The organism is Williamsoniiplasma luminosum (assembly GCF_002803985.1).
GTDB classification, from domain to species: domain Bacteria; phylum Bacillota_I; class Bacilli_A; order Mycoplasmatales; family Mycoplasmataceae; genus Williamsoniiplasma; species Williamsoniiplasma luminosum.
Genome location: NZ_CP024963.1, coordinates 346,028 through 461,370, shown reverse-complemented (window position 1 = coordinate 461,370; position 115,343 = coordinate 346,028). Strand labels below are relative to the sequence as shown.

Genomic DNA, 115,343 nt, shown 5'->3' with positions numbered 1-115,343 from the left:
GAATAAACAATTTCTTCGAACTCAACAAAGATTAGAACAAAATACTGGCATTACAGTTTTGGATTCAACTTGATTAATGATCGTCTTTAGTTTTTGAATCAGTTCAATAATTTCAATTTTAACGGGTGCATTACTAGACAAAACATGAATGACTATTTGAGGATCTATTTTGTTAATATTTACAACCCTTTATTTAGGCTTATATTTGATGTACAAAAAAATGAAAATAAACAATAAATTTTTAACTTTAATTTTTCCGAGAGAAAAATTAAAAATAAAACAAGATCTTTTATTTTTGGTTTGAGCAAATTGCATATTGGCCATTATTGGAATCGCTTCAAGTGTTGTTTTAATTGTTGTTGGTAAACTAGGTGGTGTGCATTTGATTTCGATTATCTTTTACATGGTTTTAAATGTAATTGCCATTTTTTGCGGTTTGGGCATTTTTTATATTTCACATTTTTTACCAGTCGAATTTAATGTTTATATTAAATATTTAGCATTGTTTTGTTTCTTTATTGGAACCATTTATGCAATCTATATGTTTTTGAATATAGACGAAATCATTCAAAAAATATCTTATTCAGAAGACCATTTAAGTGAAGATTCTTTATAACAAAGAGCTATTGATTAATCCAAAAAAAAATGAAAATTTTTGTTAAAAAATGCAATGAATTTAGTCATTGCATTTTTTATAACATAAATTCTTTTCTTTTAAAGTTTCAGCAAGATAGATATGCCAATACACTAATTACGGCAACATTAATCCCCATTGAACCAATCACCCAACCCAAATTTGTGTAAGCCCCATCAGGTTTAATAACTGCTACAAGTAAGGAATTAAGATTGAAGTATTGAATATATCCCCCTAATTCAAGACCAACTAATGTTTTTAAAATTTGGAATATACTTAGATACAAAAATATCCCAGAGTTGATAAGTCCGGTCACACGATCAAGACTCGAAAAAATAACGGTCACAAGGATGTAAATTGTTGTAAACATTAATGTAAACAAAATTATGCCAAGCAATTGTAAAACTAAACGTCCAAAATGTTGGTTGGCATCAACTGCAACTGCAGAAGTAATTAAAAAAGGTAATAATGATGGAATCAAAATTATTAAAGTAACTGACCAAAGAAAACATATTTTTGAAAACATAATTCTATTTCTTGATATGGGAGCAGTCATTCATAAATTGATTTGTCCACTTCTTATTTCTTGACCGATCATATTTCTAGTTAAGGAAAAACTTAATAAAGAAAAGAATAAAATTCTATATAAATTAAATCAATTTAAAGTTCCTAAAATGCTTGTCTGATGTTCCTTACCAGTAGCTACAATAACTATATTGCGATCAGTGATTGATGAAAGAATCGGAGAAAGAAACATGATTGTACTTAAACCTACAAAAATAATTCCAAAAATAAGAATTATTTTTCAATTATTTTTGTAATGAGCAATCATTAAATGCATGTTTGGGAAAAAGCTATTTATTTTTTTCATAATTTTTTGTTCTTTCCATTTTTTCTATGCTTATTTCAATTTTTAAATGTTCCTTACATTCAAAATTGAAAACCAAGCATTAATATTCGTATTACTCTATCATTTTTATCCCATTAAATCTTTTCTTTTGAAAATGAAAGACGGTAAATAAGTCAGTCCACTAATTAAAGCAATATTGATGAACATTGAACCAATAATTCATCCAAGATTTTCACGATATAGTTGAACATGATTATATGGGTCGCTATTATAAACCCAAACAAGCAATGATTTAAGATTAATGTATTGAAAATATCTAGATCATTCTTGACCCAAAAATCCAAAAGCAGTAAAAACAATCATGTAAAGAATAATCTCAGCATGAATCATACCAGTGACGCGTCCCATATTCGAACACGCAAGAGCAATTGATGCAAAAAGTGTTGAAATCATTAGTATGAACAAAACCATTGTTAATAATTGTGCAATCAAATCCCCAAAATTTTGCCCAGCATCAACTGCTATTCCTCCATAAATCAAAATAGGAATCAAAGATGGGGCAATGATAATTAAATTCACACATCAAATAAAAACTATTTTAGAAATCATAATTTTATTTCTTGATATTGGAGAAGCCATCCAAATAGTAATTTCCCCTTTTCTTATTTCTCGCCCGATTACATGATGAACCATAACACTACTAATAATGGAAAAGACCACAACACTATACATTGTAATCTGATTTAAAACACCAAGAACACTATAAGAGAATTCGTTTCCAGGAAAGACAATTGAAATTACATGTTTTGGGCTCAGTTGTGTTGCAAAGAGAAACAGTCAAACATTCACAAATAAAAGCCAAACAATCCCTCCAATAAGAAGAGATTTTCAATTACTTTTTAAATGGCAATTAATGATTTTCGAATTTGGTAAAAATGAATTTAATTGTTTCATATAAAAGCCCTCCTGGACCAAAAAATTTGGATCTGTTCTTTTGTGATTAAAAATTTCAATAAATAGTATATTTTCTTTTGTTAAACTTACATTTTTAACATAAAAATTATCTTTATTACATAAGGTTATAATAGCATTTTCATTAATTTTAAAGTTTTAAACTCAAGGAAAAAATAAAGTTTTATAACTTATGTGTAGTTTTTTTGAAAAATTTGCATTATTTTATGAACTTAAGCAAGAAAAAACTCAATTATTTCTTGGAGAAAATCACAAGAAATAATTGAGCTATCTAATTACAAAATATGCTTTTATAATTACGATTTTTAAACTGCAATAAAAATTTTTAATTACTTAAAATATCTTGCATTTGGTTAATTTTTTCAATTGAAATTGGTGCAAGTCAAGATTTTGTTTCACGAACTGCTGTTCCAACATGAACAGCATCAACGACTTGTTTAATGGCTTGGATATTGTCAAAACCAACGCCACCTCCAGCTTGAATTGTCACTAAGTTCGCTTCTTTTAAAGTTTTTAATAAATCTAAAGACTCATTAATATTGTCTCTTCCAGAAGTTAAAACCATCTCAACACCTAACGCTTTTAAATCTTTCAACCCTTGTATTTGGTCTTCGACTTCTTGAAAAGCACGATGGCAAACAATTTGTTTGCCTGGTAATAAATCGATAATTTGTTTAAAACGAATTTGATCAATTTTTTTATCCGGGGTTAAAATTCCACAAACAACTCCATTAACTTTAGTTGAGGCAATATATTTAGCATCAATTAGCATTTGATTAAAATCTTCATCTGAATAATTATATCCACGGTCATGTGGTCTTAACATGACATTCACAGGGGTTGAAGAAATTTCACCAGCTTGTTTGATTGTTTCATAACTTGGGGTTAAACCTCCACGTTCTAATTCAAAACAAAATTCAATTCTGTCAGCTTGGCTTTTGTTGATTTGTTTAATATCTTCGATATTTGTTGCGATTACTTCTAATGTCATTTTTACTCCTTTAAATATTTAGCTAATGTTTTAGCTTTATCTGTTTCTTCTCATTTAAAATGGTCCTTACCAAAATGACCATAAGTTGCGGTTTTTAAAAAGACCGGACTTCTTAAATCTAATTCGTTGATCATCCCAGAAACTGAAAAATTAAATTCAGTTTCTAAAACTTTCATAATCACTTCATTGTTCACATGATTGGAATTAAAAGTATCAAAGAAAATTGAGATTGGTTTTGGTTTTCCAATGGCATAACTTAATTGAATTTCAATTGTGTCAGCCAATCCGGCTGCCACGATATTTTTTGCTGCATAGCGAGCATAATATGCAGCACTACGATCAACTTTTGTTGCATCTTTTCCAGAAAAAGCACCACCTCCATGGTGTCCATAACCTCCATAAGTATCAGCAATAATTTTTCTTCCTGTTAAACCAGTATCACCTTTTGGTCCACCAATGACAAATTTTCCTGTTGGATTAATTAGGACTTTAAAGTCTGTATTTAATTTATGACGTTTGGCAATGACATCCATAATGTGTTCTTTGATAAAGGTTTTAAATTCAACTTCATCATAATTTGGGTCATGTTGGACTGACATTAAAACTGTATCAATTTTAGGATGATGACAATCAGTATAATCTAGTGTAACTTGTGATTTCATGTCTGGTTTTGCCCATTTGAATGTGCCATTTTTTCTTAATTTTGAAGCTAAATGCATTAAGTCATTGGCGATTTTAATCGCAAATGGCATGTATTCTTTGGTTTCTTTATTGGCAAAACCAAACATGATTCCTTGATCACCCGCCCCAATTTCTTGACCATCAACCCCCATTGCAATATCAACAGATTGGGTGTTGATTTTGACAGCTATTTCCATTGATTTATGACTGACGCTAAATATATCATCATCATAGCCAACTTTTTTCAGAATTTTTCTGGCAATTTTTTCATAATCAACCACGGCTTTAGTTGTGATTTCTCCACCAATCACCATGTAGTTATCTGTGACAAACACTTCACATGCAACTCGAGAATATGGGTCTTGTTCTAAACAAGCATCTAAAATTGCATCACTTATTTGGTCACAAAGTTTATCAGGATGACCTTCACTCACTGATTCACTTGTAAAATATTTTTTCATTTTTTCTCCTTTTATTTTTTATATTAACTAAATAAAAACCGCCACAATGTTAAATAGGCGGTTAAATAATACTTTTGAGATTTCTGCTCATTGACGGTATTACCCCCTAATTTAAGCACCCATCTTAATGGGTTGCTACCACTTCTGTAAGTTTTTTCTTTCAGTGGTTCTTAATGATTTTTATAACTTTAGTTACTAAAAAATGATAACATAAATTTTTAATTAATTAAAATTCTTTTAATATCTATGGCTTTGTTGGTTTTGTCATCAATTTCGATCACAACAGCACCAAAGCCAGCTTTATTTTTCGAAGGTTGAAATCTTGATGGACGTCCTGTTTTTTGTTTAAAAACAACTTCATCAGGATTAACCCCAATAATTGAATCACGAGGTCCAGTCATCCCAATGTCAGTGATGTAAGCAGTTCCTTTGGGTAAAATTCTTTCATCAGCTGTTTGAACGTGGGTGTGTGTTCCAACAAATCCTGTAATAATTCCATCATAATTTCAAGCAAATGCTAATTTTTCAGCAGTTGCTTCAGCATGAAAATCAACTAATAAAATATCATATTGGTTTTCATTTTCTTTTAAAAATTGATCAAAAACTTCATACGGATTATTGACCGGATCCATAAATGCAGTTCCTAATAAATTGACAACAGCAATTTTTTTCTTTTGGAAGTTTTTGATCACAAAACCGTTGCCAGGATTGAAGATGTTCATATTCAAAGGTCTTAAAAGGTCAGGAGTATTTTTAATATAATGCACAACATCATCTTTGTCAAAAATATGGTTACCACTTGTAATCACATCAACCCCAATATTTTTAATTTCTTGATAATGTTTTTGGGTGATTGAAGCTCCGTGCGTGACATTTTCTCCATTTACAACAACAAAATCAATATTTTCTTTTGAAACGATGTTGGGTAAATATTCTTTTAGCGCTGCACGACCAGGGGCTGCGTACACATCTCCGACCATTAAGATTTTCATATTATTCTCCTTTTAATTCTTGAATTAAATTTTTAACTTCTGAATTTTGACTATTTTCATATTTTAGCATGATTTGATTGATGTGCTTTTCTTTTTGGTTCAGCCCTAATTTGGTTTCTAAGTCATTTAAACTTAAAATTGTTTTTTTAATTGAATCATGAATTGCTGCTTTAGAGACATTAAATTCATCAGCAATTTCTTGCAAAGATCAGTCTTCATCAATATATAATTCCAAATATTTAGTTTGTTTTTCAGTAAGAAGATTTTTATAAATAATGAAAAGTTCAGAAATTTCTAAAGTTTTTTCTAAATTATTCATCAAGATCATCGTTTTCTAAATTTTCATCCATAAAACCAGCAACTAAGCCATAAACATATTCTTCAACATCAAATTCGACAAGGTCATCAACTTGTTCACCAATTCCAATCATTTTGACCGGAATTGATAATTCATCTTTAATGGCCAGGGCAATTCCACCCTTACTTGTTCCATCCATTTTAGTTAAAATAATTCCACTAACTTTTGTGACTTGGCTAAATTCTTCAGCTTGAATGACTCCATTTTGTCCAGTTGTTGCATCAATGACTAATAAAACTTCATGCGGAGCACTTTTGTCAAATTTTTTGATGGTATTGTGCATTTTTTCCAATTCTTTCATCAAATTAACTTTGTTTTGGATTCTTCCAGCAGTGTCAATTAAAACAATATCAAATTTTTCTGCTTCTGCTTTTTTGATTGCATCAAAAATAACAGAAGAAGGATCTTGATTATTTTTTCCTTTAAATAAAACAATATTTTCTTCTAAACGCGTAGTGGTTCATTCTTCTAATTGTTCAATGGCTCCAGCTCTAAAAGTATCTCCAGCTACAATCATCACTTTTTTATCTAATTCAGCATAGTAATTTGATAATTTAGCCAAAGATGTTGTTTTACCAGTGCCATTAACTCCCACAACCATAAAAATATTCATGCGCCCATCAACATAATTTAGTTTTGTGTCACCTTTATGTTTAATATCGTAAGCTTTGTATAATTCTTCAACTAATAATTCTTTGATGTCATGAAAAGAATTCGTTTTTTTGCTACGTTTTTGAATGCTGTTAGAAATGTTCATGACCATTTTCATTCCCATATCAGTTTTAATTAAAACTTCTTCTAATTCAATAAAAAATTCATCATCTGCTTCTTTATATTTTTTGGAAAGTTTTTTAATATCTTTTGAGAAAGTAAGTGATGATTTTAAAATCGCTTTTTCAGTTTTTTCACGTTTTTTCTGTTCTTTTTGTTTTAATTTCAGCTCTTTTTGTTGCTTTCTTAATTCGCTTTTAGAAAGTTTTGGTTTTTCTTTTTGATGCGACATTTTGTTAAACAAAACATTTAAATCAGTTGTTGAAACTGGACCATGGTCAAAATACCCAGCTTCATGATCAACAGAATCAACAGATTCTGTTGGCGCTTCTGTTAAATGTGCAATGTGTTTTTCGTTATATTCTTCAATTGCTGATGCTGAATCAGCTGACAAATTATTTGGTTGAATTTGGTTCGCAACTTTTGCTTGGCATTCTTCAATTGCTGCCATTTCCGTTACTTTCTGATTAATTTGCTGATTATCAGTTGTTGCTTTTGCTTCTTTTTTTGCTTTTCAATTAGCTCAAAATCCCATAATAATAATTCCTTTAACTTTCTATTATTTATTTTACTCTAAAAATAAAAAATAAAAAAAGACTTGAAAGTCTTATTCGTCATCTTCATTCGGTAAATCTGGGTCATTGTGAGTTAATTCAACGAAACTTCCAGTCCTAATAAAGACTAAAATTTCTTGAATACTAACTAAATGATCACCAGCTCTTTGTAAGTTTTTTAACTTACCAATTTGCTCAAAATATACTAAAGCATGAGCATCAGTTTTGGCTGATCTAATTTTATAAAATAAATCAAGGTTAAACTCATGAAATTTATTGTTCAATTCTTGTTCAATTTCAATGACTTTATTTTTTTGGTCACTATCGTAATCGTTGAACAATGCTGAAACAAGGTCCAACATTTTAATCACCATATTAAACATGACAATAATTGCTTGAATATCTTCTTTGGCTGGTGTGTATAAAACGAAATATTTACAGATTTTTTTAGCATAATCAGCGATAATTTCGATTTCACGAGCAATTAAGATTGAACCAATAGCCATTCTTAAATCTCCAGCAGTTAAGCGTTGTTTAATGATTTTTCATAAAGCAATATTGGTAAAAGCATTTAACATATCATTAATTTTTTGATCATTTTGAATGGTTTTGTTCGCTAACTCTAAATTGTCAGTTTGAACAACTTCAAAAGCTGACGCATATTGGATTTTGGTTTCGTAAATCATTTCATAAATTAATCTTTTAATTTGTTCAATGTCACGATCTAAGATTTTGTTGATTGACATTATTATTACCCCCTATGAGAATCTTCCTGAAATGTATTGTTCTGTTAATGGATTTTTAGGATTTGTAAATATTTTCTTGGTTTTGTTGTATTCAATTAATTCACCTTTGTTGAAAAAAGCAGTCATTTCACTAATTCTTGCTGCTTGATCAAGTGAGTGCGTCACCATCACAATTGAATATTCTTTTTTCAACTCTAAAATCAATTCTTCCACTTTGATTGTGGCAATTGGATCTAAAGCTGAAGTTGGTTCATCAAGTAAAATGATTTTGGGTTTCATCGCAATTGCTCTGGCAATTGAGAGACGTTGTTGTTGTCCCCCACTTAATCCTAAAGCTGGAGAGTTTAATTTATCGGCAACTTCTTCTCATAAAGCCGCTTTTTTCAAAGAATCTTCGACGATTTGATTCAAAACATTTTTATCTTTTACACCTTGAGTTTTTGGACCATATGCTACATTTTCATAAATCGAAATTGGGAACGGATTGGGTTTTTGAAACACCATTCCAACCTCTGTTCTTAATTGAGTGACATCAGTTCCAGGGGCAAAAATGTTTTGATCAAAAACCGTAATTTCGCCTTCGTAAAGTGAACCTTCAATCAAATCATTCATGCGGTTGATTGAGCGAATTAAAGTCGATTTTCCGCAACCAGATGGCCCAATAAATGTTGTAATTGAGTTTTCCTTAATTTTCATATTAATGTTTTTTAAAGCATGAACCTTACCTTTATTATAATAGAAATTAAAGTCCTTAATTTCGATTATGTCTTTTCTTTGACTAAAGGGGGGTAATTTCTTAATTGTTTTTTCATTTAAAGTTGTCTCCATGAGACTGTCTTCTCATTTATTGATCATTGATGTTGACATTATTCATCCTCCATTTTAATTCTTTTGATGTTAGCTCTTCGTTGTTTTGATCCATTATATTTATTCACAATATTTTCTTTTGAAAGTTTAAATTTAACTTTATTTCAACGACGTTTACCCGTTCTAATAAAATTATTTCATGAGTGTTTTAAAGAGAAATTTTTTCATCATTTAATAAAATTCTTAATGCCTTCAAAATGAATTGCATGTGTCGTTCTTAAGATTGATGATGATAATTTAGATGAAGCAAGATTTAATGTTAAAACTAAAATGATTGTAGTTAGTGACATTAAATAAGCAATATATTCTGATTCTCCAACTCCACCACCAGCTGCAATCATGTAGATTCCAGTTGTTAGGGTCGCTCCCGTTGATAAAAATCCTTCTGATGGCATTCTGATCGCGGTTCCAAGGGTTAAATAAATTGGGGCTGATTCTCCAATGATTTTAGCCATCGAAAGCAGAATCGCAGTAATAATTCCCTCCATTGCATTTGGCAAAGTAATTTTAAACAAAATTTTCATTTTGTTTAAACCAAGCGCTGCTGCTGATTCTTTATGTCCAAGTGGCACTGAAGTTAAAGCATCTTCAAAATTGGAAATTAACATTGGTAAAACCACAATCGTCATCGTCAGGGCCGCGGCCAGAACAGAGAAAGGTAATTTCATAATGACAATAAAGAATGATAACCCAAAGATCCCAAAAATAATTGATGGGGTTGAAGCAAATAGATTAATAATAAATCTAAATGATTTAGTGATTAAACTTGATTGTCGAGCATATTCTGAAAGATAAATAGCAGTTGCTAGTCCAAGCGGAATTGCGAAAAGTAAGGTTGCCGCAATTAATAGTAGGGTTGTGAATAAAGCAGCAATAATTCCACCTTGATCATTGATCGAAACAAACGCTTCACTATATTGTAAACCAGCTAACCCTTTAACAGCGACAGTCCCAATAATTCAAAACGTAAACATGACAATAATTGCTGTTGATGTTCACATCAACAAGAGCATAATCGATGAGTGAATATTTTTAAAAATTTTGTTTTGCGAATGAAATTTAACAAAACTAGTTAATTGATAATCATCATAACGTTTAGTAATTTTTAAAGGTTTAATTCTATCTGCTTTTGCTAATTTTTCTTCATGTTTAATTTTACGATTGATTTTGAAAGTTTCAAAGTTTGAAAGACTCAAAATAATTAAATTAATCACAAAAACTAAGAAGAAAAGAATTAATCCGATTGCATACAATGCAGACTGATGATCTTTACCACTTGCTTCTAAAATTTCAATCCCAATGGTTCCAGCTAAAGTTCTCACTGACGAGAATAAAAATCCACCTAAACCTGAAGTTGTATCAAATCCACCAACTGAATTTCCAGCAATCATCATGATCGCCATAGTTTCACCAATCACTCGACTCATCCCCATGATGATGGCTGAAATAATTTTAGTATTAACAGATTTACGAATAATCCCAAATGTGGTTTGTTCTTTGGTTACTCCAAGACTTAAAGCTGCAAAACGATAAGTACTTGGGACAGATTGAACAGCGTTATAACTTAAAGACACCATTGTTGGAACTGCCATAAATGTCATTGTGATGACAGCGACCATTAAATTATCATTACTTGGTGCTCCCATCATACGACATAATCACCCAATTTGTTCACGAGCGAATAAACCAAAAACAATTGACGGAATTCCAGCAAGCAGTTTAACAATTGTCATCACCATTTTTTGAGTTCTTTTACTTAAATATTCTGAAATAAATAAGGTTGAAAAAATGGTGATTGGAACAGCAAATAACATTGTTAGTGCTAAAAGCACTAACGTCATAAAAATGATCGTTCCAATTCCATATGATGGGTTGGCTTTATTTGTTGGATCTCAATTACCATTAAAAATGAAATCTAAAAATCCAACATTTTTGAAAATAGTTGTTGATTTAGCGACAACAAAAACAACTAAAACCATAAGGATTAAAAGCACAGCTACAGTTAATAAATAAACAGTGCCTTTGACACTACGTTCAGCATTCGAAGTTTTGATTTTTGGTACTCGAGCTGGAAAAACTTTAAAATCATCGTTTTTCTTTTTAAACTTAAACATTATTTACCCCCTTTTTTTCAAGAGGGCGATCTAGACCTTCTTTTATAAATGCTTCATCTAAATCCGGATTAGTCCCCAATCAATATAAAAAGTCAGTAATTTTTCTTAATTTCTCTTTATCATCTTGGTTTTTGAACACAGCATTAAATGGACGTTTTAAAGGATAATCTTTTAAATCTACATCAATGTCTCCTGCTCTTGTTGGATTCACATTTGGATTATATTTTCTATTTCTTAGAGCAATAGTTATACTTTTTAAATAAGCATAATCATTTGCTTTTAAATTTTGAGCATAACTTTGTGAAACGTATCCAATCGAACCTTTTGATTGTGCAATTTGATAAAAAATTGAACCATTATTTGAATACGTATTATTTGCTATCCCGATTGGAATGTTTCCCATGCTTTTTTCAAATGAACTACGAGTTCCAGAACCTGGATCTAATGTGTAACTCTCGATTGGTAATGATTTCACTTTTTTAGCAGCATCTTGTAAATTTGCTTCTGGATATTTATCAGCAATTAGCTGTGCTAATTCATTTCATTTTAATCTATGGCTAGTGTCCTTGGCTGAAAAAATTGGTCTAATAATTTCTTCTGGAGTAAAATATTGACTTGATTTTGCATTCTTGATTTCAATAATTAATTTTTCTTGAAATCTTTCATCAAAACCTTCCACAGGATTATAAATTAAGACAAGCGCATCTTTTGCAAAAGTTAGTTTATGATATTTTGATGCTTCGTTTTCAACATTTTGAAAGTATGTTTCTTGATCAAAATTACCTGCCTTAAAATAATCTTCATCATCTTTGAATTTATAATCTTTAATTTCTGTTGTTTTTAAATCACGTGATAAAAAACCAATGTCATAAACATCTTGTAACATATTATTCATTCCAGCTTGACTTCCTGTTGAAGAAAAAATCAGTGAACCATGTTTTTGGTTTTGATAAATACCTGTTGAACGTTGCAAAATAAGGTCAACACTCGCTGATCCTCCGATGCTTAAATAATCTCTTTGAATTGAAAAAGTTCATACTCAAAGTCCAAGCATAATTGCAACTACGGCAAGAAATATCAATCGAATTTTCTTTGTCATTTGTTTAAATAGCTCTCCTTGTTGATTTATTGTTCTTATTTAAATCATAGTGATTATAACAAAAAAGCCATTATTTTACACAAAAATATGGCGTAAATTTAGGTTGTTGGTGATTCTTCTGCCACCATTTTTTTCGCATCAATTAATTTAATTTTGACAATTTTAGTAATTCCCTTGGTTTCCATGGTCACACCGAATAAAATATCAACATTTTCCATTGTTCCTTCACGGTGAGTCACAACGATAAATTGAGTGTGGTTGGTAAAGTGTTTAATATATCTGGCAAAACGTTCAACGTTGGCGGGATCAAGTGGAGCTTCTGCTTCATCTAAAATCACTAATGGTAGTGGTCTTGCTTTCAAAATTGAAAACAAGACAGAAAGTGCCACAAGTGATTTTTCACCACCAGACAATAAGTTTAAGTTAGAAATTTTCTTCCCTGGTGGTGAAACTTGAATATCAATTCCAGTTTCTAGAATATTTTCAGGATCTGTATAAATTAATTTAGCAGTTCCCCCACCAAATAATCTTCTAAAAGCTTCAGGCAATGCTTCATTAACATCATCAATAACTTTTTTGAATTGGGTTTCCATGGCAATATCAATATCATGAATAATTGATTCTAGTTTTTCCACAGCTTCACGAATTTCTTTAGTTTGAACTAAGTAATAATCATGACGTTCTTTTTCTTGTTGATATTCAACAATGGCATCTAAATTCACATTTCCTAAATCACGTAAATCGTTTGTTAGTTGAATAATGCGATCACGAACTTCTTCTTCGTTTTCAAATTGAACTTCTTCCATTTCCAACGCAGTATCACTTGTAATTCCGTACCCTTCAGTAAGACGTTTTAATGATTCGATGTTACGAACATGCAACACTTCTAATTCTGCACTAACTTTAGATAACTGATCTTTTAAGTCTGAAAGTTCTTGACGTTTAACACTATTTTGTTCATTCAATTCTTTTTGACGATCAGCATATTTATTTTTATTTGCCGATAAAGCATTAATTTCAAGTTGAGCATTATCTCTTTCTAACTCTAATTTTGCAATTTCTTTGGCAAATTTAATTGATTCAAGTTCATTACTTTTTGTATTGTCATTTGGGTCTAATGATTTACCTGTAATGATTTTATAATCTTCAGAAATACTTCTCAATTGATTAATCATTTGATTATATGCATCAATCGAAACTCTAATTGTTGATGATAAAGTGTTGATTTCATCGCGAGTTTTATCACGATCATTTTTTACATCATTTAATTGTTGGTTTTTGTCTAATTCTAATTGTTCAAATTGTTGGAGTTTTTCTGAAATTTCTTCTAAATTATTTTCTGATTGTTGGGTTTGAGCAAAAATATTTTGGTTTTTAGTTTTTCCCCCAACAATGGCTCCATGCGGTAAAATTCTTTCACCTTCTAATGTTACGATGTTAAATCTGTAGTTGATATTTTTCGCAAGCATGATTGCAGAATCATAATTATCAACAACAATAATTGTTCCCAAAGCATAATCTAAAGCAGCACGATATTGTTCGTCAATTGTGACGATATCATTGGCAAAACCAATAAAACCTGGTTGTTGTTGAATGGCTGTTCTTTGTGGGCCTTGAATTGTTGATGGATTTAATGTGTTTAAAGGTAAAAATGTCACTCTTCCTGCTTGATTTCTTTTCAAAAATTCAACAGCACGTTTCACATCATCTGATGTTTTCATCACAACTGAATGCATTGATGCAGCTGCAGCCACACTAATTGCAACTTGATGTTTTTCTTGAACTTGAACCAAACTCATTAATGTCCCAATCACCCCACCGATGGTTTTAGCATGATTAATAATCGCTTGACTTCCATAATTAGCATTTGAAAAATTACTAGAATGTTGTTGTTTTTCTAGATTTTCTTTTTGCATTTTTAATCTTCAAGCATTCTCACGAATTGAATTAACTTCAGCATATAAATTTTCAAATTTATCTGATAAATAATCATATTTTTCTTTAACTTCAGTTAGACGATTATTTCATTGTTGTTGTTTTTCTTTTTCAATTTGAACATTAATATTTTTTTCATCAAATTCTTTTTTGTATTGTTTTGCTTTGATTTCATCAGCATGATCATTTTTATTTTGATTGTTTTCACGACTTTCAGCATCATTTTTTTTAACTTTTAATTCTGAAATTCTTTGCACTAATTCATTAAATTTATCATTTAATTCAAACATGCTTATTTCAGATGTACTTGTTTCGTTGATCATTTCTGAAAATTCTTTTTCAGAAAAATTAATATCATTTGATAAGATTTTAACTTTTTCAGTTAAAGCACTTTTTTGAATAGAAAGTTGATCAATTTTATTTTTGAAAATTTTCACATCGCGTGTCAAAATTGCAACTTCATATTTTTGCAATTCTTCAATTTTTGATTTATATGCCAACGCTTTATTTGATTGTCTTTCAAGATTAGGAAGTCTGCGAGCAATTTCGTTCATCAGGTCTTCGACACGGTTCAAATTTTCAACAGTTTTAATTAATTTTGCTGTGGCTTCGCGCTTGCGTTTTTTGTACTTAGCAACACCAGCTGCCTCATCAAAAATTTCTCTTCGCGCCTCTGCTTTTGCTTCAGCAAAAGTAGAAATTGTTCCTTGAGAAATAATTGCAATACTTGACTTTGTTAAACCAGTTTCAAGCGCTGCATCTTGAATATCTCGCATTTTAACACGTTCGTTATTAATGAAAAAATCACTATCACGTGTTTTCTTATTAAATTTTCTGGTAATTTCAACAACATCTTCATCAATGGTTGAAAAAACTCGGTTTGAATTATCAAAAACCAAAGTTACTTCAGCAAAATCTAGAGCTGGACGATCACTACTTCCTGAAAAAACAACATCATCTAAATTACTTCCACGCAATGATTTTGCTGATTGTTCACCCAATGCTCAACGAATGGCATCAGTAATATTAGATTTACCCGAACCATTAGGTCCAACCACTCCAATCATGTCGTGACTAAAATCTAAGATGGTTGGGTCTGCGAAAGATTTAAAACCATGAGCACGAATTTGCTTCAAAAATGCCATATTCTCTCCTTTAAAAAAATTATTATACTCATTCATTATACCAAAGCAAAACCAAATAAATATAAAAAAGGGATATGACATCCCAATAAAAATTATCTGATTTTCAATTTTGAAAGTGAATCTTTGGCAGCTCTTTGTTCAGCTTGCTGTTTTGAAAATCCAATTCCTGTTCCGAGTTTTTGGTCTTCTAAATAAACCGAAATTGTATATTCAATTTTTGATTCAGCATCCATATGGTTTTCTAAATCAACAATATATTTTAAATCTGTTCTTTTGTTTGCTTGTAATAACTCTTGTAATTCTGATTTATAATCTTTAGTTTTTTCTAAAAGTTGGTCATTATTCATGATTTTGAAAAGCGTTTTATTTAATCAATTTAAAGTTTTTTCTTCACCTTGATCTAAATAAATTGCTGCAGTAATTGATTCAAAAACATCTGATAAAATCGAATCTTTATCATACCCTTTTGAATTAAGTTCTCCTTGACCCAATCTTATGTAATTACCAAGATTGATTTGCCTAGCAATCATTGCCAACGATTCTTCGCGAACAATGTTTGATCGAGATTTAGTCAAAACACCTTCTTTTAATTTTGGGTGATTGCGAAAAAAATAAAGACTAACATACATTTGCAGCAATGAATCACCAAGAAATTCTAACCTTTGATAAGTGTATTTCAAGTGTTTTTCATTGGAAAAAGAATTATGAGTTAGTGCTTCATCATATAAATGTCGATTCTTAATTTTGATGTCATATTGTTGTAAAAATTCTTCTAACGTCATCATTATTTAATTGCCATTTCTTTTTTCATTTTGTTCAAAACATCGTTTTGAACAGCGTCATATGTCATTCTTAGAGTTGAAACAAAACCTTGAATATCATTTGAACCATGAGCTTTAAAAACAATCCCGTTCGCCCCAATTAAAATTGCTCCTGCATGTTCTTTATAATCAAAAGTGGTTTTAACTTCTTTGAAAACATTTTTCATAAATAATGCCCCAATTTTGGCCATAAAACTTTTCATCACATTTGCTTTAATCGCACTTAATAAAATTTTAGAAGTTCCTTCCATTGCTTTTAAAGCAACGTTACCTGTAAATCCATCAGTGACCATGATATCAACAGTTCCAGTTAACATTTCTCTGGCTTCAATATTGCCTTTGAAATTTAAATGTTTATCTTCATCTAATAATTTTTCAGTTAGTTTTTGCAATTCTCTACCTTTGCCTTTTTCAGTTCCGACATTTAACAAGCCAATTTCTGGGTTTTTAACACCTAAAACTGTTTTTGAATAAGTTGATGCTAATTTAGCATAATTATGTAGATCTTCGGGTGTATTATCATTATTTGCCCCAGCATCTAAAAATAAAGTGACTCTATCTTTGACCATAGTTGGAAATGTTGGCATGAATCCAGGACGAATAATGCCATCTAATTCTCCAAGAATGAAGTGTGAACCTGCCAAAAATGCACCTGAATGACCACCAGTTAACATACCATCAACTTTTTTAGTTTGAACTAGTTCTAATGCTCGCACTAATGATGCATCTTTTTTTCTTTTTACATCCAAAATAGACCCATGCATATCAATAAATTCTGTTGTTGGAAAGATTTCATATTGTGTGGTTGAAACATTTCCAGTTTCATTAATTGCTGCTTCAATTTGGTTTTTGTCTCCGACAAAAACGATGATTAAATCCTTTTTGTTTTCTAAAAATTTGATCGCTGCTTGAACCGCAATTTTAGGCCCCAGATCAGAACCCATAACATCAAAAGCTATTTTATACATTTGTCAATCTCCATTCATTTGAAAGTATTATATCTCTATTTGAAAATAAAAATATGAAAATCCCTAGTTTATCTTTATTCAATACTAATTAAGAAACTATAAACCTTTTGTCCACCATCGATGATTTCGTATTCCACATCAAAGTTTTCATCTAAAAATTTTCTCAAATCACTAATGTTTTTAGCATCAGTGTCTTGACCGACAAAAACAGTAATTATTTCTGTTTTGTGCGTAATATATTTACTTAAAGATTTTTCAAAAATCAATTTTAAAGTTGATTCTGTGGCCACAATTTTCCCATCAGCAATTGCCATTTGTTGATTTTTTTTGATTTTAATTCCATCAACTGTTGCATCTTTAACTGCTTGGGTGATGGTAAATGAAACCACATTTTTAATTGCTCGCGATAGTCCTGTGTGGTTTTTAAACACAGAAGCTGATGGATCAAAATTTAAAGCAGAAACCATTCCTTGTTGAATTGTTTTTGTCGGAATCACATAAATTTTTGATTTTTCTTCCACTTTTTCAGCTTGTTTAGCAGTCAATAAAACGTTGGAATTATTTGGCATAATGAAAACGTTTTTAGCATCAACTTCTTCAATCGCTTTCAAAAACTCATTAGTTGATGGGTTCATTTTTGCCCCACTATTGATGGCTAAATCCACACCTAGTTCAGTTTCAAAATATTGTTTTAATTCTTGACTGGCAACCACAGCAATAATCGCCATATTATTTTTTAATTTACGTTCATTGGTGATTGTTGATGTTTCTTTTCATTCAGAAGGTTTGGCATCTGCAACTTGTCTTTCAGCTTGTAAATTCATATTTTCAATTTTCAATGATCTAAAGTTACCATATTGTTGTAAAAATGTTATGACTTGACCAGGGGTTAGAGCATGTGTATGCACTTTTAAAATGTCTTCATCAATTACAATTACAATTGAAGTATTTCCATAAATTGTTAATTGATCACGAATAATTGAAACTTCAATTTTATTAATAAATTCATGATTCAACATCACGATTGCTTCAGTACAGTATCCAAATTCTTCTTCTAAAATGTCCATGTTTAAATTAGAACCATCATTTGATTCTAATTTTTCTAAGCGGTCAATGATTTTATCATTGACCACAACGCTGTGCATTCCTTCTAAAAATTTTACAAGTCCATATCCACCAGAGTCAACAACCCCAACATCTTTTAATGCTTGTAAAAGATTGGGAGTATTATCCAATGAAATATTTGCAGCTTTCACAATTTGATTTCACAATTCTTTTTCATCAATTGCATCATCCAAAAGGTTGACAGCTTCACCAGTTTCTCTAATCACTGTTAAAATTGTTCCTTCAACTGGTTTCATCACGGCTTTATAGGCGATTTCTGTTGCAAATGTGAAAGCTTTTTTTCAATCTTGAACTGTTAAATCTGTTGAATCAACAAGTCCTTTGGCAAATCCTTTCATAATTTGTGAAAAAATTACTCCAGAATTTCCCCGAGCACCCATGATTAATCCTCTTGCAAAAGCATTCATCAATTCGCCAATTGAATTAAATTCTAAATCTTTAACATCATTGTATCCATTGGTTGCAGTTAAATTCATGTTTGTTCCAGTGTCACCATCCGGAACAGGGAAAACATTTAATTTGTCTATGTGTGGATAATTATTATAAAGGTTGTTAACACCACTGATTAACATATTTATAATTCTATTCATATTATTGTTCATTTTTATAGTCACCTAAGTCTCTTTTTGTCATATATATTCTCATCTTTATTTTAATCTTTAAATCACAATTAAATCATCCACAGCAACATCGACCATGTATTTAATTGTAAATTTAGCTGTTTTTTCTAATTCATATTTAACTCTGATTTGAATTTCGTTAATTACATCTTTTATGTTAACCCCACTAATTAAGATCACGTGGATTCTAAATCTAGTTAGGTTGTCAGTGTTTATAAATTCTACGGCATTATCAATCTCTAAAGTGGAGAGATCATCATTTGTTGTTGCATTAAAATTTGCAAAAGAAATAACACCAGGCACTGTCACAACAGCATCTTTGATAACCTTCATGACATTTTTGTCAATAGTATTCACAAAATTCACCGACTTTCATTTTTATATTTTAGCACAAAATATATGAATAGATATCTTTTAAAACCTACAAAATCTAGAGTTTCCTATAATATTCCACTATTTTTTTCTTGATGTTTGCAAAATGTGCTTGAAATAATATTGCTTTTTTAGTAATATTGATAAGTACGAAAAGTAAGAGGTGAAATAATGGCAAGAAAAGATTGACTAACAGGCAAAGGCCCTCTTTCAGGGAACTCTAGATCTCATGCCTTAAATGCAACTAGAAAAAAATGAAATTTGAATTTACAAAAAGTTAAAGTAACCGACGACAGTGGGAAAACATATACTATTAAAGTTTCAGCTAGAACATTGAGAACTTTGAAAAAAGAAGAAAGAGCAAACGCTTAAAAAAAATCAGCTTAGCTGATTTTTTTTATATCAATTTTAATTTTTGTTTAACATTAATCGTGTTTTCAATTCGATTTTCTTTGTACAGAACCATCACTTCAGCTGGAGTTGTATCGTTTAAAGTTTTCATAATTTCCATTTTTAATTCTTCATTTGTTTTATGGAAATTGTCTGGTAAAAACATATCAAAGACTTTTAAAAAGTTTCGAAATTGTTCTTCTTGATTATCTGTATATGCTTTGTTGTTGACTCTTGATGTCATTTCGAAAGTATCTGTTAGTGTTTGCTCTTCTGATAAAACCAAAAACAATAAATATTGACAATAAGCATTAATGATTTTTCTTTGTAAGACAAAATCAGGATTTTCTAAATAAGCACTAATCTTTTTTGGTTGCTTTTCTTTTTTAGGAGTTTTTTGAGCAATAATTGCTTTTTCTCATTCAGGAATAAAATCATACTCATTATCTAATTCTGGATCAATGATTTTTTTCTTAGCAATTTCTTCATTTTCTTGTTCAACTTTTTGTTGGCGATATCATTTTGCAAAAATTAACGCTGGAAAATTTAATGTGAAAAGAAAACAAAATTTTGTAAACATTCCTAGTTCTTTTTTGTCATCAGCGATTAAGACTCATCAAACTAAATTAAAAACAGCAACAACCGCAAATAACATCAAGACTCATAATGGTTGGACATCTGTTGCTCACACCAAAATGGCTGGGAATAAACCTCACAACATTATTCATATAAACAAAAATATTATTGATATTATTTTAAATTTTTTCATTTTAGCACCTTTTATAATTTTACATTAATTACTTTTAAAGTATAATATATTTAATGCCCTCTTGGCGGAATTGGCAGACGCATCAGACTCAAAATCTGACGAGGAGACTCGTGCCGGTTCGACCCCGGCAGGGGGCACCATTAGAAATTCAAGGTACATACATATGTACCTTTTTTTGTTAAACTATTTCTAAGGACAAATATGGATAAATGAAAAATAGAAACTGACAAAATGGGTGAGATTCATCTGATTAAAAATGACGAAGGTAGCTTCATCAATAAAGAAGAAGCTGAACGTTTAGGTCGTAAAATCGCCAAAGATAATAAAGCAATTTTGTTTCTTCATGAAGATGAAGAAACAATTTCGCAAGCAGATTATACGAGTTTTTTATCTCCCGAAGAAATGTACGGCAAACAAATTAGTGAAGTACGAATTACAAGAGCTGAATTAGCTGTTGCAAAAATTGAAATGAAAAAAAGAAAAAAGGCACTAAAAAATTCTGAAAAAGAAGATCTGTTTGAAAATAAAATGCGCTTCAATTATGCCAAAGAGCGTTTAGAAAAAGCAAAATATACAAGCAAAATCGCCAAAAGAAAATTTAAGGAAATGAGCAAAAGTCAAAAAAATAGCGATTATTAATCGCTATTTTTTGAAAGAATACAAACCAATTCTTTATTGGTCATAATTGTTGAATTTTTATATGAAATAAACTCATTTGAAATTGCTTTATTTTCATAAGCATCCAAAGTAAGATTTTCAATATCGTATTTAAAATTATTTAGAGCAATTGTTGCTTTATTTTTAGCATAAAACGAAATGTAAGTGATGTCTTGATAAAGATTGAAATCTAAGGTTGTGAATCCTTTTTTGATTTTTAAAATCACTGTTTCATCATTTAAAACTTCAACATTATATTTAAAAACCAAATCCATAATGGAAATATTTTTGTCATAACGTTTTGTTGGTTTTACCACAAAGAAAATTTTGGTATGTTCTAATTTTAAGGCTTCTAGAATCGCTATTTCACCATCTAAAAATTCTTTTTCTCTATTATGCAATTCGAATTTGTCACAACTGTTTTTGATCAGTTTTAATTCTTCTTTGGTGACTTTATCAAAGTCACCAATACAAAGATTGGGTTTAATTCCTTTATGAATCAAGTCCAAAGCTCCTCTTTCGACTCCAATAAAAATAGTATTTGGAAAAGTGCTTAGAATTTTTTTGTAATTTAATTTGGTTTTTGCCGCAACTATAAATATATTTGGTTTCATTATTTTAGTTTTTCCAATCTTTGAGTGAAGTCACTTTGACCAAATAAATAACTACCAGCCACAACAAGATCAACATTATATTTTTTGACTATTTCAAACGTTTGATCATTAATTCCACCATCAACTTCAATAGTGTAATGATAACCATTTTCTTGAGCTAAAATTTTTAGATCATGAATTTTAAGCGCTGCTTTTGACATAAATTTTTGACCACCAAAACCTGGTTCAACAGTCATCACCAAAACATTATCAATGATTGGTAAAAATTCTAAAATTTCATCAATTTCTGTGTTTGGTTTGATTGCCAAAGATGCTAAAATATTATTTTTTTGACATAAATTTATAAATGTAGATGCTTGATTTTTAGACATCGCTTCAATGTGCATTGTCATCATTGCAGGTTTTGTTTGAATATATTCTTCAAAGAAAGATTCAAAATCAACACTCTTAACTTTGACCATAAAATGGATATCAATTTTAAAATTTGTGCGGTCGGTTATATCTTTTAAAATTTTGGCGCCAAAAGTTAAATTTGGAACAAAATCAAAATCCATTACATCATAATGCAATCATTCAATCTTATGTTTTTTACATAGATCTAGGTCTGCTTTTAAATCATAAAAATCAGCAGATAGTAAACTTGGTGCTATTTCTATTTTTTTCATGTTGTGGTCTCCTTTTTTGGTTTGATTTCTGAAATAATTTTTTTATAGTCATCGTAAATAAATTGTGCCAATTCATTATTTTCTAATGCTTGTTTTACATAGCACCCTTTCTCTTTAACGTGTAAACAATTTCTAAATTTGCATTGATAATACATATCTTGAAATGGGGTAAATGTCGAGGAAATTAACTCCGCGGAAATATTTTTAATTTCAAATGATGAAAATCCAGGAGTATCAGCAAGCAAAATGTTTTGTGGTAATTTATATAATTGAATGGAAGTAGTTGTGTGTTTTCCTCTGTTCAAAGCTTTAGATATGGTTTGAGTTTTTATTTGATCTTCAAATTCTAAAAAGTGATTGATTGTGGTTGATTTCCCAGCTCCAGTTTGACCAGTTAAAACAGTTATTTTGTCTTTTAAAATTTGCTCTAATTTTTTAAAATCTTTTGTTGGTATTTCTTTATTATTTAAAATAACCATTTCTATACCTAATTTTTCAAATCAAGTAATTTGATTTTTAATGATTTCATCTTCTTCTAATAGTAAATCTTTTTTAGTAAAAATGATGAATGTTTCAATATTTTGAGAATTTAAATAAGCCATCATTTTTAATAAAACATAATGATCTAATTTAGGTTCTTTCAAAGAAGCGACAATTCCTACTTGATTAACATTGGCAATTTTAGGGCGATATAATTCAGTTTTTCTTTCCTCAATTTTGACAATCATAATCTTATATTCATCAATCATTTCAAATTCAACAATATCACCAACAAGGGGTGTCTTGTCTTTTAACACACCACCTTTTAAACTCGCGACAAGTATTTGTTCACCTGCTAACACATGACTTGTATTACTTCCAATTTTAACTATTACACCTTTATTCATAAACTACCACCTAACTAACAATCAAAAAAACTACTAAACTTAACAATATTAAAGCTATTGAAACACAAAACCAAATGATAATTTGTTTTTCAAATATTTTAAAAAAACGTTCAAATTGTAATTTATTCGTTTTTTTAAAATTTTTATTCTTAATTTCATTAAACAATGGGGTTTCCTTAGCATTAATATTTATCAAAATGTTTTGTAAATCATCAACAAATTCCTTGAAAGTTTGAAATCGATCACTAACATCTTTTGCCAAAGCTTTCACAATAATATTTTCTAACGATTGAGGAATATTCGGATTAAAAATTCTTGGTCGTATCAGTTTTTCTTTAGTTTGCTGAGATAACATATAGCGATACTTTTGATTATCGCCTTTTGGATTTTTGTTAAAAAGCCAAAATTGTTCAAATGGTGGAACACCTGTTGAAAATTCATAAAGCATAATTCCAACTGAATAAATATCACTTTGGGTATAACTTTCCTTAAAGTTTCAAGATTGTTCCGGCGCTGAAAATTTTGGTGTTCCTTGAAACGATTCAGAACTAGGATTGTCGTATTTTAAAATATCTAAAAATCTTGCAATTCCAAAATCAGAAATTTTAACAACTTCATCTTTTGTGATCATGATGTTAGCAGGTTTTACATCTCTATGAGCAATTCCGGCATTGTGAATTTCTGATAATCCTTGTCCGATTTGAGAAAAATAATAAATGATTTCTTGAGTTGATAATTGATTAACATAGTTTTTAAACATTTGACCAAAATGTTGTTTACCATCAACCAATTCTAAAACCATGTAAAAATAGGAATCTATTTGAGCAAAATTTTTCAAACTTACAACATTTTCAGAAAACGTAAATTTAGCAAAAGCATCTTTTTCTAAATTTAAAGATTGCTGAGTTTTAGCACGTTCTTCATCTGTCATATTCATATCAATTTGCATAATTTTTAAAGCAACCAGTGGTTTAACATCAGAAGCTGAACCCAAATCTTGTGCTTTAAAAACCACAGCAAAACCACCTGCTCCAATTTGTTCTAAAATTAAATATCTCCCAGCAAACAAATCCCCAATTTTGAAAGCATCATTAACAGGCTTCGAAATCATTACTTAACCTCCACTAAAACAACAGTTAAATTATCTGTTGAAAGATTAGATTTAGCTAAATCAATTAATTCTTTACCTTTTTTCTTTAACGAACTTTTGTTGGCTAAAATATCAATTGTTGTGTAATCTTCAAGATGATCATGCACACCATCACTTGTTAAAAAATATAAACCTTTAGGTTCATTGACCATGTAAGTGTCGATTTTTAAAGTTTTAGTAGGACCTAATGCTGATGTTAAAACTTTTCAATAAGTAATTTCATTTAATTGTGGTCCAAATACATTTGGTTGTTTGAGGTTTTTGCGGTCTTCTTTTGATGTTGAATTTAAAAGGTTTTGATCCTTAGTAATTTGATATATTTTATTTTTGGTAAATTTATGTGTTCGAGAATCACCGATATTCACGACAAAACCTTTTTCATTTGCAAAAAGAATCGCTGTTAGTGTTGTACCCATATCTTTGATTTCGGGTGATTTTTGAGCTTTATTACTCATAATTTTTAAAATTTGATAAACACTTTCTCTTAATCAAAGATTAATTTCAGTGTTGGTTAAAATAGAAAAATCGGTTTGTTTAAACAAACCGATAAATTCAGCAACAGCCATATGTGAAGCGATTTCGCCCCCAACATGCCCTCCTAAACCGTCACAAACAATCGCAAAAAAGTTATTTTGTTTATTTGAACAAAAAGCAAAATCATCTTGATTATTTTTACGATAATTACCAACGTCCGTTAGACCAGCTGCTTTGTATTTCATCCACTACCTCATTTAATATATTTTACCAAAATATAGGTTATTTCTTTTTAAATTTTTTCACTAAGTATAAAAAGACAGATAAAGCAATGACTCCTAAAAATCCAACTATTAGTCAAATAAAAATACTTTTTGAACTTTTTGGAGGGATTATCTTGTCCCCCATTTCTTGGAAAGTGTTCGCTTCTTTGAAATCTAATTGCACAGCACCAAGGTAATTGTTTTTAGTGTTTTTAACCCAGTATTTACCATCATTTTTTTCAATATTTCATTGCTTAAAATCTAAATCTAATTTGTTTGTTGTTAAGAAATTTTCAAGCAATTCTTGCTCCATTTTGTCCTTTGAAGAAAAGGTTACATCTCCTAAATCGAACGTAAAATTGGTACTTGATAGTTTGGGGTTTTTAGCTCCTTCAATCAATTTATATATAACTTTTTTCGAACCAATATACTTTGAATTTTTAGAATAAAAAGTATCATTTATGAATAAAAAATCATCAAATTTAGCTAATGGAATTTTAGCAATATTTTTTGTTTTAAATTTTTCAAACAAAAATCTATCTGTGATTTTTGTTTCGATGAAATTCCCTAAATCACCATCTAATTCTTCTAACTTAATCTTATCTTCACTTTTTATTTTGAATGGTATTTCAAGTTTGCCTTTAATATTTTTATCATTTGATTCCAAAACTAATTTGGTTCCTAAAATTTTGTATTGAACTTTGTCATTAAGCAGTTTTGCATAATGACTATTGTCTTGCTTAAACTTTTCTATCACTTCGTCTGGATCATGAACAATAATTTCGTTTTTGTTTAAATTAATTTTATTTAAATCTAAAAATTTATTAACTTTAATTTTAATAATGAAATCATCTGGATCAAGTAATTTAAACAATTTTAAATTATAACGATCTTTAAATCGTACTTTTAAATTTATTGTGATTTCACCTGGATTTGAATACAACAACAAGCGGTTAACATCATTGCTTGATATTTTCTCGACATCAAATCATTTTAACAACTCATTTTTTTGAAATCATGCATTATCTTTAATTTTATTTAAAAACAATAAATTAAAATCATCGAGTTTTTGAAAATCTAATGTGTAATCAAAATTTAATATGTTATTTTTTAACTCTTTGATTGGAAAGGCTAATTCATAACTTAATCTAATGTTTGTCATTTGTCATCGATAATATGCAGTCCCTCAATATTTTTTAACATCTTCTTCTAGTTTGGTGCGATCACCAGAAGTATCGTTTTCTATAAATGAACTTATATTAATATCATAATTTTTATCAAAAAATAATTTCATTTTGGATTGATATGCAACATTAATATCTCCAAGATTATAATTGGTAAAAACATTAAATCGGATTCCAAGTTTTGTTATGTCTGAAAAGCCGTGATTGTTTAATAATATTTCATGTTTGGAGTCTCCTGGGTGTTTATAACCTAAATTTGTTCCAGCAGTTGGAGAGGGATTTTCTATTTCCCCATGCCAATCAAATTTTAATTTTGGTTTTAAAAACCCTAATCTAATAAGTTTTTTATCATACTCATCTAGTTTAATAATTGTCTCAGATTTTTTATCGATCAATAAGGATAAATGATCATCACCTTGTGCTATTGGATATTGAAATTCCTTAATAAAAAAACCATCTTTATAATCATAACTATCTATTTCTTCTTGTTTTGGTGGTGGTGTAGCTGCTGCTCGACAAACCATTGGATTAATGGTTGGGGCTGCTACACTTAACACATTTGGTAAAATTGTTCATATTGTTTTCATCATAACCTCCATTAAAGATTAGGAATAAAAAAAGAAAAGTAACCTTTTTTATCGTCTAAAATAAAATTTTTAACAAAAAAACCCCTTTTTTGGGTTATAAAATTTTATTTTAGACGATTTTGTCGCTTTTCTTTAATTTACAAATATAAAATCCATCAGTGTTATTTTCGAATCCAAAAATTTGTTTTTCAGAAATAATCTTCATATCTTGATGTTGATTAATAAAGTTTTGGATTTGATCAGAACATTCTGCCTTATTGATTGTGCATGTTGAATAAACTAATTCTCCACCATTTTTTAAATTAAAATATGCTGTCTCTAACAACTCTTTTTGAAGTTGAACCAAACTGACTGTATCAATTGAATTGTAGTTTAATTTAATTTCTGGTTTGCGTTTAAAAACGCCAAAACCAGAACAAGGAGCATCTAATAAAATTAAATCAAAAAAGTTTTGATCATCAAATTTTCTTGCATCTTGATTTTTTAAAATGATATTTTTAATGCCTAATCTTTGAATATTTTCCTCAATTAAATGCATTTTATGAACGCTAATTTCATTGCCAACAAGATATTTTGTGTCTTGCATCAAAGCTGCAAGATGAGTTAATTTTCCACCCGGAGCACTACACATATCTAAAACATTCATATTTGGTTTTGGATCTGCAATTTCTCCGACTAAAATTGATGCTTGATCTTGAATATTAATTAAACCATTCTGATAAATTGGACTATTAACAATTGCTTTGCTCGCAATTAAACCATCTTTGGCAATGCCATGAGACAATCCATATTCATCTTGATATTGTTCATAAAATTTATTTGTTTCGATTTTTAAGGTGTTAACTCTAAAACTAATGGTTGGTATTTGCAATGAATCTTGGACAATTTTTGTCGCAATTTCAAGACCATAATCATTTTTGATTTGTTTGAATAGTTCAAAAGGAAATGAATGTAATAAACACAATTCTTTTTCTTGATCATTAAAACTAATTGTAAAAAAATCAGGTGTTGCCAAAACTTTTTTTAAGCTCGCATTCACGACTCCAGCGATTTTAGGTTCAACAAAAGTTTTAGCAATTTCAACAGCTTCATTGGTAATTGCATATCCTTGAACTCGATCCATGAAATGAATTTGGTACAAACTCATTCATAATAATATTTGAAGATTGATTGGTGTTTTTCTAAAATCAATTAGTTTTTTAGTTAAGTAATCTAAAAACATTTTATTTTTGATTGTTCCATGAACAAGGGCAAAAATAAAATTTTTACTTTTTACATCAAGATTTGATTTAGCCAGATTATTTAATAAAATATTGGAATATTGTTTTTGTTGAAAGACTTTGACAAGAATTTCTCAAGCTTGATAACGAGCAGTCTTTTTAATCATCATATTTTTGCGCAATACTAAAGAAGTTGATTTTAAACATCAAACGTTCAACGCGATTAATTAAATATTTTTCACTCAAAAGGTCTTTGAAATCACCATGCGCTAAATTGCGATGATAAACATTTTCAGTTAAGGTGTTGATCAATTTATCTTCTGCATCAAAACCTTTATATTCTTTGGTTGTGATCAAACCTTTGTCTTTTAATGTCTTAATATTCACTTCTCAATTTTCAACAAAGAACATATATTTTTCTTTAACAATTTTAGTGATCAATTTTTTTAATTGATCATAAATTGTTTGGTTTTGACAAATCGCTGCTTTTTCTTTTTCTAAAATATCAGTAATTTTTTCAACAGCATTCCCAACAGTATCATTTTCCACAACATATTGATAATTATGTTTTAAAGGCACTTCTAACATCGCCTTATCTAATCGTGATTTAATCACATCTAATGGCTCAGATTGTCTTCCTTGCAGTCTTGATGCAAGTTCTTCTAAAGTTGGGGGCATTAAGAAAATTGATAAAACATTTTTTTCATTTTTAATCGCTTGAGTTGCACCATCAACTTCAATTTCTAAAATTACATTTTTACCATTTTTGATTTGGTCTTCAACATATTTTCGGGGTGTGCCATAGTAATTACCAACAAATTCTGCATATTCAATCAATTCTTTGTTAGCAATTGCTTGTTCAAATTGTTCACGAGTGACAAAAAAATAATGCACACCATCAATTTCTCCATTTCTCGGTTTTCTTGTGGTCATGGAAACCGAGAAAGCCAAATTTAAGTGCTCATCTTCTCTTAATTTGGTGTTGATGCTACCTTTACCAACTCCACTTGGTCCTGAAACCACAATCATCCTTGGTTTATGTTGATATTTATTCATTTTCTTCTCTTTCTAATCTAAAAATATATAGATGTTTATTTTTTAAAAATTTGTATTTTAAAAGGGTTAATTTTGGTAATTGTAATAAATTTAACGGAACTGGAGATTCGGTTAAGATGATCCCTCAATTATTTAAAATTTGATAATCTAGAACTTTAGCAAAAAAGCTATCGTAATATTCTAAGTGCGTAAATGGTGGATCTAAATAAATTAAATCAACTTTTTTGCCATTATTCTTAAAATTATCCAATATTGTTGAAAAATCTCAAGTTGATAGCTGATAAGTTGATGGGTCAATTGTTTTTAAATTTTGTTTAATCACATCCATTGCAGCAGGAAAATGGTCATTGATATAGGCTAATTTAATTCCGCGACTAAGCCCTTCAATACTTAAAGCCCCGCTGCCACCAAACAAATCTAATGAGGTTTTACCTTCAAAAATGAAGTAGTTATTCAACATGTTAAACATATCTTCTTTCACTCGAGCACTTGTTGGTCGAGTGTTCATGCCTGGTAATGTTTTTAGTTTTTTGCCTTTATATTTTCCGCTTATTACAATCATGGTGCTCTTTCTTATTTTTATATTATAAAACACTTATCTAAAAATGTTGTATAATTTCTAATGAGGTTTTTATGAAATTTAATATTGATAATTTATTACAGAAGGAAATACCATCAAATAAATGATTAATCAAAGATGCAAATGAAAAAATAATTCGTGCTTTTAGTTCTAATGTAGAAGATGTAAATAATTTAAGTGTTGAAGACGAAATTTGCATGCAAAAATTAATTGATTTTGTGCGTTATTCTCAAGATTCAATTTTAAATGATGCCAATAATCCAGATCATTTAAGACCAGCTGTTGGGCTTGCAGCCCCACAAATTGGTGTGAACAAAAACATGTTTTACATGCGTATTGAATGACCTGTTTTTAATGATGAAGATGATATAAATGAGGATGAAACTTCAACTGATAATGTTGAAGTTTCAATCGAAGAATATGCAATGATCAACCCGAAATATCTAGCTAAAAGTGCGCAAATTTGCGCCATTGAATCTGGTGAAGGTTGTTTAAGTGTTGATGGTGATCGCGAAGGAATTGTCCCTCGTGCATACAAAATTGATGTTGAAGGTTATGATTATTTAACGAAAAAAAATGTAAAATTAACACTAAGAGGCTACTCGTCAATTGTTTTTCAGCATGAACTAGACCATAATGAAGGAAATTTGTATTATGATTTAATTAATAAAGATGATGCAAATTATGTTGATGAATCTTGAATTTTAATTTAAAAACTTAAAATTAGAATAAAAACTTAAAAAAACATTTATTTTTACATCCAGTAAAAATAAGATGTTGGAAAGAGAAATATGAAAGAAAACGATATTAAAATTAATATCCCTGTAAACAAGGAAGTTCTAGAAAAAGAAGTTCTAGAAGCAAGTGATATAAAGCCTTTTGTGTTCAAACAAAAGGAAATAAAAAGACACTATCAAAATACCAAAATCCCAACCAAAGTCTTTGCCCTTGGTGGTTTAGAAGAAATCGGGAAAAACACTTATGCAATTGAATATGATCAAGAAATTATTTTAATTGATGCGGGGGTTAAATTCCCTGATGCAACAATGTTGGGTGTGAGTGCTGTGATTCCTGATTATTCTTATTTAAAAGAAAATGAATCTAAAATTAAAGCACTTTTTATTACTCATGGACATGAAGATCACATTGGTGGAATTCATTATTTAGTCCAACAAGTAAAGATTCCAGTTATTTTTGCCCCATCATTAGCGGCTGCTTTAATTCGTGACCGCTTAAAGGAATATAAAATTACAGACAAAACAGTTGTCAAAGAATATTTATCTGATGATGTATGAAAATCAGCAAATTTTAGAGTAACCTTTGCTGCTTTAAACCACTCAATTCCTGATGCTTTTGGAATTTTAGTTGAAACTCCAAATGGAAATATTTTTTCAACTGGGGATTATAAATTCGACTGATCACCATTAGGACATTATGCTGAATTGAACAAATTAGCAGCCATGGGTGATAAAGGAATTGAGTTATTATTATCTGATTCAACCAATGCTGAAGTTGAAGGGTATACACCTGGAGAACGCAGTATTATTGATAATATTGACAAACTATTTTTAAAAGCCAAAGGTCGAATTTTTATCACAACCTTTGCTTCAAATGTTCACCGTATTCAATACATTATTGAAACAGCTAAAAAATACAACCGAAAAATCTTAATTTTAGGACGTTCTGTTGAACGAATTATTAAAATAATTCGTGAAATGGGTCACTTGAAAATTAATGATAAGCAATTTATTAAAGTTAATGACATTGGAAAGTATCAACCAAATGAAATTATGATCATTTCAACTGGTTCACAAGGTGAACCAATGGCTGCGCTTTCTCGAATTGCCAATGGAAAACACTTACAAATAAGCGTCATTCCTGGAGATACAATTATTTTTTCATCATCACCAATTCCTGGAAATAAGGCTGACGTTGAAAGATTAATTAATAAATTAACCAGAGTTGGGGCCAAAGTGATTGAATCGAACTCTTCAAATAAAATTCATACTTCAGGACATGCGAGTCAAGAAGAACAAAAATTGTTATTCTCACTTTTAAGACCACATTACTTCATGCCAATGCATGGTGAATTTAGGATGTTGAAAAAACATGTTGAAACTGCTGAAAGTGTTAACTTATTACCAGGACATGGATTTGTTCTAGCCAATGGTGATCAATTAGAACTTTTAAGAGGGAAAGCACAAATTGGTAAAAGAATTGATGCTGATGCAATTTATGTTGATGGAAAAGACATGACTGGACAAGCAAGTAACGTGATTCGTGAACGTGATATTTTAAGTAGTGATGGATTGATCGCAGTTGTTGTTTCAATCGATTCACAAACAAACAAACTATTAAGTCAACCAAAAATTATTAGTCGTGGAAGCTTTTATGTTCGTGAATCAGGAAATATTATTGGTGAATCAATTAATATTGTGACCAATGCAATGTTAGAAGTTTTAAATTCATCTAAACCAACGTTTGGGGCGATGAAACAAGCGATTAAAGCTAGTTTATCACCTTACATTTTCAAAACAAAAAAAAGAAATCCTTTGATTATTCCAGTAATTTTAAATCAAAAAAGTAAAATTCCGCAAAATCCAAAGAAATAATTATCTAGTTTAAAAAGCAAAAAATACATTTTTCCAACTGGAGAAATGTATTTTTTTTACTTTGGTCGTTTTTTTCAGGAATAATCTTTTTTTTGTTATAATAAGCAAATATAAATATGAGAAAAGCGAGGAAATGGATATGGTAAAACTAAAACGGTTGTCCAAATCAACAGAAATTCAAGAAAAAATTGAATTTGAAAAACCAAGAGAAAAGGAACGAAAACGAGCTGTTTATATGCTTATTTTAGCAATCGCACTTGCTGGTGTTGCTGGAGCAATTTGTATTAACATCTTTCTTTTATATCCTTATAAAAATAAAGGTGTGGCATTTTCACTAACTCAAAGCCCAGATAATCTAATTGCCTTTATTTTGATGATGACACTAGTGGTTACAGGTGTAATTTATGCAATTTGATATTTTTGATCAGTTTCAAAAATCAAATTTAATGATGCTGAACAAAATACAGTCAAAGTCGGAACAATTGGTTTTGTTGCTGCTTTTTTAGACACAATTGGTGTTGGAAGTTTTGCAGTAACAACAGGATTGTTAAAAGGAACCAAAACAATTAAAGATGATTCCCTTTTACCGGGAACATTAAATGTAACCTTTGGATTGAGTGCTTTATTTGAATCTGGATTTTTAATCGGAGCGATTAAAGTTGATCCTTATACATTAATGATTTTAGTGGTTTCAGTTATTGCTGGAACAGTTCTTGGCTCATTCTTTGTATCAAGATTGAAAAACCCTCGAATAGTTAAATTAATTATGGGTTCAGTCTTGTTCATCGTTGGAATTGTGATGATTTTAACTCATCCTGATGTTAAAGTTATCGAAACAATTTCAGCAGACCAAGAAGGTTTCATTGGTTTTCTTGATAAAGGAAACGAATGAAGAATGGCAACTTCTGCAATTATCTTCTTCTTTTTAGGAACTGTGATGTCCTTTGGAGTTGGATTATACGCACCAAGTATGGCCGTGTTGACATTATTAGGAATGAAAGCAACTGCAATTTTCCCAATCATGTCAGCGGGAGCTAGTTTATGTATGATTTTTGGTTCATTTAAATTTATCAAAAGCAAAAAATACATGGAAAAAACCGCATCAACAATGATGATGGCCGGAATTTTTGGAGCCATTTGTTCATTCTTAATCTTCTTTGTTGGAGTCCAAATGGGACTTGGAGTTGATGAAGAAACATTTGGAAGAATCTTAAAATACGTCGCAATTTGCGTTGTCTTCTATGCTTCAATTCTAATGTTGACTGAGTATATTCTTGGATTTAGAAAAGATCATCCGCATCAACATCTCGAATCCGGTGAATCCAAACAAAAAATACGAAAAAGACCTTGATCAAAACCCTAGGTAAAAAGCAAAACACCTGAAAAGAAATTATCTTTTCAGGTGTTTTTAGTTTTTGTTAATTGTAATCTAGTTAATTAAAAATTTCTTCGAATCTACATTATGATTGTTTAAACTTTGGTTGTTTATTTACATCTCAATTTGGATTATTGGCAAAGTCCTTGTAATCTTTAACTAAATCAACATCTCATTTTGATAAATCTTGATTGAATGCTTTGGCATCTCAAAACATTCTTGACATATTAGTGACTTTTGAGGTGTCTCATTTTGAAATGTCTTGGTTGAAAATGGTTGCAGCATAAAACATATAATCCATATTAGTAACCTTAGAAGTGTCTCATTTTGAAATATTTTGGTTGAAGTGGCTTGCTAAATAAAACATTCCGCCCATATCCATTACATTTGAAGTGTCTCAACCTGAAATATTTTGATTAAATGAATTTGCATTAACAAACATTCCTGACATATCAGTGACTTTTGAGGTGTCTCATTTGGAAATATCTTGGTTGAAGGTTGCTGCATAATCAAACATTTGTTTCATGTTTGTAACTTTTGAGGTGTCTCATTTGGAAATATCTCGGTTAAAATAATAGGCACCGATAAACATTTTACTCATGTCAGTTACATTTGAAGTATTTCAACCAGAAATGTCTTGGTTGAAATTAACCACCGCTGTAAACAAACTACTCATGTCTGTTATGTTTGAAGTGTCTCAATAAGTGATTTCTTGACAATTGAAATTTTCTAGTTTGTTGAATAGCATGTTGATATTGGTTATTTTTGGGCTAATGTAATTGGGAACTATTTCAACTTTTGGTGTCATTCTTCTAGCTTTGCCAGTTGCATCTCATCCCAAATTTAAAACTTGAATTGTTCCATATGGTGCATAATCATCAACCATTGCAATTTTATTGGTTTTTACGTTGATATAAATTGTTTTGCTTTGAGTTTCTCGATTTAATATTTGAGTTAATTTAATATTTCCAAAAAAACCACGTGTGTTAGTTGCATCAAAATTAAATATTGCCGCACCAATTGTTTGATCGCTTTGCACTTCTGTCACAACAATTCCTGCCGCTTGCGGCATTTGAATATTAATAATCATACTTAAACCTTCAGCTGTTCAAAGTGAATCCTTTTTAGAATCGATAATGGATTGTAATTTCATTTCGATTGTAGAAATATTTTGTCGTTCTGGGATTTCTTGTTTAATATTGCTAATCTTTTTCATTTCTTTATTTTGATTATCTTTCGTGGTCGATTGTCAAGAAATAGTTGTTGCAACCGTTCCTAAAGTAACCACCATTCCACTTAATAGTAGTAATAATTTTTTCATTGTTTTCTCCTTTTAAAATATATTATTTGATTGCATTTTATTAAACTACAAAATTTATTTTTGTAGTTTTTGCAATGTCTGGGTTAATATTTTTATCTAATGCAGTTATTCTAGAATTGTTGAATTTAAATGATTTTTGAGTTTTTATTAAAAAAATATATCTACTAATTTCATAAGGTTTGAATTGCATATATGAAGAGAAAATCGAACATTTAATATCAAAAAGTTGATAAATCCCATATTTTATTGGTAATTATGCTTTTTTTATAGTCAAAAATAGATGACTAAATTATTATGAGTCAGTTTATATGCTAATGTTTTTAATTATAAAATGGTTAAAAATTCAAGATTTTTAATTTTGTTTAGTAGGTTCATTATTTTATTATTCGTCTAAAATAACCTTACATATATTATGTGCTCATTTAATTTTAAAGAAATAAAATTTATCAATAAAATAATTTTTTATTGATAAAAAAATCTCAACCAATGAGATTTTAAATATGCATATCTAAAAACAAAACAGATTAATAAATGAATTTTAAAGGTAGATGATAATTTATCTGATCGTTCAATTTTAATGGTTTACCAATAATCAATTGCTTGTTGAAACAGTCTAAACGAAAGAAGAAAACACCTTTTCAAATGATATTTTTCTTATTTAAATCATCCAAATTTAAATAAAACAATTCTGTTGTTGCTTCTTCTGAAATTAAAAAAGCTTTGGTATCAAAGTTAGCAATCATTAAGTTTTGAGATGATGAATAAACAATCATATCTTGGTAAATAATTTGATTATCTTCAGTTAATAGAATCGTTTCATCTCCAACATTGATCATTTTTCTGATGTTGTATTTATATTCAATAAAAGCTTTTTCATTTCAAAAAAAAGTTTTCTTTAATTTTAAATTTTTATAAAATTTAAAATTATCTTTTTGACCAAGATATAAATATTCAGCATCATTTAAAATAGGATTATTATTTTCATCCAAATTAAAAATGTACTCACTGACAATTTGTTCAATTTTCAACTCTGTTTGAGAAATTTCAATCGGATTTGAAAGAAGTGGTGATGGATGAGTAATGAATTTACGATCTCAAGTGTTTTTATTTTTTAAATTTTCTAAAAGCACTTTAAATTCCATGCTCAATAAAAAATTTTGCTTTTTATTAAGTGCCGAATCAGTAAAAAAGACATTTTGATCACGAATTCAAAAATTAGATATTCATCCAGTTTCTGGAAATTCAATAACTGTTAGTTTCGGTAATTTAGTTTTCTTATTCATGTCAACCTCTTATCTATTGTAATAAAAAAAATAGATTAATGAACTGTTCAATTGTAATTGAACAGTTCACCAAACTATTTTCACTTATTTTAAATTATTGTTTTGCTTGAATTGCATCAATTCCTGGAAGAACTTTACCTTCCATGTATTCCAATGAAGCTCCTCCACCAGTTGAAATTCAAGAAAAGTCATCTTTGAAACCTAAAGCGATTGCAGCAGCTGCTGAATCTCCGCCACCAATTAAAGTGAAAGCATTTTTTAAACCAACAATGGCTTCAGCCACAGCTGTTGTACCTTGGGCAAAGTGACTAAATTCACTCACACCCATTGGCCCGTTTCAAACAACAGTTTTAGCCCCGATTAATTCTTTTTGGAATAATTCAATAGTTTTAGGACCAATATCTAATCCCATCACACCATCGGGTAAATCCAATCCATAGAACTCAGCTTTTTCGTTGCTGAATGTTTTTGAAGTTGCAGAATCGATTGGTAAAATAATTTTTCCATTAGCAATTTCTAAATATCTTTTAGCTTCAGCAATTTTATCCGCTTCTAAAAGTGAGGTTCCAATTTTGTGTCCTTGAGCAGCAAAGAATGTATACGCCATTCCTCCACCAATTAAAATTTTATCAACTTTGTTTAATAAATTATCAATCACGCCAATTTTATCAGAAACTTTAGCACCACCTAAAATTGCTACAAATGGGCGATCTGGATTATCAATTCCTTTTGCTAACATTTGTAATTCTTTTTCGACTAAAAGTCCAACAGCTGAAGCTGGAATATATGTTGAAATTCCAACATTTGAGGCATGTGCACGGTGTGAAGTTCCAAAAGCATCATTGACAAATACGTCACCTAAACTTGCTCAGTATTTACCTAATTCTGGATTATTTTTAGATTCATATTTAATCACTTGATTATCTTTAACATCTTCAAAACGAGTGTTTTCTAATAAGATAATTTCTCCGTTTTTCATGTTTTCGATCGCATTTTCTAAAGCTTCACCTCTTGTTGAAGGAATGAAAGTCACTTTTTGTCCAAGCACTTTTTCTAAGCGTTGTCCAACAACGGCCAAGGATTTAGTTTTTTTATCTTCTTCACTTTTAATACGTCCTAAGTGGGATAATAAAATCACTTTTGCCCCTTGTTTGACTAAATATTTAATTGTTGGCAATGATGCCTGAATACGATTATCATCAGTTATTTGTCCGTCTTTTAATGGAACATTAAAATCCACACGAACTAAAACCTTTTTATCTAAAACTTGAATATCTTTCAATGTTTTCTTTTTGTTGTAATCCATTTTTAATTCTCCTAATCTTTTTAATTTTACTATTTTCTTACATTAAATAAAGAAAAAGCATCACAGATGTGTCGCTTTTTCTTTTTCATTAAATTATCAATTAAATTCTTATAAAGCCATTCAGTGGATAATTGTTCTTACTAATTGTGAAGTATATGAACTTTCGTTATCGTATCATGAGAATACTTTAACCATTTGTTTTCCATCAACTTCAACAACTTTTGTTAAAGTTCCATCAAAGATTGAACCAAAGTGTGATCCAATAATATCTGAAGAAACAATTCCACGTTCGTTGTATTCCATTGCTGTTGCTAAATCTTTATCTTTTGCTAAAGCATTTTTGATTGCTTGGTTTACTTCTTGATCAGAAACATTTTTCTTTAGTTCAACTGATAAATCAGTAATTGATCCAGTAATCATTGGAACACGTAATGAGTATCCATCTAATTTACCTTTCATGTTTGGTAAAACTAAAGAAACTGCGACTGCTGCTCCTGTTGTTGTTGGCACGATGTTTCATGCAGCAGCACGTCCACGACGTAAGTCTGAGTGTGGTAAATCTAATAATTTTTGGTCATTAGTTACTGCATGAATAGTTGTCATTAACCCTTTTTCAATTCCAAAAGCGTCATCTAAAACTTTTACCATTGGTACTAAACAGTTTGTTGTACATGAAGCTCCAGAAATTATTGTGTCTTCTTTTGTTAAACTTTTGTGGTTTACTCCATAAACGATAGTTTTTAAATCACCTTTGGCTGGTGCTGAAATAGCAACCTTTTTAGCTCCTGCTTTGATATGCGCTTCAGCTTTGTCTTTGTCTGTGTAAAATCCTGTTGATTCAACTACTAGATCAACTCCTAATTTACCTCATGGTAAATTAGCAGCATCTTTTTCAGCAAAGACTTCAACTTTTTTACCATCAACAGTGATGAATCCTTCTCCGAAAGTAATTTTTCCTTCGTTGAATTTTCCATGTGCTGAATCGAATTCTAGTAAATAAGCTAAAGTTTTAGTATCTGTTAAATCGTTAATAGCAACGATATCAGCACCTTTGTCTCATAATTGTCTGAATGTTAGACGACCTATTCTCCCAAATCCGTTAATTGCAATTTTTTTTGTCATATTTTTCTCCTATACAATGGATATTATAACTTTTTGTAAAGAAAAAGTCACCATTTTTGACCACGTTAAAGTGGTATTTTGCTCAAATGGTGCTTATTTTTCCTAGTCTTTTATCGATTAAACAATTTGGATTTCTTCAACTTGTTTTAATTTTTCTACTGAACTGATTTTAATTTTGACTTTTTTACCATTTTCTAAAGTAAAGACATGGTAATTATCAACAAATTCAGTTTTTGAAATTTTGATTTTATTTAGCTCAGCTTGCATTTTTTTACCAATTGCTGCTTGTTGATCAGCATAAATTTTTTTGTTAGGTTCTAGTTGTTTTTGAATTGAAACTATTCCACTTAGATCAGCTATAACTTTTTGCAATCCATCAAGCGGACTTCCTGGTAGAATTTTGCCATCTTTCAATCCTAAAACTACAAGATCCTTACTTTGACCTTTAATTAATTTTAAAATGTCGGGCAATCCTTTTAATACATTTCTTAAATTGTTAAAATCTAATTTTAAATTACCTTCAGCTTTGGCAATCTTGTCAATAATACTTTGAATTGATTCATTATCAGGAATTCCATATTTCAGAATTTGTTCCACTCCAAATAATTTTTTGATTGGTTTCAATAGCAAGTCTTCAATTGTTGATAAATCATTTAGTTTTGAACTAATTGGTTTAGCTCCTTTGTAGATACCATTACCAGTTGGGGCAAAAGTAACTTGGAATGAACTATCACTGACAGCACTTGGTTTTACGTGATTTACTTTAATGTCAACGCCTTCAATATTTATTTTTTTACTTGCAACATCTTTTTGATATTGTTCAGCCATAGCGTGAGTTTTTATCGCATCTGCACTAACAATGTATTTTTCCACAACTTTAGCAAAAGTAGATTTGACAATTGTTTTCACAGAAATTAATGGTTGAATCCCTTTATATTTTCCACCAGGTTTTGGAGTGATTGTTACTTGGAAAGAACCGTCATTTGCAGCAGTTGATTTTATGTAGTCTGTTTTAAAATCAACATCCTCATCATTTTTAAATTGTTCAGCTTCTTTTAGATATGTTTGTATTTCAGCATCACTTATCACTTGTTGTGCACTAGTGATCGCATCAGCAAATGCTTTATGAAATTCTTCTTGAAGCACAAATGATTCATCATATTTAATAACATTTATATTAGATTGAATTGGTTTTGCATTTTCATATTTGCTTTTCATAAAGCTTGGTTCAAAAATCACTTGAAATGATCCATCAAAAAGTTTAAATGAACCATCTTTATCTTTTTTCTTTTTCGGTGCAGAATAGTTTACTTTAATATCTACACTTTCGATTTTAATTTTCTTATTTGATACATCTTTTTTATATTGTTCAGCCATTGCATGAGTTTTTATTGTGTTTACTTTAGCAAGTTCACCTGCAACGGCTTTTTCCATTGTTTCTGGTAATGGAACTTCAGGAGTTTTTGGTTTTGCTTTTAGCAATGCCATAAAATCTGGACTCATTAAAAAGTCTCATGGTTCAGTGTAAAATTTTGGGTTAGATAGTGCATCTTTTAAAATATTTTTCACACTATCTGGTAAAGTTTTGGGTAATTTTCCCAAAAGGATACCTGGTGCCATACCGGAAACCATTTTTGCAAGATCAGCAGGTACAATAGGGGAATTTGTAACAATTATACCCAACATTCCATTAATCATAGATCCCATGTCTGGTAAAAGGGCTTCGAAAAGAACTTTAAGAATTGGGTTAAATCCAACTTCGTTGTAGTGATCTTTATCAAAATTTTGTTTTGCAAAATCTGAATTTTCAAAACCACCAAGAAGACCAAGAAGACCAAGGAAACTATCTGCTAATTTTACGTATTTTTCTTTACCTCAGAATAAACCTTTCATTAAGTTTTGTAATTTTTCCGCAGGAAGAATATTGTTAAATATTTTTTTAATATCTACTCCATTTAAAGAGTTTTTATCAATTTTGGCACTTAAGATGCCTTGTAATTGTGCTCAATTCATGCCCGCAGGTTGATCCATAATTTTATCAATGTAAATTAAGAATAATCTAGCAAAATCAACTATTGCAAGGATTTCATTAAAGTTTTTATCAATTGAAAGAGTAAATTTCTTACCAGCTTTAATAAATTCACCTAAATTTTTAGCAAAACTTTTTAAGACTAATTCTTTTGCGTTTGGAGCTTTGACATCAATAACATCTTTAGATCCTAAAATCTTGTTCATTGCATTAAGAAATGGAACCATTGACATATCGATGGCTTCTTGGAAACTTTTTCCTATATATTTGTCATTACCTAAACTGCTATCAAGCACTTTTAAAGTTGCTGGAGATAATATTTTTTCAATTTGTTTAACTATGTCCATATCTCCAAGTTTTAAATTTTGTAGCATCGGCAACAATCCTGGAATCAATTGAGCTAAACCTTGAAATGCTTCTGGATTTGAACCCATGCCAATTACCATTGAAATAGTGTCTAAAATATATGATGGTTTTTGATCAGGTTGAGTCCCATTTTTTAACACACCTTTTTTAAAAACATTCTTAGTAAAATATTTGTCTTGTAATTGTTTAAAATTTTTAATTCCATCAGGTTTATCTGCATTTGCTTCGATGAAGTGTGGATCTTTAATTGCTGATTTGGCAACAAAATTTTCAAATAAATATTTGGCGTCATAACCTTTTTCTTTGTTTAAATAAGCAATTTTTGCAATCTCACTTAGATAGACATCTAAAATTTGATCTTCAGTTAATTCAACTGGTTTCTTGTCTGCTTTTTGTTTGTCGGCTTTTTTAGGAGGAGTACAACTCATCACTGTAATAGCTGATGAAGAACCAATCATGATCGCTCCTAATATTGTTAATAATTTTTTCATTTTTTAAATTCCTTTCGCATTACAAATAACATATTTGTAATTAATCAATAAATACTTCGAACTTAATTAGTAGTTCTTTTTTTATTAAGTGTTTATTTTTTAATGATTAATGTTTATTCATAAAATGTTTTTTAAGTGCATTTTTAGATTTAAAAATACACTTAAAAAACAAATTAATTTGAATAAATTGATTTGTTTTTTTCAGAAAAACTTTGAGAGAAAACATGATTTGTTATAGATTGTTCAAACACAAATATTATTAGGCTGTGCTTGTTTTTGATCTAGTGAGAGTTGACCTTAATCTATAACATTGATGTTATATAGCTGTGCGCCGTTTATTTTGTCTCACATGATAACAAGTGTAAAATTTGGATCTGATTTGAGAAAAAAATAAAACTAAATTACTAATAAAAAATAAGAATAATCATTTAATTAATGAAATCTGTTTATTTGAATTTTTCTTCATAAAACCACTCCTTTACTAAATATTTTCATAATTTTATACTTATTTTTTTGGTTTTTTGTGAAAAACCCCTTTTTTTTATCACAAAGTTTGAAAAACAAAAAAATCCTCAAACAAATTTTATTTATATTCACTTAAATTAAAATGGGCAAATTCAAAAATGATAAAATTGAATTATGCAAATAAAGCGTTCAAACTGGCGTTTTTATCATTAAGTATTGAAAGACTAATGATACTCAAAAAATAATAATGAAATCGAATTAAAATCAAAAAACAAGGTTGACCCTTGTTTTTTGATGTAAATTATATTTTTCAGAATAATTAAATTCTTTTTGATTTACCTGGAAGAATAAATTCTTCTGATAAAGCATGAATGCGTTCAATAAAACGTTTTTGTTTAATTTGTTCAACAGCATGATTTTGGTTTTTCAAAAAATAATGTTTGTGGATTTCATTCATTGAAAAATTAGAGCTAAAAAAAGTTATTTTTTGATGTTCCATGCGATAGTTTAATAAATTTAATAAGATATCGTCTCGAGATCAACTTGATGGAACTTCTGAACCAATATCATCCAAAAATAAGACATCTGCATTTTTTAATTTATCAAATAGGCGCTTTTGGGTTTCAAGATGTTTTTCATTAAAATTAGAACCTTTAACAAGACTCATTAAGTGTGCAACATTGATGAAAGAAACTGTTTTAAACTCACTTTTTAAAGAAGCAATCCCATTGGCTAAAACTTTTAAAAGGGTGGTTTTACCAACTCCAGGTTCACCAGCTAGAAAAAAGCCTTTATGTTTATTGGTTTTAATTTTCGTAATTGATGATTCTAAAAATTGTTTGCGAATATCTTGTTCAGTTTGGGAAAAAATATCACTATCTTGACCTAGTTGATCAATATATTCTTTGGCCGAAGTTGAAAAAATATCAATATCAAAATCTGTATATAGATAATGCTTTTTTAATTCGTCATTTTTATTTTCGAAAAATCAATGTTGACAATGTCTTGTACTAATATAGAAAAGACCATTGTCATAGTTGACAAAAGATTCATAACCAGGATTTGACTGTTCGCATTCTGCAAGTGGACCTTTGACACAAATAATATAGTGAGTCAAAAAATCTTCTAAGAGAATTTGATTGTCATTAATAATGTTTTGAACAATCATTTTTGCTTCTTCATCAGTTTTGCCTTCTTGAATAAAATTTGTTCTTAAATGAGTTAGAAGAGTTTTTAGATCGTTGTTTGAGGCAATTTTATCCATCAATTTTTTCATGTCCATAAAAATCTCTCCTCCTTTTTGTTAGTCAAACAAAGCCATTAATTCTTCATCTGAATTTGTTAATCTAGTTGACACCAATTCTTCTTGAATCATGCCATTGTTTGATGATTCCTTTTGAAAGAAATTTAAATAAGCTAAAACATCAGTGGTTTTTTTAATTGAATATGAGTTCAGACTTTCAGCAATTTTATAAATATAATTTGGAATTATTTTATTATTACGATTAATTGAATGTTGGATCATGCAATTAATTGCTCCATTTAATAATGAAAATTTTTCTTTTAAAGTATTAATCATTCTTCTTGTTGAAAAATCAGCGATAAAATTTGTAACTTTTAAAACATATTCATCAGGGTTTAATTCATCCATCAAATTCACAATTTCTAATTGTGTATCAGATAAATTACTTTCCATGGCTTTGGTTTCCTTACGAATTTTTTTAGCAATTGTTTTATTTAATTTGGTTTCAAATAATTCAGGTTCAATTTTAGCTGTTTCAAAATTGAAGGATCCAATAATTAATGTCGCCAAAGTTTTTTCAGTAAAATTTTGTTTAGTTAACGCGTCACAAAACATTTTTTGATAACGTTTAGATCTTAAATCAATCGCAACACCATTATCAATTAAAATTTTGTTCAAAATTTCAATGTTAATAAATTTATCAAATAAGGTTGTTTTTTTCTGTTTCAAAACAACAAAATTCATGTCTCGAATCGTTGGGTTTTTTTCCATTTCATCAATTTCATCGGCAAAAACATCTTCAAAAACAGCTGTGACTTCTTCATATTCTGCATCACTAACTTTTTTAGATTCCACTTCTTGATTAATAAATTTAATAATTTCTAAGTTTTCTAATCCAACTTTTTTAGTTAATGTTTGTTCAAACATTTCATTTTCAAAAAATTCATTGATATCTAACGGGGCAAAAATTTGATAAATCACTGACTCACCATTTTTAGAGATTAAAGTTTTAATAAGTCTTAAACTTTCTAGTTTTTTAATATCTTCATTGAATTGTTTTTCGGTTAAACCCGAAATTTTGGTAAGTCTTGAATGTTCTAGTTTTAATTTTAATTTTTTTAAAATATGGTACTCATTAAACAAGGAAAAATATAGACCAACAGCAGATGAACCGATTATTGGTTGATATAGCGTAATTAAGTCTTGTTGTTGAACCAAAACATCAGAATCTTTTAAGTCGATCGAATATTTTATTGGTGTTTTTTCCATACTTTTACCTCTTTGCTATATAGATAATAAGGCATAAAAAATGGAAAAAATACAATATCTATGAGAATAATTTTTTTTATTTTTTTGACACATAGCAAAGCCTTATATGGCTTAATTATTTTTGATTTTTACACATTTCCACATTGCAAAAAATTCTATTTTTGGCACTTTGGACAATAATAAGTTCCTCTTCCATTAACCTTAATTTTGGCAATTGGAGTCTGACAAAGATAGCACTCTTTTTTCTCACGTCCATGGACTTTTAAAAAGTCTTGGTATCCACCACTTACCCCTTGTTTAGGGGTGAATGAGTGGATTGTAGTACCTCCTACGCTAATTGAGGTTTTTAAAATCTCAATTGCATTAGTTAATAACTTTGAAACGGTTTTCAAAGTTATTTCATTGGCTGGGGTTAACGGATTTATTTTAGTGGCAAATAAAATTTCGTTGTCATAAATATTACCAATTCCGGAAATAATATTTTGCTCTAGTAAGACCGATTTAATCGGTCTTTTAATTTTTTGAAATTTTTCAAATAATTGCTTAGCAGTTAAATTTGGATCTAAAATTGAAGGCCCTAAATGAGCCAAAGCACTGCCATTAAAAAAACTTTCTTTAGAAACAATTTCTAAAGTTCCGAATTTTCTTGAATCGTAGTAACGCAAAACAAAGCCATCATCTAAAATAAATTGACATTCTAATCAACTCTCTTTATATGAAAGCGTGTTTTGCGGTTCGAAATTTCAACGACCCTCCATGCGTAAATGCGAAATTAGAACATCATTTTCGAGTTCGAAAATGATGTATTTTCCTTGATTAAAAATTTTAAGAATCTTTTGGTTCTCAACTCTTTTTTTAAAATCTTCGATCTCATTTCGTCATAATAATTTAGCGTAATAAATTTCAAATTTTTTAATTGTTTTATTGATCAGATCAGGTTCTAATAGTTTTACAACCGTGACAACTTCTGGTAATTCTGGCATTTTTCTCCTTATTTTAAATCAAATCAGTTCTTCCCAGCAGATTCACTGATTTCTAATAGAATTTTAATTTCTTCTGTTTTATTCGTAATTTTTAGTAAATCACTATAAGCATTTAACATATTTTTTCGAATAATTGGTAAAACTTTTTCTTGTTCAAGATTGACAATTTCAAAAATAATTTCATCATGAATTTGGGCAATCATTTTAGATTGAATATTTTGATCAACAAAATCTTTATAAATATTAATCATCGCCACTTTTAAAATATCAGCCGCAGTTCCTTGAATGGGCATATTGACAGCAATTCTTTTTCCAAATTCTCGAACTTGATAATTGTTAGATTTTAATTCGCTAATATATCTTTTGCGATTTGAATCTGTCAAAACAAAATTATTTGTTTTGGCAAATTCCACAATTTTATTTTTCCAATTTTCTAAATCGGGATATGATTCATAGTATGCTTTGATGTATTCTTTGGCTTGTGGAATAGAGATTCCTAAATCGTTTGCCAAACCATAATCACTTAAACCATAAAGAATTCCAAAGTTAAAAACTTTAGCAACTCTTCGCATGTCTGGGGTGATTTCATCAGTTGAGGAAAGTTTAAAAATATCCTTAGCAGCCTCAGCATGAATGTCACCTTTATTTCGAAAAATTTCTAACATCTTATTTTCAGGGGCTATTTGTGCTAAAACACGTAATTCAATTTGTGAGTAATCAAAACTATAAAATGTTTTGGTTTCATCAGTGATGAAAATTTTTCGCACTTGTTTTTGATCATCATCCCTAATCGAAATATTTTGTAGATTCGGTTCAATCGAACTTAGACGACCAGTATTGGTTAGCGTTTGATTAAAAATAGTATGCACTTTTTGATCATCAAAAATATATTTTTCAAAACCTTTTAAATATGTCGAATACAATTTTGAATATTTTCGATGCTCTAAAATTAAGTCAATAATTGGGTGCAAATGTTTAAGCTTTTCAAGTGTTTCTTTACCTGTACTCCCTTTATCAAAATCAGGTAATTTTAAATCTTCAAATAACATTTTTTTTAATTGTTTTGGTGAGGCTAAATTGATTTGATCATCTGGTTCTTGATTTAACATCGCGAAGACAGTTTTTTCAATTTCTTGAAGTTTGATCAGGGTCTCTTTTGTTTGTGTTTCTAATTCTTTTAAATCAATTTTCACCCCAGTTTGTTCCATGTCTTTTAAAACAAAACCAAATGGTAAATCAATATTTTGATACAAGTTAAATTGATCATTGTCTTTTAAACGTTGAATGATCACGGGTTTTAGTTGATTGATCAATCATGCTTTTTTAACGATAAAATGTGCCTTTAATTTTAGATCAATATTTGAAGTTTTTTTGATTCCCTTACCAAAAAAGATGTCGTCATTTTCCACAATTATTGTTTTATCAATAAAGTTTGTTTGAATTGCAAATTCTGATGGAATTGTTGAATCTAAATCATAAATTGCAATCATCATATCGTAAACAAAACTTTGATCAGCTATTTCATAACCTTCATTTTTTAAAAGTGTAATTGTTTTTTTGATATCAAATGTGTTTTTTTGAAGATTGGGGTTATTTAAAAATGCATTTAGTTCTTGATCGAAAATATTGGTTTCACTAAATTCTTCAAAGAAATTTAGTTGGATTAGTTCTTGAGTTTTGTTAATGTAAAAGTTACCTTTTTCATTAACAATCCCAATGCCAATAATTTTATCCTTATGATAATTTGTGTTTAGTGATTGGACAAAAATAAAGTTTTCTTTTGCTTCAAATGTTTTAGATCAACGATCAATAATTTTAATTTCTAATGCTTTTTCTGGTTTTGCTCCGGCAAAACCAATTTTTTTAGCAAGCGAATACATTTCGTATTTCACAAGAAAATCGTGAAAGGTTTGTAAATTAAGATTTAAGGTCTCAATTTTAAAATCTGGAATCTCAAAATCAGAGACAATTGTCGCAACCATACGAGTTAAAAACGCTGTGTCCTTGTCAGCAATTAAATTTTGTTTAACACTTCCTTTGATTGATTCAATATTTGCATAAATTTCTTCAATTGAACCAAATTCACTAATTAATTTAATCGCAGTTTTCTCACCAATCCCTTTAACTCCTTTTAAATTATCAGAATTATCTCCCATCAAACCTTTTAAATCTGGAACTTGATTTGGCGCAATATTTCAGTCATTTTTTAATTCATCAATCCCATAAATTAACAATTCACTTGTTCCTGATTTTGGTTTTAAAAGTTTAGTTTTTTCAGAAATGATTTGATACATATCTTTATCACTAGTTAAAACTCTCACTTCATAATCTTCATGATCCAATTCAATTTTTTTAGTTAATGCGCCCAAAATATCATCAGCTTCAAAATTATCAAGCTCAAATCATTGAATATTCATTGCAGTTAACAAGTCTCTCACTAATTGAAATTGGGGGATTAATTCTTCTGGAGTTTCGCTTCTTCCAGCTTTGTAATTATCTAAGTGGTCATGACGAAAAGTCTTTTTCCCTTTATCAAAGGCAACTTTAACATCATAAAAATCGTTGTTTTTTAAAATGTTTCAAAGCATATTTGCAAAAGAATAAACAGCGGCTGTTGGCACACCATTTGAAGTCGATAAATATGTCGCTCCCGACTTATAACTATTTGCGTGATGTGCTCGATAGATCAGTGAATTACCATCGATTAAAAGAATTTGTTTTGCCATTTTTGCTCCTTATTTATATGCTTTAACTATAATTGTATGTCGACTTCTTTTGAAAAAAGTGATTTTAGAAAAACCTATTTGCTTTAAAATTTCCAAAATCTGTTCTTGTTCAATTCAAGTCAGTTCAAAGTTTTGAATTTCAGTTATCTTTTCAGACTTATATTCAATTATATTGGTTGTTGTTTGGTTTTGATAATTAATTTCTGCAAAAGTGTTCGTTACAGTAATGTCTTGGCCATGAATTTGGAAAACGTTTTGAATTTGCTGACCTTGTTTAAAGTCAATATTGGGATAAATTAAATCAATCATCACAAATCCATCTTTAATCAAAGCTCTAAAACTATTTTTTAAAACCTGATAAATATTTTCTTGAGTGATCAGCAAATTCAAAAAACCATTAGTAAATAAAATAGCTTCAAATTCTTGGTGGAAATTCATTTTTAAAACATCAAAATTATGAATGGTAGTTTGCAAATTATAATCAATTAAATTTTGGTTTAATAAACCCAACATTTCTGGTGAATTATCCAACGCTTCCATTTTTAAGCCATATCTTAAAAATGGAATTAAAAACCGACCATTCCCAGCTCCTAATTCTAAAATTTTATTTTCCAAAGGCAAAAGATGGGGTTTGTAAAATGTAATATCTCCATCAATTTCTTGATTAATCGGGTAGTTAAAATCATACACCAAAGCACTCAGTGTTTTATATTTAGATTCCATTATTTCAGTACCTTAACTATTTTAATTAAACTCGCAGAAATGGTATTTTTATATTTTTGCATTTTTACATCCATTGCTAAAATTGAATTTAACTTAATTAATTCGTTCATTTGTTCAAAAAGTGAAGCAAAAATTGTGACAGAAATGGTATCAGTTTCATCACCAACCTCAATGAAAGCCATATCATTTTGATTTTTGTCTTTGAAAATTTTGATATTTTGTATTTCACCAATAATTCTTGTAAAACCTTGATTTTCTTTGATGAAATCAATCCCAACTGCTTTCAAATCTTTGTTTTCTGCTTTAATGGTTGTAATCGGGTGGGTTGAAACATAGAAGCCTAAATATTCTTTTTCTTTTGCAGAAACAACTGTTGGTACATCTTTTTGAACCTCTAAAATCGGAACTAACTTTTCATCAATAATTTTGGTGTTTTTATTAAATTCTGCAAAAGAAAAAATTTGATCAATATTTTCATCAAGGGTTTGTCTGCTATATTTAAATTCATCAAAAGCACCAGATCAAATCAACGCTTTAAAAAGATTTTTGTTTAGTCCATTATTAAGCATTTTGGTTGTAAAATAGAAAATTGAACTAAATAAATTTTTATCATTTTGATAAGCTTCTCTTAATTTTCTAATAAATTCATTACCAATTCCTTTGATTGTGGTCAAGGGCAAAAACAAGAGTTTTTGACTTGAATTATAATTAAAACTCATGTTGGCAACATTAGGACTTTTAACGATAATGTCTTTTCTTTTTGCTTCATTCAAATATTGAGTCATTTTGGTTTCGTTTCCGATCACTCCACTTAATAAAGCTGCATAAAATTCTGATGGATATTTAGTTTTAAAATAAGCTAATCAATAACTAATGTATGAGTAGGCAATCGAGTGTGATTTGTTAAATCCATATGAGGCAAATTTTTCAATTCAATCTCAAATTGTATTAGCATTTTCTGGGGAGTAATTATTTTTAATTGCTTGAGAGATAAATTCAGTTTTCATTGATTCCATATATTTGTAATCTTTTTTCCCCATCGCTCTTCGCACAATATCTGATTTGGCAAAAGAAAAATTTGCCACCAATCCTAAAATTTGAATCACTTGTTCTTGATAAACAATGATTCCAAAAGTTGGGTTTAAAATATCTTTCAAAGTTTGATCAATTAAATAGTTTTGTTTTTTGCCTTTTTTTCTTTCAATAAATTCTTCAATCATTTCTTGTGGACCTGGTCGAAATAAAGCTGAAGCAATTGAAATATCTTCAATTGAATTGACTTCCATTTTTTTAATTAAATTAGTCATCCCAGGTGATTCTAATTGAAAAATTCCGGAAGTATCACCAGCATTTAAAGTTTTGAAAACTTCAGGTAAATTTAAATCAATGTTTTCTAATTTGATTTTGATTTGGCGACTTCTTAAAATGTTATTTTGAATTAATTGGAGGGTTGTTAGATTTCTTAAGCCTAAAATATCCATTTTGATTAACCCTAAAGTTTCTAAAAAATTCATATCAAACTGCGTTTGATAAATACCATTGAATCCAATTTTAATTGGTAAAATTGTTCTTAAATCAACATCTGATAAAACCACTCCAGCTGCATGTGTGCTGGTTTGACGAGGCAATCCAATCAAGGTGTTAGCAGCCTCAAAAAGTTCTGGATACTCTGTTTGATATTGTTTTAATTGAGCGTTATTTGCAACTGCTGATTTTAAATCATTTTGATAATTTAGATCAATATTTTTAGTAATTGCATTGACTATTTCTAAATTAATATCGTAAGCTCTTGCCACATCTCTGATTGCAGATTTGGCCCCAATTGTTTGAAAAGTTGAAATCATTGCAACATTATGAGCACCATATTTATTAAATAAATATTCGACCACTTCTTCTCTTCTATCATCTTGAAAATCAATATCAATATCTGGCATCGTTGCTCGTTCAGGATTTAAAAAACGTTCAAATAATAAGTTGTATTTGATTGGATCAATTTGAGTGATTTCCAATAAAAAAGCAACCAATGATCCAGCACTAGAACCACGACCAGGACCAACAATAATGTCTTGACTTTTAGCAAATTTTACATAATCTCAAACAATTAAAAAATAGTTATTAAAGCCCATTTTATCAATCACCGATAACTCGTATGTTAGACGTTTTAGATAGTCAGTTTGTTCAATGAAAGTTTTACTTTCATTGAAATATTTTAATAAGGCTTCTTCACACAATTGTTTCAAATAAATATTAATTGGTAAGTTATCTGGAGTTTTAAAGTTAGCGATATGATATTGTCCAGAATTATCAAATAAATTAAAATTGCATGCTTCAGCAATTTGACTAATTTGTTGTTTTTGATCAATTGGATTTTTATTTTGCATTTCTTCATCAGAAAAATAATGTTCATCCTGAACATTGGAAATTTCTTTAAGTGTTAGGTTATTTTTAATCGCTGAAAGAACAATGAAATTCTCATATTCATCGCTTGTTAAATAGCTAATTTTAGGAATAAATAATTGGTGAACAATTGCACCATATTTTTCAACAATTTGGTCATCTTCAGAAATCAAAAAGGTATCACTTATTGCTTGATTAAAAACATCAAAAAATTCTTGATCAAAATTTGTCAAATTATTTTCCATTAATCACGAAGATAAGAAAGACAAATTTTGAAAACCCGTTTTGTTTTTGGCGTATAAAAGTGTCGTTTTATTTGTTTCAGGATTGTCAATTGCTAAACCAATAATTGGTTTTAAATTGTTTTTTTTAGCTTGGTTATAAAAATCAGCAACACCAAACATTGATTTATTTTCAGCATAAAAAACAAATGAAAAATCATGTTTTTTAGCAAAAGAAATATAATCTTTGATTCTAATTAAAGACTCTTGAAAATTATATTCAGTTCGAACATTCAATTGTGGTGAAAACTTCATTTTTACTCCTCTTCTTTTTTAACAAACTCCCCGTTTATTCATACAAATTCTTCAATTAAATTTTGAACAGTATGATTTAATAACTCTTCTCAAAGCAGATCTTTTTCATTAAATTCAGCCTCTCTTAATTTAGGTTTGGTTGTTGGATTTTTGGGAACAAACATTGAACAAGCATCATCAAATGGTAGAATTGAAGTTTCATAAGTACCAATTTGTTTAGAAATTTTAATAATTTCTTCCTTGTCATAAGTTAGAACTGGTCTTAAAATTGGCAAAGTCGAAACTGAATTAATGGTGTTGATTGATTCGATAGTTTGCGAAGCAACTTGCCCTAAAGATTCACCAGTAATAATCGCTTTTGAATTAGTTTTGAAAGCTAATTGATTTGCAATTCGCACAAACATTCTTCGCATAATATTAATTTTATAAGTTTGATTAGGAATATGATTTAATTCTTCTAATAGCGGAGTAAAATTGCAAATAAACAAACTGAAACGGTTGTAATTATATTTGGCAACTATTTTTGCTAAATCAAAAACTTTTGTCAATGCTTCAGCTGAAGTATGAGGCGGGGTCATGAAATGTAAAAAATCGACAGTCATTCCTCGTTTCATTGTTAAAAAAGAAGCAACTGGAGAATCAATTCCTCCACTTAATAAAGATAATCCTTTTCCCGAAACTCCAACTGGTAATCCTTTTAGAGCATTGATTCTTGAATCAAAAATATCAGCATGATCTTTTTTGATCACAACTTCAATTTTTAATTCTGGATGGTGCACATCAACTTTTAAATGTTGATTATTTTTTAAAACTAACGGAGCTAATTTTTGCTTCATTTCTGTTGATGTGATCGGATAAGATTTGTCTTTTCTAAAAACTTCTAGTTTAAATGTTTTTGCTGAAGATTTTTCTGCAATTTTTAAAACTGCATTAGCAATTTCGTCAAAATCCAATGAACTTTTTTCAATAATTGACAATGAATAAATTCCAAAAACATTTTGGATTCTTGCTAAAACTTGATCAAAAACTTCTTCTTTGACACCAAGTGTCAAAGAATTATTATCTTTGGTATAAACCACTTCTTCTTTAAATTCTTTTAATTGGAATTTTATGTTTTGAATTAACTTTGTAATAAAATGATTGCGATTATTACCTTTTAACGTTAGTTCCCCATATCTCACTAAAATATTTTTCATTTTTACCTCTTTTCTCTCTGATATTGTTTAATGTTTTTAATCATTTGATCGATAACTATTACCATATTATTGTTATCGTAATTTCTTAATGCTTCTTCAAAATTATTTTCAAAATTCAAACGATTTGCAAAGCGATCAAAATATATAATTAACGATTCAGCAATTAGTGCTTGCTGAATAACATTGGAAATTTGATTTTTAACTGAAATCGTTTCAGATCTTAAATTATCAATTTGGCTTTTAATAATATGTATTCTTTCTTCTGTAAAATTAAAATCTACCTGATGAATTTGATTTTCAACTCTTAAAAGTTTTTCCAGAACGATTTCATTTTGTTTTCTTTCATTGCCAAAATAAGAAATTCTTCTAAATTTATGACATAAATTTTCATTTTGAACCAAAATTGATTTAAGTGAATTTAAATTATTTTCAACTTGAACTAGAGCTGAATTACTGTTCTTTAACCCACGCGTTATCATAATCATTTTTTTATAAACTTCTGAAAGCGGAGTTAAAATTGCGATTAATTCATTTTTTAAAATTGTGTAATTAACTTTCTTTTTATAAGTTGCATAGTTTGTAAAATTTTCATAAAAATGTGTTCATTTAATTTGTAATTTGGTCAATGTTTCACCAATATTTTCAAATTCGATTTGTTTATCATGCGTTGTGTTGTGTTTAACATTGGATTTTATTGCTTTCAATCCATTCTCATAATCACTTTTAGCTGTTTGAAATGTCTCATGGATATTAGACAATTCCGATTCAACAAACATTTTCATCACTTCTTCAAACTGAATGTTTGTTTCAAAATCACTGATTGTCTCTAAAATTTCTGAAAGTTGGATAAAAGCATTTGAATAATCTAAATCAGCCAAACTTCTTTGAATAACGGTTTTCGAATAATTAAATTGGTCTTCGTATTTTTGAATCTTATTTTCATTAAGTGTTTTTTCTTTTAGATCAAACATTGTTTCACTAATTTGTTTTTTGATTGTGTGAATTTTATTTGGTAATGTTTTTTCTAAAACTTTATCAGCTGTTTCGAACAGATCAAGCATGCGAATTAATCGAATTATTTGTTCATTGGTTTTATCTTGGTAAATTAAAGAATCACCATACATCCCCAATTGAATTTTATTATCAATTCTTGTCATTGCAAAATTGATGTTTGCAATTCATTCATAAAGAATGGCGTGATTAAATTTAATTGATTTATCACGCATTTTCAACAAAGCTTCTTTTTGAATTTCGTTCAAAATTTCCCGAACTTGAATTCGAGTATCTCTTTGGATAAATTCTGTTTCAAGAATCTTATCCATTTCCTTGAACATGATGTAAAGTTCTCTGCTTATTTCTTTTAGATTTTTTTTGATCATTGCAGAGCGTTTTAAATTTTTAAAATTTGGTTTTTGAAATTTTACATCTTTAAAAAATAAATCCAGATTGTTGATTTCTTTGTAAAAATCTTTTTGAATAATGTTTTTGTAACGGACTTTTCAAATCTCAACTGCTCTTTTTTCCATGCTTGATGCTTGATTGTTTTTAACCACAGTTAAAAACAATCTTTTCAAGCGGACTTGAACTGAATTTCTGACAATTAATGTTGCTTCTTGATAAGAATCGATATAATTTTTAAGCATTGTTTTGTAGGTTCAAATCACTAAAAAAGAGCATATTAAAACGACTAGTAAAACAAAAAAGATCACTAAGGAAGTGAGTTGAATTGTCGATAGTCCATTAGAAATATTTCAGCCCTTACTTAAAATCACTCTTGACCTACTTTCATTATTTAAATTATATCAATAATAAGCCCAGAAAAAGTAATTCTACACAATCATCAAGTGCTAATTACTTTTTCTGAGTTTAAGTTTTAGCTTATTTTGGTTTCTATTCACTATCCAAGAATTGAAATATCGAAATAACACCAATTTGCGACATTTTTCAGGTCTAAGGTCAATCTTTTTTGAAAACTTTTTAAAAAATAAGTTATAATAAAGATTGTTATTTCGATGTCTGCAAATAGATATATCTTAAAAACTGTTTATTAATCTCTAAAGTAACCCATAGCAGTTAAAGGGCGAACAATAAACTGATTAAAATAGGATCTATTCAAATGTCTTTTAATAACGCAAATATAGGAGATAAATTATGTCAAGATATACTGAATCAATATTCAAAAAATCTCGTCGTTATGGTTTCTCAATTCTTGAAAACGGAAAAGAATTTAGCAAAGGTAAAAAACGTACAACAGCTCCAGGACAACATGGTGCTAAAAAAACCAAACTTTCTGGGTATGGTTCACAGTTACAAGAAAAACAAAAAGTTAGATTCATGTATGGAATTAATGAAAGACAATTCCGTAACACATTTGCAAAAGCAAAAAAAATGCATGGTGTTACTGGAACAAACTTCTTGATCTTATTAGAATCACGTTTAGACAATATTGTTTACCGCTTAGGTTTTGCTATGACAAGACAAGGTGCAAGACAATTAGTTAACCACGGTCACATTCTAGTAAATGGGAAGAAAATTGATATTCCTTCATACCAACTACAACCAAATGATGTTTTAGAAATTAAAGAATCAATGAAGAAAAACGATAAAATTGCTGAAGCATTGCAAAACAATGAATCAACAGTTGAGTTTGTTAAAATTGATAAAAAAACATTAAAAGGTACTTTCGTAAGATTACCTGAACGTCAAGAATTGAATCAAGAAATTAACGATGCATTAATCGTTGAATGATACAATCGTTTAATTAAATAGTAAATAACACCACATGGTGTTTTTTCTTTGCTTTTTCCACTTACCAAACACATAAGAGACAAAAAATTAAGGGCTGTTTGGCAAAATTGACTGAATGTTAAAAACAAAAAAACACCACGGATGATGTTTTTTTGTTTTTCATTTCTTTATTTTAATAACCTTACCAGATACGTGAGAGAAAACGAAAAGCTTATAGCTTAAATAGTATTTGCGTAAGATTAGTGAGTTAGTGTTGGAACATTAAAAACCAACAAAAACCTAAAATAAAAAATGATCTATAAATTAGGTAAATTCGGAGATGCAATTGCATCTCACATATGTATAATATCATTTCAGTATTAGAAATCAATAATTTAACTAAATTTTCAAAATTTGTTATTTTGCAATTGCGACTGCAAAATACTTCTTTTTACCCCTTTTAATTAAAATAAACTCATTATTAATCAATTTATTAAAGTTTTTCAACAATTGATTTTCATCATCAATAACAATTTCATTAAAAGAAATCGCTTGATTATGAATAAATTCTCTTGCTTCGCGTTTAGAAGTTGCGGCCCCACTTTGAATAATTGCCTCAATCACTGTTTGGTTTTGGTCGATTGTTGGGGCTTGGAGTGACTGAATTGCAGAAGCTATCAACATTTCGTCTAAATCTTGGACAGTTCCATTAAAAAACGCCTCTGTTAATAACAATGCTTTGTGCAAACCGTCTTGTCCATGAACAAATTTGGTAATTTGTTCTGCTAAAACTTTTTGAATAGTTCTTGCTTTTGGTTGTGCTTGATGGTTTTTTACTAATTCTGCAATTTCTTTTTGGTCTAAAAATGTTAAAAATTTCAATAACATTTCGCAATCATCATCAGATTGATTAAATCAGAATTGGTAAAATGCATATTCACTAGTTTTTTGTGGGTCTAATCAAATGGCCCCCGATTCAGATTTACCAAATTTTTGGCCATCTTTTTTGACTAATAATTGGTTTGTAATTCCGGCCGCTTCACTTTTGTCGCGTCCGATTTTAGAACCGATTAAATCAATTCCACTTGTAATGTTACCTCATTGGTCAGAACCCCCAATTTGGACCTTACAGTTGTTGTTTGTATACAATTGATAAAAATCATATGCTTGAAGCATGGTGTATGAAAATTCAGTAATTGATAGCCCTGTACTAATTCTTGTCGCGATTGATTCCTTGGCCAATAAATAAGAAAGTGTAAAATCTTTTCCAATATCTCTCAAGAAATCTAAAAGTGACAATTTATTCAATCAATCAAAATTATTGACAAATTCAACACCAATTAACATTTTTTTTAATTGGTGTTGAATTCCTTCGACATTTTTCACAACTTGATCGTTGGTTTGCAAGACACGTTCTTGCGACTTGAATGAAGGATCTCCAATCATTCCAGTTCCTCCACCAATCAAAGCGATCGGTTTAAAACCTGCTTTTTGAAAACGAGACAACAAAATAATCGGTAATAAATGTCCGACATGTAAAGAATCAGCGGTTGGATCAAAACCACAATAAACTCCAGCATGATTTTTTTGTGCTAGATTGATTTTTTCTTCATTGGTGGCTTGTTTTAACAAGCCACGTCATTCTAATTCTTTGATTATACTCATCTGTTTATTTCCTTTAAAATTTATATACTTTTAGTTTTTGAGAATCTGTGTAGGTTCTTCCAACTTTAGCTTCTTTGACACCATCAATTAAGACAGCGTCTCCTGTAAAACTCGTTCTTTTTTTAGTGATTGCTTCTCCAACCCCATAAATATCAACTGGGATTTGTGCTTTTTCAAATTCTGCGATTTTATGAGCATCAAATCCTGATGAAACAATAATTTTGACATTTTGATGTCCAGCTTGATCCAATGCGTTTCTCACTTCCTTGACTAAAAATTGATTAACACCGTATAGATTGGCATCAATTGGGAATTGGTCTTTTTTCTTAGCTAATGTTTCATCAATTAAATTCCCAGCAGTGTCTAAACGAATGGCATAAAGTTTTTCTCCAAAATGATTAGCAACTTCTAATGCTTGTGTAACACAATCATTATTATAGTCAACCAATGAAACTAAATTAGTTTGGGGAAAAACTTTAGCAAAAGCAATGGTTGCTTCTAGTGTATTTCCATCAAAAGATTGAATTAATGCATGGGGCATTGTTCCACTTGGTCGAGCAATTGATTTGTCATCTTTGAAGTATTCAATTGAAGCATCTGAAACAAAAAATTTGCATCCAGCAATGTAAGCTGCATAGCCATCACTTTGTTGATTTTTGTAAAGATCAGCACGATCATTCATATTCAAAACAGTTTTGTTATTGGCAGCTTGATTAATTTCGTAAAAATTTGTGGCAATAGAAGAATCTCTACTTAAGATTCCATCAATCATTCCTTCTAATCACCCAAAATCTTTATATTTTCCTTCGATTCTTAAAACAGGTTCTAATGGAGAAATAAAATCACCATCGTTCAATGTTCAAATTTTTAAATTTTTATAATTTGGAGATGCAAATTTAATTAAAGCTAATGTTTCTTGAATCCCACACAACATAATGTTTTCTTTTCTTTGAAATCATTGCATTGTCACTACTTGGTCCGGTTTAAAAGTATCTAAAATCGAAACTGTTTTTTTAAAATAATCAGCTAAATAATATCCATCTTTGATTCTTGGATCAAATTCAAAATTATTAATTAGTTTCATACACACCTCAAAAACTTTTCCCGACTTGATCTTGAAATGTTGAACCTAAATCCAAAACACCATCAACATTAAATTTGTGACCATCTAAATTTAATTCCTTGGCTGAACAAAGCATTCCGACAGTCGGAAATCCTCTCATCATTCCAGCAGTAATCACATTTCCATTCGGCAATCAAGTTCCATTAGTTGCCATGACTGTAATCATTCCAGGATAAGCATTTTTAGCGCCAGTTACCACATCGACTACACCTTCGTTATTTTTAATTTTGCATGCATTTAAGTGCGTTCCTTCAATTGGATGCATTTCCAGAATTTCGGCAATCACAAATTGTGAATTTTGTTTTAATGGATAAATATCTTTTAATTTATTTTCAACAAAATTCACAGCTTGGATGTTTTCACTAATCATTCCAGGTTTCAAAGCAATTTCTTTGCTGACATTTAAGATGTTAAAACCAACAATTAAATCGTTTGATTTTAAAATGATCACATCATTAATTTGCTCGGTTTTCAAGTTTTTGTCATCACTATTTAAGGTTACTAAAAGGGTGTCGAATTGAACATTATAAAAAATTCCATATTTTAAATTCATATGTAAATAACTCCTTCTAATTGGTTGTTTATATTATAATATAGTATATTATAGTTATGTATTAATTCAAAGGAAAACGAGAAATGAAAATTGCAATATTAACAGATTCATCATATGGTGGGAACTTAAAAGACATCAAAGATCTTTATCAAGTACCATTAATGATTACTGAGGAAAACGGGGGTCAAATACCCGATGATGAGAACTTAACTGAAGAACGTTTTTACGAACTTTTAGAATCACAAGCTTTAAAAACTTCACTAACTGTACCAAAAACAATGCTTGATATGTGAGATCACTTATTAAAGGAATATGATCAAGTAATTTTTGCTGGACTATCAAAAGGATTAAGTGGTCAATTTTCAACTTACAGAATGTTAAGTGAAACTGAAGAAAAATATAAAGGTAAAGTTTTTGTGATTGACACAAATGGTGTCTCAGTCATTTTGCAACATTTAGTCAAAAATGTTGCAATTTGAATCGCTGAAAATAAAACTGGTTTTGAAATCATGGAATTGATTTTGAAAAAACATGATAAATTTACAGCTTTTATTATTCCAAAAAATTTGGACACATTAAAACGTGGGGGAAGAATTACTCCAGCAGCAGCTGCTTTAGCTAAAATGCTAAAAATTATCCCGATTTTAAGATACAACGGTCAAATTGATAAACAAACAACTGCCCGCACTTTTAAAAAAGCTGTGCTTGAATCACTAGAATTGATCAAGAAGGAGCGTAAAGGTGTTAAAGAAATTGATATCGCTTACTCTAAAATGAATCCAGAAACAATGGAACTCATTGAATTGCTTTTGGATAAAGAAGGATTTAAAATTAATATGATGATGAAAATGCCCAAAGTCGTTGCTTCACATACAGGAACTGAAACAGTAGCTTTAATTGTTTGAGAAAGAGGAGAATAATTATGAAAATAGGAATTTTAATTGATAGTTCAGCTATCATTGATGCCAACAATTTTGAGGGCACAAATATTGAAGTAATTCCTCTTCATATAACTTCAGCTGATGGTATCGATATTTTAGATACACCAGCCAATGTTAAAAAAATCAATTTTTGAGAATTAATCAAAAATGGTAAACAATTCAAAACTAGTCAAGCTTCACCTGGTGAACTAGAAGTTAAATATAATGAGATGTTAAAAAAATACGATCACGTTATTCATATTCCAATTACAGGCAACCTTTCTTCAATGCTTTCAACTGCCATGGTTGTTGCTAGAAGTGATGAATTCAAAAACACTGTCACAGTGATTGAAAACAAAACTATTGCTGGACAAGCAATTAGAGAAATGGCTTTATATTTAAATGGCCAAATTCAAAACGAAAAGCTTAAAACTCCTGAAGAAGTTGTTAAAGAATATGATTATCATTTAGATAATGTTTATATTTCAATTCTTCCAAGTGATCTTCGATCACTTGCGAGCGGTGGAAGAGCAAAAACTGTTATTTCGTCTGTGCTAAACATTCTTAAAACCAAAGTTTTAATTCGTTGACAAGAAAAACCAGAAAAACAAGCGATCGGACGCAGTATTCACTCAATTATGAATAAGGTGATTGAAACTGTTCAAAATGAATTTAAAGGCAGAAACCCAAGAGTTATCTTCTTGTGTTCACAATTAGCAAGTCAAAAATATATTGATGCAGTTAATGAAGCTTTTAATCAAGCTAAAATCAAGTTTACAACTGAACCAATTTCTGCTCTTTATCCAATTCATGCAGGAATCGAAACTTTGGGATTTGTCATAACTGATTTAAAATACTAAAATTAAAAAAACAACTTTTAACAAGTTGTTTTTTATTTTGTCTTTTGGCAGGGGTGAAAAGAATCGAACTCTCAACACGTGGTTTTGGAGACCACTGTTCTACCATTGAACTACACCCCTAAATAAATAAATCGCACAAGTGTGCGACAGTTTTTATGTTGGCAGGGGCAACAAGACTTGAACTCGTGACACTCGGTTTTGAAGACCGATGTTCTACCAACTGAACTATGCCCCTATAATTAATTTATCCAAAGACTTTCTAATTATAGCAACGAGTTATTAATAAGGCAATATTGCTTTAAAAATAATTTAAATATGCTCAAGTTCAAATAGACTTGTCACATAAATTTAAATGCTAAATTTGATTCGGAATCAAAGCAACCTTCAATAAACTTTATGAATAAAGGTTTATTGAAGGTTGCATTTTTTACATAGGCCGTGAATTTCAATTTTAAAATGATCCAAAAGTAAACCATGTTTAATTGCTAATTCTTTTAATTGTGATGTATTCATCGATTCCAACTCTTTTGCATCAATATGCGTAATCGTCAAACAATTATCACATTTTAGATGCACAGATTTCAAATCCTGAATTTCATAACAAATTTCCTTGCCATTAAATGTATTGGCAAATAGTAAGTGTTTTTCTAATAACAAATCTAGTGTGTTATAAATACTCATAACATTTATATTTGATATTCTTTCTTCTAATTTATTGCGAATATCATTGATGGTTGGGTGTTCATTCATGATGATAACTTTAATAATTTGAGATCTGACTTTAGTAACTCTAATGCCTTCTTTTTTTAATTTTGCAATTATCTCTTCATATTTTTTCTCTTGAACTGATGTTTGCATTTATTTCTTTAATTGTTCAATAATTTTAAGCAATTGATCAAGAGTTTCAATATTTAAAAGTTGATCATCAGGAATACGAATTGATAATTCATCTTCTAATTGAATCACCATATCCATTAAATCTAAAGAATCCACCCCAATATCTGTAAATCTAGTTTGTTTGTTAATTGCCCCTTTAGCCCCTTTATTTTTAAGCGACTTTACAATTTGTTCGTATATTTTATCCATGTTTCCACCTTTAATGTTATTATACTATTTTTATAAAAATTATAAAAAAATATCCATCATTTTAGTAACACATTTACACGGGAGTGGTGCAAAAAGGGCCAATCGATTTTAGAAAAATTAGTCATAATGCAACTTATAAATTCAACTATGTTTGCCCCCATCCTTTTCATAATTTATTTTTACTTCTGATGTTTTACGCTTGTTAAATTCAATATTGTATTTAAGATTGGGGTTTCTCTTTCTTAAAACTTCATAAAGTTTTTTGACATCAATTGAATTTTTATTCGCAACTGAATTGATTTCTGGTTGCGTTAAAACAATTGGTTCTAAAACTGGTTGGGGTTTGGCGTTAAACGCTGTGAAATGCAAAATTATTGTGATGCTCATCCCCATAATGCTCAATCAAAACAGCAAAACGCAAACCACATTTATTCACTTATTTTTATTAGTTAGTCAATTTTTCATAATCAATTTTAGGAATTTCTAATTTAAAATTGACAAAATATTTTTTACCAAATAGTTCGTAATTTAAATTAATGTATTGACCCCCATTATTATAGGGATTAAAAAGCATTCCTTTTTGGGTTCCTCCTTCTTGAATTATTTGTTTGCTTTCATCGATGAACAAATTATTATCTAAATTAATAGCTAATAAATCATTTTTGGTCTCCATTTTAACACTGGGTTTAAAATCATATTTTTTGGGGTTATCAGCCACTATTTCTAACTTATTAAAATTAAAATTTTTAGCATAAACTTCGTTTAAAACATTATCAACCATTTCTTCTGTTTCTTTATTTGGAATTTTAAAATATTTCTGGACAATTGTTTTGTATTTAATATTAAATAAATTCGAATATCTTTGATTGTAAAAGAATGGATGATAGACATTCTCAACATGTCTGACAATTGATCATTTTTCTTGATCATCAAAAATTAAAACTTCATTATCAATAATTTTTTCATCTTGTAAATTTAAATTAATTTTAATATGTCCTTTACCTTCGTAATAACCATTATACGTGTAGACATAATTGATTTGCATTTGGTCAGAATACATTTCGGCTGGAATTTTTACAGCCAAAACGTTGTGATCCATTTCAAAATTTTTGTCATATTTACTCGTTTCGAGCTCTGCTCTTTTATCATTCACATTCATAAAGAAATTTATATTAAAATTCTTTAAAAGCGAAATGTCTTTTGATTTAAATCAAACCAACATTTTATAATAGCCTTCTTTGTCCTTATGAATAACTTTATTCATAAAGGATGCTGCCGTTTTAATGTTCAAACTATTAGCAAGCATTTCTGTTTTTATATTTATATGTTCTCCAATCATTTTTCCACCTCTATATAGATTAGGAAAAAAAATTAAAAACTAACCAAAAAGGTTAGTTATTTTTTAAAATAATGGGGCGTATAAAGGGAATTGAACCCTCGTATGCCGGAACCACAACCCGGTGCGTTAACCACTTCGCCATACACGCCATATATAGCAACATATAAATAATAAATTATGTCCTTCTTAAAGTCAAATCAAAAACACAAAGAAAAATGAATTTAGTTAAATATAGCTATTTTTTGCGAATTTTATCAATTTGTTGAATAAATCTTGATGAAATTTTAGCATCCTCGGCATCGGAAATTAAAATAATTGTTTCAATATTTGGGTTCAAAATTTTATTCGCTTGAGCCATTTCGACTTCAAAACTAAAATCTTCAATGTTTCTTACTCCACGAAGTAAAAATTTTAAATTATGCATTTGGGCAAAATCAATTGTTAATTGATTTTGGTTAATCATGATTTCGATGTTGGGATTATTTTGAATTAACGTTTGGATTTGTTGAACCCTAATATCAACATCTGTTTGGTCAGTTTTTTCGGGATTGTTGGTCACAACAATCACGACTTGATCAAAAAATTTTAACGCGCGATGAATTAAAGCAAGGTGTCCTTGATGCATTGGATCAAAACTTCCAGCAAACATAATTTTTTGTTTTTCTAACATAAATACCTCATTAATAAATTATAAAATAAAAAAACATCAATGATTGATGTTTTTTAAGGTTTTAGTTTTTAGCTTCAGATTTATCTTGAGCAGCTTTTCCTTCAGCGGCTAAAGCTTGTTGAGTTTCAACTCTCTTTTTACGTGAAGGAATTACAATATTATTTAATAATACTCCAGATACTGAAAGATAAACTCAAAAGGCGATTAGAACACCGATTGAAACTGCTGAAAAGACTGCATCTAAGTTTGTTTCAACATGGGCTAATCCCAAAATCATTCCAACTAAGTTTAACCCAGTTGATAATAATCAAGCGATAAGTGGAAGAATAACTCCATCAAGGATAACTTTTTTAGTCATTCCTGTGGCAGCTTTATTAGCATCCATTAAAGTCGAAATCACATACATGATTAAGCAAGTTGATAACACAGCAACTCCCAATCTTGAGAAGAAGATAGTCATCATCGCTGATGAAGATCCAGGTGCTGTAATTGGTCCCATGGCAATAATTCCATTAATTCCAATTGCTAAAGTAATTGCCATCACAATCATTAATCCATAATATGTAATTGCTGGTTTCAATAACTCTTTTTTCATATTTTTATATGAAGATTTTGTTAATGTAAATATTGCATGCAAAATAATTGCACTTGCAAATCAAATTACAATAATTAATGCTGGTGCAGCATTTCCAGCTTCTCCAGCTAAACCAATTAATGGAAGTAAAATTACATTAATGATCACTGTTGGAACAATTGCAAAAATGAAGAAGATGTAAAATCTAAACATTTCTAATGAATATAATTTTCATGCTAATTTTGATTTTGATTCAACTTTAGTATCAATTGCTTTGTAATACGCGATTGAATATTTTGAACCAATTGATGTGTATTCATATCCTCTTTTGAAGTCAAAGAACATTTCATCTTGTTTTGCTGTTAGCATGTTTCTACGTTCTTTTTCATACATTTCTTTTAGTGAATTGACAACCACTTCACATGGTTGAATGAATTTTTTCAAACTTCCTTCAACTATTAAAACATCACCAATTTCATCCATCATGTTAACTAAAAATGCTGGTTTTAATGCTAAACCATTATATGAACCATATGCTGCTTTAACTTGTTCAAAGTCACCAGCAACTAATTTTTCATGTAATTCACTTGTGAATTTAATAGCGTTTTGATAATTAAATAAAATGTTTGATCTTCTTGATTTCAAGTATGATTTGATTCCAATCACTGTTCCAAAGAAGATTGTTTTTGTTAGTGGGACCAACATTGCGAAAACCCCCCCAACCAATACTAATTTAAACGGAGCTAGGATAGTAGCTGTTAATGAGTTTGCTGCTCAGAATCCACCGATAAAATCAGGGACTGAAATAATGCTTCCGGCATTAATTGTTGTTTTAACCTGATTCAATATGATGATAAAAGATTCTTTAGCTTGTCAACCATCATTGGTTCAAGTAAGGTACTTATCAAAAGTTGATGTACCTTGTGCAGTACCTTTACCAACCACAGCAATCAGAGATTCCACAGATTTAGGATCATAAAGATCAAAATTTGTGTGGAATAATGATAGCCCATCAACAAAGGTTGTATAACCGAAGTAAATTACAAAAACAACAAACAAAATAACTAACTGTCTTGTTAATTTTCTCATTTTTATTTTTCCTTTCTATATAGCATAGATTATAGCAAAATGTAGCAAAAAGTAAAAATACAAAAAATGCCCAAAGTTTTGGGCATTTTTTGAGCCATTTGATTATAAATTTAACTATTTAACTACAATATTAACAATTTTATTCGGAATCACAACTTCTTTAACAATTATTTTATTTTCAATGAATTTTGCAACATTCTCATCAGCTTTGGCAAATTCGATTAAAGTTTGATTGTCTAAATCAATTTCGACTTCTTTAGTTCCTCTTAATTTACCATTAACTTGAAAGGCAATTGTGATTGTTTTTTCAATCAATTTACTTTGATCAAAACTTGGTCATGATTCTTGAACAAGGACAGTTTGTTTGTCCAACATTGCTCACATTTCTTCAGCTACATGTGGGGCAAACAAACTCAACATTTTAATAAATCCTTCAATGTATGGTTGATAAATTGTTGATGGTTCATATTTATAAAAAGCGTTTACTAACACCATTAATTGTGAAATCGCAGTATTTAGTTTTAATTCTTCAACCATTGTTGTCACTTTTTTAACAACATCGTTGTAAATGAAATCTAACTCATGATTATTGGTTGTGGAAAAAGTGGTTTTATTCACTAATCTAAATGCGCGGTTTAATCATTTTAAAGCAGCATCTAATCCATCATAACTTCAAGGTAATGAAGCATCTAATGGTCCCATAAACATTTCATACAATCTTAAAGCATCAGCCCCATGTGATTGAAGTACATCATCTGGGGAAATGACATTTCCTCATGATTTTGACATTTTACGTCCATCAGGTCCTAAAATCATTCCTTGATTGTAAAGTTTTTGAAATGGTTCTGGCGTGTTTAAAAGGTTTAAATCATATAAAACATGGTTTCAAAATCTAGCATACAATAAGTGTCCAACAGCATGTTCTTGCCCACCAATATATAAATCAACAGGCATTCATTTAGCAAAACGTTCTTTGGCTTCGTTTGATTCCAAATCAATTAATTGATTTGGTTGATCAGTCAAAATATAAGCTAAATAATACCATGAAGAACCAGCTGATTGTGGCATCGTGTTTGTTTCTCTTTTGACATTTTTTCCATCAACAGTTAAGTTCACTCATTCTTGAACATTTGCCAACGGTGATTCTCCAGTTCCACTTGGTTTAATGTAACTAGTTTGTGGTAAAGTGACTGGTAAATCTTCTAGATCAATCAAACCAATGTTTCCATCTTCAGTATAATAAATTGGAAATGGTTCACCATAAAATCTTTGACGAGAAAATAATCAGTCTCTTAATTTATAGTTAATTTTTTTAGTTCCTAATTTTTCAACTTCAATTTTTTCAATGATTTTTTCAATTGCTTGTTTACGATCTAAACCATTTAAAATATCTGAATTAATATGTTTGGTTTCACCAACAAAAGCTTTGCTTTGATCTTTTGCTTCTAACACAAATTTAATCTCAAGATTAAATTTGGTTGCAAAATCTCAATCACGAGGATCATGGGCAGGAACTGCCATAATTGCCCCACTACCATAATCATTTAAAACATAATCAGCAATTCAAACCGGAATTTTGGTTTTACTAATTGGGTTAACAGCATATGCTCCAGTAAAAATTCCAGTTTTAGTTTTTGATTCGTCCTTACGATCAATTTCAGTTTTTTGTTTTGCTTGTTCAATGTAAGCTTCAACTTCAGCCAAATGTTCTTTGGTGGTAATTGATTGAACAGTCGGATGTTCAGGGGCTAAAACTAAATAAGTTGCTCCATAAATTGTGTCTGGTCTAGTTGTAAAAACTTTTAATTCAATTCCATTTTCAGTATGAAAAAATATTTCCACGCCTTCAGATTTACCAATTCAATTTTTTTGTAATTCCTTAACAGATTGTGGTCAGTCCAAGGCGTCTAATCCAGACAATAATTTTTCAGCATAAGTGGTAATTTTTAAAACTCATTGTTTCATTGTTTTTTTAACAACTGGATACCCACCACGTTCACTGACCATTTTGCCATCTTTAATTTCAACTTCATCATTGGCAAGAACTGTTCCTAAATCTTGAGATCAATTAACTTCGACATTTCGTAATTCTGCTAAACCTTGTTTATAAAGTTGTTGAAAAATTCATTGCGTGGTTTTGTAAAAACCAGGATGCGCGGTATTCACTTCTTTGTTGAAATCATAACCAAATCCCATTTTTTGTAATTGGGTTCTAAAAGTATCAATATTTTTTAAAGTAAATTCTCGTGGATCGTTTCCTGTGCTTAAAGCATATTGTTCAGCTGGTAAACCAAAGGCATCTCATCCAATTGGATGTAAAACATCATAACCTTGCATACGACGAAAACGGGCAAAGATATCTGTGGCCGTATAACCCTTTACATGACCAACATGTAAACCAGACCCACTTGGATATGGAAACATATCCAAAACATAAGCTTTTTTGTCATGATTATAAGTGGTTTTATAAACCTCTTTTTCTTTTCAAATTTTTTGTCATTTTTTTTCAATTGCTTTATGCGAAAAGTCCATATTACTCCTTTATATTATTTGTTAATTGTACTATTTTTATGACCAATAAAAAAGTTAAAAAGTGAACTACTTTTTAACTTTTTGAATTTTGGTTTTCACTTTGGTTTTTACTTTGCTTGTCACAAGTTTCAATCAATTATTTTTATCAATTCCTTGTTCAAGGGTTAGGTTTTGAGCTCAGTTCCCTTTTTTGTAAAACATGAATCCAATTCCAACTTTAATCACTTCTAAACTACAAATAATTAAATGAATATAAATAATATCCAAATCAATTACATTGTTCATTCTTAAAGTAATTAAAATCGCCAACATTGGAATACTAATTGACCAAGTAAAGATTGAATCAATCGCCAGTGATCATCACACTTTTCCCCCAGCTCTTAAGATTGAATAGAAGATATTTGATGTCATCACAAAGACATAAAATAAACTATAAATAAATAGCATTCAAATTCCAATTCTTTGTGCTTCAGGATTTGAATTTGAGAAAAGAATTTTTGGAATCACAAATGAAAGACTGGCAAGAATTGTGGCAGCAATTATTGCGATCGCAATTCCAATGAAAATCAAATGTTTGGAATTCCGTTTTGCTTCTTGAATTTTGTTCGCCCCCAAATCATTGCCCACAAAGGCCGTGATTCCGGCATTAATTCCATGATAAAGTGGGGAGAAGATCACCCCAGAAATCGTGGCGAACATCGCGTTGGCAGTCATCGCTTCGTTTGAATATTCTCCTCTTAATTTGACTTGTAAAACTAATCCAAATGAGAATAACACTTCATTGAAAAGTAATGGCGCTGCTTTGTGCATTGTTTTCTTTAATAATGCTCGTTCAATTTTGAACGAGATTCAAAGCGGAATAAATTCAAAACGTTTTCAACCTAATAATCCAATAATAAAGAGCATTTGTAAAACACGAGAAGAAACAGTGGCAACAGCAGTTCCAGTTACTCCAAGTCCTTTAAAGTCTCCTAAGAAGGTTGGGGCTGTTAAAAAGACGTTCATTACACTATTGGCAATTAAAGCAATGATTGACATTCAAAATGAATAGTACAAACGCTTAGTTTCTCTTAAAGCAGTAATGGCTGTTTCATTAATTGCTAGTAAAACATAAGTTGGGGCAATAATACGGTAATATTGCACACCTTGTTGAGTGGAAAGCACAGCTGCACGTCATTGAATATGTTCAAATAATTGGCGAACCTGATTTGTGTCTGTGACAACCCCAGTTTCAAGTGGGTTAGCAACATATTTGGGTTGAGTTGTAAACTCAATTAATTTATCAGTTACCCCTGGTAGGGTGAAAAGAGCAAACATAAAAGTAATTCCAAAAACCACATAAATTTTCAGCGCTGTTACTTGTTTTAATTTTTGATATTCTCCAGCTCCATAATATTGTGAGGCATAAACTCCACAACCATAACAAAACCCTGAAATCGAAGTAAACATGATGATATACAATTGATTCGAAGCAGTCACACCATTGACAGCAATTTGTCCTGCTTGATATGAAAGTCTGTCTCCTAGATATTCAAGTGAAATACCGGCCGCGTTTAATTGCTCAGCATTTAGATTGGATCAATGATCCTTAATGAATTGCTGTAATGCACCAAGGCCTTCAATTTGATCGTTGTGTAAATAGTTAACAAAAATGTTATCAATAATGTCAGTTGAGGCCATAATCATTTCTTGCAAAATTGCTCAAAAAATGATGATAATGGCGACTTTATATCATTGTCATGAAGTAAAGTGCCTTCATGTCTTATTTTTTTTAACTTTTAATTTATTCATAAACAAATTATAGTATAAAAAAACCATTGTCTACAATGGTTTTTTAAATTTTAAATGGTCGGAATAATTGGACTTGAACCAACGACCTCTCCGTTATCAGCGGAGTGCTCTAACCAGCTGAGCTATATTCCGAAAGACCTTAATTATTCTATTGAAAAAATGAAAAAATATCAAGTCTTTAAGGGTGGAAAAAAATAAAAAATCGTCATTTAACTAAGTAATGGTGCTATTTTACTCCATAATTGAAAAATATACATTGATTCTATGGATTATTTTTGACAAATTGGCATAAAAAAAACCAAAAATGGTTTTTTTCAATATTAACGTTTTGAGTATTGAGGGGCTCTACGTGCTCCACGCAATCCATATTTTTTACGTTCTTTAATACGAGCGTCACGGGTTAATAAACCAGCAGCTCTTAATTGTTTACGGTAGTCTTCACTAGCTTCTAATAGAGCTCTTGCAATTCCTAAGCGAGCAGCTCCAGCTTGACCTGTGAATCCTCCACCTTTAACTTTAACTGTAATGTCAAAATCTGTTTGTGTTCCAGTTGCAACTAAGGCTTGTTCCATATCTTGAACTAAAGTTGGGTATGGGAAGAAATCTAGTGCAGGTTGATCATTGACAATGATGTTTCCTTTACCAGGGGTTAGGATAACTTGTGCAACAGAAGTTTTTCTTCTTCCTGTTCCACGATAAATAACTTTGTTTTCTGTCATTATTTAGTTTCTCCTTTTTTTGTGTTGATTACATAAACTTCAGGTTTTTGTGCAGCGTATTGATGTTCTGTTCCTTTAACAACATGTAAAGCTCTAAATTGATTAGCTCCTTGCACGTTTTTTGGTAACATCAAACGAATTGCTCGTTCTAAAATTTTTGTTGAATCTAATTCACGTTGTGTTGCCACATTTCTTCTTCTCAATCCACCTGGGTGCATTGAGTGATGGTAGTAGTTTTTATCAGTTTCTTTTTTACCTGTAAAAATTACTTTCTCAGCGTTAATTACAATAACGTGATCTCCGTTATTGATGTGGGGTGTAAAAGTTACTTTGTGTTTACCTCTTAATAGTAAAGCCACTTGGGTTGCTAGACGCCCCACTGTTTGTCCTTCTGCATCAACGATATATCAATTTTTCTTGATATCTTTGGCAGAAATAAGTGTTGTTTGTTTCATGTGCTTGAATCTCCTTGACTTGTCCGGGGTCAAAAGTGTAGTAAGCAATTAATATTATAAAGCATTTTTTCAAAGTTTTACATATAAATAGTTAATTTAAAAACGGATTTTGAAAAAATCTCCCATAAACACAAGTGCTCTAGATTAATTTACACTAAACTTTTGACAAAAGGCTTATTTTTGCGTTTTTTGATTTGATAAAACCAAAAAACGAAAATTAATTTGGCATTAAAAAAGCGAAAAGAATGATCTTTTCGCTCTTGTTTTTGAAAACGTATTTTATTAATTCTAAAAAAATATTATCCGAATAAAACGGTTGGTTTTTCTGATAATGGTTTTCTTAAAGAAATAATGATACTGATTGTAAAGGTAATAAGAATGATTCCAATAATTAAAGGGATTATTCATAAATCTAAAACATATGGAATTAAAATTCCAAGGTTACTTGCCAGATGTAAAAGACTTTTGGCAAACATAATTCCAGTCAGTATTCCTAAACCAATAGCCATAAGATTAACGATGAAAGTAATTCCGATCGAACTCTTGATAATATATCATTTTGAATATCCCATGGCTTTCATCACCGTCATAAATCTTTGGTATCTCATAACAAAAATGTCGGTGATAACGGTAATAATCAATGTCGCAATAATAATAATTCCCGAAATAATGAACACCGAAAAGGCTAAAATCGTTTCAGTCACAGTCACAACAATTCCAAGTTTACTACTTGCAAGTTGAATGTCAGAATATGCTAATTTAAGCGCATCACTAGGGTCTTTTCATTTATCAAAAATCTTGGAAATGATGTTAATTCCAGGTTTTTCATTATTTCCAAATTTAACCCCAGTTGTAACACCGATTAACTCAGTAAAGTTTGAATATTTATTATTAAATCATGAATTTTGAGTTAATGTTTTTAAAGGATCTAAGCCTTGTTCTTTTAATTCATCATTTGCAAATAAAAGCTCATTTGTTGGTTTTGAAAAATAATCTTGAACTGAAATGTTTTCATACATTGAAATCTCTGTTTCTTCAGTGTTGGTGATTTTTTGGCCAAAACCATTATAAGTTAATGGAATGTATTTATTGTTTGAATATCCATAAATTAAATTGATTAAGTCTTGATCAGCAACAACCAAATCACTATTATAAGAATCAATTGTTGATGTTTTCTTGACATTAATTTGATTAATGTTTTTTGGTAATGTTTTAACATTTTTTAAATGTAAAGGTTTTGAATCTCTACCAAATCCATAATGAATTCATGGAGCAACACCGTCACCAATCGTTTTAATGTCTGTTTTACCATGCAATCCTTGACTATAGTTTGCATAGTATTGTAATGAATAAGGAGCTATATAAAAATAATCCCCATCTTCATTTCAAGCTTTTTTAACAATTTCTGGAACATCTTTTTGTTTAACATCTCCATACCAAGTTGAGATGTTGTTAATTCATTTTGATGAATCTTCATTTTTTCTTGCAAGCGCTGCTTTTTCTAATCCTAAAGTATATGTTTCCATATCTACTTTATTTTTAGGAAAAAATAATTTTAAGTTGTTATATGAGTAAAATGGTCTAATTTCAGAAACTAATTCGCCATTTTCATTAACGCTGGCTTGCGCGAACATTGGCGCTTCTTGGACTAAACCTTTCTCATCAATACTTAAAGAATAATTAATTTTATTCACATCTAAATCAGCTGCTTTTAATCATTCGTTTTTTTCGTTTTTTTCGTTTTTGTTGATTGAACTTCAATCACGATCATCATAAATTCAAGCATTGGCAGGAACTATGTTTTCTTCATTTGTATTACTTATTTGTTTTTTAGGTGTATAAATCAATTTAGAAGTTTCAAATTTCACGTCAGCAAGATCTTGTCTGTCTAAATTAAAGGTTCTATCTGATTGTAAATTTGAAGCAACTGGAATTGATAATGTTTTAGTTTTTGCATTATATAATTCAAATCCAGTTGAAGTTTTTATATCTCGTGGCTCAATGTTACCATCAATAACATCTTGCAGTTGTTTTAAAACTTTGGCATCTAATAATGTGTTATTTAAATTATATTTTTTAATATTAAATGCTGATTGATTTTCTTTTAATCCAATAATATCGATGTTTTCATCCCCATTATCATAGGCAAATTTAATGTTTGTTGATAACGTTTCTTGATTTGGAGTATAAGTTTCATACCCACTTCCAAAAGTGAATTGACTTTTTCGATTTTCACTATCCTTAAGGTATTTTTGTCCTGAGTTAGGAATAAAAGTAAAAATTAGTTGAATAACTGCTTCTTTTCAATCATCAGTTGGAATTTCTCCAAGGTTCAAGTCTCCACTAAGCATTCCTAAAAGCGTTGGAATTAAACCTTTAAAAATTGCATTAGTTTTATCAATCATTTCTTTTCGTTTTTCAAATGACTCAAATTTTTGGTTTGTTTGGGGATTAATTTGTGAATGCATTAAATATCCCATGAATTTTTCAAAAGACCCTAATGAAATATTAACCCCATTTAAATTAAACAATCCATTTGCAACTGAATTTGTTAAAAATCCTAAGAACCCAGAAGTGTCTGTCAAGCCATCGTTTTTAATTTCGTTTTGACTTTCTAATGCTTTTTTATAAACATGTTCTTCTGATCAATTTAATTTAGAACTATCAAATTCTTTTCCGCTACCATTGTAAATTAAAGGAGCAAATAATGAAGTATTATTATTTCCGTCATTGTAATAACGATAATCATCATAATAAGTTAATTGCGAATCTTTGATCTCTTTTGGCAATTGGCTATAAACTTGTTCAGTTCTAGTTATTCCATGGTTAGCTGAAATTGCTTTTTTAGTTAAAGGCATATTGCTAATCGGTGATTCTAATCGATATGAATTTTTATATTTTAAATATTGGTTAGCATCTTTAATATAATTATTCATAATTGAAGGAATTGCTGTTGCAAGCGTTACAACAAATGTTGAAACAAAAATTCCAATTAAAATCATCGAAACTTGTTTTCAACCTCTGGTTGAAATTTTTGAAGCAAATCGAACGTTAAAACTCAATTTGTTAAACACGACATGTAAAGAGTTTGACTCATTATATTTCATTACTTTATGATTATCTGTTGAATGAAATAATTTCAAAATATCTTTTCTTGTATAAAAATAAGCAATTAAATAAGAAATTAAAGTTGAAACAATTCCAAAAGCGACAAATGCCACACCAAGCATTTTTGGATTAAATCTAAATTCATATAAAGTTGTTGCAAAATATGAAGAAAACATAATCGAAATAACTTCTTGAAAAAATCCAGATGCGACAAAAGCCAAAGGAACCACGATTAAAGCAATCACAATTCCATAACCAGTATATGAAAGAGCGATTTCTCTTGATTTATAACCCATTGATTTCAAATATCCAATTTGTTTAGAATTATTATCAATTGATTTTTTGATTGTCACAATTAATGAAATTACAACCATCATCAGAATTATGACTGAAACTACATAAACAAAAATGTTTAATGTTTTAACAATTGAAGGTTGCAATGACCAGTTAAGGATAAAATTTGTTTTGTTAAAATCAACGATCCTATTAATTTGGTTTGCATCTTCTAAACTTAATTGAAGTGGGTTTTTATTAATAATTGAAGTATTAATGTTTAATTTTGTTGGATCAGTAAACAATCATCCATTATATGAAGTAATTTTTTGTTTTAAAGTTTCTGTTTCAGATTTTAAAGTTTTAGGGGTTTTTTTATCTTTGATAAAAAAATAATTTGATCAAGTTAAATCATCAGCATTACCATTATTAGCAATTAAATTTAAGGTTTCTTTATTCACGTAAACAATTGCACTATTTTGAATATCTGTGGTTGGTAATTGTAAATCTGTAATTGGGTAATAAGATAGTGAGTCGGATCCAAATCCTGAAACAATAAATTGTGATTTACCAATGTTTAATTTTTGCCCGATTTTAATATTATTTTTTAAAGCAAATTGTTGAGAGATAACAATTTCTGAAGCAGTCATCGGTTCTAAACCTGCAATCATTTTAAAATTATAATCAAAATCTTGATCTAGAATTGCGAATCTAAACGATTTTTTAGTTGAAACATCATACATAAATGCTTCTTGTCTTAAATATAAATCGATATCGACTAAATCGGCTGCCATTTTTTGATGTAAATAGTCCATTGAAAAAAGATTTCTATTTTCTATTTTTCAATCATTATAATTACCACTCAAACCATTGGCTTGGCTTAGTAAAGTTTTGTTGTCTCTTAGTTTTTCTCAAACTTTTGTAGTTGCAACTTGAGAAGCACCAATGATTTCTTCATTTTCATTTTCAATTGCTTTTAAAGGGTTGGTTTGTCCACGTAACCCCTTCTTATAAACATCGTTAGCAAACTTATTACTATCAGAATTATCTTCACCTATTCTAATTTCTTTAGAATAGGTTGGGTTTTCGTCATTAACGATGTATTGTTCATTATGTTTTATGTCATTTGGTTCATTATTTTTAAATTGGTATTTTTTTCCAAAAATATATTCATAAGCAGTAACAGCATATTGGTCAAGTGCAAATTCTCGATCATAAAAATGCTTAATAAGCTTAAATTTAGGCAATTCATCCAAATCATTTTCAACAAAAAACTTCTTATTAAAAGCATCAACATAGAATTTTGGATTTAATAACTTAGGATCATTTGTTAAATGTTCACTTTCGAATTGATTGCGTATTTCTAATGCTAGTTGAGCAGTTTGATAAATCGTGTATTGAATCAAAGATTCAAAAGCATTATATAGATAAGTATTTAGTCCCAAAAAAAGATCTTTTTCTGAAATTTTGTTTGTAATATTACTTTCATTAACATTAGCGTACTTTGAACTAATAATCTGATTAAAATTGTTCTCATTAACTCCATATTTTACTAATGTTTTATAAAATAAAGTATTTTGCATGTTAGTTTTTTCATTTGTTAAATTTTTAAGATATTCACTTTTAAAATTTTTTGTTAATAGCTCGATAGCGGGTTCGATATATTTTTTTAGACGAGGTGAAAATTCATCATTATATCTTGATCTGAATGCAAAATTTTCATAATTTTTACCAAAATCATAAGTAATTTCAGGTAGGATGAATTCTTTGTCACCACTTTCTGGATCATGATTGTAGTAAACACCATAATATCCTAAGTAATTTTGATCTTCATGTGAAAATAATTGTTCTTTATAAACATCCATAAACTCTGGACTCGAAAAAGTCTTGGTAATGAAATTATCATTTCCGTCAAATGAAGAAAGATTGAAATTTAATTGAGTTGTTGTATTCCCATCATTTTGGATTTCATTATAGTCAGTATTGACAAAATCTAATAATGGGACAAAAGCTAGATTATCTGTTGCAAATGAAGACTTGTTAAATTTACGTTCATATTCATAATCATATTTTTCAACATTGGCAACAACATCATTATAAGTTTGGTTCAAACGACTAATAAATGAGTCAGTTGACATCAAAAAGAAGGTCGCAAAAAAGGATAGTGTAATGATAATTAAAAGTTGAATCTTGTACTTAAAAATTCCTTTAAAACCTGACTTAAATATTAAAAATTGACCTTTCATTGCTTTTTCCCCTCATTTTCTATTAAAAACACATAAATATGATTTTATACCACAAAATAGTTAAACCAAAATTTAATTTTTTAAAAAATTATTAGTTTTTTAAAAAGATAGTTATAATAAACTAGTAAAAATTAAAGAAATTTAATTAAAACTTGAACAAAATAGAAATTTTAGGTGTGAAAAAAATGAAGAAAATATTATTGTCTACGACATGTTTTGCAATGGCGGTTCCTGCCTTAACAGTCACTGCTTGTACATATATTGATACTGTTGAAATGAGTATTGTAAATAAAGTTAAATCTGTGATGGATTCAACTTCTGCGGCTTTTACATCTTCGATTTTAGCTAATTCTGAAGGATATAATTCTGATATTATTGATGGTTATGTGACAGGACAAACTGCCAATAAAGTTACAAATATGAATTCTGACCAAGCATATAGTGCCATTAAAAATTCACTTTTAGATGAAGATAAATTTAATAATTGAAGATCTGAATTAAAGCAATCTGATCCAGATTATCAAGGTAAAGTTGTTGAAAAAGACGAAACAAAAGAAATGATTAAGATTCTAGCAAATGGTTTAACCGCTGCTTTGGGTGATGGTTTTAATAATGCCAAAGCAGATATAATAACCTCTTTATTAAGTAATATGGTTGGTGATGGCGAACTTTTTAAAGTACAAAATGTTTTAGGTCAAATCGAAGGTTTTTCTGGAATTATAAATACTCTTAGCAAGATTTTAAAATTTGCTCCACAAATTTTTAAAATGTTAGATGTCACAAACTGACCAACACCAGATTTTTCAATGATACAAAAAAATCAAGATTTAATTAACTATGCTCAAATCGAAATCGTGAATCTATTTAAAGCTTTAACTGGGGAAACCGAAACAGAATTTCTTTCATTAGAAAGATATAAAGAATTAAAACCAGGTTTAGGAGATGAACAAAAGCCAGGTGATATTGGTTATATCGCTTTTGGTTTAAGTAATGCTTTAAAAAATTTAGGTAATATCAGTTGAGATTGAAAATCAATTGATGTTTTGGTAGATTATATTCCCAAAATTTTATTAAGTATTTCAACTTATATTTCTTTATTTGATAGTTATCAATTAACAGATGAAGAAATTGAAGATGCTGATCATACTCTTGCAAAAGATAAAACTAATTACAAAATTATTTGCGAAGTGAATGAAGATACTTTTAAAACAGACCAAAAAGTTTCTTATGAAATTAAAAGTATTTTAAGTCTTATTACAAATCTTTTTACTTTGAAAAAAGGTAAAGAAAATTACAATAAATTTAGAATCAATAAAATTCTATTTACATTTAGTAAAAAAACTAAAGATTTCGATATTTTTGAAGATTTGTTAAAAATAGAGGCCAAAAAAGGAAATGGATTTTTGCCATCTTTGTATCTTTACCATGGAAATTTTAGCAAACGAATTATAGAATCTTCTAATTTTGGTTTTAATGCCTTGTTTTACTCTATTTCAGATATTCTACTTAAAAATTTTATCGGTGATATTGAAGAACAAATTGAGGAATTGAAGGATAAAGATTTTGGAAGTGGTTTTACATTAAATAAATTGTTTAAAACATTTGAATTAAAACCCTCTGCAATTATCCCGGGAATTATCTTAAATTTACTTGCGAACAATGATTTTGAATCATTAATCAGATCTATAAATGTTGATGGAATTGTTAACAAATTGTTTGAAATGCTTGACTTAGGGATGTTAGAAGGAATGCTTAGAAATTTGATTAATCCCTTTTTAGAAAAACAAAAAGACACAATTCATAAAGTGGAATCAATAGTTAAAATCATTTCTCCTTTAATGAACTCTCCCTTAAATAATCTTCTAAATGGATCTAAATTGGATCAATTAGTATTTAAGGAAATAAAGTTTTTATTACCAGAAAATATTAAAAGTATTCTAGGAGAAGAAATTAATTCCTTTAGTGAATTATTAAATATGGATTTATTTAAACTATTAAAAATTGAGGAAAAAGGTATTTCTATTGCTCAACTTATTACTATAATTTTTGAAAGTAAAAGTGTTTCTAACTTTTTTGAAAATCAGCAAATTCAACAAATATTAGATAGTGAAGAATTATATGGTTTCTTAACCAACAAAGTTAATATTTTAGAAAAGTTACAACTTCACTCTATTAATGAACTATTAAACTCTGACATTACTAAATTGTTGAATTTATTTGGAATTAATTTTCAAGATTTTGAAATTATGAAGATTAAAGATTTTGTTAAATCTTTTTCAACAAACATCAAAATAGTTATTTCTCTTCTTCAAAAAACATTATCCATTATTTCTAATGCATTAATTTCCAAAGATTCAAAAAATAGTTTCTTTCAAGATTTCGATCTAAAAAACCAATATGATGAACCATGTTTCCCTCGATATGCTGATTATGATGTTAAATATGATATCGAATTGGCTTTATTGATAAGTAAAAGAAGTCATGCTGCAATTTATGCAGTGCGTAAAGGTAAAACAAGAAACGACTTGCCCGAAAGATTAGATCAAAATGGCATTGTTAGTTACATTCTTGGAAATTACGAAGGAAAAATGCGCAAAGATACTATCTATAAAGACATCTATGATATTTTTCAAGGAACAACCGGAAATATGTTCAGTGCAATTATTAAATCTCTGAAAAAAATAGCTGATGAATTTGTTGATTCTAATAATGGTTTGACCACAAAAGAAAAACAACGTTCATATAGTCAATATTATTCAACCCAATTAATTGATTGAACTAACTTTAAAAATAAAAACCAAGATTCAACAATTAGTTATAAAATTTCTTACAAAACAACAAAAGGTCACATAAACACTTATGTAGTGAAGTTAAAAACTAATATTAACAAAAACGTTAATAATACTAAGTATGAAGTAGCTAGTTTTGTTAAACAAAATTAAAATGAAAAAAACCAGGAGATCTGGTTTTTTTCTTAATTAAAATTTCTCGTATTTTATAAGTCTACATTTTGTAATAAATGTGTGGCATTTAATTTAGAAATATTTCTAAATCCAAATCCAAGTGTTATAGCATATAAAACAAGAATGACGACAATCACTGCAAACGGTAACCAAATCACAAATTGGAATGGTAGTACAAATGAAGTATTGAATGTCATATATTGTACGACTTTATAAAAGATTGCAAACCCGGCAATGAATCCAACAACTAGCATTGAAGCAATCACAGCTAGATACATTCCTAAAATCGAACGACAAATATAAACATTGGTATATCCAAGGACTTTTAAAGTTGCAATAAAGCGAGCGTTATCTTTAATAATAATACTTGTTGTTAGACCAATAATAATCATCGTCATCGCAATCAACATTAGGATTAATAAAATCATCACACCAAGCACAACATTTGATAATTGGTTAAGTAAAGCTTTAGCAGTTGCTACAGGTAAAACATAAGCAATTGAACCACGACCAATTCCGTCATGATTTGCATCTCCATTCATCGCAATTGGTGAGTAATCACCCAGCATTGTATTTGTACTTACGAGTTTATCTAAATCTCCAATTCCAGGATCAGATGAATATTTATAGTTAAAGATCGGATGACTATTATCAAATACTTCAATAATTGGGGTCACATCAATATTTTTTTTGGGATCATCGCTTTTATTATCACTTATGAATTTAGCAATTGTTGTTGCGGATGTATCTAATTCTTTAGATTGATCTTCTTTTGAAAGAATTTTTTTAATGTCATCACCTCATTGAACTTTGAAATATTTATCAAATAAGAAATCTCTGGCTGGTTGATAATCCATAATGGTATTTGCATCATCATTATTAATTCATGCTGTTGGTTGTCCATATCCATCATGAATTCCAACTACTTTTAGTGGTCTGTCTAATTTAATTTTTTCTTTTGCATTCTTAATGCTTCCGTTAATGTAATGATTTAAAAGACTTTCCTTTACAAATTGCGACATTTTGCCAGCGCTTCCTAGTTGATATTTAAAATTTGTCGGTTGTGCAAAAGCATTTCATCCAATTTCTAATAAAGATGTTTGGACAAAACCACCCTCTGGGCCAATTTTATCACCGCCACCCGGTATTAAACTATCTGGATCCTTTCTTTGAATCTTAGTGTCTTTTCAATCTTCTACTTTAAAACGGGTACTTACATTTTCGTTATTTTCAATAAGCGATTCTTTTAGCGAGGACAAATCAGTAATCACTGAACCTTCATGTAAATTAAGTTTTTTTGCCAAAGATTGATTAACCACAACGCGATAATTATCTTCAATAGTCGGATCTTTTAACCTATTGTTTAAGTCCACACCATCACGAGAATTAAGATCTATAAATTGATTCTCTCCATGAATTCCATAGACTTTAAATTTCAATTCATCCTTGATTGCTTCAAACATTGTTCCTAAGTATTCAGTTTGTGGATCATAAGAGACAATGTTAAAACCTGTTGCATATGATTCTTGTTTTTCATATCTTTCTTTTAAGGTTTGTTGTACAAAATATGGAGAACGAGAATATGTAGCTTGTAAAATCGCTGTATCACTTCGGTTGGAAATATAAATCACATACCATAGTTCAATTGCGGCTAAATATTTTGTTATTAGTTCTTTATCCTTTTCGGAATCTAAATCATCAACATTTAAAGTTGCTAAATCATCAATTGGATTATCTAAATTAAAAATAATTCTATTTTTTCCAACTGATTTTTTACCATCAGAAATAAACATATCAACATTATCAGGAAGCTGTTCTCAAGTAAAACCATCTAATCCTATAATACCTTGGGTGTTTCCGTTTCAAGCCTGTTTTTGTATATCGTTATTTTTGTTAAAGTTTTCAATTCTTTCTTCATCAGTCGGAATTTTATCCTTATCCAAAACCCCTTTAGGCATACTGTATTTATTAGAAATGGTTAAACCAATTGAATTTGAATAAAAGTTGTAAAAATTCAACATAACTTTTAATTTTGCTTTGTTATCTTTGCTGGCATCAAGTTCTTTTTTAAATTGTTGATAACTTGGCCATTGGCCCAATAACATTGAATACATCATACTAGGAAAAAATTCACCATTAGAATTTCTTTCACCAAGTGAAGCAATATATCTAAAGTAATTGGTTGATAAAGCAATATCGTTTGCACTTAACATTCTCATATTACCTTTGGTAATGAATTGAGAATCTGGATGGTCTTTATCCTTTGTTTTTAAAGCTACTCCATAATAATCAGACGTTAAATTGTTGTTATTGATTTTATCCACTAATTTAGAAATATCATATTTACTATGATCAACATCCAAAGTGGTTTTTAAAACTGTGTGTTTTTGTTCTTCTTGTCCCTTCCAATTGGTTCCTTTGTAATCTATTGTTACATCATTAAATTTACCAAAGTCAACTGGAGCATTTTTGTTATACGTTTTCATGAATGAAAACGGATTGTTGTAAGTTGGTTGTTGATATTCAACTAATTGGTTATAGTTGATTCCCTCAAATGATTTTGTTCGATTCCTGTTTAAAATGTCAGGAGCGGCAAACCCGGCTGTTAACAGGATTGTTGATAATAAAACAACACCCCCAACAGCACTCATTTTACCTAATGAATCAATAAATAATGCATTTTGAATTTTAGCACCAATACTGATCTTAGTATTGGTTCTTTTTAAAATTTTTGTGTATCTGTGAATTCTTGGTTTTTTATTTGCTTCAATTAAGCTTAAAGCACTGCCTCTTAAAATTAAATAAGCAATGAAAAAGGCAATAAAATTCAACAGTCCTCAAATACTTAAAATAAGAATTAATAAACTAATTCAATCAAAGGCTCAAATTGCAAAATTGATTGAAAAGTATAATCTAATTTCTTGAATCAAGGCGACTTGAATTCCTTGAGCGATTAAATATCCAAGCGCTCCACCCATTAAAGATGTAATGAATGGAAGGACTGTAAAATTTAAAATAATATCTCTTTTACGATAACCCAGTGCTTTCATAATTCCGATTTGAGCACGGGATTTATCAATTTGTTTTCTCGTTACCAACGCCATTGTGTAAATGGACACAATTAAAATCACAATTAAAATTGCTCCACTAATGGCGTTATAAATTTGAATTGTACTTTCAACTGTTGATGTTCTTTTGACAAAAGCATAGCTTTTGTCATGGATTGGGTAGAACAATTTCTTTTGTGCTTGAGAATTGTTTTCTAAAGCATTGGAATTAAATCATGCATTAGCTAGTTCAGGATCAAAGTTCACAGGAGCTTTGATTGAATAAAATGACTCTCATTCATTATTTGAAGTTACAACTAATTTTGCATCATTTGGTCTAAATTCCCAATCCTGGGTTTTAATGTTTTGAGACATACCAAAATTCACCGGATTTACATATAGTAATGCTTGATTATCACGATTTGGCAATGGTAATGTCGAATTTAAAATTGGCATAATGAAATCGGCCGAATTCCCGAATCCCACGATTTGAAACCAATTATAGTTTTTATATTTGGAGTTTAAAAAGATTCCGTCTTCCTTAAATAAACCCTCTTTTGCGATATTCTCGATATCTTTTTGTTCTTCTGGTGTTGCACCAGAATTTTTATTATTAGTTACTAAAAAACGATCACCTAAATTATCTTTTTGAAACCTGATGATGCTACCAATTTCTATATTGTTGGTTTTAGCAAAACCAGGATCTAATACTGCTTGGTTTAATCCATTATTTTTCTTATAATCTAAATTTTCTCCTTCAGATATAATTAGTTTATCGACTGGATTAAGCCCTTTGTTTGTAGTTTTAGCTACAGCCTTTAAAGTTATTAAATTTTCTTTAAAAAATACTTGTGTAAATTCTCTTGCTTCAGTTCTCGTTCAATCAAACATTTTAGGCATCTGATTATGTCTTGTATTGTAATCTTGTAATCAATATTGTTGTGCATCAACAATATTGGGTGGAGCACCATCTGAGGTTTTAACCTTTTCAAAAGGGTCTATTTTCATAACCAGGTTATGTTGATTAGACTCTCTTTTTAAAGCATCATATTGAACTAAGACTCTCGCTGAAATACTTAACATTAATGAAATCACTAATGATAAAAGCGCAATCAGGGTAATTAGTCCAATTAATTGAGATTTGGAAGATATAGCATTTTTAAAAGAATTTTTGAAAGTTAGCCTTAATGACTTTCCCATATTTTCCTCTTTTCTTTTTTAAAAATTATAAAGTAAGAAGGGGTGGGGTTGTGCCTTTTTTTTGAATTTTAAGCTGATTTGAGATAATTGAATTGATTTTTAGTTTTTGGGTTTGGTTATAAACCAAGATTAAAAAAGTGATTCTAACAACAACATGTTTGAATTCGATGACAACATGTTGTTTAGTCGTTAATTTTTGAAAGAATCATGAAAAAGAAGACATGTCTTCACTTTGAATAAGCAAGATTTTATAAATTTTTGTTAACACAAAGAAAGAAATAAGAATTGCAACAAAACATATCGCCAAGAAAAAGGCAATAAATGAAGACAGAATTAACAAGTAATTCCAAACAACGTTTTGATCTAACATCGCTTTGATGAAAATATCCAATGTGTTTAGTTTTAAATGGATGAAGAAACCAGCGAAAGTCATTTGAACCATCAATGTAACTACTCAAATAAATAAAGCAAAAAATCCCAGTTTAGAGATTTTAATCGTTTCTTTTTTAGCTTGTTTTTTATACAAAGCTCTAAAAATTCTAAATAATTTATCTAAAATCACGAAAGTAAAAATTGCAGATAAACTAGTGAACATTAAGTTTATATATTTAAAGTCATATAAAAGGAATTTGCTAGTTGCTGAAATGTTTGAGAGTACAATATAAATACACATAAGAAAAAATACTAATAAATAGCTTTTAAGTGCAAAATTAAATATTTTTTTTCGATTCATACTAACTCCTTTTATATTTATTTTACTATTTTAAAAGACGAAATGGAAATTTTTCTTACTTGGGGGGTGCATAAAATGGACGCAGAGAACCAAAGTAGGGAAACCTATAAATCTAGAATAATAGGATCACTTCGAATTTATCTGTTTTTCAATAACTAACACATGATTAAATATCTTTAAAATATAACAAAAAAGATATATTTTTTTAATATCAGTTGTATACTAAAAATAGTTAAAGGCAACTTTAATGATTAAGTATGTAGACAAGTGTCTCTCTAAAAAAGAACTTCGGTTCTTTTTTTGGTTTTTGAAGTTCTCATTTCAATATTGCTTACAATAATTATTTTTGAAGAATTAAAAAATGTTATAAAAAAACAAAAACCACCGAATGGTGGTTTGGGGCGGTTTTGTTTGAAAGTATATATTGGACTAAATTTCCTTATCACAAATTTTTGCTTATCCAAAAATTTAGTAAAATAGACATTTTCAAAGTGACATTGTTTATATCGCCTTAGGAAAATAATAACACATTTTACTTTAGATAAATTTTTTTAAGGATTAAACCACAAGATTCAACAACAGTTGTTGTTTTGGCTCCGATGCCTTGAAGTTTTTCTTGAATTTCAGCTGTGGTGAGTTTTTTGTTTTGATAATTATTTAAGATCGCTCCAACAATCATGCGGATTTGATACCTAATAAAACCTGGGGCTTTAAAAGTCAAAATTATTTTATGATCAGTTCTTACAACATCAATTGAGTGAATTGTTCGATATGTTTGAAAGGTCGTGTATTCTGTTGGTTTTAACCCAGAAAATAACTTAAATTCATGTTGCCCAACAAACAATTGAGCAATTTGATTTAATTTTTCTAAATCGATCATGCCAAAATTTCATTTTAATTCATAACGATGATTGTTTAAATCAAAATCGCCATCGTTAATTACATACTGATATTCTTTGAAAAGAATTTGTTCACGTAAAATGAAATTTTCTTCAACTGGGGTAATCGAATTAACCCAAATGTTGGTTGGTAAAGTTTTATTTAAAGCTTTTTGAAATTTAGCTAAATGCTCAAGTTGAAAATCAACTGTTAAGACAACTTTTTGGTCTAACGCATGCACTCCAGCATCAGTTTTAGATGCTCCTAAAGTTTTGAAATTGTCATTTTTAGTAATTAGTTTAATCGCTTTGTTTAAAGCTGATTGGATTGTTTTAGCATTATTTTGAATCACTCATCCAGCATAATCAGTCCCATCATAACTCAAGGATAATAAAAATTTAAACGCCATGTTAGTAAGTGATTAGTTGGTCAATGTATGGTAAGTGTAAGAAAGCATTAGACAATGGGAACACATTAGCATAAACAATTGCACAAACAAATAAAGTTATCCCAATTGAGAAAATAATGATGTCTGCTCAACGGAAATGGAATTGAATAAAACGAGTTCTTTTAGCTTTTGGATCATATCCTCTAGCTTCCATTGCATAAGATAAGTCTTCAGCTTTTTGGAATGAAGAAACCAGAAGTGGAATAATCAAGGAAGTTAAACCTTTAACTTTATCTTTGAATTTACCATTTTTAAAGTCGATTCCACGACTTGCTTGAGCTTTCATAATTCTTCCAGCTTCATCAATTAAAGTTGGAATCATTCTTAAGGCAATCGAAATAATGATTGAAAAAACATAAACTGGAATTCCGATTCATTTTAATGGTCATAAAATATCTTCGATTGCCAATGTTAATTCTAATGGTTGAGTTGTTCCTGTTAAAATGGTTGTTAAAGTAATCATTAAGTAAATTCTTCAACCCATTAATAATGCTGAATAAACAGCTTTTTCACTAACTCAAATAAATTTTCAATGTCAGAAATTCCCTAAAGGAATTAGCCCATGAATCGCTTTTCCAGCTTCAGAAGTTGGGTCAACACCATTAATCATCTCTTTAAAATCAGGACCAATATAACCAACTCCAGTATTTGGATTATAAGAAAAGTGTTTTCATAAACTTTCATGTTTTGCTAAATAGTCAATATGGGTTGGATCTGGATGCATTAAAAATGTATTAATTAATAAAATAACAGTAAAAATAAATATCACTGGAATAAATAATTTTGCCATCATTCTTCAACTCAATTTTGAAACTGCAAACAAGGTAATGACAGCAGTTGTTAAAACGATGTAACCTGTGTATCCAATGGGCATGAAAACAGCAATAATTAAACAGATAATCATCACAAATTTAAATCTTGGATCCATTTTGTGAATAATTGAGTTGGTAGGTATATATCTTCCGAATGTTAGTCTCATTTTATGCCCCTTTCTCGATTGCTTTTTTGTATGCTACAACAAAATCATCAATATCTCTAATTTCATAACTAGTTAAGTCTAGTCCTTGTGTTTTCAATTTATAAATTAATTGATAAATTTTTGGTGGTTCGATTTCGATTTTTTTTAGTAATTCATGATCTCTAAAAATTTCAAATGGTGTCCCTTTATCAATAACTTTACCTTTGTTCATGACAATCACTTGGTCAGCCAAGCGTAAAACTTGATCCATATTATGTGTCACCATGACGATTCTTTTACCTTGTTCTTTATTTAACCTTAAAAAAAGATTCATAAAATCTTCTTCCCCTTGAGGATCTAATCCTCCAGTTGGTTCATCTAAAACTAAGGTATTTCCGTTTAAAGCGACGATTCCAGCAATGGCGACTCTTCGTTTTTGTCCCCCACTTAATTCAAATGGTGATCTTTCCAAGAATTCTTCTGGTAAATCAACAATTTTTAGTAAACTAGGAACTGCTTTAATTGCTTCTTCTTTGTTACCACCTAAGTGAATTGGCCCAAAAGAAATATCTTTTTCGACTGTATCTTTAAATAATTGGTATTCAGGAAATTGAAAAACTAAACCAATTTCTTTTCGCAAGGTTTTGACTTCTTTGATTTTTTTAATACTTGCTGGAATTTGATAATCCCCAATTCTGGTTCTTCCAGTTTCACTAATGATTAAACCGTTGGTTAATTGAATTAAAGTTGATTTACCACTTCCGGTTGTTCCAATCACACAAGTAATCTTTTTTTTGTCAATGACAATGCTGGCATTGTCTAAGGCACGAAATTCAAATGGTGTTCTTTTTGAATATGTATAAGAAACATCTTCTAACAGGATATCCCCAGTATAGTCAAATTGCTTGTTGTTTTTACGATCTTGTTTTAGTTCAGCTAGGTACTTTTTTTGCAGTTGCTTTTCATTCATGTTTATTTTTTCCATAATTGTTTCACCAAATCATCCATACTATTTGTTTTATTAAGCTTGATCCCAGCTTTAATCAATTCATTTTCCACTTCCGCAATGAAAGGCACTCCTAAATGAATTGATTCTAAAAATCCTTCATCATTAATGACTTCTTGGGGAGTTCCATAACGCACTAATTCACCATTATTCATTACTAGAACTTTGTCAGCATTTAAAATTTCATCCATATCATGGGTAATTGAAAGAATGGTTTTATCCCTTTGATTTCTTAGATTAACCATAATTTCTTTGACTTCTCTTTTACCTTTTGGATCCAACATTGATGTTGCCTCATCAAAAATTAAAATATCAGGGTTTAATGCCAACGCACTCGCAATTGCGACACGTTGTTTTTGACCACCAGATAGATTTAATGGTTCATGATCTAAAAATTCTTCCATGTGCACTTTTTCAGCTGCTTGTTGAATAATCCCTGGCATTTCTTTTGGTTCAATTCTTTTGTTTTCCAAACCAAAGGCAATGTCAGCTCTGACTGTTGACCCAATAAATTGGTTGTCTGGATTTTGGAAAACAATTCCTAAGAATTGTCTAATTTGAGCAATGTTTTGTGAATTCAAAACATTGCCAAATAATTTAATAATTCCTTTTTCAGCGGTTAAAACACCAATTAAAATTTTAGAAAGTGTTGATTTACCACTTCCATTATGTCCGATAATCGCAATATATTCACCATGATTAATGGTGAAATTCACATTTTTTAAAACCAAAGGAAATTCAGGGTTGTATCTAAAATGTAAATTTTCAACTTCAATTGCCAAATTATTGAATTTAACAACTTTAGCCGAACGCCCTTTTTCCTTGACGATTAATTGAAATTCTTCATAAAGCCTTTTAGCTTCAGTTAGTTCATTATTTGCCTCAAGATATTCAGGACTTTCAGCATTGATATTTTCCACAACTTTTGTCGCATTTTTTAAATTATCTTTAAACATTGTTGATTTTAAAGAGGCAGTAAATTCTTTGGCAATTTCAGTATTTTTTGCTTTCATTTGTTTAAACGTATCTTTGGTGATTTCTTCGTTTAATAATTTGTTTTTGGCAATAAAAAGTTGATCATTATGCAATGTTTTTTTCTTATAAAATTCGTTTAAAGTGGCTTGATATTTTTCAAGGTCTTTTTCACTTAATTTAGTTTTTTTAAATTCTTTTAATTGCATGTTTTCCTCCGGTAAATTAATTTGTTTAATAATATTTATAGTTTATACTAATTTATACTTTTTATAAATAAGAAAATTAGTAAAAATCTAAAAGCAATCAGTTAAATGTTGAGTTATGAAAGTTCTTTTTCATAAATCAATGAGCTCATCAACAAGATTGGTGCTGTCTCTGCTCTTAAAATTCTTTTGCCTAAACCAATGGTTTTAAACCCCATTGCTTCAAGGGTTTTGATTTCTTGGGAATCAATTCCACCTTCAGGTCCAATGACAAAAGAAATTGAGTCAAAATCCGTTTTAAATGCTTGTTTGAGCGAGCTTTCGTTTGTGTCTTCTCAAGCAACTAAATTTAAAGCAGATTTATATTGTTCGAGCGCTTTTAAATTTGAGATTGGGGGGTGAATAATTGGGGTCGTGCTACGGTGTGATTGTTCAGCTGCATCTTCACAAATCTTGCCCCAACGGGCAAGTTTTTTTTCAATTGATTTTGGATCAATTTTCACAATTGATCTTTTAAAAACAACAGGCACAATTTCACCCACTCCTAATTCAGTTAATTTTTGAAGCACATAGTCTCATTTTTGTTCACGAATAATGCCCAAAATCGCCGTTGTTCTGATTTTAAATTCTGTTGAAGGTAGTTCTTTAATGATTTCAACCTCAACACTTTCGCTTGAAATCAAGGTTATTTTTGATAAGAAAGATTGATTGTTGTAGTTGCAAACGATTTGTTCGCCCACTTTTAAATTAACAACATTAACAGCATGATTAAAATTGGCATTTTTCAAAATAAACTGCTTGTTAATTTTTTCGTCGACAAAATAATAATGCATAAAAAACCCACTTTCTTAAATGATTCTAACTAATTAAGTGCTAAAAATATAGTTTTTTTTATGATTAATAAAAATAATGACAAGTCGGTTTTAATTTTGGTTTTCAAAACAATCATAAAAAAAATGAGAATTGCATCTCATTTGTTTTTTAAGCTAGTTTAATGATTAAACTAATTCGATAATAACCATTGGTGCATTATCACCTTTACGGTTATCTAATTTAAGAATTCTAGTGTATCCACCATTTCTTGTTTTGTATTTTTTAGCTAAATCTTTAAATAATTTATCTAAAGCTGTTTGGTTTTTTGAAGATTCAATATCTCTTAATCAAGCAGCTGCTTGTCTACGCGCATGTAAATCTCCACGTTTACCTAAGGTAATCATTTTTTCGACATGACGACGTAATTCTTTAGCACGAGCTTCAGTAATTTGTAAACGTTCAGCAAGAATCATCTCACTTGTTAAATTACGCATTAAAGCTTGTTCTCAAGCTGTATTTTTTCCACGTTTTTGAATGTATGACATCTACTTATCCTTTCTTTTTATAAATTAAATTTGTTTAAAACTTAATTGCAATTGAGCAACTTTATCTTTAATTTCTTTGAAAGATTTACGTCCTAAGTTTCTGATTTCTTGGATTTCATCTTCTGTACGAGAAACTAATTCACGTAATGTATCAATTGAGGCATGTTTTAAACAGTTCAAACTTCTTGGTGTAAAGTCTAAATCTTCAATTGCACGATCTAGTTCTTTTTCGTCTTCATCTTCAACACCAATAATTTGGATATCTTCTAATTGAGCATTTAATTCAACAAAGAATTCTAAGTGTGCAACTAAAACTTTTGAAGCAATAGCAATTGCTTCAACTGGTGAAATTGATCCATCAGTTACAACTTCAATTGTTAATTTTTCTAAATCAATTGAACGTCCAATTTTTGTTTGTTCAACGTGATAAGCCACTTTATGAATTGGTGAATAATTTGAATCAATTGTGATTGCGCCAAGTTCTAATTGTTTTTCTTTTTTGTTTTCTTTAAATGTTTTATAACCACGAGAGTTCTTAGCAAATAAAACTAAATCAAATACTCCACCTTCAGCAATTGTTGCAAGATGTAAATCTTTGTTTAAAATTTCAACACCAATTGGTGTTTCTAAGTCTCCAGCAGTAATTGGACCTTGAGTTGAAGAATTAAGTTTAATTTCGACAACTTCATCATCTTTATACATTTTTGCATCAATTGATAAAACTAATTGTTTGATGTTTAAAATAATTCTTGAAACGTTTTCCACAATCCCAGGGATTGCAGTAAACTCATGAGCTGCACCTGTCAATTTAATTGCAAACACAGCAGCACCAGGGGTTGCTGATAGAAGAGTTCTTCTAATTGCGTTTCCAAGTGTTGTTCCAAAACCTCTTTCAAGCGGTTCGACCATAAATTTACCGTATGATCTATCTTTCTCTTCATTTAAAAGAGTGAATTCCGGTCTCATAAATTGTTTCATCTTAACCTCTTGGGCGTTTTGGTGGACGCACTCCATTATGTGGGATTGGTGTTGTATCTTTAATTGATGTAATTTCTAATCCGGCTGCTTGTAAACTTCTAACAGCTGCATCACGACCAGGTCCTGGACCTTTTACTTCAACACTAATTGTTTTCATTCCTTGATCCATTGCCCCTTTAGCGGCTGCTTCTGAAATTAATTGAGCAGCATAAGGAGTTGATTTTTTAGAACCTTTAAAGCCTAAAGCTCCAGCACTAGATCATGATAATACATTCCCTTTTTCATCTCCAATTGTAACAATTGTGTTGTTAAAAGTTGAGTGAATATGAGCGATTCCTTTTGGTATATTTTTTTTGATTTTTTTCTTACCTTGTGATTTTTGTTGTTTAGCCACTTTCATCTCCTCCTATCTATTTTTTCTTATTAGCAACAGTTTTTCTTGGTCCTTTAACTGTTCTTGCATTTGTTTTTGAAGATTGACCACGAGCTGGTAGACCTTTACGGTGACGTAAACCTCTATAGCTTCCATTTTCCATTAAACGTTTAATGTTTAATCCTTTTTCTCTTCTTAATTCCCCTTCAGTCTTAATTGATGATAATTCTGAAGAAATTGTTTTGATTTGATCTTCTGTTAACTCTTTAACACGAACATCTTCACTAATCTTTGTTTTAGCTAAGATTTCTTGAGATTTTGATAACCCTACACCGTAAATGTATGTTAACGCAATCACAACTCTCTTATCATTTGGGATTTCAACTCCATTTATACGAGCCATATATTATAAATTCCTTTCTCTCTACTAAACTTTTAACCTTGACGTTGTTTATGTTTTGGGTTTGAACAAATAATCATTACGCGGCCTTTACGTCTAATCACACGACAGCTGTCGCATATTTTTTTCACTGATGATCTAACTTTCATCGTAATAACCTCTATTTCCTATTCCATATTTTTGTTTCTTAAAAACAAAAAAAATATAGTTCACTAAGTTTGTTTTGCTATATTTAATATTTCAATTACTATTTAAATCTAAATGTAATTCTTCCACGTGTCATGTCGTATGGTGAAATTGCGACTTTAACTCTATCTCCAGGTAAAATGCGAATGTAATGCATACGGATTTTACCTGACACGTGGGCGTTGATGATAATGTCGTTTTCTAATTTCACTTTAAAAACTGCATTGGGTAGTACTTCAACAACTACACCATCGACTTCTAATAAGTTTTCTTTTGCCATCTATGTTTCCTACCTTTCTAATTTTGTTAGCACTTCACAACCATCTGATGTAATCAAAATGGTATGTTCAAAATGTGCAGTCATACTGTGGTCGGCTGAAAAAACAGTTCATTTGTCATCTGCAACAATTGTTTTATTAGTACCAATTTGAACCATTGGTTCAACGGCAATAACCATTCCTTGTTGTAAACGTAGTCCTGTTCCTGGTGTTCCATAATTTGGAATGTATGGATCTTCATGCATTGCAGTTCCGATTCCATGCCCAGTATAATCTCTTGGAAGATGAAACCCAAATCCTTCAATATAAGTTTGAATTGTTGACCCAATGTCCCCAATTCTTACTCCTGGTTTCAGCATTTGAATCACTAAATCTAGAGATTTTTCAGTCGCCCATATAAGTATAGCATTTTTTTGTGCTTTTGGTGTTCCAACTTGCATTGTAAAAGCGGAATCTGCATGATAACCTTGATAAACACAACCAGAGTCAACAGAAACGATATCTCCACTTTCAATAATACGATCTTGAGGAATACCATGAATCAATTGATCATTGATTGAAATACAAATATTTTTAGGGTATCCGTAATACCCTAAAAAATTAGATGTGCAATCTTTGGCTTTAATAAAGTCGGCAAATGCTTGGTCTAAATCCAAACAATTTACCCCTGGTTTTAGCATTGATTTTAACATCTCAATTGCTTGTGCTAAAACTTGTCCAGCAATGCGCATTTTTGCAATTTCACTTGTATTTTTAATTGTCACCATTAGATTCCCAACCCTTCAATTACTTGTTTATAAACTTCATCAATGGCAAGATCGTGGGCATTTAAATGCACAACAATTTCATTTTTTTTATAGTAATCAATTAGTGGTGCTGTTTGAGTTTCATATGCTTCTAATCTGATTTTAATTTTATCAATTTGGTCATCTGGGCGCACTTCTAAAGCTGAACCATCAAAATCACAAATTCCAGCGAACGCTGGTGGGCGATTTTTCAGATGGTAACTACGTTTACATTCAGGACAAACTAAGCGCCCTGATAAACGTTCTAATAGAATTGCTTGGTCAACATCCAAATAAATAACGTGATCAATTTGAGAACCAACTTCTTTTAAGATCTTTTCAAGTGTTTGAGCTTGTTCAAGTGTTCTTGGGTAACCATCAAAAATTAAATTATTATGACGACCTTTTAAAGCATGTTTGACCATCCCATTTGTAATTTCGTCAGGGACTAATTTTCCTTGGTTCATGTATTTAGCAGCTTCAACTCCTAAAGAAGTTTTTTCAGCAATATTTTTTCTAAAAATATCTCCAGTTGAAAATTGTTGCATCCCTTTATGTTCGACTAATTGTTCAGCCAAAGTTCCTTTACCAGAACCCGGTGCTCCTAATAGTATAATGTTCATATTTTGTTCCTTATCAAATGTGTGTTTCTTCTAATGTTTCATCTGTAAATTTTTCAAATTTTTTGTCAATCAATTTTTGTTGAATGATTCGACCACGTAATTGTTGGGTCGTTTGAATAGCTACAGAGATCACAATAATCAGTCCAGTTCCACCAATCGCCAGATTTGATGGTAGTCCTGTTAATTTTGAAATTACATATGGTAGGATGGCGATTCCTGCTAAGAAGAATGCTCCTAAAATTGATAATCTAAAAATAACTCCGGCTAAATATTGTTCAGTATCTTTTCCAGGTTTGATTCCTGGAATAAATGTTCCTGATTTTTTAAAGTTTTCAGCAACTTTTTCGGGATTAATTTGGACTTGAGCATATAAGAATGTAAATAAAATGGTCAAGGTTGCATAAATTCCGATTCCTCACCAAGTTCCAAATGACAGGTAGTTTTGCGTGAAGAGCACAAAGCCATTACTTGGACTTGTGGCTTTAATAATTTCAGCAATTGTGACTGGGGTGGAAATAATCGCTGATGAGAAAATAACTGGAATAACTCCGGCATTATTAATTTTTAACGGCAGATATGGGGTGTGATCTTTTGAATCAACTAAACCAGCTCCAGTTTGTTGAATTGGAATTTTTCGTTCCGCTTCATTCATCAAAACAACGAAGAAAATCACTAATAAGAAAGCTAAGATATAGATGATGAATTTAATCAAGCCGACAAAGAAGATTGATGCTTGTTCACTTGTGTCTTTGTTTCAAATTTCAAAAGTTGCTTTAAAGTTTCCAGGCATTGTTGAAATAATTCCTAAGAAAATAATAATTGAAATTCCATTTCCAACACCTTTAATTGTGATTTGGTCAGCTAATCATAACATGAAGAAACTGCCACCAAGCATGATCAATGGTACTAAGATATAGTAGAAAACTTCTGGTCCAACACCAGTGATTGATTGAACATTTTCACTTCATTTAGGATTAATAATTCCTTGCGCTTGCATGGTAAAAATTGTTGCTTCTCCTTGCATAATTGCAAATGGGACCATAATAAATTTAGTTAATTTATCTAATTTTTTACGACCACGTTCTCCAGATTTGGTTCAACGAGTTAGCACAGGGACAACATCAGTTGAAAGCAATTGGACAATAATTGAGGCAGTAATATATGGAGAAACTCCTAATGCCAGAATTGAAAACTTCCCAATACTTCCCCCTCCAAGAGTGGCTAATAATTGGAAAAATTGAATATCTTGAACTTTGTCTTGATAATCACTTGTTAGTTGAATTCCAGGCACTGTTAAAAAAGAACCTAATCTAATTAAAACTAAAATAGCAAGGGTGAATAGAATACGAAAAACTAAATCTTTGTTCTTGATAAAGAAATTATTACTTTTAACAAATTCAGGACTATTTCTTACATTTGTCTTTTTTGTTATTTTTATCTTCTTTGTCTTTGTTTGTTTTTTAATCAAAACACTTCCTCGCTTTCTAAATAAATATTTACCTTATTAATTTTAACATTTATAAAAAATAATTCGTAATAAAGTGAAAGCAAATAGGCAATAAAAATTAAATAATTGCCGATTTGGAACATCTTCAACTTTTTTTGTTCTTGTTTTTAGAGCAGAAGACTTTAAAAACAAAAAAAATGACTAAAGATTTTAAATCTTATGCATTTGTTCTTCTTAACGATTTTTAGATCCACTTATTGATGATTTTGTTTTGCACAAAATCAATAGTAATTAAACTATTTAATCTAATCGCGAGCATTGGTTTATCATGACTAATATTTACATCATATAAAATGGGAATATTTTGGCCATTCAAAACTTCTAATAAAACATCAATTGGTTGTTTGCCTGTTTTTTGATCATCAAAATTTTTGTGTGTTCCTAAAATAATCGCATTCAAATGATCAAACGTTTTATTAAGTTTTAAAAGGTTAAATAAGCGTTCCATCGTCGCGATATTTTTATCTTCATCTTCGATAAATAAAATATCACCTTGGTTGAAAATGGGAGCATATTCGCTACCTCAAATACCAGACAATGTTGATAAGTTACCACCTTTCACAACACCTGAAATTAAAGTGGTGTCTTTGTTTATATTTTTGGATTTTCAGACAAGTGATTTTAATTGTCTTGATTGTTCGTAATGCTCTCAATTTTCTTCGCTATCATAAATAAAATCTTCATAACTTATTTGATGAGGATAATTAAATAATGAGTTGTAAGATATTTCTCTTGAATCTTGTTCAAATTCACCAAAATTTGGAAATAAAGCTGGTCCATAAAAAACTTCGACATCAGGACATTTATTAATAATTGCTGATAACAAGGCTGTTGAATCTGAAAAACCACAAACTGTTTTGACGTTCTGATTAATCAATTCATAATTTAAATAAGGCAAAATAGAACTTGTGTTATTACCACCAATCGATGATAAAAGTAAATCGATTTTTTCTTTGGCTAACTCGTTGATTTCATTAGCACGTTCTAAAATAGTTCCTGTGCGATAAAAATCATTTTGGTAAAACATTTCCCCTAAAACTATTTCATGTCCTTTTGACTTTAAAAATTCAATCGCTCTTTGGGCTCTATTTGGTGAAATAGCCCCAATTGGTGTTGATGATGTAAAAATTCCAACTTTCATTTTAACCCCCTTAAAAATAAATTCATATTTGTAAATGATTATATCCAAAGATCAAGGTTTTGTTTTTAAAGTAGTTACCTTTAAAAACAAAAAAAGAATCACTAAAGATTCTCTTACTGCTTTAAATAATTTAATAATGAGTTATTAAATTAGATCAATTCTACTTTTCCACCGTTGGCTTCAACAGCTTGTTTTGCAGATTGTGAAATTTTGTTAACGATTAAATTAACTTTTAAAGTTAATGTTCCGTTTCCTAAAATTTTCACTAGTTGTTTTTCATTACGAAGCACGCCTTTTTCAATTAAAGTTTTGTGATTAACATCAGTTAATCCTAATTTTTCTAATTGTTCTAGGTTGATTAAAACGTATTCTTTTTGGTTTGGTGAAGTAAACCCAATTTTTGGTAATCTTCTAAATAAAGGAGTTTGTCCCCCTTCAAAACCAGGTCTTACACCACCACCTGAACGTGAGTTTTGTCCTTTGTGTCCACGTGTTGATGTTTTTCCTTTTCCAGAAGCCATTCCACGACCAATAATAGTTTTAGAAGTTTTACTTCCTGGTGTATATTTTAATTCATTTAATTTCATCAGTTAGTTCTCCTATTTTGTTTCTTCTATTTTAATTGGTTGAGGTTTAACATGGGTTTTAATTGGAGCAACTGGGGTTGGTTTTACTCTTCCGAATCTTAATTCTTGCACTTTAGTAATTGTTTGCATATTCATCAAACCATCTAATGTTGCACGAATCATGTTGATTGGGTTATTGCTTCCTAATGATTTAGCATAAATATCTTCAATTCCTGCTAATTCAATCACCGCACGACTAGGTCCTCCGGCAATAATTCCAGTTCCTTGTTTTGCTGGTTTGATTAACACTGTTCCAGCTCCAAATTTTCCAAGAATATCGTGAGGAACTGTTGTTCCACGCAATGAGATTGTAACTAGGTTTTTACGAGCTTCTTTGATTGCTTTTTTAATTGCATCAGGGACTTCGTTTGCTTTCCCAGTTCCTAATCCAACTTGACCTTTTTTGTTTCCAACAACAACAACTGCTGCGAATCGGAAGTGACGTCCACCTTTTGTAACTTTAGTTACACGGCGAATTGTTACAACTTTTTCTTCGAAGTCATCTTTGATTGGGGCAGGTCTTCTTGGTCCACGACCACGATTGTCTTTTCCGTCTTTGTTTTGATCTTTTGATTTATCTCTATTTGATGGTTTAGAGTTATTGAATTTTCGTTCAAATTTTTTTGCTTGAGTTGGTTTGTTTTCTTCAGTTGCAGCAGTTGTTCCTGCTTCAACTTGGTTTACATTCTTTTCATTTGTCATATCTCCATCCACCTTTCTAGAATTTTAATCCAGCTTCACGAGCTGCATCAGCGAAAGCTTTAACTTTCCCATGATATTGATATCCACCGCGATCAAATACGACTTCTTCAATTTTCAATTCTTGAGCTTTTTTGGCAATTTCGTTAGCAACAGCCACAGCAGCTTCAATGTTTGATTTAGATTTTAATGTTGATTTCATTGTTGAAGCACTCGCCAGAGTAACTCCTCTAACGTCATCGATAATTTGAGCATAGAAATTTGTGTTTGATTTAAATACATTCAATCTTGGTTTAGCAGCAGTTCCAGTGACTTTTTTACGGACACGGAAATGACGGCGTTTTCTAGCTTCTTGTTTAGTAAATTTCATAATTTAACCTTTTCAGCCTATTTACCAGCTGCCTTCCCTTCTTTTCTAATGATGTGTTCATCTTTGTATTTAATCCCTTTACCTTTGTATGGTTCAGGTTTTCTGTACGCTCTAATTTTAGCAGCTACTTCTCCAACTAATTGTTTACTAATTCCGGTAATAATAACTGCTGTTGGTTTTGGAACTTCAACTGTGATTTCTTTAGGAATCTCAAAAGCAATTGGGTGTGAATAACCTAACGCTAAGTTAAGTGTGCTTCCGACTAAGTTGGCTTTGTATCCAACTCCAATAATATCTAATTCGATTTTGAATCCTTCACTCACACCGATCAACATTCCTTGTAATAAAGAGTTTGTTGTTCCGTGTAATTGTTTTGTATGTTTAACTTCATTTGCACGAGTTGTTTTTAGTTCAGTTCCTTGAACTTCGATTTTGATTAATGGTGAAAATTGTTGTGTTAATTGACCTTTAGGCCCTTTAATAGTAACTGTGTTGTTTTCAGAAATTGATAACTCAACTCCAGCAGGTACTGTTAATATTCTGTTTCCTATACGTGACATATTTCTCTTCCCTGCTTTCTATCAAACAAAAGCAATTACTTCTCCACCAACTTTTTCTTGGCGAGCTTGCTTGTCTGTCATAATCCCTTTTGATGTTGAAACGATAGCGATTCCTAGTCCGTTTAGAACTTGTGGAATTTCACTAGCTGGTGCATACACTCTCAATCCTGGTTTTGAAATTTTTTTCAAACCTTGGATGACGCGAATTTTACCTTTGTATTTCATCTCAATAGTGATTTCATTTTTGTTTTCTTGGTTTATTTTGTATCCAGTAATAAACCCTTCTTTTTTAAGAATCTCAGCAATCTCGTTTTTCATTTTGCTTCCGGGCATATTAACAGTTTTAATATATCTCTGGTTAGCATTACGAAGACGAGTCAGCATATCTGCAATTACATCTGTTGTCATATTCTTTTACTTCCTTTCACTATCATGATGCTTTTCTAACACCAGGGATTTGTCCTTCGTATGCATATTTTCTAAAGCATAGACGACAAATTCCAAATTTTTTTAACACAGCATGTGGTCTTCCACAATGATTGCAACGTGTATAATTTCTGACACCAAATTTTTGGTGTTTAGCTTGTTTTACTTTTAATGATTTTTTTGCCATTTTAACTCCGTTGCCTTTCTATTTAGAAAACGGCATTCCAATTTTTTCTAATAATGCGAATGCGTCTTCATTTGTGGTTGCGTTGGTCACAATTGTGATATCCATCCCACGTGTTCTTTGTACTTTATCAAAATCGATTTCTGGGAAGATAATTTGTTCTTTAACTCCCAATGTGTAGTTTCCAAATCCATCAAATGAATTTTTAGGCACCCCTCTAAAGTCACGTACACGTGGTAGTGCAACGTTCATTAGTTTGTCAAGGAAGTCGTACATTTTTTTACCTCTTAAAGTAACTTTTGTTCCGATTGGCATTCCTTCACGTAATTTGAACACGGCCAATGATTTTTTAGCTTTAGTTGCGACTGGTTTTTGACCACTGATTAAAGTTAATTCATTCATTGCTGTGTCTAATTTTTTTGGATCAGTGGTTGCATCTCCAATTCCCATGTTAATTACAATTTTTGTAATTTTAGGAACTTGCATCACTGATTTGTATTGTTTGTCTTTCATTAAAGCAGGGACAATATCATTTTTATATCTAGTTTCTAATCTTGATTTCATTTTTTATTGCCTCCTATTTTAATTTCTGGTTTGAACGGCGAGAAACACGAATTTTCTTACCGTCATTAATTTCATATCCAATACGTGTTGTTTGGTTTTTGACTTTTGGATCAAGATACCCAACGTTTGAAATATTTAATTTTGCAGGAATTTTTTTAATTCCCCCTTCAGTGTCAGTATTTGAAGGTTTAACATGTTTTAAAACTTCAATTCCTTGCACTGAAACAGTTGCACGATCTTTTGAGATTCAAGTAATAGGACCTTGCTCACCTTTGTGAGCTCCAGCAAGAACCTTAACTAGATCACCTTTTTTTAACTTTGATTTAGCCATAATTCCTCCTATAATACTTCTGGTGCTAAAGAAGCGATTTTAACAAAACCAGCTTCTTTAACTTCTCTTGCGATTGGGCCAAAGATACGAGTTCCACGTGGGTTCTTATCTTCTTTGACTAACACAACTGCGTTTTCTGAGAACTTGATGTATGTTCCATCAGCTCTTCTCAATTCTCTTTTTGTACGAACAATAACAGCTTTCACAACTGTTCCTTTTTTCACAGCTCCGTTTGGGGCAGCTGCGATCACTGAACAAACAACGATGTCTCCGATTCCTGTGAACTTACGCACAGAACCACCTAAGTTACGAATTACTCGAACTCGTTTTGCTCCTGAATTGTCAGCAACATTTAATACAGATAAATTTTGAATCATAATTAACTCCTATATCCTATAACACTGCTTTTTCAACAATTCGAACTAAACGGAAGGTTTTAGTTTTTGATAATGGACGGATTTCCATAATTTCAACTTTGTCTCCGATTTTAGCGATTTGTTCTTCATCGTGGGCTTTATATTTTTTAGAATATTTAACACGTTTTTTGTAAATTGGGTGATTTTTGTAAGTTTCAACAAGGACGTTAATAGTTTTGTCCATTTTGTCTGATACTACTTTACCGACTAATACTCTACGACTATTTCTTTCCATGTTTATTTAGTCCCTTCTTCATTGTTGTTTGTTTCGTCTGATGCATTTTCCATGGCTGCTTTAATTGCATCCATGTCCATGTCATTTGTTGGTCCAAATTGTTCAGCTTGTAGCTTCTCAATTTGTTCACGTTGTTTTTGTCGTACTTGTTTTCCTGATTTCTCAGCATTTTCAACAGCTTGGTGGTAATCACCTTTGATGTTGATGTTTGTGTTTTCCCCAGCTTTTTTCTTTTCAGATAAAACTAGTTCAATTCTGGCGATTTCACGTTTTAGTAATTTGATTTTGTGAGTTTGTTCAAGACTACCAACGGCTGCTTGGAATTTTAAAGCAAATAATTCTGCTCTTTTATTTTCAGAAAGCCCGATTAATTCAATGGTTGTTGAACTTCTTAATTGTTCAATTGGTTTTAATTGTTGCTTAGCCATTTAACTCACCCCTTTTTACAAATTTACATTTGATTGGTAATTTATGCATTGCTAATCTTAGTGCTTCACGAGCGATTTCTTCACTCACACCAGCGATTTCAAACATAACTGTCCCTTTTTTTACAACAGCTGCTCAAATTTCTGGGTTCCCTTTTCCAGAACCCATACGTACTTCAGCTGGTTTTCTTGTCATTGACATGTGGGGGAAAATTCTTACTCAAACTTTTCCATCACGTTTCATATAACGAGTCATTGCAATACGAGCTGCTTCGATTTGGTGATCATCAATTCATGCACCATCAAGTGCCATTAAACCAAATTCTCCAAAATCGACTTTTTTAGCCCCTTTTGCTTTTCCTTCATAACTAACTCTTTGAGGTTTACGATATTTTGTTCTTTTTGGAATTAACATAATTATCTTCTGCCTCCTTTGTTAGCTCATTTTTTTTCAACATGTGCTGGTTTTTCATCAATTGCAAGAGTATTTTTTTCAAATACTTCTCCGTGGTTAACTCAAACCTTCACTCCGATTTGACCATATGTAGTTTTTGCTTCATATAATGCATAATCAATGTTTGATCTTAATGTTGCCAAAGGAACTGAACCTTCTAAATATCCTTCAGTACGAGCCATTTCAACTCCACCAAGTCTACCAGAAACTGTTGTTTTGATTCCTTTAACACCATGTGCTTTTAAAGCACGACGAATGGCAACTTTTTGCACTGTTCTGAATGAAGCACGGTTTGTGATTTGTTCTCCAATTCAACGTGCAATTAAAGTTGCGTTTCCATCTGGATTATCAATTGCGACAACTTTAATGTTGACAACTGCTTGACGATTTTTTTCAATTTTACGAACCGCTAATGTAATGTCTTCTAAACGTTTGTTGTTTTCTCCCATTACAATCACTGGACGAGCAGATTTGATAATTAATTTAATATCTTTTTGTGTTCTTTCGATATCAATTTTTGCCACAGCGGCATTGTTTAACATTTTTAATAATGTTTCACGAATTTTGATATCATTGTTCAATCATTGAACATATTGACCTTTTTCAGCATATCAACGACCTTCTCATTGTCTAACAATTCCAAGACGTAACGCATTAGGTGATACTTTTTGTCCCATTTCTACTCCTCCTATTTAACATCACTTACAATAATTGTAATGTGACTTGTTCTTTTTAAAATTTCATAAGCACGTCCATGTGCTCTTGGTCTAAAACGTTTTAAAGTTGGACCTTCATTGACATAAACAGTTTTTACAAATAGTTTGTCAGCTGACATTCCATTGTTGTTAACTGCATTAGCAATGGCTGAGTTTAATAACTTCAACACAGGTTCTGCAGCTGTTTTATCCATGTTATGTAATATTGCAATAGCTTGTGCTACTGGCTTTGTTCTGATTGTATCTACTACTAATCTAGCTTTTCTAGGAGAGATACGAATCATGCTTAATTGTGCTTTTGCTTCCATCATATCTCCTATTTTTTACCTTTATTGTCACCATGACCACCGAACTTACGAGTTGGAGCAAATTCTCCAAGCTTGTGTCCGACCATGTCTTCAGTGACATAAACTGGAATGAATTCTTTCCCGTTATAAACACCAAATGTATGTCCGATGAACTCAGGGAAAATTGTTGATCTACGTGATCAAGTTTTAATTACTTCTTTTTTAGCTCCAACCGCTTCTACTTTTTTGAATAAGTAATCATCAGCGAATGGACCTTTTTTTAATGATCTTGCCATATCTATTTTCCTCCCTACTTAGTTCTTCTTCTTACAATTAATTTTTGTGATGCTTTTTTCTTATCACGAGTTTGTACACCAAGTGCAGCTTTTCCTCATGGAGTGACAGGACGTTTACGACCAATTGGTGTACGACCTTCTCCCCCTCCATGTGGGTGATCATTTGGGTTCATAACTGATCCACGAACAGTTGGACGAACACCTTTTCAACGGTTACGTCCAGCTTTTCCTCAGTTAACTAGATTGTGTTCTTCGTTTCCGACTTCACCAATTGTGGCAAAACATTCGGCTAACACTTTTCTAACTTCTCCTGATCCAAGACGTAATGTTACATATTTTCCATCATCGTCTTTTCCAAGAATTTGAATTGATGAACCTGCACTACGTGCCATTTGTCCACCTTTTCCGGGTCTTAATTCCACGTTGTGAATTAATGTTCCTTCAGGAATGTTTTTCAATGGTGCGGCATTACCAACTTTAATATCAGCATGCTCACTTGCCACGACTTTCATTCCCACTTCCATTCCTTTTGCGAATAGAATGTAACGTTTTTCTCCATCTACATAATTAATTAAGGCGATGAATGCGTTACGGTTTGGATCGTATTCAATAGTTGCAATTGTTCCAACTACATCTAATTTATTACGTTTGAAATCAATAACACGGTACTTACGTTTATGTCCTCCACCTTGGTGACGGGTAGTAATGCGACCTTGGTTATTTCTTCCACCGTTGCTTTTTAATGACACTAATAATGATTTTTCAGGAGTATCAGTTGTTAATACTTTGCTGTAATCAATTGTTGTCATATTTCTGCGACCATTCGTGGTCGGTTTATATTTTTTAATTGCCATATTTTTTCCCTTCTATATAGCTTGTGATTTACAATAATTTATCTTGTTTGGGAAGATTTTTCTATAAATCGTTTAGCACGTCTAATGACTCACCAGCTTTTAAAGTGATGATTGCTTTTTTGTAGGCGTTTGTTTTCCCAACGAAACGTCCCATCTTTTTTTCTTTCCCATCATAATTTGATGTACGGATTGATTTTGTTTTAACTTCAAAGATTTGTTCAAATGCTCTTTTAATTTCAGTTTTAGTTGCGCGTTTGTCCACTTTGAATGTGTAAACACCATTAGCATGACCTAAAAATGATTTTTCAGTTAAAACTGGTTTTTTAATAATTTCAGTAATATGCATTATGCGTACACCTCCTCAACAGCCATCGCTGCTTCTTCTGTCATTAACAATTTAGTTGCATTCATTAAATCGTATACATTTAATTGTTTTGTATTAATAGTTTTTAATCCTTCAATATTATTTCCAGATTTAATGACTAATTCTTCTTTTTCCTTAGTCACAATTAAAACTTTTTGATCATCAATTTGTAGGTTTTTCATCACTTCAACCATATCTTTGGTTGAAGGTTTTGAAAATTCAAATTTGTCGACAATAATTAAATTTGAGTCTTTTGCTTTTAATGATAAAACTGATTTAAAAGCTAAAGCTCTAACTTTTTTATTTACTTGTTTTGTGTAATTGATATTTGGTGTTGGACCAAATACCACTCCTCCACCTCTTCATTGTGGAGAACGGATTGATCCTTGACGAGCACGTCCAGTTCCTTTTTGTCTTCAAGGTTTACGTCCCCCTCCTGAAACTTCAGCACGGGTTTTTGTTTTTCTTGTTCCTTGTCTCAATGCAGCTTGTTGAGAAACAACTGTGTCATAAATCGCTTGTTGATGTGGTTCAATTCCTCAAACATTATCGTTTAAAGTAATGTCTTTAGTTTTTGTTCCTTGAACATTTAAAACTTGTAATTTCATAATTGCCCTCTCTTATTCAGCACTTGCAGCTGGAGTTGTTTCAACTTCAGCTTCTGTTTCAACAACTGGTGCAACTGTTGGTTCAACTGTTGGTTCGATTGCTGGAACTGCTTCTTTTCTAATTAATAATTCTGCTGCTTGATTTGCTTTAAGACCTTTAACATTTTGTCTTACTGTGACAAACTGTCCTTTTGGTCCTGGAATTGATCCTTTGATCAACATAATGTTGTTTGCATTATCAACTAAAACAACTTCCAAGTTTTGAATAGTTCTTTTAGCATGCCCCATGTGTCCAGGCATTTTCTTTGATTTAAAAATACGGTTAATAATTGCACCCATTGAACCAGTTCCACGGTGGTATCCTGATCCGTGACCCATTGGTCCTCTTGCATAATTATGTCGTTTAATTGAACCTTGAAAACCTTTTCCTTTTGATGTTCCCGTTACGTCGACTAATTGACCATTTTCAAAGATGTCTGAGGCAGTGATTTGTTGTCCTTGCTCAAAACCATCCATGTTTCTGATCTCTTTTACGAAGCGCTTAGGTGCGGAATTGGCTTTGTTAAAGTGTCCAATTTCGGGTTTGTTTACTAAGTTAACTCTTTTATCTTGAACTCCTAATTGAAGTGCGATGTATCCATCTTTTTCAAGGTTTTTAACTTGTAAAACAGTGTTTGGTAAAACTTCAACTACTGTAACAGGGATTAAACGTCCATCTGTTGCAAAAATTTGAGTCATTTCTACCTTACGTCCTAAGATTCCTTTCATTTGTTTATCCTCCTAATGATAATCATGTATACTTTGTTGTCGTCTAAAGTTTAATCTCAATATCAACACCAGCTGGTAATTGAACTCTTTTTAAAGTATCAATTGTTGTTGGTGTAGCATTTAGAATTTCTAGTAATCTTTTGTGTGTTCTCATTTCGAATTGTTCACGTGAATCTTTGTATTTGTGAACAGCACGAAGAATTGTAATGATTTGTTTGTCAGTTGGTAAAGGTATTGGTCCACGAACTTTCGCTCCAGTTCCTTCAGCAGCTTCGATGATTTTAATGATGCTTTGATCCACAATTGCGTGATCGTAGCCTTTGATTTTGATTCTCATTTTTTGTTCTGCCATAGTAATCTCTCCTTTTTACATTTAATATTGCAACGACAACCATTGCCAGTGTGTTGCTGTTGAGCACACAAAATATACATGCAATTAAAAGTATAACCCATTTTCAAGGCAAAACAATAGTCAAATTGAAAAAACGTGAATTTTTAGGGCTAACCAGAGGTAATTAACCCTAAATTTTGCATAATCTGTAATTAATTGGGTATTTGGACAAAAAAATCAATCTTTTTGTGGTTAAAACTTGTGAAAACAAGAACCTTATATTATAAAAGTATTATTTTTTCATACATTGATAAAATTCTTTCTATATGTTGCTGCTGATTTTATGTTTTTTTAGTTTTTTGTTCTTTTCATGGGCAAAAAACTAAAAAATGTTAAAAAAATCTTTTAAATAAAGTGTTTTTTAAAAGATTTAAAATTATATTGGTTTTTTCTGTGTGAAAATTATTTTATGAAGCTAAATATTAACAAAAGTCTCCTTTATTTAAAGGATTGAAGGTTTATTTTTAAATTAACAAGTTTTATTATTTGTGTTTTATTGATTATTACTGGAATTATTTGGGGATGTTTTATTGATCAATGATATGTTGATAAGAACTCTTCGTATCCTGTCCATCTTTTTCCAACATTATATGGTTTTAATGTCCTTATTAGTTTTTGGTCCGTTCAAACAAATCTTTTAGTTTTATTATGATTTGGGTTTGCTGTTTTTGGGCATGGCAAAGAACACAAAAACAAGTTTATTAATCGCACAAGCCAAACCAATATTACAATTTATATCACCACGACAATGTTGTTATTTTGAGGAGTTATTGTTTTAAATATTCTGGGCGATGCTAGTGAATATGATTTTGCCACAAAAACAGCATCCGATGTTGCAATTACTTCTTTAACTCATTTATTAACACCCTTATTAATGATCGTTTATTATGTTTTAACAATGGGTCAAGCAACTGTTTCTTGAAAGAGAGTTTGAACACTATTTGTTTATCCAGCTGCCTATTGTGTTTTCTTAGTTATTCGTGCTGAAATGTTAACAAAAGATGGGATTAAATACTTCTTATATCCATATAGTTTTACCAATTTTAGTCAACCACTTTTTGGCGATAACTTAGCTTTAAGTAATTTTGTTTGTATCCTTGTCTTGGCTATCTTATTACTTGCCTTCTTCTTGCTTTTTGTGTTGACAAATAATTATGTTTATAAAAGAAAGCATAAGTCTAATCAACCAATTGAAACAAATTAAATGCAGAATTCTAAACATCTTTACAACTAGTTTTGATCCTAATTATTTGACATAATTTAAAATCAGCAACGCCTTGTTGCTGATTTTTGTTTGCTTAAAAATTAGAATTATTGGGTTATATTAATTTCCATAATTTGACTTTTATTGTGAATTTTATCAAGTTTGAATTTAACTATTTTAGTATTGTTTAAAGTAATTATATGTTCATCATCAAGGAATTCGACTTTAGTTACTTTGATGGCATTTAATGCATCTTGCATCTCTTGATGAACTTTTTTAAAGTGTTCAATATTGTAACTTTCTTTGGATGCTTGAAGACTTTTTTCAATTGAAACAATGCCTTTTAAATCTTGAAATATTTTACTAATCGAGTCCATTAAAGAACCCGGGATAATTTTTCCATTTTGAATTCCTAAAGTTTCTATTGAAACATTAGTTGGATCTTTTAAGAATGTTGTTAATGCAGGAATTTTGTTAATTAAATTAACAAAATTATCAAAGTCAATTTTTAATTCTCCTCCTGCTTTGGTTACTTTTTCCACAATGCTTCTAATTGATGTCTTGTCAGAAAGATTATGTTGTAAGATCGATTTTAAGCCTGTTAGTTTTTTTAATGGAATGTCTAGAAAATTTTCAATTTCTTTTTCATTAGATTCTTCAGCTTTATTATTAGCAACATTTGAATTTTCTATCATTATTGCTTTTACAAAATCTTTAGACCATAAATAGTCTCATGGGTGAGTAAAAAATTGTTTATTAGATAACATGTTCTCAATAATTTTTTTAAAATTTTGAGGAATAGACCCCGGAAGCATTCCGACAATTAATCCTGACAATACAGAAGCTAAAGAGGCAAGACCATCTCCTGCTATAGGAGAATTTTTTGATAGTATGCCTAATAGACCAGTCATATACCCGCCCATACTTGGCATGAATGAATTCACCAAAGCTTTGATGATGGGTGTAAAACCAATTTCAGTATAGTTTTCATTATCGAAATTTTTCATGAAACTAGAGATATCGTCAAGTGATTCCATTGTTATATATTCTTCTTTTCCTCAAAATAAACTTTTTAACAAGTTTTGCATTTTCTCTTTATCAAGTAAACTAGAAAAAACTTTTTTCACATCGACTTCATTTGAAAAATCATCAACTTTTCTTTCTAGTAAATCTTTTAATTCAACTCAAGTCATATTAGGTGGTTCATTTTCAATTTTATCAAGATAAATCAATAGCAACCTAACAAATTCGACAATATCAACTATCTCTTTTATGTTTGATAAAATTGAAAAATTGAATGTTTTTTTAGAGCTAATAAATTCGCCTAAATTTTTCACCAAACTCTTTAATGCTGCTTCTTTGTCTTCTTTATTATCAGGTTGAAATTGAGTATTCACACCTATAATTTTATTTATGGCATTAACAAATTTGATCGAAGAAATATCGATCGCTTGTTGGAAAGTTTTGCCACTATATTTATCGTTTTTAAAACTATTTGTTAATAAGTCTATGGTGTTCTTATCAAGAATTTTTTCTAATAAATTTCCAATTCCAGATTCTCCACCAAGATTTAAACTTGTTAAGAGTCCTGGCAAAACTGGACCAATCGTTGTAAGGATTTTAGGATTTGATAACATTCCAATCAAAGGAGCCAAGGTTTGCAAGATTGATGTTGATGCTTTTTCAGGTTTAATCCCTTCTTTAATATCGATTTCTGGATCGATAACGTTGGTTGTAAAATATGTTTTTTGTAGTTCTCTTAAATTGTTGATTTTTTTCGAATTTAATTCAGCAATTGGATTTTTGGCAGTTAATTCTTTAATAGTTTTATTTGCCACAAAATTTTGAAATAAATAATTGGTGTCATAGCCTTTTTCTTTGCTTAAATAAGCAATTTTAGCAATTTCTTGCAAATAGATGTCTAAAATTGCTTGCTCATCAACTGAAGTTTGGATATGGTTTTTAGAATTATCACAACTAATTAAAGTCATTGTTGATGAGCAAGTAATAATCGTTGCTCCTAATAAGGTTAATAACTTTTTCATTATTTCTTCACCCCTTGTGCAATTGCTTGGGCAATTGCAAGTAATTTTTCTGCAACTATTTTATGCACACCTTTGGTTTGATGGATTGAATCTGTGAAAAAGAAATCATCAATATTTTTACCCTCATTTCCAGCAGCAACATCAGCTTTAATTTTGACCTTAATTTTAATTGGTTGCTTTTCTTTATTTTTAACAAGTGCTGGATCAATTGCATTGGGATTTTTGATTAAATTTCCAAGTGCTGTTGGGCTCATGTTTATTGGTTGGTCATTAATCGAAATTTCAAAAGCACTTTTTGAATAACTGTCTCAAATATTAACTTTATCGGGATTTTTACTAGCTTCTTTAAACTTTTGTTGTAAATCTTGAATTGTTTCATCTTGAAAAATATCAAAAAGTTCAACAGCTTTTGGATAGTATTGTTCAACTTCTTTTAAAACTTCTCGTAACGCTTTATAGAACTCATTGCAAATGTTATTAATGCGTCTACCTTCATCATCAATGGGATTAAAATCTTTAAAATGTTCTTTGAAAGATGGGACAAAATTCATTTGTGGTGGAGTCATAAAAATAATATGTTTCACACCGTTGTTTAATAGATTAAACAACGCTGTTCGAATTCGATTAATTCCATCCATCATAAATTTGTGTTGAGCTTCAGATTGGTCTTCAAAGCTTTGAATTAATGAGAGTAAATCGTTTCCCCCAATTTCCATAAAAACTAAATCTTTATCTTTAATTTTGTGTTGTTCTAATAAGGCTTTCGTTTGAATATCAACCGTTGCATCATTTAACATCAGTGAAGAAGGAAAACCAAGTTTAGCCGCCGTTGCTCCTCCAACTGCATAATTTTTTCCAAAAACTTTAACCCCATTTTGATCATATTTAGGCGTCTTTTCAAAAATGTTACTTGGTTTCATGGCTTGACTGAAACCTAACATTTTTGACAATTGATAACCAGCAGTTTCACCATTGGTAAAAGAATTTATGCCTTTGTGGCTTCCATCAACTTCGCCATATCCAACTCCACCAAGACTAACTTCAAATTCAATTAATGAATTGTTAAATTTAGCTGGAATTAAAGTACTTAGCCCATCAACATCAGATAAACTATCCCCAATGATAAAGTAATTAGTAAAACCACTTTTGGTTTGTTCACTACTATCAATGGCATGACTTTTATTAATCATTTTTCCAAGATATAATGGATCTTTTTTGGGGTCAACGGGAGTTTTTTGCACACAAGAAACAGTGGTGGCAACAGTTGCTACCATTAAAAGAGTTGGAATTAAATAACTTAATAACTTTTTCATCTTATTGTTTCTCCTTTTTAATTTTTACAACTAAATAAATTGTTCCCCCAACCCCAATGACAAAGCTTAAGAATCAGTTAATGGTTGCTGCTTTCATGAATCTTTTAGAAACAGCAAAATCGGGATGATGTAAATCGTTGACTTGCACATAATCAGCAATATCTGTTGCTTTTAAATCTTTATTCATAAATGGTTTATCTAAAAGGCCCATTTTAAGCACAAATTTTAATGAATCAATTTGTTGATTTAAAAATCAAACTTTGTTGTTGACAATACTTGAACCAATTGAATCCTTAATTCTTAAACCTAATAACTCAGGAAACATTTCCACTTGAATTTGGTCATCATAATATTTTTGATCTCACACAAAATCTTGGGTTTCAGCAACTTTTTGTAAGTCTTTGGAAAAAATTTCACCCAATCCACCAGGATGAAAAATTCATTCAATTCCTGTATGCACAAAACCAAATGATTGGAACTTGCTTGCCACAGCCTCATCAAAAGCAATCATGTCAATTCCGATATCATTAAAATCAATTGCTTTTTTGCTTACAAGATCTTGGTTTCAACGATTTTCAAATCATGTTTTGGCAAAATCAACATATTTGTCATAAAATTTCTCATAATCATCTTGATTGCTAAAATTAATGGTTGAAACAGCAGCCGCAATATATGAATTTTTGACCGGTCCAGTCATAATGGCGTCATACATTTTAGAACTCGGATCTAAAATGTATTTATTTTTTGGTAAAATCCGTTGAATTTGTTTGTCAGCTGAACTTATAAATAATTTAGCTTCAATTCCCATCCCAGGAACAAGAAGGATCCAACTTGTTAAAATATAAAAAATTAACAGCCCAATTCCTCATTTATATTTTCTTGAAATTTTTTTCTTCATAATACTTCCTTTTTTAAAATTTAATGTGTCATATTATTTGGTGATATTTGAATATTTTAGCTTTAAAAAGTGAAATTTTATTTTGCAAAATCGCTTCTACTAAGTTTTAACAATGATATTCAAAATGGATAAAAGAACTTTGATCAATGTAAATTAAATATTTACTCTATTATTGAATATCAAAAAAACAAAAAAAGGTGAAAAAGGGGTCAAAAAATTAAAAAAAGTCTGATTATCCAACGATAAGCAGACTTTTTTCCAATTTTATGTTTTAGTGATTAACTTGTCCTAAAACATCATAGAAATTTTTACATAATTTTAATGCCTTGGGGTTCAAAGTTTTCACTTCTTTTTTAAGATCAGTTGTAATGTTACCTTTGACATCAAAATCAATCATTGGGTACTCATGATAAAAAGAAGCTTCTGGGGTTAGTCTAAAACCAATTTTAATCACGTTTTTTTGTTTATCTAAAAAAACATCATAGATTTGAATTCACATATCTTGTTCAATTGATTGTAATAACCTGAACATTTTAATTTGTTGTTCTTTTCATTTAATGTTTTTAAACTTTCCAGCTCGAACTTGTTCGACATCATTAATATATAAGTTGAATTCTTCATTCTCAAAATTTGCCAGTACTGTGTCCATTTGTTAATTATTTCCATTCTAATTTTTCTTGATTATACCAATAAATTAAATGTCGTGACTTTAACTTTCGGTTTTATTTGACAACCATAATGTCTATTTAAAAAAACGCAAAATTGCGTTTTTTTACTGCTTAAATGGATATAAAACCACTTCATTTGAGTCCAAACTCAAATTAATTTCAATTTTTTAAAAGTCTAAAAATAGTTTTCGATAAGAGTGTGAAAAAGGCATAATTTTTGGTTTTTTTTGACTTTTTTTTGCCTTTTTAATCACAAAAGTGTTTATTTTTCAATACTTCTTGACAAAAAAAAAAAAAAAAGAAAATTAAGATAAGCTTATGGCTTGAAGGGATTTTAAAAATGAAAAAATTATTAGCATTATTAGGAAGTCTTTTAATGGTTGGGGGAAGCGCAACCACCGTTGTTGCTTGCGGAACTCGTGTTTATGATAGAGTTAATATTTCAGGGATTAATACCAAGCTTCCATTAGTTTGACTTAATGATGATTTTGAAAAACTAAAACTAGACATCGCAGCTGAAATAAGAACAATCTCTCAAGATGCTGCAATTGATGTCGATTATACAATTAAAGGTAATACAACCGAATCAGGAAAAGGCAGGATAATTGTTGAATCTATGTCTTCAAGTAAATTACTTGAAGGATCATTTAAACTTGATGTTCTAGGTGACAAAATACCTATATCAGACATTAAAATTAATGATATTAAAGTTAAAGACACCAAAGCTTGAGTTGAGCATAGAATTTCAGATGAAATTACAGTTAAATTTGGAGATGCTCAATTAGGTTATGATTATATCATTGAAGGATTAGATGACTTATTAGTTGGTGATCAAGTTAACATGACTGGTTTTGTTAGTGTTATCGCAATTGGGCAGTGATTAATTGGCGGATTTTTATTACAAATCAATGAAAATGGGTCAATAACAACCCCATTTCCACCAACAGATCCAACTGAACCAACAGATCCAAAACCTGAGGATCGAGTTAATATTTCTGACTTGCAAGGAAAAATAATAAACATTAATAGTATGAGTACAATTCAAGATGCTATAGCAGAAGTCAAAAAACAAATTAAGACTAAATCTAAGTGAGCAGTTTTTGGACGTGATTATACAATTGCTGGAAACCCACAAAAAGATAAAGTACTCCAAGTTAAAACTACACTTACAAGTAAGTGAATAACTGGAAGTTTTACAATTGATGTTAAACAAATATACGATATTTCCAAGATAAATATTACAGGTGCCCAAGTTGGACATAGTATAGATGCTATCAATGGAACAATTCGTGATGCAATTCAGGCTTTATATAGTGATGCAGAAATGAATAAAGATTATGAAGTCCATGGATTAGAAAACTTATTAAAAGATAATGAAGACCAAATTATTGATATGGAAGGGTTTGTCGGAGTTAAGTCAATTGAAGACAATTTAACCGGGGCGTTCTTATTACAAATTAATGAAAATGGTTCAATAACTAAACCAATCGTTCCACCAACTAAACCAACAGATCCAAATTTTAAGAAACAAGATATTTCTCAATTACAAGGAAAAATAACAGGTATTAACAAAGACACAACTAAGGAAGAACTTAATGATCAAATCTATTCAAAAATTCGCAGATTAGTTGAACCTGAAGATGCTATTTTTGGATGGGATTATACAATTGGTGGGAGCCCCAAAAACGATAAGATAATCAAAGTCGATGCCATTGATCCAAGTGATTTAATTTTTGGAAGTTTCACAATTGATGTCGAAAGAGATATTGAGGATATAATCCATATTTCAACAATTAAAGAAGAACTACAACAAATTTTAGCAGAGAAAGAGCATGCAACTTGAACTCAAAGTGAGTTGCAAAATGAGGTTGATACAAAATATGGAGTTGGAGAAATTACAGTTCAAGAAATCGAAACTTCTTCTCGTGCTTGAGACGAACAACATCATAAACAAGATTGAAAATTTATCGGAAATGGATTAATCACCAATTCATATAAATACAATGGTGATGTTACTTTAACTCACGAATGAAAAGAAACAATTGATAAAACAGAAGATATTTCAACAATTCAAACTGCATTAGAGGAAATTTTAAAATCTCGTCCGGCCCAAGCTTGAACTGAAAGTGAGTTGCAAACTGAAGTTAATACAAAATATCCTTTAGGTGGTATTAGTGTTAAAAAAGGTGGTTCATCTCGTGCTTCTCATCCGCAAAGCCACAATGATCCATATATTTTTAGTGGTGATGGTAATATTAGTAATGAACATCAGTACAAAGGGTCAATTACTTTAACACATAGTTGAACAGAAACAATTGATGACACTATAAATATTTCAACCATTACAACTGATTTACAAGCTATTTTAAATAAACGTCCAACTCAAGCTTGAACTCAAAGTGAGTTGCAAAATGAAGTTGATACAAAATATAACGTTGGAGAAATTACAGTTCAAAAAATCGACACTTTAACTCGTGCTTCTGGTGTAGAAAACCGTGTGCACCAATACAAATTTATCGGAAATGGTTTAACCAGCAATTCGTATAAATACAATGGTGATGTTACATTGAATCATGATTGAAAAGAAACAATTGATAAAACTGTACATATTTCAACAATTACAAATGATTTACAAGCTATTTTAAACGAACGTTCTGCCACAACTTGAACTCAAAGTGAGTTGCAAGCTCGTGTTAATACAACATATGGTATTGGGCACATTACAGTTCAAAAAATTGATGCTTTTGGACGAGCTTCTGATGTAGTGGATCGTGTGAATCGATACAAATTTATTGGAAATGGTTTAATTACTAATTCAGCTAAATATAACGGTGATATTAAATTAATTCATAATT

Annotated in this window: 106 protein-coding genes and 5 tRNA genes (2 of these 111 running past the window's edge); 13 read left to right on the top strand and 98 right to left on the bottom strand. The window is 30.1% G+C overall.

Going from position 1 to position 115,343, the window contains the following annotated elements; translation table 4 throughout:
* Window positions 1-616, top strand: the 3' portion of a protein-coding gene (locus ELUMI_RS01960; RefSeq protein WP_025734129.1) for a hypothetical protein. 56 nt of this gene lie to the left of the window's left edge; 616 of the gene's 672 nt are visible here — the last part of the coding sequence; its start codon lies beyond the left edge, outside the window; it ends in the stop codon at window positions 614-616.
* A gap of 76 nt (window positions 617-692) precedes the next feature.
* Here the strand turns inward: ELUMI_RS01960 and ELUMI_RS01955 are convergent, their stop codons facing one another.
* From ELUMI_RS01955 to ELUMI_RS01880, 16 genes are all read right to left on the bottom strand, one after another.
* On the bottom strand, window positions 693-1,505 hold the full coding sequence (locus ELUMI_RS01955) for a hypothetical protein (RefSeq protein WP_025734128.1): 813 nt from the start codon (window positions 1,503-1,505) through the stop codon (window positions 693-695).
* A gap of 105 nt (window positions 1,506-1,610) precedes the next feature.
* The gene (locus ELUMI_RS01950; protein WP_025734127.1) at window positions 1,611-2,438 is read right to left on the bottom strand and encodes an ABC transporter permease; all 828 of its coding nucleotides are present in this window, start codon (window positions 2,436-2,438) and stop codon (window positions 1,611-1,613) included.
* A gap of 343 nt (window positions 2,439-2,781) precedes the next feature.
* Window positions 2,782-3,447, bottom strand: coding sequence for a copper homeostasis protein CutC (locus ELUMI_RS01945; protein ID WP_025734126.1), 666 nt, complete (start codon window positions 3,445-3,447; stop codon window positions 2,782-2,784).
* A gap of 2 nt (window positions 3,448-3,449) precedes the next feature.
* Window positions 3,450-4,589, bottom strand: coding sequence for a methionine adenosyltransferase (gene metK / locus ELUMI_RS01940; RefSeq protein ID WP_025734125.1), 1,140 nt, complete (start codon window positions 4,587-4,589; stop codon window positions 3,450-3,452).
* Between the two features lie 218 nt (window positions 4,590-4,807).
* A complete protein-coding gene (locus ELUMI_RS01935; protein WP_025734124.1) occupies window positions 4,808-5,581 on the bottom strand; it encodes a TIGR00282 family metallophosphoesterase in 774 nt (257 codons plus the stop codon).
* Window position 5,582: 1 nt separating this feature from the next.
* Window positions 5,583-5,909: a YlxM family DNA-binding protein gene (ylxM, locus tag ELUMI_RS01930; protein WP_025734123.1), complete on the bottom strand. Its 327-nt coding sequence runs from the start codon at window positions 5,907-5,909 to the stop codon at window positions 5,583-5,585.
* Entirely contained in the window at window positions 5,893-7,245 is a 1,353-nt protein-coding gene (gene ftsY, locus ELUMI_RS01925) for a signal recognition particle-docking protein FtsY (protein WP_025734122.1), read from the bottom strand. Before ftsY ends, ylxM begins: the two co-directional genes overlap by 17 nt.
* Before the next feature lie 72 nt (window positions 7,246-7,317).
* Window positions 7,318-8,010 carry a phosphate signaling complex protein PhoU gene (gene phoU, locus ELUMI_RS01920; protein ID WP_025734121.1) on the bottom strand — a complete coding sequence of 231 codons (693 nt, stop codon included), beginning with the start codon at window positions 8,008-8,010 and terminating at the stop codon, window positions 7,318-7,320.
* Window positions 8,011-8,022: 12 nt separating this feature from the next.
* Window positions 8,023-8,826 carry a phosphate ABC transporter ATP-binding protein PstB gene (gene pstB, locus ELUMI_RS01915; protein WP_420855232.1) on the bottom strand — a complete coding sequence of 268 codons (804 nt, stop codon included), beginning with the start codon at window positions 8,824-8,826 and terminating at the stop codon, window positions 8,023-8,025.
* Between the two features lie 50 nt (window positions 8,827-8,876).
* Window positions 8,877-10,991 (bottom strand): phosphate ABC transporter permease PstA, encoded by a 2,115-nt coding sequence (gene pstA, locus ELUMI_RS01910; protein ID WP_025734119.1) that lies wholly within the window; start codon window positions 10,989-10,991, stop codon window positions 8,877-8,879.
* Entirely contained in the window at window positions 10,984-12,090 is a 1,107-nt protein-coding gene (ptsS, locus tag ELUMI_RS01905) for a phosphate ABC transporter substrate-binding protein (protein WP_025734118.1), read from the bottom strand. The genes pstA and ptsS overlap by 8 nt, the downstream gene beginning before the upstream one ends.
* A gap of 98 nt (window positions 12,091-12,188) precedes the next feature.
* Window positions 12,189-15,170 carry an AAA family ATPase gene (locus tag ELUMI_RS01900; protein WP_025734117.1) on the bottom strand — a complete coding sequence of 994 codons (2,982 nt, stop codon included), beginning with the start codon at window positions 15,168-15,170 and terminating at the stop codon, window positions 12,189-12,191.
* Between the two features lie 92 nt (window positions 15,171-15,262).
* Window positions 15,263-15,952, bottom strand: coding sequence for a ribonuclease III (gene rnc, locus ELUMI_RS01895; RefSeq protein WP_025734116.1), 690 nt, complete (start codon window positions 15,950-15,952; stop codon window positions 15,263-15,265).
* Between the two features lie 2 nt (window positions 15,953-15,954).
* The gene (gene plsX / locus ELUMI_RS01890; RefSeq protein ID WP_025734115.1) at window positions 15,955-16,959 is read right to left on the bottom strand and encodes a phosphate acyltransferase PlsX; all 1,005 of its coding nucleotides are present in this window, start codon (window positions 16,957-16,959) and stop codon (window positions 15,955-15,957) included.
* Window positions 16,960-17,033: 74 nt separating this feature from the next.
* Window positions 17,034-18,686, bottom strand: a complete 1,653-nt coding sequence (locus ELUMI_RS01885) for a DAK2 domain-containing protein (protein WP_025734114.1) — start codon at window positions 18,684-18,686, stop codon at window positions 17,034-17,036.
* Window positions 18,687-18,743: 57 nt separating this feature from the next.
* Complete coding sequence (locus ELUMI_RS01880) at window positions 18,744-19,061, bottom strand: Asp23/Gls24 family envelope stress response protein (protein WP_025734113.1); 318 nt, start codon at window positions 19,059-19,061, stop codon at window positions 18,744-18,746.
* 186 nt (window positions 19,062-19,247) lie between these two features.
* Here ELUMI_RS01880 and rpmB point away from each other — a divergent pair, with 186 nt between their 5' ends.
* Window positions 19,248-19,448, top strand: a complete 201-nt coding sequence (rpmB, locus tag ELUMI_RS01875; protein ID WP_025734112.1) for a 50S ribosomal protein L28 — start codon at window positions 19,248-19,250, stop codon at window positions 19,446-19,448.
* A gap of 25 nt (window positions 19,449-19,473) precedes the next feature.
* Here the strand turns inward: rpmB and ELUMI_RS01870 are convergent, their stop codons facing one another.
* Window positions 19,474-20,187: a hypothetical protein gene (locus ELUMI_RS01870; RefSeq protein ID WP_156921414.1), complete on the bottom strand. Its 714-nt coding sequence runs from the start codon at window positions 20,185-20,187 to the stop codon at window positions 19,474-19,476.
* Between the two features lie 103 nt (window positions 20,188-20,290).
* Between ELUMI_RS01870 and ELUMI_RS01865 the strand changes: the two genes are divergently transcribed.
* Together ELUMI_RS01865 and ELUMI_RS01860 are read left to right on the top strand one after the other, a co-directional pair.
* Window positions 20,291-20,375: transfer RNA gene (locus ELUMI_RS01865), tRNA-Leu, on the top strand.
* Between the two features lie 61 nt (window positions 20,376-20,436).
* The gene (locus ELUMI_RS01860) at window positions 20,437-20,874 is read left to right on the top strand and encodes a hypothetical protein (protein ID WP_025734110.1); all 438 of its coding nucleotides are present in this window, start codon (window positions 20,437-20,439) and stop codon (window positions 20,872-20,874) included.
* Here the strand turns inward: ELUMI_RS01860 and ELUMI_RS01855 are convergent.
* The 9 genes from ELUMI_RS01855 to ELUMI_RS01815 all read right to left on the bottom strand — a co-directional run bounded on the left by ELUMI_RS01855 (window position 20,871) and on the right by ELUMI_RS01815 (window position 29,554).
* Window positions 20,871-21,506 carry a thiamine diphosphokinase gene (locus tag ELUMI_RS01855; protein ID WP_025734109.1) on the bottom strand — a complete coding sequence of 212 codons (636 nt, stop codon included), beginning with the start codon at window positions 21,504-21,506 and terminating at the stop codon, window positions 20,871-20,873. The two genes, ELUMI_RS01860 and ELUMI_RS01855, sit on opposite strands and share 4 nt — an antisense overlap.
* A complete protein-coding gene (locus tag ELUMI_RS01850; RefSeq protein WP_025734108.1) occupies window positions 21,506-22,171 on the bottom strand; it encodes a ribulose-phosphate 3-epimerase in 666 nt (221 codons plus the stop codon). The genes ELUMI_RS01855 and ELUMI_RS01850 overlap by 1 nt, the downstream gene beginning before the upstream one ends.
* The gene (gene rsgA / locus ELUMI_RS01845; protein ID WP_025734107.1) at window positions 22,159-23,058 is read right to left on the bottom strand and encodes a ribosome small subunit-dependent GTPase A; all 900 of its coding nucleotides are present in this window, start codon (window positions 23,056-23,058) and stop codon (window positions 22,159-22,161) included. The genes ELUMI_RS01850 and rsgA overlap by 13 nt, the downstream gene beginning before the upstream one ends.
* A 10-nt stretch (window positions 23,059-23,068) precedes the next feature.
* Complete coding sequence (locus ELUMI_RS01840) at window positions 23,069-24,169, bottom strand: serine/threonine-protein kinase (protein WP_025734106.1); 1,101 nt, start codon at window positions 24,167-24,169, stop codon at window positions 23,069-23,071.
* Complete coding sequence (locus ELUMI_RS01835) at window positions 24,169-24,927, bottom strand: PP2C family protein-serine/threonine phosphatase (protein ID WP_025734105.1); 759 nt, start codon at window positions 24,925-24,927, stop codon at window positions 24,169-24,171. Before ELUMI_RS01835 ends, ELUMI_RS01840 begins: the two co-directional genes overlap by 1 nt.
* 37 nt (window positions 24,928-24,964) lie before the next feature.
* Window positions 24,965-26,716: a hypothetical protein gene (locus tag ELUMI_RS01830; protein ID WP_025734104.1), complete on the bottom strand. Its 1,752-nt coding sequence runs from the start codon at window positions 26,714-26,716 to the stop codon at window positions 24,965-24,967.
* 109 nt (window positions 26,717-26,825) lie between these two features.
* A complete protein-coding gene (gene rsmB / locus ELUMI_RS01825) occupies window positions 26,826-28,103 on the bottom strand; it encodes a 16S rRNA (cytosine(967)-C(5))-methyltransferase RsmB (protein WP_035018746.1) in 1,278 nt (425 codons plus the stop codon).
* On the bottom strand, window positions 28,096-28,992 hold the full coding sequence (gene gmk / locus ELUMI_RS01820; RefSeq protein WP_025734102.1) for a guanylate kinase: 897 nt from the start codon (window positions 28,990-28,992) through the stop codon (window positions 28,096-28,098). The genes rsmB and gmk overlap by 8 nt, the downstream gene beginning before the upstream one ends.
* Complete coding sequence (locus tag ELUMI_RS01815) at window positions 28,985-29,554, bottom strand: RsmD family RNA methyltransferase (protein ID WP_025734101.1); 570 nt, start codon at window positions 29,552-29,554, stop codon at window positions 28,985-28,987. The genes gmk and ELUMI_RS01815 overlap by 8 nt, the downstream gene beginning before the upstream one ends.
* Before the next feature lie 71 nt (window positions 29,555-29,625).
* Between ELUMI_RS01815 and ELUMI_RS01810 the strand changes: the two genes are divergently transcribed.
* From ELUMI_RS01810 to ELUMI_RS01800, 3 genes are all read left to right on the top strand, one after another.
* Window positions 29,626-30,285, top strand: a complete 660-nt coding sequence (locus tag ELUMI_RS01810; RefSeq protein ID WP_025734100.1) for a peptide deformylase — start codon at window positions 29,626-29,628, stop codon at window positions 30,283-30,285.
* 78 nt (window positions 30,286-30,363) lie between these two features.
* The gene (locus ELUMI_RS01805; protein ID WP_025734099.1) at window positions 30,364-32,184 is read left to right on the top strand and encodes a ribonuclease J; all 1,821 of its coding nucleotides are present in this window, start codon (window positions 30,364-30,366) and stop codon (window positions 32,182-32,184) included.
* A 139-nt stretch (window positions 32,185-32,323) separates the two neighbouring features.
* The gene (locus ELUMI_RS01800) at window positions 32,324-33,547 is read left to right on the top strand and encodes a sulfite exporter TauE/SafE family protein (protein ID WP_025734098.1); all 1,224 of its coding nucleotides are present in this window, start codon (window positions 32,324-32,326) and stop codon (window positions 33,545-33,547) included.
* Between the two features lie 97 nt (window positions 33,548-33,644).
* On the opposite strand, the gene ELUMI_RS04595 is transcribed toward ELUMI_RS01800, so the two are convergent.
* The 13 genes from ELUMI_RS04595 to ELUMI_RS01735 all read right to left on the bottom strand — a co-directional run bounded on the left by ELUMI_RS04595 (window position 33,645) and on the right by ELUMI_RS01735 (window position 54,658).
* Entirely contained in the window at window positions 33,645-34,880 is a 1,236-nt protein-coding gene (locus tag ELUMI_RS04595; RefSeq protein ID WP_025734097.1) for a BspA family leucine-rich repeat surface protein, read from the bottom strand.
* Between the two features lie 524 nt (window positions 34,881-35,404).
* The gene (locus tag ELUMI_RS01790) at window positions 35,405-36,163 is read right to left on the bottom strand and encodes a hypothetical protein (RefSeq protein WP_025734096.1); all 759 of its coding nucleotides are present in this window, start codon (window positions 36,161-36,163) and stop codon (window positions 35,405-35,407) included.
* 94 nt (window positions 36,164-36,257) lie between these two features.
* Window positions 36,258-37,469: a phosphoglycerate kinase gene (locus ELUMI_RS01785; protein WP_025734095.1), complete on the bottom strand. Its 1,212-nt coding sequence runs from the start codon at window positions 37,467-37,469 to the stop codon at window positions 36,258-36,260.
* Window positions 37,470-37,577: 108 nt separating this feature from the next.
* Window positions 37,578-38,591, bottom strand: a complete 1,014-nt coding sequence (gene gap / locus ELUMI_RS01780; RefSeq protein WP_025734094.1) for a type I glyceraldehyde-3-phosphate dehydrogenase — start codon at window positions 38,589-38,591, stop codon at window positions 37,578-37,580.
* A gap of 117 nt (window positions 38,592-38,708) precedes the next feature.
* On the bottom strand, window positions 38,709-41,477 hold the full coding sequence (locus tag ELUMI_RS01775; RefSeq protein ID WP_025734093.1) for a hypothetical protein: 2,769 nt from the start codon (window positions 41,475-41,477) through the stop codon (window positions 38,709-38,711).
* A 784-nt stretch (window positions 41,478-42,261) separates the two neighbouring features.
* Window positions 42,262-43,224, bottom strand: coding sequence for a DnaA ATPase domain-containing protein (locus ELUMI_RS01770; protein WP_025734092.1), 963 nt, complete (start codon window positions 43,222-43,224; stop codon window positions 42,262-42,264).
* A 21-nt stretch (window positions 43,225-43,245) separates the two neighbouring features.
* A complete protein-coding gene (locus ELUMI_RS01765) occupies window positions 43,246-44,454 on the bottom strand; it encodes a replication initiation and membrane attachment family protein (protein WP_025734091.1) in 1,209 nt (402 codons plus the stop codon).
* A 155-nt stretch (window positions 44,455-44,609) separates the two neighbouring features.
* Window positions 44,610-45,437, bottom strand: a complete 828-nt coding sequence (gene mutM / locus ELUMI_RS01760; protein WP_025734090.1) for a DNA-formamidopyrimidine glycosylase — start codon at window positions 45,435-45,437, stop codon at window positions 44,610-44,612.
* Window positions 45,438-45,445: 8 nt separating this feature from the next.
* Window positions 45,446-48,163 carry a DNA polymerase I gene (gene polA / locus ELUMI_RS01755; protein ID WP_025734089.1) on the bottom strand — a complete coding sequence of 906 codons (2,718 nt, stop codon included), beginning with the start codon at window positions 48,161-48,163 and terminating at the stop codon, window positions 45,446-45,448.
* Between the two features lie 9 nt (window positions 48,164-48,172).
* On the bottom strand, window positions 48,173-48,886 hold the full coding sequence (locus tag ELUMI_RS01750; protein WP_025734088.1) for a class I SAM-dependent methyltransferase: 714 nt from the start codon (window positions 48,884-48,886) through the stop codon (window positions 48,173-48,175).
* Window positions 48,886-51,819 carry a DNA polymerase III subunit alpha gene (locus tag ELUMI_RS01745; RefSeq protein WP_025734087.1) on the bottom strand — a complete coding sequence of 978 codons (2,934 nt, stop codon included), beginning with the start codon at window positions 51,817-51,819 and terminating at the stop codon, window positions 48,886-48,888. Before ELUMI_RS01745 ends, ELUMI_RS01750 begins: the two co-directional genes overlap by 1 nt.
* 2 nt (window positions 51,820-51,821) lie before the next feature.
* Window positions 51,822-53,015 carry a tRNA uracil 4-sulfurtransferase ThiI gene (thiI, locus tag ELUMI_RS01740; RefSeq protein WP_025734086.1) on the bottom strand — a complete coding sequence of 398 codons (1,194 nt, stop codon included), beginning with the start codon at window positions 53,013-53,015 and terminating at the stop codon, window positions 51,822-51,824.
* A 2-nt stretch (window positions 53,016-53,017) separates the two neighbouring features.
* Window positions 53,018-54,658, bottom strand: coding sequence for a hypothetical protein (locus ELUMI_RS01735; RefSeq protein ID WP_025734085.1), 1,641 nt, complete (start codon window positions 54,656-54,658; stop codon window positions 53,018-53,020).
* A 508-nt stretch (window positions 54,659-55,166) separates the two neighbouring features.
* Between ELUMI_RS01735 and rpsD the strand changes: the two genes are divergently transcribed.
* Complete coding sequence (gene rpsD, locus ELUMI_RS01730) at window positions 55,167-55,784, top strand: 30S ribosomal protein S4 (RefSeq protein ID WP_025734084.1); 618 nt, start codon at window positions 55,167-55,169, stop codon at window positions 55,782-55,784.
* 375 nt (window positions 55,785-56,159) lie between these two features.
* Here the strand turns inward: rpsD and tyrS are convergent, their stop codons facing one another.
* From tyrS to ytpR, 3 genes are read right to left on the bottom strand one after another with little or no spacing between them, the layout of a single operon-like run.
* On the bottom strand, window positions 56,160-57,407 hold the full coding sequence (gene tyrS / locus ELUMI_RS01725) for a tyrosine--tRNA ligase (RefSeq protein WP_025734083.1): 1,248 nt from the start codon (window positions 57,405-57,407) through the stop codon (window positions 56,160-56,162).
* Window positions 57,408-57,420: 13 nt separating this feature from the next.
* Window positions 57,421-58,491 carry a nicotinate phosphoribosyltransferase gene (locus ELUMI_RS01720; protein WP_025734082.1) on the bottom strand — a complete coding sequence of 357 codons (1,071 nt, stop codon included), beginning with the start codon at window positions 58,489-58,491 and terminating at the stop codon, window positions 57,421-57,423.
* Window positions 58,478-59,083, bottom strand: coding sequence for a YtpR family tRNA-binding protein (gene ytpR, locus ELUMI_RS01715; protein WP_025734081.1), 606 nt, complete (start codon window positions 59,081-59,083; stop codon window positions 58,478-58,480). The genes ELUMI_RS01720 and ytpR overlap by 14 nt, the downstream gene beginning before the upstream one ends.
* Window positions 59,084-59,166: 83 nt before the next feature.
* Between ytpR and ELUMI_RS01710 the strand changes: the two genes are divergently transcribed.
* Both ELUMI_RS01710 and ELUMI_RS01705 read left to right on the top strand, forming a co-directional pair.
* Window positions 59,167-60,003, top strand: a complete 837-nt coding sequence (locus tag ELUMI_RS01710; protein ID WP_025734080.1) for a DegV family protein — start codon at window positions 59,167-59,169, stop codon at window positions 60,001-60,003.
* A gap of 2 nt (window positions 60,004-60,005) precedes the next feature.
* Entirely contained in the window at window positions 60,006-60,863 is an 858-nt protein-coding gene (locus ELUMI_RS01705) for a DegV family protein (RefSeq protein WP_025734079.1), read from the top strand.
* A gap of 45 nt (window positions 60,864-60,908) precedes the next feature.
* Here ELUMI_RS01705 and ELUMI_RS01700 read toward each other — a convergent pair.
* From ELUMI_RS01700 to ELUMI_RS01630, 15 genes are all read right to left on the bottom strand, one after another.
* Window positions 60,909-60,983, bottom strand: a tRNA-Trp gene (locus tag ELUMI_RS01700).
* A gap of 39 nt (window positions 60,984-61,022) precedes the next feature.
* A tRNA-Trp gene (locus ELUMI_RS01695) sits at window positions 61,023-61,098 on the bottom strand.
* A gap of 173 nt (window positions 61,099-61,271) precedes the next feature.
* The gene (locus ELUMI_RS01690; protein WP_025734078.1) at window positions 61,272-61,721 is read right to left on the bottom strand and encodes a Fur family transcriptional regulator; all 450 of its coding nucleotides are present in this window, start codon (window positions 61,719-61,721) and stop codon (window positions 61,272-61,274) included.
* Window positions 61,722-61,949, bottom strand: a complete 228-nt coding sequence (locus ELUMI_RS01685) for an acyl carrier protein (RefSeq protein WP_035018727.1) — start codon at window positions 61,947-61,949, stop codon at window positions 61,722-61,724.
* Between the two features lie 117 nt (window positions 61,950-62,066).
* Window positions 62,067-62,414 carry a hypothetical protein gene (locus tag ELUMI_RS01680; RefSeq protein ID WP_156921413.1) on the bottom strand — a complete coding sequence of 116 codons (348 nt, stop codon included), beginning with the start codon at window positions 62,412-62,414 and terminating at the stop codon, window positions 62,067-62,069.
* Complete coding sequence (locus ELUMI_RS01675; protein WP_025734075.1) at window positions 62,395-63,288, bottom strand: hypothetical protein; 894 nt, start codon at window positions 63,286-63,288, stop codon at window positions 62,395-62,397. The genes ELUMI_RS01680 and ELUMI_RS01675 overlap by 20 nt, the downstream gene beginning before the upstream one ends.
* A 72-nt stretch (window positions 63,289-63,360) precedes the next feature.
* Window positions 63,361-63,436, bottom strand: a tRNA-His gene (locus ELUMI_RS01670).
* Window positions 63,437-63,523: 87 nt separating this feature from the next.
* Window positions 63,524-63,958, bottom strand: coding sequence for a pantetheine-phosphate adenylyltransferase (gene coaD, locus ELUMI_RS01665; protein ID WP_025734074.1), 435 nt, complete (start codon window positions 63,956-63,958; stop codon window positions 63,524-63,526).
* 61 nt (window positions 63,959-64,019) lie between these two features.
* A complete protein-coding gene (locus ELUMI_RS01660; RefSeq protein ID WP_025734073.1) occupies window positions 64,020-65,621 on the bottom strand; it encodes a hypothetical protein in 1,602 nt (533 codons plus the stop codon).
* A 114-nt stretch (window positions 65,622-65,735) separates the two neighbouring features.
* A complete protein-coding gene (gene leuS, locus ELUMI_RS01655; RefSeq protein WP_025734072.1) occupies window positions 65,736-68,153 on the bottom strand; it encodes a leucine--tRNA ligase in 2,418 nt (805 codons plus the stop codon).
* 66 nt (window positions 68,154-68,219) lie between these two features.
* Entirely contained in the window at window positions 68,220-69,944 is a 1,725-nt protein-coding gene (locus ELUMI_RS01650; RefSeq protein WP_025734071.1) for an MATE family efflux transporter, read from the bottom strand.
* 55 nt (window positions 69,945-69,999) lie between these two features.
* Window positions 70,000-70,076 (bottom strand) — tRNA-Ile (locus tag ELUMI_RS01645).
* A gap of 188 nt (window positions 70,077-70,264) precedes the next feature.
* A complete protein-coding gene (rpsI, locus tag ELUMI_RS01640) occupies window positions 70,265-70,663 on the bottom strand; it encodes a 30S ribosomal protein S9 (RefSeq protein WP_025734070.1) in 399 nt (132 codons plus the stop codon).
* The gene (gene rplM, locus ELUMI_RS01635) at window positions 70,663-71,118 is read right to left on the bottom strand and encodes a 50S ribosomal protein L13 (protein ID WP_025734069.1); all 456 of its coding nucleotides are present in this window, start codon (window positions 71,116-71,118) and stop codon (window positions 70,663-70,665) included. Before rplM ends, rpsI begins: the two co-directional genes overlap by 1 nt.
* A gap of 299 nt (window positions 71,119-71,417) precedes the next feature.
* Window positions 71,418-76,745, bottom strand: a complete 5,328-nt coding sequence (locus ELUMI_RS01630; RefSeq protein ID WP_025734068.1) for an ABC transporter permease — start codon at window positions 76,743-76,745, stop codon at window positions 71,418-71,420.
* 185 nt (window positions 76,746-76,930) lie between these two features.
* Here ELUMI_RS01630 and ELUMI_RS01625 point away from each other — a divergent pair, with 185 nt between their 5' ends.
* Window positions 76,931-79,687 carry a hypothetical protein gene (locus tag ELUMI_RS01625; RefSeq protein ID WP_025734067.1) on the top strand — a complete coding sequence of 919 codons (2,757 nt, stop codon included), beginning with the start codon at window positions 76,931-76,933 and terminating at the stop codon, window positions 79,685-79,687.
* 53 nt (window positions 79,688-79,740) lie between these two features.
* On the opposite strand, the gene ELUMI_RS01620 is transcribed toward ELUMI_RS01625, so the two are convergent.
* The 37 genes from ELUMI_RS01620 to rpsJ all read right to left on the bottom strand — a co-directional run bounded on the left by ELUMI_RS01620 (window position 79,741) and on the right by rpsJ (window position 106,321).
* A complete protein-coding gene (locus tag ELUMI_RS01620) occupies window positions 79,741-83,955 on the bottom strand; it encodes an ABC transporter permease (RefSeq protein ID WP_025734066.1) in 4,215 nt (1,404 codons plus the stop codon).
* 25 nt (window positions 83,956-83,980) lie between these two features.
* Window positions 83,981-84,550, bottom strand: a complete 570-nt coding sequence (locus tag ELUMI_RS01615) for a hypothetical protein (protein WP_156921412.1) — start codon at window positions 84,548-84,550, stop codon at window positions 83,981-83,983.
* Between the two features lie 670 nt (window positions 84,551-85,220).
* Complete coding sequence (gene truA / locus ELUMI_RS01610) at window positions 85,221-85,976, bottom strand: tRNA pseudouridine(38-40) synthase TruA (protein ID WP_025734064.1); 756 nt, start codon at window positions 85,974-85,976, stop codon at window positions 85,221-85,223.
* A gap of 1 nt (window position 85,977) precedes the next feature.
* Window positions 85,978-86,994: an energy-coupling factor transporter transmembrane component T family protein gene (locus tag ELUMI_RS01605; protein WP_025734063.1), complete on the bottom strand. Its 1,017-nt coding sequence runs from the start codon at window positions 86,992-86,994 to the stop codon at window positions 85,978-85,980.
* Between the two features lies 1 nt (window position 86,995).
* Window positions 86,996-87,958: an energy-coupling factor transporter ATPase gene (locus tag ELUMI_RS01600; RefSeq protein WP_100618538.1), complete on the bottom strand. Its 963-nt coding sequence runs from the start codon at window positions 87,956-87,958 to the stop codon at window positions 86,996-86,998.
* Window positions 87,946-89,160, bottom strand: coding sequence for an energy-coupling factor transporter ATPase (locus tag ELUMI_RS01595; RefSeq protein ID WP_025734061.1), 1,215 nt, complete (start codon window positions 89,158-89,160; stop codon window positions 87,946-87,948). The genes ELUMI_RS01600 and ELUMI_RS01595 overlap by 13 nt, the downstream gene beginning before the upstream one ends.
* A gap of 113 nt (window positions 89,161-89,273) precedes the next feature.
* Window positions 89,274-89,990 (bottom strand): RsmE family RNA methyltransferase, encoded by a 717-nt coding sequence (locus ELUMI_RS01590; protein WP_025734060.1) that lies wholly within the window; start codon window positions 89,988-89,990, stop codon window positions 89,274-89,276.
* A 165-nt stretch (window positions 89,991-90,155) separates the two neighbouring features.
* Complete coding sequence (gene rplQ, locus ELUMI_RS01585) at window positions 90,156-90,515, bottom strand: 50S ribosomal protein L17 (RefSeq protein ID WP_025734059.1); 360 nt, start codon at window positions 90,513-90,515, stop codon at window positions 90,156-90,158.
* 24 nt (window positions 90,516-90,539) lie between these two features.
* On the bottom strand, window positions 90,540-91,493 hold the full coding sequence (locus tag ELUMI_RS01580) for a DNA-directed RNA polymerase subunit alpha (RefSeq protein WP_025734058.1): 954 nt from the start codon (window positions 91,491-91,493) through the stop codon (window positions 90,540-90,542).
* A 1-nt stretch (window position 91,494) separates the two neighbouring features.
* Window positions 91,495-91,893 carry a 30S ribosomal protein S11 gene (gene rpsK, locus ELUMI_RS01575; RefSeq protein ID WP_035018725.1) on the bottom strand — a complete coding sequence of 133 codons (399 nt, stop codon included), beginning with the start codon at window positions 91,891-91,893 and terminating at the stop codon, window positions 91,495-91,497.
* Between the two features lie 10 nt (window positions 91,894-91,903).
* On the bottom strand, window positions 91,904-92,269 hold the full coding sequence (gene rpsM / locus ELUMI_RS01570; RefSeq protein WP_025734056.1) for a 30S ribosomal protein S13: 366 nt from the start codon (window positions 92,267-92,269) through the stop codon (window positions 91,904-91,906).
* A 32-nt stretch (window positions 92,270-92,301) separates the two neighbouring features.
* Window positions 92,302-92,415, bottom strand: coding sequence for a 50S ribosomal protein L36 (gene rpmJ / locus ELUMI_RS01565; RefSeq protein ID WP_084040300.1), 114 nt, complete (start codon window positions 92,413-92,415; stop codon window positions 92,302-92,304).
* Window positions 92,416-92,513: 98 nt separating this feature from the next.
* Window positions 92,514-92,732 (bottom strand): translation initiation factor IF-1, encoded by a 219-nt coding sequence (gene infA, locus ELUMI_RS01560; RefSeq protein ID WP_025734055.1) that lies wholly within the window; start codon window positions 92,730-92,732, stop codon window positions 92,514-92,516.
* A 9-nt stretch (window positions 92,733-92,741) separates the two neighbouring features.
* Window positions 92,742-93,497 carry a type I methionyl aminopeptidase gene (gene map, locus ELUMI_RS01555; RefSeq protein ID WP_025734054.1) on the bottom strand — a complete coding sequence of 252 codons (756 nt, stop codon included), beginning with the start codon at window positions 93,495-93,497 and terminating at the stop codon, window positions 92,742-92,744.
* Window positions 93,497-94,138: an adenylate kinase gene (locus ELUMI_RS01550; protein WP_025734053.1), complete on the bottom strand. Its 642-nt coding sequence runs from the start codon at window positions 94,136-94,138 to the stop codon at window positions 93,497-93,499. The genes map and ELUMI_RS01550 overlap by 1 nt, the downstream gene beginning before the upstream one ends.
* A 10-nt stretch (window positions 94,139-94,148) precedes the next feature.
* Window positions 94,149-95,630, bottom strand: coding sequence for a preprotein translocase subunit SecY (gene secY, locus ELUMI_RS01545; RefSeq protein WP_420855231.1), 1,482 nt, complete (start codon window positions 95,628-95,630; stop codon window positions 94,149-94,151).
* A 199-nt stretch (window positions 95,631-95,829) separates the two neighbouring features.
* Window positions 95,830-96,786, bottom strand: coding sequence for a S66 family peptidase (locus ELUMI_RS01540; protein ID WP_035018723.1), 957 nt, complete (start codon window positions 96,784-96,786; stop codon window positions 95,830-95,832).
* A 149-nt stretch (window positions 96,787-96,935) separates the two neighbouring features.
* Window positions 96,936-97,373 carry a 50S ribosomal protein L15 gene (rplO, locus tag ELUMI_RS01535; RefSeq protein ID WP_025734050.1) on the bottom strand — a complete coding sequence of 146 codons (438 nt, stop codon included), beginning with the start codon at window positions 97,371-97,373 and terminating at the stop codon, window positions 96,936-96,938.
* A gap of 12 nt (window positions 97,374-97,385) precedes the next feature.
* Complete coding sequence (gene rpsE / locus ELUMI_RS01530; RefSeq protein WP_025734049.1) at window positions 97,386-98,114, bottom strand: 30S ribosomal protein S5; 729 nt, start codon at window positions 98,112-98,114, stop codon at window positions 97,386-97,388.
* A gap of 16 nt (window positions 98,115-98,130) precedes the next feature.
* On the bottom strand, window positions 98,131-98,481 hold the full coding sequence (gene rplR, locus ELUMI_RS01525) for a 50S ribosomal protein L18 (RefSeq protein ID WP_035018722.1): 351 nt from the start codon (window positions 98,479-98,481) through the stop codon (window positions 98,131-98,133).
* 17 nt (window positions 98,482-98,498) lie between these two features.
* Window positions 98,499-99,041: a 50S ribosomal protein L6 gene (gene rplF / locus ELUMI_RS01520; protein ID WP_025734047.1), complete on the bottom strand. Its 543-nt coding sequence runs from the start codon at window positions 99,039-99,041 to the stop codon at window positions 98,499-98,501.
* Between the two features lie 18 nt (window positions 99,042-99,059).
* Window positions 99,060-99,449 (bottom strand): 30S ribosomal protein S8, encoded by a 390-nt coding sequence (gene rpsH, locus ELUMI_RS01515; protein WP_025734046.1) that lies wholly within the window; start codon window positions 99,447-99,449, stop codon window positions 99,060-99,062.
* Between the two features lie 19 nt (window positions 99,450-99,468).
* Window positions 99,469-99,654: a type Z 30S ribosomal protein S14 gene (locus ELUMI_RS01510; RefSeq protein ID WP_025734045.1), complete on the bottom strand. Its 186-nt coding sequence runs from the start codon at window positions 99,652-99,654 to the stop codon at window positions 99,469-99,471.
* Between the two features lie 18 nt (window positions 99,655-99,672).
* Window positions 99,673-100,215: a 50S ribosomal protein L5 gene (rplE, locus tag ELUMI_RS01505; protein WP_025734044.1), complete on the bottom strand. Its 543-nt coding sequence runs from the start codon at window positions 100,213-100,215 to the stop codon at window positions 99,673-99,675.
* Window positions 100,216-100,228: 13 nt separating this feature from the next.
* Window positions 100,229-100,546, bottom strand: coding sequence for a 50S ribosomal protein L24 (gene rplX, locus ELUMI_RS01500; RefSeq protein WP_025734043.1), 318 nt, complete (start codon window positions 100,544-100,546; stop codon window positions 100,229-100,231).
* 8 nt (window positions 100,547-100,554) lie between these two features.
* Window positions 100,555-100,923: a 50S ribosomal protein L14 gene (gene rplN / locus ELUMI_RS01495; RefSeq protein ID WP_025734042.1), complete on the bottom strand. Its 369-nt coding sequence runs from the start codon at window positions 100,921-100,923 to the stop codon at window positions 100,555-100,557.
* Between the two features lie 16 nt (window positions 100,924-100,939).
* On the bottom strand, window positions 100,940-101,197 hold the full coding sequence (rpsQ, locus tag ELUMI_RS01490) for a 30S ribosomal protein S17 (protein ID WP_025734041.1): 258 nt from the start codon (window positions 101,195-101,197) through the stop codon (window positions 100,940-100,942).
* Between the two features lie 2 nt (window positions 101,198-101,199).
* Entirely contained in the window at window positions 101,200-101,625 is a 426-nt protein-coding gene (rpmC, locus tag ELUMI_RS01485) for a 50S ribosomal protein L29 (RefSeq protein ID WP_025734040.1), read from the bottom strand.
* On the bottom strand, window positions 101,618-102,037 hold the full coding sequence (rplP, locus tag ELUMI_RS01480; RefSeq protein ID WP_025734039.1) for a 50S ribosomal protein L16: 420 nt from the start codon (window positions 102,035-102,037) through the stop codon (window positions 101,618-101,620). Before rplP ends, rpmC begins: the two co-directional genes overlap by 8 nt.
* Window positions 102,038-102,039: 2 nt before the next feature.
* Window positions 102,040-102,753, bottom strand: a complete 714-nt coding sequence (rpsC, locus tag ELUMI_RS01475; protein WP_025734038.1) for a 30S ribosomal protein S3 — start codon at window positions 102,751-102,753, stop codon at window positions 102,040-102,042.
* An 11-nt stretch (window positions 102,754-102,764) separates the two neighbouring features.
* Window positions 102,765-103,100 (bottom strand): 50S ribosomal protein L22, encoded by a 336-nt coding sequence (gene rplV / locus ELUMI_RS01470; protein WP_025734037.1) that lies wholly within the window; start codon window positions 103,098-103,100, stop codon window positions 102,765-102,767.
* Window positions 103,101-103,108: 8 nt separating this feature from the next.
* Complete coding sequence (gene rpsS / locus ELUMI_RS01465) at window positions 103,109-103,375, bottom strand: 30S ribosomal protein S19 (RefSeq protein ID WP_025734036.1); 267 nt, start codon at window positions 103,373-103,375, stop codon at window positions 103,109-103,111.
* Between the two features lie 14 nt (window positions 103,376-103,389).
* Complete coding sequence (gene rplB / locus ELUMI_RS01460) at window positions 103,390-104,229, bottom strand: 50S ribosomal protein L2 (protein ID WP_025734035.1); 840 nt, start codon at window positions 104,227-104,229, stop codon at window positions 103,390-103,392.
* Between the two features lie 61 nt (window positions 104,230-104,290).
* Window positions 104,291-104,575, bottom strand: a complete 285-nt coding sequence (rplW, locus tag ELUMI_RS01455; protein WP_025734034.1) for a 50S ribosomal protein L23 — start codon at window positions 104,573-104,575, stop codon at window positions 104,291-104,293.
* Window positions 104,575-105,201, bottom strand: coding sequence for a 50S ribosomal protein L4 (gene rplD, locus ELUMI_RS01450; protein ID WP_025734033.1), 627 nt, complete (start codon window positions 105,199-105,201; stop codon window positions 104,575-104,577). The genes rplW and rplD overlap by 1 nt, the downstream gene beginning before the upstream one ends.
* A gap of 12 nt (window positions 105,202-105,213) precedes the next feature.
* Window positions 105,214-105,969: a 50S ribosomal protein L3 gene (gene rplC, locus ELUMI_RS01445; RefSeq protein WP_025734032.1), complete on the bottom strand. Its 756-nt coding sequence runs from the start codon at window positions 105,967-105,969 to the stop codon at window positions 105,214-105,216.
* A 43-nt stretch (window positions 105,970-106,012) separates the two neighbouring features.
* On the bottom strand, window positions 106,013-106,321 hold the full coding sequence (rpsJ, locus tag ELUMI_RS01440; RefSeq protein ID WP_025734031.1) for a 30S ribosomal protein S10: 309 nt from the start codon (window positions 106,319-106,321) through the stop codon (window positions 106,013-106,015).
* 448 nt (window positions 106,322-106,769) lie between these two features.
* On the opposite strand from rpsJ, the gene ELUMI_RS01435 reads away from it, so the two are divergent.
* Window positions 106,770-107,564, top strand: a complete 795-nt coding sequence (locus ELUMI_RS01435) for a Pr6Pr family membrane protein (RefSeq protein WP_100618537.1) — start codon at window positions 106,770-106,772, stop codon at window positions 107,562-107,564.
* Window positions 107,565-107,671: 107 nt separating this feature from the next.
* Here the strand turns inward: ELUMI_RS01435 and ELUMI_RS01430 are convergent, their stop codons facing one another.
* The 4 genes from ELUMI_RS01430 to ELUMI_RS01415 form a co-directional block, all read right to left on the bottom strand.
* Window positions 107,672-109,609 (bottom strand): hypothetical protein, encoded by a 1,938-nt coding sequence (locus tag ELUMI_RS01430; RefSeq protein ID WP_025734029.1) that lies wholly within the window; start codon window positions 109,607-109,609, stop codon window positions 107,672-107,674.
* The gene (locus tag ELUMI_RS01425) at window positions 109,609-110,922 is read right to left on the bottom strand and encodes an SGNH/GDSL hydrolase family protein (RefSeq protein ID WP_025734028.1); all 1,314 of its coding nucleotides are present in this window, start codon (window positions 110,920-110,922) and stop codon (window positions 109,609-109,611) included. Before ELUMI_RS01425 ends, ELUMI_RS01430 begins: the two co-directional genes overlap by 1 nt.
* Before the next feature lies 1 nt (window position 110,923).
* A complete protein-coding gene (locus tag ELUMI_RS01420; RefSeq protein WP_025734027.1) occupies window positions 110,924-111,820 on the bottom strand; it encodes a hypothetical protein in 897 nt (298 codons plus the stop codon).
* Between the two features lie 271 nt (window positions 111,821-112,091).
* Window positions 112,092-112,469: a hypothetical protein gene (locus tag ELUMI_RS01415; RefSeq protein ID WP_025734026.1), complete on the bottom strand. Its 378-nt coding sequence runs from the start codon at window positions 112,467-112,469 to the stop codon at window positions 112,092-112,094.
* Window positions 112,470-112,828: 359 nt separating this feature from the next.
* Between ELUMI_RS01415 and ELUMI_RS01410 the strand changes: the two genes are divergently transcribed.
* Window positions 112,829-115,343, top strand: the beginning of a protein-coding gene (locus ELUMI_RS01410; RefSeq protein ID WP_100618536.1) for a lipoprotein. Its footprint extends 3,053 nt past the window's final position; 2,515 of the gene's 5,568 nt are visible here — the first part of the coding sequence; the start codon lies at window positions 112,829-112,831; its stop codon lies off the right edge, out of view.